General features: G+C 33.1%; 71 protein-coding genes and 2 tRNA genes. 34 read left to right on the forward strand and 39 right to left on the reverse strand.

Features of this window, described 5'->3' with window-relative positions; translation table 11 throughout:
- The first annotated feature begins 340 nt into the window (after positions 1–340).
- Complete coding sequence (locus AC3E9W_RS21375; RefSeq protein WP_488769950.1) at positions 341–697, forward strand: hypothetical protein; 357 nt, start codon at positions 341–343, stop codon at positions 695–697.
- 170 nt (positions 698–867) lie between these two features.
- On the opposite strand, the gene AC3E9W_RS21380 is transcribed toward AC3E9W_RS21375, so the two are convergent.
- The 3 genes from AC3E9W_RS21380 to AC3E9W_RS21390 form a co-directional block, all read right to left on the reverse strand.
- Entirely contained in the window at positions 868–1293 is a 426-nt protein-coding gene (locus AC3E9W_RS21380) for a hypothetical protein (protein ID WP_488769951.1), read from the reverse strand.
- A gap of 22 nt (positions 1294–1315) precedes the next feature.
- Positions 1316–1753, reverse strand: coding sequence for a hypothetical protein (locus AC3E9W_RS21385; protein WP_488769952.1), 438 nt, complete (start codon positions 1751–1753; stop codon positions 1316–1318).
- A gap of 236 nt (positions 1754–1989) precedes the next feature.
- On the reverse strand, positions 1990–2883 hold the full coding sequence (locus AC3E9W_RS21390) for a LysR family transcriptional regulator (RefSeq protein ID WP_488769953.1): 894 nt from the start codon (positions 2881–2883) through the stop codon (positions 1990–1992).
- Positions 2884–2995: 112 nt separating this feature from the next.
- Between AC3E9W_RS21390 and AC3E9W_RS21395 the strand changes: the two genes are divergently transcribed.
- Positions 2996–3610, forward strand: a complete 615-nt coding sequence (locus AC3E9W_RS21395; RefSeq protein ID WP_488769954.1) for an NAD(P)H-dependent oxidoreductase — start codon at positions 2996–2998, stop codon at positions 3608–3610.
- A 182-nt stretch (positions 3611–3792) separates the two neighbouring features.
- Here AC3E9W_RS21395 and AC3E9W_RS21400 read toward each other — a convergent pair whose 3' ends face one another.
- The 3 genes from AC3E9W_RS21400 to yiaA form a co-directional block, all read right to left on the reverse strand.
- On the reverse strand, positions 3793–4275 hold the full coding sequence (locus AC3E9W_RS21400) for a CPBP family intramembrane glutamic endopeptidase (protein WP_488769955.1): 483 nt from the start codon (positions 4273–4275) through the stop codon (positions 3793–3795).
- A 705-nt stretch (positions 4276–4980) separates the two neighbouring features.
- Positions 4981–6036 (reverse strand): ribosome small subunit-dependent GTPase A, encoded by a 1056-nt coding sequence (gene rsgA, locus AC3E9W_RS21405; RefSeq protein ID WP_488769956.1) that lies wholly within the window; start codon positions 6034–6036, stop codon positions 4981–4983.
- Positions 6037–6495: 459 nt separating this feature from the next.
- A complete protein-coding gene (gene yiaA / locus AC3E9W_RS21410) occupies positions 6496–6966 on the reverse strand; it encodes an inner membrane protein YiaA (protein WP_488769957.1) in 471 nt (156 codons plus the stop codon).
- A 126-nt stretch (positions 6967–7092) separates the two neighbouring features.
- On the opposite strand from yiaA, the gene AC3E9W_RS21415 reads away from it, so the two are divergent.
- The 6 genes from AC3E9W_RS21415 (at position 7093) to AC3E9W_RS21440 (ending at position 16537) form a co-directional block, all read left to right on the forward strand.
- Positions 7093–8610 carry a tetratricopeptide repeat protein gene (locus AC3E9W_RS21415; protein ID WP_488769958.1) on the forward strand — a complete coding sequence of 506 codons (1518 nt, stop codon included), beginning with the start codon at positions 7093–7095 and terminating at the stop codon, positions 8608–8610.
- Between the two features lie 214 nt (positions 8611–8824).
- The gene (locus tag AC3E9W_RS21420) at positions 8825–13672 is read left to right on the forward strand and encodes a RecQ family ATP-dependent DNA helicase (protein ID WP_488769959.1); all 4848 of its coding nucleotides are present in this window, start codon (positions 8825–8827) and stop codon (positions 13670–13672) included.
- A gap of 341 nt (positions 13673–14013) precedes the next feature.
- On the forward strand, positions 14014–15111 hold the full coding sequence (locus AC3E9W_RS21425) for a Ppx/GppA phosphatase family protein (protein WP_488769960.1): 1098 nt from the start codon (positions 14014–14016) through the stop codon (positions 15109–15111).
- A 135-nt stretch (positions 15112–15246) separates the two neighbouring features.
- Positions 15247–15573, forward strand: coding sequence for an ArsR/SmtB family transcription factor (locus AC3E9W_RS21430; protein WP_488769961.1), 327 nt, complete (start codon positions 15247–15249; stop codon positions 15571–15573).
- Between the two features lie 59 nt (positions 15574–15632).
- Positions 15633–16106 (forward strand): DUF6428 family protein, encoded by a 474-nt coding sequence (locus AC3E9W_RS21435; protein ID WP_488769962.1) that lies wholly within the window; start codon positions 15633–15635, stop codon positions 16104–16106.
- Positions 16107–16108: 2 nt separating this feature from the next.
- Complete coding sequence (locus AC3E9W_RS21440) at positions 16109–16537, forward strand: arsenate reductase ArsC (RefSeq protein WP_488769963.1); 429 nt, start codon at positions 16109–16111, stop codon at positions 16535–16537.
- Here AC3E9W_RS21440 and AC3E9W_RS21445 read toward each other — a convergent pair.
- Positions 16534–16779 (reverse strand): hypothetical protein, encoded by a 246-nt coding sequence (locus AC3E9W_RS21445; RefSeq protein WP_306158444.1) that lies wholly within the window; start codon positions 16777–16779, stop codon positions 16534–16536. The genes AC3E9W_RS21440 and AC3E9W_RS21445 overlap by 4 nt on opposite strands.
- 293 nt (positions 16780–17072) lie before the next feature.
- On the opposite strand from AC3E9W_RS21445, the gene AC3E9W_RS21450 reads away from it, so the two are divergent.
- Together AC3E9W_RS21450 and AC3E9W_RS21455 are read left to right on the forward strand one after the other, a co-directional pair.
- Positions 17073–18329, forward strand: a complete 1257-nt coding sequence (locus AC3E9W_RS21450; RefSeq protein ID WP_488769964.1) for a putative DNA modification/repair radical SAM protein — start codon at positions 17073–17075, stop codon at positions 18327–18329.
- Between the two features lie 5 nt (positions 18330–18334).
- Positions 18335–19108 carry a TIGR03915 family putative DNA repair protein gene (locus AC3E9W_RS21455; protein WP_488769965.1) on the forward strand — a complete coding sequence of 258 codons (774 nt, stop codon included), beginning with the start codon at positions 18335–18337 and terminating at the stop codon, positions 19106–19108.
- 168 nt (positions 19109–19276) lie between these two features.
- Here AC3E9W_RS21455 and AC3E9W_RS21460 read toward each other — a convergent pair whose 3' ends face one another.
- The gene (locus AC3E9W_RS21460; RefSeq protein WP_456893941.1) at positions 19277–20743 is read right to left on the reverse strand and encodes a glycoside hydrolase family 130 protein; all 1467 of its coding nucleotides are present in this window, start codon (positions 20741–20743) and stop codon (positions 19277–19279) included.
- Between the two features lie 190 nt (positions 20744–20933).
- Here AC3E9W_RS21460 and AC3E9W_RS21465 point away from each other — a divergent pair, with 190 nt between their 5' ends.
- Together AC3E9W_RS21465 and AC3E9W_RS21470 are read left to right on the forward strand one after the other, a co-directional pair.
- The gene (locus AC3E9W_RS21465) at positions 20934–21473 is read left to right on the forward strand and encodes a helix-turn-helix domain-containing protein (protein WP_488769966.1); all 540 of its coding nucleotides are present in this window, start codon (positions 20934–20936) and stop codon (positions 21471–21473) included.
- An 87-nt stretch (positions 21474–21560) separates the two neighbouring features.
- Positions 21561–22499 carry a hypothetical protein gene (locus tag AC3E9W_RS21470; protein ID WP_488769967.1) on the forward strand — a complete coding sequence of 313 codons (939 nt, stop codon included), beginning with the start codon at positions 21561–21563 and terminating at the stop codon, positions 22497–22499.
- Between the two features lie 28 nt (positions 22500–22527).
- Here the strand turns inward: AC3E9W_RS21470 and AC3E9W_RS21475 are convergent, their stop codons facing one another.
- Complete coding sequence (locus AC3E9W_RS21475; RefSeq protein ID WP_488769968.1) at positions 22528–22770, reverse strand: hypothetical protein; 243 nt, start codon at positions 22768–22770, stop codon at positions 22528–22530.
- Between the two features lie 374 nt (positions 22771–23144).
- Between AC3E9W_RS21475 and AC3E9W_RS21480 the strand changes: the two genes are divergently transcribed.
- The 4 genes from AC3E9W_RS21480 to AC3E9W_RS21495 all read left to right on the forward strand — a co-directional run bounded on the left by AC3E9W_RS21480 (position 23145) and on the right by AC3E9W_RS21495 (position 26051).
- Complete coding sequence (locus tag AC3E9W_RS21480) at positions 23145–23693, forward strand: DUF4494 domain-containing protein (protein ID WP_306158432.1); 549 nt, start codon at positions 23145–23147, stop codon at positions 23691–23693.
- A 144-nt stretch (positions 23694–23837) separates the two neighbouring features.
- Positions 23838–25370: a glycosyltransferase family 39 protein gene (locus AC3E9W_RS21485; RefSeq protein ID WP_488769969.1), complete on the forward strand. Its 1533-nt coding sequence runs from the start codon at positions 23838–23840 to the stop codon at positions 25368–25370.
- Entirely contained in the window at positions 25363–25887 is a 525-nt protein-coding gene (locus tag AC3E9W_RS21490) for a DUF4269 domain-containing protein (RefSeq protein ID WP_488769970.1), read from the forward strand. Before AC3E9W_RS21485 ends, AC3E9W_RS21490 begins: the two co-directional genes overlap by 8 nt.
- A gap of 91 nt (positions 25888–25978) precedes the next feature.
- A tRNA-Met gene (locus AC3E9W_RS21495) sits at positions 25979–26051 on the forward strand.
- Here AC3E9W_RS21495 and AC3E9W_RS21500 read toward each other — a convergent pair.
- The 5 genes from AC3E9W_RS21500 to AC3E9W_RS21520 form a co-directional block, all read right to left on the reverse strand.
- Positions 26011–27567, reverse strand: a complete 1557-nt coding sequence (locus AC3E9W_RS21500; RefSeq protein ID WP_488770006.1) for a recombinase family protein — start codon at positions 27565–27567, stop codon at positions 26011–26013. The genes AC3E9W_RS21495 and AC3E9W_RS21500 overlap by 41 nt on opposite strands.
- Positions 27524–27733, reverse strand: coding sequence for a hypothetical protein (locus AC3E9W_RS21505; protein ID WP_488769971.1), 210 nt, complete (start codon positions 27731–27733; stop codon positions 27524–27526). The genes AC3E9W_RS21500 and AC3E9W_RS21505 overlap by 44 nt, the downstream gene beginning before the upstream one ends.
- 264 nt (positions 27734–27997) lie before the next feature.
- Positions 27998–28345: a hypothetical protein gene (locus tag AC3E9W_RS21510; protein ID WP_488769972.1), complete on the reverse strand. Its 348-nt coding sequence runs from the start codon at positions 28343–28345 to the stop codon at positions 27998–28000.
- On the reverse strand, positions 28332–29168 hold the full coding sequence (locus tag AC3E9W_RS21515; protein WP_488769973.1) for a hypothetical protein: 837 nt from the start codon (positions 29166–29168) through the stop codon (positions 28332–28334). Before AC3E9W_RS21515 ends, AC3E9W_RS21510 begins: the two co-directional genes overlap by 14 nt.
- A gap of 14 nt (positions 29169–29182) precedes the next feature.
- A complete protein-coding gene (locus AC3E9W_RS21520; protein ID WP_488769974.1) occupies positions 29183–30031 on the reverse strand; it encodes a hypothetical protein in 849 nt (282 codons plus the stop codon).
- Positions 30032–30204: 173 nt separating this feature from the next.
- Between AC3E9W_RS21520 and AC3E9W_RS21525 the strand changes: the two genes are divergently transcribed.
- The 11 genes from AC3E9W_RS21525 (at position 30205) to AC3E9W_RS21575 (ending at position 46126) form a co-directional block, all read left to right on the forward strand.
- Positions 30205–30615, forward strand: a complete 411-nt coding sequence (locus AC3E9W_RS21525) for a helix-turn-helix domain-containing protein (protein WP_488769975.1) — start codon at positions 30205–30207, stop codon at positions 30613–30615.
- 107 nt (positions 30616–30722) lie between these two features.
- On the forward strand, positions 30723–33596 hold the full coding sequence (locus AC3E9W_RS21530; RefSeq protein WP_488769976.1) for an NACHT domain-containing protein: 2874 nt from the start codon (positions 30723–30725) through the stop codon (positions 33594–33596).
- Positions 33597–33877: 281 nt separating this feature from the next.
- Positions 33878–34114, forward strand: a complete 237-nt coding sequence (locus AC3E9W_RS21535; RefSeq protein ID WP_488769977.1) for a hypothetical protein — start codon at positions 33878–33880, stop codon at positions 34112–34114.
- Positions 34115–34411: 297 nt separating this feature from the next.
- Entirely contained in the window at positions 34412–34804 is a 393-nt protein-coding gene (locus AC3E9W_RS21540; RefSeq protein WP_488769978.1) for a plasmid mobilization protein, read from the forward strand.
- Positions 34792–36030, forward strand: coding sequence for a relaxase/mobilization nuclease domain-containing protein (locus AC3E9W_RS21545; protein ID WP_488769979.1), 1239 nt, complete (start codon positions 34792–34794; stop codon positions 36028–36030). Before AC3E9W_RS21540 ends, AC3E9W_RS21545 begins: the two co-directional genes overlap by 13 nt.
- 125 nt (positions 36031–36155) lie before the next feature.
- On the forward strand, positions 36156–37169 hold the full coding sequence (locus AC3E9W_RS21550) for a BT4734/BF3469 family protein (RefSeq protein WP_488769980.1): 1014 nt from the start codon (positions 36156–36158) through the stop codon (positions 37167–37169).
- 130 nt (positions 37170–37299) lie between these two features.
- Positions 37300–39081 carry a reverse transcriptase domain-containing protein gene (locus AC3E9W_RS21555; protein ID WP_488769981.1) on the forward strand — a complete coding sequence of 594 codons (1782 nt, stop codon included), beginning with the start codon at positions 37300–37302 and terminating at the stop codon, positions 39079–39081.
- Positions 39078–41861 (forward strand): hypothetical protein, encoded by a 2784-nt coding sequence (locus AC3E9W_RS21560; RefSeq protein WP_488769982.1) that lies wholly within the window; start codon positions 39078–39080, stop codon positions 41859–41861. Before AC3E9W_RS21555 ends, AC3E9W_RS21560 begins: the two co-directional genes overlap by 4 nt.
- Positions 41862–42124: 263 nt before the next feature.
- On the forward strand, positions 42125–44230 hold the full coding sequence (locus tag AC3E9W_RS21565; RefSeq protein WP_488769983.1) for a hypothetical protein: 2106 nt from the start codon (positions 42125–42127) through the stop codon (positions 44228–44230).
- A 155-nt stretch (positions 44231–44385) separates the two neighbouring features.
- Entirely contained in the window at positions 44386–45033 is a 648-nt protein-coding gene (locus tag AC3E9W_RS21570; protein WP_488769984.1) for a hypothetical protein, read from the forward strand.
- A gap of 22 nt (positions 45034–45055) precedes the next feature.
- Positions 45056–46126, forward strand: coding sequence for a helix-turn-helix domain-containing protein (locus AC3E9W_RS21575; protein WP_488769985.1), 1071 nt, complete (start codon positions 45056–45058; stop codon positions 46124–46126).
- A 438-nt stretch (positions 46127–46564) separates the two neighbouring features.
- Here the strand turns inward: AC3E9W_RS21575 and AC3E9W_RS21580 are convergent, their stop codons facing one another.
- From AC3E9W_RS21580 to AC3E9W_RS21640, 13 genes are all read right to left on the reverse strand, one after another.
- A complete protein-coding gene (locus tag AC3E9W_RS21580; protein ID WP_488769986.1) occupies positions 46565–46714 on the reverse strand; it encodes a hypothetical protein in 150 nt (49 codons plus the stop codon).
- Positions 46715–46728: 14 nt separating this feature from the next.
- Entirely contained in the window at positions 46729–47004 is a 276-nt protein-coding gene (locus tag AC3E9W_RS21585) for an RHS repeat domain-containing protein (protein WP_488769987.1), read from the reverse strand.
- A complete protein-coding gene (locus tag AC3E9W_RS21590) occupies positions 46946–47284 on the reverse strand; it encodes a hypothetical protein (RefSeq protein ID WP_488769988.1) in 339 nt (112 codons plus the stop codon). The genes AC3E9W_RS21585 and AC3E9W_RS21590 overlap by 59 nt, the downstream gene beginning before the upstream one ends.
- A gap of 147 nt (positions 47285–47431) precedes the next feature.
- Positions 47432–47905, reverse strand: a complete 474-nt coding sequence (locus AC3E9W_RS21595) for a hypothetical protein (RefSeq protein ID WP_488769989.1) — start codon at positions 47903–47905, stop codon at positions 47432–47434.
- Positions 47906–47907: 2 nt separating this feature from the next.
- Positions 47908–48549 carry a hypothetical protein gene (locus AC3E9W_RS21600; RefSeq protein WP_488769990.1) on the reverse strand — a complete coding sequence of 214 codons (642 nt, stop codon included), beginning with the start codon at positions 48547–48549 and terminating at the stop codon, positions 47908–47910.
- Positions 48531–49103 (reverse strand): RHS repeat domain-containing protein, encoded by a 573-nt coding sequence (locus tag AC3E9W_RS21605; RefSeq protein WP_488769991.1) that lies wholly within the window; start codon positions 49101–49103, stop codon positions 48531–48533. The genes AC3E9W_RS21600 and AC3E9W_RS21605 overlap by 19 nt, the downstream gene beginning before the upstream one ends.
- A 155-nt stretch (positions 49104–49258) precedes the next feature.
- Positions 49259–49720, reverse strand: a complete 462-nt coding sequence (locus tag AC3E9W_RS21610; RefSeq protein WP_488769992.1) for a hypothetical protein — start codon at positions 49718–49720, stop codon at positions 49259–49261.
- A gap of 6 nt (positions 49721–49726) precedes the next feature.
- Positions 49727–51364 (reverse strand): RHS repeat domain-containing protein, encoded by a 1638-nt coding sequence (locus AC3E9W_RS21615; protein ID WP_488769993.1) that lies wholly within the window; start codon positions 51362–51364, stop codon positions 49727–49729.
- Between the two features lie 176 nt (positions 51365–51540).
- Positions 51541–51990 (reverse strand): hypothetical protein, encoded by a 450-nt coding sequence (locus AC3E9W_RS21620; protein WP_488769994.1) that lies wholly within the window; start codon positions 51988–51990, stop codon positions 51541–51543.
- 11 nt (positions 51991–52001) lie between these two features.
- A complete protein-coding gene (locus tag AC3E9W_RS21625; protein ID WP_488770007.1) occupies positions 52002–53186 on the reverse strand; it encodes an RHS repeat domain-containing protein in 1185 nt (394 codons plus the stop codon).
- Positions 53183–53662 (reverse strand): hypothetical protein, encoded by a 480-nt coding sequence (locus tag AC3E9W_RS21630; protein ID WP_488769995.1) that lies wholly within the window; start codon positions 53660–53662, stop codon positions 53183–53185. Before AC3E9W_RS21630 ends, AC3E9W_RS21625 begins: the two co-directional genes overlap by 4 nt.
- A 3-nt stretch (positions 53663–53665) precedes the next feature.
- Positions 53666–63592, reverse strand: a complete 9927-nt coding sequence (locus tag AC3E9W_RS21635; RefSeq protein ID WP_488769996.1) for a SpvB/TcaC N-terminal domain-containing protein — start codon at positions 63590–63592, stop codon at positions 53666–53668.
- Between the two features lie 77 nt (positions 63593–63669).
- A complete protein-coding gene (locus tag AC3E9W_RS21640) occupies positions 63670–66621 on the reverse strand; it encodes a T9SS type A sorting domain-containing protein (protein WP_488769997.1) in 2952 nt (983 codons plus the stop codon).
- 553 nt (positions 66622–67174) lie between these two features.
- Here AC3E9W_RS21640 and AC3E9W_RS21645 point away from each other — a divergent pair.
- From AC3E9W_RS21645 to AC3E9W_RS21655, 3 genes are all read left to right on the forward strand, one after another.
- Positions 67175–67246: transfer RNA gene (locus AC3E9W_RS21645), tRNA-Glu, on the forward strand.
- Positions 67247–67354: 108 nt separating this feature from the next.
- Positions 67355–68554: an outer membrane protein assembly factor BamB family protein gene (locus AC3E9W_RS21650; protein WP_488769998.1), complete on the forward strand. Its 1200-nt coding sequence runs from the start codon at positions 67355–67357 to the stop codon at positions 68552–68554.
- 178 nt (positions 68555–68732) lie between these two features.
- Positions 68733–69707, forward strand: a complete 975-nt coding sequence (locus AC3E9W_RS21655) for a polyprenyl synthetase family protein (RefSeq protein WP_488769999.1) — start codon at positions 68733–68735, stop codon at positions 69705–69707.
- 61 nt (positions 69708–69768) lie between these two features.
- Here AC3E9W_RS21655 and AC3E9W_RS21660 read toward each other — a convergent pair whose 3' ends face one another.
- Together AC3E9W_RS21660 and AC3E9W_RS21665 are read right to left on the reverse strand one after the other, a co-directional pair.
- Positions 69769–70074: a hypothetical protein gene (locus AC3E9W_RS21660; RefSeq protein WP_306158418.1), complete on the reverse strand. Its 306-nt coding sequence runs from the start codon at positions 70072–70074 to the stop codon at positions 69769–69771.
- A 234-nt stretch (positions 70075–70308) separates the two neighbouring features.
- Positions 70309–71151: a leucine-rich repeat domain-containing protein gene (locus tag AC3E9W_RS21665; protein WP_488770000.1), complete on the reverse strand. Its 843-nt coding sequence runs from the start codon at positions 71149–71151 to the stop codon at positions 70309–70311.
- A 179-nt stretch (positions 71152–71330) separates the two neighbouring features.
- On the opposite strand from AC3E9W_RS21665, the gene AC3E9W_RS21670 reads away from it, so the two are divergent.
- Together AC3E9W_RS21670 and AC3E9W_RS21675 are read left to right on the forward strand one after the other, a co-directional pair.
- Entirely contained in the window at positions 71331–71819 is a 489-nt protein-coding gene (locus AC3E9W_RS21670; RefSeq protein ID WP_306158415.1) for a DUF1761 domain-containing protein, read from the forward strand.
- A 119-nt stretch (positions 71820–71938) separates the two neighbouring features.
- On the forward strand, positions 71939–73084 hold the full coding sequence (locus tag AC3E9W_RS21675; RefSeq protein ID WP_488770001.1) for a GNAT family N-acetyltransferase: 1146 nt from the start codon (positions 71939–71941) through the stop codon (positions 73082–73084).
- Positions 73085–73473: 389 nt separating this feature from the next.
- Here AC3E9W_RS21675 and AC3E9W_RS21680 read toward each other — a convergent pair whose 3' ends face one another.
- Positions 73474–74343 carry a diacylglycerol/lipid kinase family protein gene (locus AC3E9W_RS21680; protein ID WP_306158411.1) on the reverse strand — a complete coding sequence of 290 codons (870 nt, stop codon included), beginning with the start codon at positions 74341–74343 and terminating at the stop codon, positions 73474–73476.
- Between the two features lie 61 nt (positions 74344–74404).
- Between AC3E9W_RS21680 and AC3E9W_RS21685 the strand changes: the two genes are divergently transcribed.
- On the forward strand, positions 74405–75367 hold the full coding sequence (locus AC3E9W_RS21685) for an App1 family protein phosphatidate phosphatase (RefSeq protein WP_488770002.1): 963 nt from the start codon (positions 74405–74407) through the stop codon (positions 75365–75367).
- Between the two features lie 215 nt (positions 75368–75582).
- On the opposite strand, the gene abc-f is transcribed toward AC3E9W_RS21685, so the two are convergent.
- On the reverse strand, positions 75583–77499 hold the full coding sequence (gene abc-f / locus AC3E9W_RS21690; protein ID WP_488770003.1) for a ribosomal protection-like ABC-F family protein: 1917 nt from the start codon (positions 77497–77499) through the stop codon (positions 75583–75585).
- Between the two features lie 65 nt (positions 77500–77564).
- On the opposite strand from abc-f, the gene AC3E9W_RS21695 reads away from it, so the two are divergent.
- Positions 77565–77948 (forward strand): DUF983 domain-containing protein, encoded by a 384-nt coding sequence (locus AC3E9W_RS21695; RefSeq protein WP_125722554.1) that lies wholly within the window; start codon positions 77565–77567, stop codon positions 77946–77948.
- Here AC3E9W_RS21695 and AC3E9W_RS21700 read toward each other — a convergent pair.
- The 8 genes from AC3E9W_RS21700 to topA form a co-directional block, all read right to left on the reverse strand.
- Positions 77929–78999, reverse strand: a complete 1071-nt coding sequence (locus tag AC3E9W_RS21700; RefSeq protein ID WP_488770004.1) for an NAD(P)/FAD-dependent oxidoreductase — start codon at positions 78997–78999, stop codon at positions 77929–77931. The genes AC3E9W_RS21695 and AC3E9W_RS21700 overlap by 20 nt on opposite strands.
- Positions 79000–79076: 77 nt before the next feature.
- The gene (gene porN, locus AC3E9W_RS21705; protein WP_306158696.1) at positions 79077–80066 is read right to left on the reverse strand and encodes a type IX secretion system ring subunit PorN/GldN; all 990 of its coding nucleotides are present in this window, start codon (positions 80064–80066) and stop codon (positions 79077–79079) included.
- Between the two features lie 188 nt (positions 80067–80254).
- Complete coding sequence (porN, locus tag AC3E9W_RS21710) at positions 80255–81244, reverse strand: type IX secretion system ring subunit PorN/GldN (RefSeq protein ID WP_306158403.1); 990 nt, start codon at positions 81242–81244, stop codon at positions 80255–80257.
- 44 nt (positions 81245–81288) lie between these two features.
- Positions 81289–82830, reverse strand: a complete 1542-nt coding sequence (gene porM / locus AC3E9W_RS21715; protein ID WP_306158401.1) for a type IX secretion system motor protein PorM/GldM — start codon at positions 82828–82830, stop codon at positions 81289–81291.
- A 51-nt stretch (positions 82831–82881) separates the two neighbouring features.
- On the reverse strand, positions 82882–83526 hold the full coding sequence (porL, locus tag AC3E9W_RS21720; protein WP_306158399.1) for a type IX secretion system motor protein PorL/GldL: 645 nt from the start codon (positions 83524–83526) through the stop codon (positions 82882–82884).
- A gap of 56 nt (positions 83527–83582) precedes the next feature.
- Positions 83583–84977, reverse strand: coding sequence for a T9SS ring complex lipoprotein PorK/GldK (porK, locus tag AC3E9W_RS21725; RefSeq protein WP_306158397.1), 1395 nt, complete (start codon positions 84975–84977; stop codon positions 83583–83585).
- 262 nt (positions 84978–85239) lie between these two features.
- Complete coding sequence (locus AC3E9W_RS21730; protein ID WP_488770005.1) at positions 85240–86391, reverse strand: formimidoylglutamase; 1152 nt, start codon at positions 86389–86391, stop codon at positions 85240–85242.
- Positions 86392–86396: 5 nt separating this feature from the next.
- The gene (topA, locus tag AC3E9W_RS21735; protein WP_456893919.1) at positions 86397–88928 is read right to left on the reverse strand and encodes a type I DNA topoisomerase; all 2532 of its coding nucleotides are present in this window, start codon (positions 88926–88928) and stop codon (positions 86397–86399) included.
- Between the last annotated feature and the right edge of the window lie 562 nt (positions 88929–89490).

Here is an 89490-nt window from a genome sequence, read left to right on the forward strand (position 1 = left end):
AAAAAGTAAGATGTCTGTTTTCTATACCTGTTAAAAACAAATTATTCTCTTTATCATTAATTATATTTATTCTTCTTAAATCATTTGTAAAATGGTTCGAGAATTGTCCCGTTAGGGCTACAAGTAAAAGCTTCAGAGAAATCTGAAGCTTTTTTTGTTTATTGTAAAATTTGATTTAGATTGCGGGTGCGAAGTCAGAGACATTCGCACAGCTTTTTACAAGAACACTTCGAGAGCAGGGTAAATAAATTAATAAACATTTACAAACAATTAAAAACGGCTAACTTTCTCCAATCCGTGAATTAGCCATAATTAAATCCAAACTCAACTCTAAAAATAAATGAAAACTTTTTCAGTAATTGCTTCAATATTGTCACAAAATGAATTAGGAGAATTTATTAGCGAAAAATATAATTTAGAAGATAATTTTAAATGTGAACTTTTTAGAACGGGAGTGAATCATACATATTTTATGTTTAACAAGAATAGAAAATATGTTGTCCGAGTTTATTGTCACAATTGGAGAACAAAAGTTGAAATTGAGCAAGAATTAAAACTTCTAAATTTACTCAAAACTCATAATCTTTCAGTTTCAGTTCCAATTGTAGATAAAAATGAAAATTATATTCAAGAAATAAACGCCCCGAAGGTCACAGGTTCGAGTCCTGTTCCCGCTACTAACAAAACACCACTTTAAACAAAGTGGTGTTTTTTTTTGAATTAATAAGAAAGCTCATATTCGACAGAAACTCGAGTCCTGTCGCCAGTACTAAAACAAAAAGCCTCAGATTTCTCTGAAGCTTTTTGTTTTAAAGTACTTTACTCAGTTTAAACAAATTATTTTGAGGTTTAAAATTTATCCTGACACTATCCGAAAATCATAATTGAAATATTTACTTTAATATAATCGGTCTTTCCTTCACCTTCCCTTATTAAAATAATTTTATAATTTTTCATAAAATCCATAAGCCCTTTTATATCTAAAGATATTATCCCTTCATTTATAAAGAATTTTGAATTCCTAATAAAATATTTTAAATCCAAGACTTCCATAGGTTTTAAATCAAACAAAATTTCAGCTTCTTGAAAACAAAATTCGGTGTGTCCATTTCTATCTTTAATAAAAAAGGTTTTAGGAATATTCTTTGTTTCAAAAAGATAGGAATTATCTATTTTAAAATACAGCGTATCTCTTTTTTCTTTTTTCTGAGCCTGTATATTATTTAAAAAAAACAAATTTATAATAACTGTACATCCTATAAAAACATAGATTCTAAACCTCGATATCATCATTCAAATCGAATAAACTTAAAAATTATTTATCTCTGTAAATTTCAAATCCTCCACTTGCAACTTCTTCTATATACTCTTCTTCTGTTATTTTTTCAGTAGAAATAATCATTTCCCACGTTCCGAAAAATTTTTTCTCAACTTGATCATAAAATCCGAGATATTCTATATTAGGGTGACTCAAATTTTTATCAATCAAAATTTTATTATTTTCGTCTTTATAGTAGTGATATGGATAATTTACTACGAAACTAATTTGATCATTTTCAATAAATCCTTTTACCAGAATCGGTTCTGTGATGATATTTTCAGATTCTGAATCGATTGTGGTTCCCACAAATGAATCACCATCAAAAGTCAAATTCATTTCGAATAACACATTTATATAACTATCAATAATATCATAACCTTCCAAGTATGAAAAGGAACCTTTCCAAGTTTGTTCATTATCGACAATTTTCATATTTTATTTGTTACTTTTTATAATAAATTATTCCGCCAATTGATTATTAATTTCATTTCAAAAATATAGTTTTTTATCATCAATCATCAAAAGAAATTTTAGTTTAATTGATTTCTCCGCAGCGATACAGATTCTACTCCTGTTCCCTCTAAAACAATAAAAGCTTCAGAGAAATCTGGAACTTTTATTGTTTACTTTGCTTGTTCACGAGCGAGACGCTCACGTCAGCGTGTAATTTAACAAGGTTGTAAATTAGTTTGTTTCATCTTTTCTATAAAAAGGTTAATTTCTTTCAAGTTCCTATTCTTCAGCTTGAATGAATAAAATAGTTTTTGCTCTATTATTTTAGCAGACTTAATGGGGGCTTTAATTAATTTTTTATCTAACTCTTCATCACATAAATATTTAGGAACTATACTAAATCCGCTATTATTTTTTAAAATTTCTATTATGTCCAAATAAGAGGGTAGAATATATCTTGAAACTATTCTAGGATTAGTATTAAATCTAGAATCCCAGAACTTTTTTATATCATTTTGGTCATTGTCATATGTAAACCAAGTTTGATTTTGTAGCCACGTGATGAATTGCTTGTCATTTTTTTCAATATTCTCTGGAATAACAATAGAATTGGAGCAAATTAATTCTAACTCTTCATTCTTTAAGTATGTGAATTGATGGTCGTAAGTATCGTGTTTTTTTATTCCAACCAATAATTGAATTTTTTCCATTTCAAGAGCTTCAATCAATTCTTTTTCATTTCCAAATTGGGTCACTATATACATATCAAAAGTATAAATGTGATGTATTAATTCTTTCTTGAAAAAGTCTGTGGTACAACCAATTGTTATTGCAAATCGCTGTTTTTTTGTTCTTTGACTCGAATAATATTCTACTTTTTCTAATTCACTTAATGGATTGTTAATTTGTGAATATAAAAATTTCCCATATTCGGTAGGTGCTAATTTCCGAGTAGTTCTTTCAAATAGTTTTTTTCCAACATGACTTTCTAGGGCAGATAAATGTTTACTGACTCCAGGTTGAGTCATATTTAATTTTTTTGAAGCTTCTGTTATATTATTACATTCATATATAGCACTAAAAGTCCTCAACCATTCTAAATTAATCATAACATATATTATAAATAGGCAAACAAAAATAATTAAAATTATCAATGTGTTGATTCTATATTTGTAAAAAAAACGACAAATCATTAGTAATAAACTATTTAAATAATAAGAAATGACAAAAACATTAGCAATAAACTACACACCTAGAAAAGGCTCTTACACCCAAATTTTATTTGATGAGTTTGTGGAACTAGCAAAAGGAAAAACAGAAATAAAACATTTAAATTTAGCTGAAACTCCACCAGAATTATTATTAGAGAAAAATTTAAATTTAATAATGGAATGGAATATGGGCAAAAGAGACTTTTCAGAAATGGAACTCTTAACTCTATCTAATCATCATAAACTTATAGATGAAGTTATTGCTGCTGATAATATTGTATTGGCTTTTCCTATTTACAATTTTACAATGCCAGCAACAGTAAAGGCATGGATAGATGCTATTGTCGTAAGTGATAAGACATTTTCTTTTAGTCCTGAAACAGGTTTTAGTGGTCTTTGTAAAGATAAAAAAGCGTTATCAATAGTGGTTAGTGGATTCGATTATAATAATTCCGACAATATCAAGGAATTTGCTTCATCTACAATAAAACAAAATTTTGATTTTATGGGTATCTATTCAGAACAGATTTCAGCTTTTGGGGTTGACCAAAATAGAGACCAATTAAATTCAATTCTTGAAAATGCGAAATTGGAAATAAAAACTTTGGTTAATAGATGGTACTAACTATTCAGAAAAGAAATACATAATGAATAACACTGGCATCTAAATTTCTTAAGCTTTAAAAGAAGATATTCTGTTCAAAACATATTTAAAGTTTCTGTTGGTTACTTCTTTTTCTAGAATATTAATCACAAAAAAATACCACTTACGAGTGGTATTTTTTTTTGTGATGATTAAAAATTATTCTAAGTTAAATATGTTTTAATAATAAAAACAGAACCATTATATATAGTATGCGCTACCAATGGCAATAATATTGCCTTTTTTTGACTGTTGCCTTTTATATATAAAAAAGCAAACAACAATCCTCCAGTAAAAGCAAACAAAAAATAAAAAACATTATACAGATGAAATGATGCAAAAACAAAAGCAGATATGAAGCAACAATATTTCAATCTCATTTTAAAACTCTTACAAATCTCGATGACAAGGTACTGAAACAATAGAGTTTCAATAAGAGGAGCAACCACAACAAATAGAACTATTTTTTCTTTAATCGTGTAATTATCATCAAATCCTTTGCTTAAAGAAATATCGAAGAGATCTGAAACAACAGAGAATATATAATTATTTAAAAAATTCAGAAGAAGTATAAGCAAAACGAGTTCCCAATCTCTAAGTCCAAGAATACTATTTCTTATTTTTGAAATTGTGTATATATCTTTCATAAAGCAAACTATCGAAGTTGGCAAGTTCTAATGGGTTCAAGCCTTTAGGAACTATCATTACAAATTTTGCAATTATTTTGCCAAGGTGGCTCCCAAAAGTTCCCCTTTTTCAAACACCCATATTGAAACAATTAGACAAAACAACATTAGTCCCAATAGAAACCAAATTTTTCTTTTTTCACTTTCTTTTATCATATTTAAATTATTTACATTAAACATTAATTTGTTATTAAAAAAGGCTAGTTCAGAATATCCTGAACATTACAATTACTTCAAAAATTGTCCAATTGCATATCCCGACAGGTATACAAATCCCAAAATATAAATAGCAATCAGTATTGGCTTTAATCCAGAAGGTATTTCCATAAATTTTATTAATTAAAAATCAACTTGTTATTTTCCATTTATCAAAATATAACTCATATACAAATATTAATTATTTGAACGAAAATTCCTTACGTAAAACCACATTTTTCAAAATTTAACAATTGAATAGAAATATTGATTTATTTGCAAAGAGGATGAAATAAATTCAATTGGAAAACAAAAAGCTCCAGATTTCCCTGAAGCTTTTTTTGTTTCTGTACTTTTTAGATGAAACTTTTTCATTCATTACATTCACGAGCGAAGCACTCGCTAACAGAAGAAAACACAAAATGTAATGGTGTGAGCATTCAAAAAATCCCCACACCATTTAAATAGATATTAAAAATTTGTTTTGCGTTTCTTTACTTCATCTATGAGCTTTGAAAAAGACTTGTCTTTTTTTCGTTTTTCATGATTTGAAGTCGAAAAATGCCATGCTTCTCGTTGAAGTTTCAAATAACTTTCATATATCTTACCATCTAACATGCCATTATTCACTGCTTCCAGAACGGCACATTCAGGTTCATTGGTATGTGTACAATCTTTAAAACGGCATAATTCTTCATAGTCGGAAATCTCTAACATTTCTGCAATCGAATCGGAATTATCAATAGCCAATCCAAATTCGCGAACACCAGGAGTGTCAATTAAAACGCCAGAACCGTCCATCGATATCATTTCACGACGAGTCGAAGTGTGCCGTCCTTTTCCTGTAGATTCACTTATATCAGACGTAAGCAGTAACGACTTTTCGCAAAGTGCATTAACCAAAGAACTTTTCCCCACACCCGAAGACCCGACAAAGACCACAGTTTCGCCTTCCTTAATAGATTCCCGCAACTGAACAATCGTTTGAGGTTCATGAATACTGGTGAAAAATACAGGTATCTGACGCGCGATATGCTTAATTGATTCGTTCACTTTCTGTTCATCAAAACCCAAATCGGCTTTATTTAGAACCAATACGGGACTAATATTTTCTTCCAATATCTGAATCATGAAGCGTTCTACTCGACGAACATTAAAATTATCGTCCAAACCCTGCACAATAAATGCCTTATCGACATACGACGCAATGACCTGTCTGTCGGCTATAGTTCCGCTTTTCTTGCGATGCAATGTCCGCTCACGAGGCAATAGATCAACTATAATTCCTTTATTCTCATCAAATGGCTGAAAAACAACCCAATCGCCTACGCAAGGCAATTCAAAGTCTGATTTACCAAACATCATGTTTCCAGAGAGTTCACATTGAAACAGTCCTTTTTCAGAAATAATTTCGTAGCATGTTCTGTGTACGATGGACACGCGACCATGAGAAAGATTTTTATATAAAGATTGTTGTTTGAGCTGGTTCAACTTATCGTTCCAGCCATAAATATGTAAATAATTCATTGTTATAACTTTTTTGTATTGTAAAACACATAGCCACAGCGTTCTTTATACTTAATAGTATAGCTTGGCTTCATAAGTTCCTTATCAATATTTTCTTAACGTATATAGCATACACGTGAAAGCATAGCAATGCAATCATCGTTGTATGTAGAATTAAAACTTAATTGATATAATAGAGATTATCCTCGAATAGAGTTACCCGAGAATAAATGAAAGGACAATTTGTACATGAAATACAAATTGTTTACGATACAAAATCCGATTTAAATGAAGTATTTAACATCTTGCAAAGATAATGAATATTTTGTTGAATCATTAATACTAGTTTTGAAATTGATTCATTACGGCTACTAAAAACAAAAGCTTCAGATTTCTCTGAAGCCTTTTGTTCAATTATTCTAAAGTTTAGAAAACCCCAAAACTGCACAAATATGTGACAGTAATGAGGCCCGCTAAAAACTATACATTAGCCGATTCAAATTGTTTCAGGTCTCTGGTATTTTTCTGAACAGCAAGTGCAGAAAATAAGCCCAATACAAATGACATTCCGAAGAATCCCTTTTCGCTTAGTAGTAGTTGGGCATTCCAAAGACCAATTATTAATAATACTATCGAAGCGATCGTACTAAACCAGCTTATACTATAATATAAATCGGTTACGGGTATTCCTTCTAGCCTGTCACGTACGCTTTTTTGGACTGAAATTACTGAGAAAAGACCAAAGAGAAGAATGGTGAAATAATATCCTTTTTCGTTGTAAGCCATATCCGAATTATAAAGTCCAATACAATATGAGGTCATCCCTATAAGTAAAGTCATCCACGATGCGCCCACAAAAGCGACACTCGGCTTTAAAGGATATCCATTGTTTGATCTTGCATTTTTTGATTCTGAATTGTTGTTTGATTCATTTGGTTTTAGCGGTTCCATAATTTTATGTTTTATAATTATGAAGCAAATGTCTGAATGAATGAGAAGTTGTGAAAATCAATTTATTTAAAAAACTGACGATATAAAAATACATTTTACTATTTTTATCTTCCTAAAACCGCAATTATGAATGCACTGCAAGAAATAGCCAATATGATGAATGAAACTGAAAAAAAGGCATTCATAAGTTATCTATCAAAAAAGAATAAACGCAAAGACACAAGAAATATAGATTTATTCAACTTCTTAAAAACTGATGATATAAAACTTAAAAATAATTTTCTAGAAGGCAAAAAAAGTAGCGATGCGTATCATGCGCTTAGAAAAAGGCTTTACGATAGCATGATTGATTTTATGGCGAATCGGAGTTTTGAAAATGATACTTCGCAAGAAAATGCAGTTCTTCGTCTTATTGTTGTAAGTCGCTTGTTCTTTGAACATAAACTCACAAAAACAGCTTTTAAATGCTTGGCAAAAGCCGAAGAAATCGCATTGAGTATTGAGCATTTTAGTCTTCTAAATGAAATCTATCAGACTCAGATTCAATTTGCGCATTTTAATCTCTCAGAACCAATTGAAAAAATAATCCAGAAGTTTAAAGCAAATAAAAAACAGCTCGAATATGAAGAACAGCTCAATTTAGGTTATGCTGTTTTACGTCGTGAACTTGCTGCTATTCACCACGAGGGGCGAATAGTCGATTTTCAGGCACTTATAAAAAACACCATCGAAACGCATGGAATATCATTAAAACAGGGATTAACTTTTAAATCTCTGTACCAAATATTATTTATTGCTAACGAGTATGCCTCTATAAACAATGATTTTTCTCTCATACAGCCTTTTGTCATTAAAAGCTATCATTTTATCAGTAAAAAAAACGAACTAAAAGACCGACATTTATACTATCACATCTACATCTTGTATTTTATCGCAAACTTTTATTTTCGTAGCGGCCAGTTTACCGAATCTCTGAATTATCTTGATTTGATGTCTACCGAACTTCAAAAACAATCTGGAAAATATTATCAGCGTTTCTGTCTCAGGTATTTTTTATTGCTGGCTTTTAATCAAAATTATCTTGGCAATGCTGAAAAAGCTATAGAAATTGCTGAAAAAGCGCTTTCCTCAAACAAAAAAGCAGATCCTAATGACATAAATGACATTCGTCTCATGCTTATTGTTTTTTATGTCCAGCAAAATGCAGGAGCTAAAGCCGCTAAAGAAATGACAAAATTAAACCATACTGACAGTTGGTACGAAAAGAAAATGGGAATTGACTGGGCAATAAAAAAGTGTCTAGTCGAACTGCTTCTGCACATTCAGCAAGAAAATACAGAACTGGCTTTATCGCGAATAAAAAGCTTTAAACGACGCTATAAAAAATATCTTTTAACTGTAAACGAAGAACGTGTCGTACATTATCTTTTATTTGTAGAACAATATGTATTGAAACCCGAAATTATTCGAACTCCAAAATTTCAAAAAGCAATTGAAGATTTTATAATATCAGCGCAAAACGGACCTAAAGATATTTTAATCATGAGTTTCTTATCGTGGCTGGTTGCAAAAGTGAGACTAAAACCGACTTATGAAACAACTTTGAATCTTTTGGAAACATACTTTTGCACTGAGCATTCTTAAACAAAACATTAAAAATCCACGATAGATAACTCTAGATAACTCTGGAGTTTTTTTGTTTTAAAATAAATTTTATTTAATACAAAAAAAACTTATTTTAATGCAAATCTTTTAAATTTAGAAATTAAACACTACATTAGCTATATATCATCCTCTCCTTTAAACATTTGCATATTTATTTCTCAAAAGAAATCAAAACATAATCTTGTTAAGTTGAATGCTAATAGATGAACAAAATAGTACCCGCTTAATTACATTTATTGATACCGAAATTGAACAATTAAGAGGCAAAATTCTTGATTTGGGTGCAATGAAGGAAGACGGCAATTTATTTCATCAGACCTCTTTAGACAATTTTACTCAGTTTTTGAAAGGAAGCGAATATATCTGCGGCCACAACATTTTAAATCATGATATAAAATACATAGGAAACGCAGTTCAGCAAGCTGGCATCAATTCTTCCAACATAATTGACACCTTACATCTGTCAGCATTACTGTTTCCAACAATACCTTATCATTCCTTAGTAAAAGATGATAAACTTCAGACAGAAGAAAGAAATAACCCCGTAAACGATTCTATAAAAGCACGTGATTTATTTAATAGCGAAGTTGCTGAATTTTGGCAAACAGATGAAACGCTTAAAGAAATCTTCTGGCTTTTATTAAATCCAACAAAAGAATTTGGCGCGTTTTTTCGGTTTATAAATTATAGCAGTACAAACTCTCGAGTAGAAATTATTATTAGATCAAAATTCAGAGATGAAATTTGTGAACATTCAGATTTAGCTAGAATAATAGCTGAACATCCTATAGAATTGGCCTATTGTCTTTCGCTGATTAATTCATTTATAGTTCATAAAAAGCTTCACTCCATTACGCCTCCGTGGGTTCTTAAAAACTATCCCGAAGTCGAACGGATCATGTTATTATTACGAAGTAAGCCCTGCTTAACTGGATGTAATTACTGCAACAATGCACTAGATATATTTAAAGGATTAAGCAAATTCTTTGGCTTTAATTCATACCGCACCTATGGTGGTGAACCACTTCAGGAAAAAGCAGTTAAAGCAGCAGTTAACAATAAATCGGTACTAGCTGTTTTCCCAACAGGTGGCGGAAAATCAATTACATTTCAGGTTCCTGCTCTTATGAGCGCTGAAAACTATAAAGGGCTCACCATTGTAATTTCACCTCTTCAGTCGTTAATGAAAGACCAGGTTGACAACCTTGAAAAAAATGGAATAACCGAGGCGGTAACTATAAACGGATTATTGAACCCGATTGAAAGAGCTAAATCATTGGAAAGAATTGAAAATGGATCTGCTTCTATTCTATATATCTCTCCAGAATCATTGCGTTCCACAACTATCGAAAAACTGATTTTAGGCAGAACGATTGCCCGATTTGTGATTGATGAAGCTCATTGTTTTTCATCTTGGGGACAAGATTTCAGAGTTGACTATCTCTACATTGGAGATTTTATAAAATTAATTCAAGAAAAGAAAAACCTTGAAGATAGCATACCCGTTTCGTGCTTTACCGCAACAGCAAAACAGAAAGTAATTGAAGATATTCGGGATTATTTTAATGAAAAGTTATCGATAAATCTTGAAGTATTCACTTCAAAAGCAGCGAGGACAAATCTTCAATACAAGGTTTTTGAAAAGCAAAACGAAGACGAAAAATATCTGACCGTCAGAGATTTGATTGAAGAGAAAAAATGTCCGACAATTATCTATGTATCTAGAACAATTAGAGCTTATAAACTTGCCGAACAGCTGGTAAAAGATGGTTTTAATGCAAAACCATATCATGGTAAAATGGATAAAAAGGATAAAACCGAAAACCAGAATGCATTTTTAAGTGGAGAAACTCAAATTATGGTGGCTACTTCTGCATTTGGCATGGGAGTAGATAAAAAAGACGTGGGTTTGGTTATTCATTACGAAATTTCAGATTCACTCGAAAACTATATTCAGGAAGCAGGGCGCGCAGGTCGAGACGAAAATATTTCAGCAGATTGTTTTGTGCTGTTTAATGAAGAAGACCTCAGCAAGCACTTCATTCTACTAAACCAAACCAAACTTTCAATAAGGGAAATTCAGCAGATTTGGAAAGCGATAAAAGACATTACTCGATTTCGTTCTAAAGTATCTAATTCTGCATTGGAAATAGCCAGAAAAGCAGGCTGGGATGATAGTGTTGTAGAAATAGAAACAAGAGTCACGACAGCAATAGCGGCCTTGGAAGATGCTGGATATCTTAAACGCGGACAAAATACGCCAAGAATTTTTGCCAGCAGTATTTTATCTGAAAATGCTCAGAAGGCTATTGATAAAATAAACTCTTCAGAAAAATTTGAAGAAAAGCAAAAGGAACAAGGTGTACGAATTATAAAGAAACTTTTTTCAAGCAGAAGCAAAAAAGAATCTAGCAATGAAACTGCCGAATCAAGGGTAGATTATATTAGCGACCATTTGGGAATTGTACGAGAAGAAGTTATTAATATAATTAACTTATTACGAGAAGAAAACATTTTGGCCGATGCTAAAGATTTAACTGCTTTTATAAAGAAAACAGAGCATAAAAACCGTTCTCTTGCCATCGTAGAAACATACAGTAAAATTGAAAACTTTTTCTTTCCGCTCTTTAAGGAAGAAGAAAGTGTTTTTAATTTGAAAGAATTGAACGAAGATGCTGAAAAATATGGCTGTGAAAATGTAAACACTAATAAAATAAAAACGATAATTAATTTTTGGTGTATTAAAAACTGGATTAAAAGGAAAAATTTAAAACACAATAAAAACCATATTGCCTTACTCTGCCTTCAAAATAAGAAAGAGTTGAAAGAGAAGCTTGAAAAACGCCATGAACTTGCCAATTTTATTACTGCTTTTTTCTATGACAATAAAATGAAGAACATTGCAAAAGATCAGGAAGAAAAAGAAGAAATTCTAGTTGAGTTCTCGGTTCATGAATTAAAGTTTGCTTATGAAAACAGCGACAACCTTTTCAAAAAAGAAATAAGTATTTATGATATTGAAGATACCCTGTTTTACCTTTCTCGAATCGAGGCAATAAAGATAGAAGGCGGTTTTCTTGTTGTTTACAATGCTTTAACCATTGAACGAACGGAACAAAATAATAAAAAACAATACACAAAAGACGATTATCAAAAGCTTGATCAATTTTACGAAAGTAAAGTGCAGCAAATTCATATTGTGGGCGAGTATGCTCAAAGAATGATTGACGATTACAAAAACGCGCTTCAGTTTGTGGAAGATTATTTCCATCTGAATTATGATTCATTTTTGAACAAATATTTTAAAGGCAGCAGACAAAATGAAATTAAACGGAATATTACTCCCGCAAAATTCAGGCAGCTATTTGGCGAATTATCTCCTACGCAATTGAAGATTATTAATGATAATGAAGCAAGGCATATAGTTGTAGCTGCTGGCCCAGGCAGTGGAAAAACAAAAGTTTTAGTTCACAAACTTGCCTCGCTATTGCTAATGGAAGACGTAAAGCATGAACAGTTGCTCATGCTTACTTTTTCAAGAGCTGCAGCTACCGAATTTAAAAAACGCTTATTAGATCTAATTGGCAATGCTGCAAATTTTATCGAAATCAAAACATTTCATTCTTACTGTTTCGATCTTTTAGGTAAAGTTGGTACTGTAGAAAAATCGACAGCTATTTTAAACACTACTGTTGAAAGAATTAAAAATGGTGATGTTGAAGCCAATAAAATCACCAAGACTGTTTTAGTGATTGATGAAGCTCAGGACATGAATGCAGATGAGTTCGCTCTCATAAACGCATTGATGGAACAGAATGATGAAATGAGAGTTATAGCAGTAGGAGATGATGACCAAAATATTTATGAGTTTAGAGGGGCTAGTTCTAAATATCTTGAACAGTTTATTAATGAAAACAATGCCATCAAACATGAATTGGTTGAAAATTACCGTAGCAAACGTAATTTAATCGAATTCACAAATCAATATGTCCGACAAATTCGACACCGTTTAAAAGAAACTCCGATTATTGCCACTCAAACCGATAACGGAAAAATCAAGATTGTTAAGTATCAAAACGCCAATCTGATTACGCCTCTGGTAACTGAGGCCGGCAACACAGATCTTTCTGGAACTACATGCATACTCACAAAAACCAACGAGGAATCTATAAAAGTTGCAGGACTGCTTTTAAAAAATGGCATTAAAGCAAAACTAATACAATCTAATGATGGCTTTAATTTATGCAATCTAGTTGAGGTTCGATTTTTTTTAAGCAAAGTTGATTTAGGCCCAGATATTTACATCATTAGTGATGATATCTGGAATACTGCCAAAGAAGAGCTTAAAAACACTTTTCGTTATAGTAATAAACTAGAAGTTTGCCTTAATCTCATCAAAGATTTTGAAAACACTAATCCTAATAAAAAGTACAAATCTGATTTAGAAGTTTTAATACGAGAATCCAAACTGGAGGATTTTTATAGTCAAAATGTTGAAACAATGTTTGTTTCAACGATCCATAAAGCCAAAGGAAAAGAGTTTGATAATGTATTCCTCTTACTTGAAAATTTTAATCAAGACTCCGATGAAGCTAAACGTCAATTGTATGTTGCAATGACCAGAACTAAACGTAATTTACATGTTCATCTCAATGCAAATTATCTTCATCATTTGACCGCCGAAAATCTGGAAAAAATAGACGATAATGAAATTTACGCTTCTCCTGATAAAATTGCCGTCCATACCACTTTGAAAGACATCTGGCTTGACTTTTTTATTGACAGGCAGAGTTTAGTTTCTCAACTAATATCTGGCGATAAACTGCATATAAATGGAAACGAATGCTTAAATTCTAACGGACAATCTGTATTAAAGTTTTCAAAGCAATTTATCACCAAAATTGAGGAAATGAAAGCTAAAAATTACGAGCTAAAAAGTGCAAATGTAAATTTCATATTGTACTGGTTTAAGGAAGAAACTTCTCAGGAAATTAAAATAATCTTGCCTGAGCTTTATTTTGAAGTTTTCACAAATGTTTAGAATTGAAATTCTTTTCTCTTTATTTAAGCTAAATAATTTTTGCTCCATAAGCTACTTTTTCACACTTCAAAAAAACCAGCAACAACAATTCTCCACACAAATTATTCTATTTCCGACAATAATTTTCAATATTTTGCATATTAGCACCTCTTTTCCTTGATTAAAATAATATTTTCTTAATCAGGAGCTTTCTATTTAGCAGATGTTTTTCATAAATTTGCAGCTTTAAAATTTAGTGGTTTTATTTACGTTATATCAATGGCAACAAACGTATTTTCATTTAAAATCAACTAAGAACTATTTTAAAATTTCAATTTATATTATAACCGCAAATCAATACAATGCAAAACAAACACAACCCCCAAATTTTACTTCTTACACTTTTAACTTTATTTTTTTCCGTTACTTTATTCTCTCAAAAAAGTGTTTACGCCGGAATCGAAATCGGACGTAGAGCTATAAAAGTTTCTGTTATTGACGTAAGCAACATCAGAAAAGCCGATTATAAAATCCTTTCTTTCTGGACAGAGAGAATTCCGTTTGCTGACCATATTACTGCTAATGGCGAACTTACTCAGGAAGATATCACTAAAACTACTGTTACGGTTACCAACCAATTGCAGAAAATTAAAGCTGAAAACAAAATTCTTGAAGAAAACATTTTTGTTGTAGCGGCTCCTGTTTTTGCTTCTGCGCGTAACGTAGATGTTTTAAAGAAAAAAATTGCCCTTTTAACTGGAAAACAATTAGAAATATTAGATGTAAACGAAGAAGCAAAAACGCTTGTTAAAGGTGCTATTCCGCCGGTTGATTTTGCCAATGCTTTCCTTCTTGATATTGGTGCGCAAACAACAAAAGGAGGTTATATCGACGAACTAAAAGACGGAAAACTAGAGTTTATTCCTTTAGAGCTTAGTTTCGGAACAATGACGCTTACTGATGCTGTAGAAAAAACAGTGGTAAATAAAAGCCAAGTAAACGACATGTCAACTTATCAGGAAAAATCTTTTGACTATAATGTAATTCTGCGTAAAAAGACCAAAGAATTATTTGATGCCAATCCACCTCTAGCAAAAAAAGATAAATTATATTTATCTGGCGGTGCTGTTTGGGCGTTTTCTACTCTTTTCTTTGACGAAGAGGTTAACAAAGATCACTATGTTGCTTTAACTCTTCAGGATGTAATTGATTACGATGCTATTCTTAAAAATAACTTCAGTAAGTTTACTAACCTTGCCAAAACAAACAAAGAAGCGGCTAGAGTTTTAAGCACTTACGACCAAAAATACCTGATTTCTGCAAACAACATTCTTGTAACTTGTCTAGAAAGTATTCCAGATTTAGCAACAAAGAAAGTTTACTTTGTAAAAGAAGGACAGGTTATTTGGTTAATCTCTTTTATTGCCGATCGTTCAAAAAAGATCAATACTAATTTCTAAGTATTTTCTTTTCTAAAAATATAATAAAGCTTCAGAGAAATCTGGAGCTTTTGTTTTTTAAATCAAATTAATCTGTTAAAAAATTTTCTCCTTCAAAACAATATCGTAATATTGCAATATTGTAAAACAAAAAAAATGGGAGTAACTAAGACAGAACATTTTACAGACGCACAAAATCAGATCGCTATTATCGCTAAAGCTTTAGGGCATCCTGCAAGAATTGCTATTATCGAATATTTATTAAAAGTAAACGAATGCATTTGCGGTGATATTGTGAATGAACTGCCTCTTGCCCAGCCTACCATCTCTCAACATTTAAAAGAGTTAAAAAATGCTGGCATTATTAAAGGAAGTATTTCAGGAAATACTATTTGTTATTGCATTGATGAAAAAACAATTGATATTTTAAACTCCTATTTCTTAAAAATCACACAAACTATATCAAAATCAAAATGTTGCTAAAACATTTTTTTTGACAAAGTCTATCGTAATATTGCATTTAACCAATAAATAAAAACAAGATGAAATTATCAGAAATAAAACAGATTTTACCAACATTGGACAATGTTGAGTTTCAATTAGAAAATGGAACTTTTGTACCCGAACATTTTCATGTTACAGAAGTTGGAATTGTTACAAAGCATTTTATTGATTGTGGAGGCGTTATTAGAACTGAAAAAGTTGTAAACTTTCAGCTTTGGAACGCCAATGATTTTGAACATCGATTAAAGCCTTCCAAATTATTACACATTATTAAACTCTCAGAAGACAAGTTAAATATAGAAGATTTTGAAATTGAAGTTGAATATCAAAATGATACAATTGGAAAATATGATTTAGGTTTTAACGGAAAATCGTTTCTCTTAAAAAACAAAACAACGGCTTGCTTAGCACAAGATTCATGCGACATTCCAGCAGAAAAGCAAAAGCTTAATTTTATTGAATTGAATAATGAAAGCGCTTCTTGCTGTACTCCAAATTCAGGATGCTGTTAAAAATGAAAAAGAAAATACTAATACTTTGTACTGGAAATAGCTGCAGAAGTCAGATTGCAGAAGGCTATATGAGATTTTTTGCCCAAAATAAAGCTGACGTATATAGCGCGGGAATCGAAACTCATGGAGTAAACCCAAAAGCTATTTCGATAATGAAAGAAGATGGAATAGACATTTCAAATCATACTTCTAATAATATTGATGAATACGCCAATATTGATTTCGATTTTGTAATTACGGTTTGCGATAATGCTAAAGAGCGCTGTCCATTTTTTCCAACAAAAGCAGTTAAATTTCATTACAACTTTCCTGATCCTGCCAAAGCAACAGGAACAGATGCTGAAATTACAGAACAATTTAGATCCGTTAGAGAATTGATAAGAGAGTATTGTAAAAACTTTTCTACAGAGAATTTAGCTGCCTATAATTAAGCCGCTTTCTTTACTGAACGCTTTTTCTTTTCCAATAATTTAAGATGATTTTCGGCACAAAGAATTTTCTCGGTCGTGCCGTTTTTTTGTATTTCAATGAGATAATGAAAATCTCTTTCTTTTGAAGTCGATTTTATTATAAACCCCTTTTTAAAATCCATTTTTCTTTCGATAATGGTACCCTTATAAGATCTCCCACTCAATGCTGTGTAGGAAACATCTTGTCCTTTTACAAATTTCATTGTTTTAGCCGTTTGTTCTTAATTTCTGCTAATACTCCTAAATCTGAAAAACTAATGTTAAGGGGGGAAATCAGTTTTTCGATTGGGGCGAATGTAAATAGTTTTGACAATTTACGACCCCGTATTTATACCTGTTTTTCAGGGTTTTAAATTTAATTAAAATTTTAATACGAAAATGACTTCTTAAAAAAATTGATACAATTTAGAACAGCCTCTTCCTCTTCTTTTTTAGCATGAATTCCTAGCTTTGAAAGATTGAATTTTCATTTCCAAAACAACTAAAAAAGAGCAAAATGGTACAGGACAGAGTAATGGAAAAATTGGCGATTTTAGCAGATGCAGCCAAATATGATGTTTCTTGTTCATCGGGACAGAGCACGCGCAAGAACAAAAACAAAGGGTTAGGCGACACTGGAGGTGGCATTTGTCATGCCTTTACCGAAGACGGACGCTGCGTTTCTTTGTTGAAAATTCTGCTTACCAATCATTGCATTTTTGACTGCGCTTATTGTGTGAGCCGAAAAAGTAACGACATCAAACGTGCCGCTTTTACTGTACAGGAAGTTGTAGATTTAACGATTGGTTTTTACAGAAGAAATTACATTGAAGGCTTATTTCTGAGTTCTGGAATTTTTGATAATCCCGATTATACGATGGAGCGTTTGGTGAGAATTGTAAAAAAACTTAGATTAGAAGAAAATTTTAATGGCTATATTCATTTAAAAGCAATTCCAGGAGCCAGCGAAGAATTGTTGAAAGAAGCCGGATTATATGCCGATCGCTTAAGCGTAAATGTCGAAATGCCGACAGAACAAAGCCTTAAACTCTTGGCTCCAGATAAAAATCATGCCGACGTTATTAAGCCAATGGAATATCTTAAAAATGAAATCGTTGGTTATCAAGAAGAGAAAAAAGCCAATTATAAAACACCCCTTTTTGCTCCCGCAGGGCAAAGCACACAAATGGTAATTGGAGCTACAAAAGAAAACGACATGGAAATTCTCGGAATGGCCAATTATTTTTACGAACAAATGAAAATGCGTCGCGTGTATTATTCTGGTTATGTGCCCATAAGCCATGACAACAGACTTCCCGCGATTGGAACTCCTGTTCCGATGATTCGAGAAAACCGTCTGTATCAGGCCGATTGGCTCATTCGTTATTACGGATTTAACGTAAACGAAATTGTCGGTTTTGATCAGCCGAATCTCGATCTGGATATTGATCCTAAATTAGGGTGGGCTTTGCGAAATCTAGATCAATTTCCGGTTGATATTAATACGGCTGATTTAGAATTGATTCAGCGTATTCCTGGAATTGGTTTTCTGAGCGCTAAAAAAATTGTTGCTGCCAGAAACTTCAAGAGATTACAGCCCGAAGATTTAAAGAAATTAGGAATTGCCTATAACCGTTCCAAATACTTTTTAGCTTTTTCGTCGCCTTTTTATATGCAGAAAGATTTGACTTCAATCCAGATAAAAAGTCAGATTTTGAATTTGCAGAACAGCAAATACAAGAATGATTTTTCGAACCAGCTTCCTTTATTTTAATTCAAATGACACAGATAATTTACGACGGAAGTTTCGAAGGCTGGCTTACCGCCGTTTTTGAAATCTACGAATACAAACTAAAAGATGTTGTTTTTGCAAAGGAAGAAAGCTCCAATTCGTTACTTTTTTCAAACATTCATTTTGTAACAAATGACAGCACTAAAGCAAATCGGGTGTTGAATGGTCTCGAGCAGCGTCTTTCTACAAACGGTTTTAAGAATATTTATTTTGCCTTTTTATCTGAATTGGATAAGATTGAAGAAATCTTATTTCGTTTTGTACAATATGCTTTTTCAAGTCCCATCAATATCGAAGGAGATTTAAGCCGAAGCGAAGTATTAAATGTAAAAAAAGCTGCTCATTTAACAGGTAAAGAAAGCCATAGAATGAAAGCTTTTGTTCGTTTTAAACTAACAAAAGACGATTTGTATTATGCCATCGTAGAACCAGATTGCGATGTTTTACCACTTATTGAACAGCATTTTAAAAACCGTTACGCCGATCAGCGCTGGCTCATTTATGACTCCAAACGTCGATACGGAATTTATTATGATCTTGAAAATGTCTCAACAGTCGAAATGCAGTTTGAATCTAATTCTTCTAGTTTTTTAGCTGAAATAAATGATGAAAACGAGGAGTTTTTCCAGAATTTATGGCGCAACTATTTCAGCAGTGTCAATATCGAATCGAGAAAAAACACCAAACTTCATATCAAACACATGCCAAAACGATATTGGAAAAATCTAATTGAAAAAATTCCAAACCTCAACAAAAGGTAATAATACATTTAGACACATAGAAACATAGACTTTAGCTCGAAAAAGGAGGCAAAAGAAACAAATTTCCACACATGGATAAGCTATGTGAATTTAAATTAGTGAAACGCCTTTTTAATCCCGTCCTTTCGCGAATGGACTATGTTTCTATGTGTTTAAATCAAAGACGGTTTACTTACTTTTCTTAAGTGCATCGAGCAATTCTACCAAATCAACTACTGCATAAGTTGAGGAATAATCTGATACGGCATAAGGTAGAATTAAGCTGCTGTTATGAATTATTGCCCCGCAAGAATATACCACATTTGGCACATAGCCTTCACGCTCATCCTCTAAAGGTGAAAGCAAAGGTTCTGAAAGTCTTCCTATTTCTTTTGAAGGATCGTCGAGATCAAACAGCGATGCACCAATACAATAACGTCTCATCGTTCCTACTCCATGCGTAATCACGAGCCAGCCTTCTTCTGTCCAAAGAGGCGATCCGCAATTTCCTATTTGTGTGAGTTCCCAAGTAAACTTAGGTTTTTGGAGTAAAACAGGCGTATTCCATTGCGTTACCCTATCAGAGTACATAATGTAATTATTTACACCGTCAATTCTCGCCAGCATAGCATATTTGCCTTTTATTTTTCTAGGAAATAAAGCCAGATTTTTATTCTGTGCTCCTTCTCCATGAAGTGGCATTACTCTAAAACTATAAAAATCTTCGGTAGAAATTAACTTCGGTAGAATTGTATGTCCGTTATACGCCGTGTAAGTTGCCATAACTCGAACAGAATCATTATCATCAACAAAACGCACAAAACGAGCATCTTCTATTCCGCGACTTTCGGAGTCTGAAATCGGAAATATAACACGTTCTGTAATATCCGAATCGTGTTTGAACTGCAAATCATAAAAAGAGTTCGCCAGCCACAATATTTCTTGTAGCGCCACTTTTCTTTCTTCACGTATCAAAGGATCTTTTAAAGCCTCAATCAGTGTGTTTTTAAGTACTGCAAATTCAAATTCTTCGGGAAGATCCTGCATAATCTGAGCAATATATTTGTCCGTTGTATGCATTTCATACAATTTGGTTAAAAATCGCTCTTTATTAAATAAGGTTTTATGTTCAATCTCTGCCTGATCAATATGACTTCCGATTTTCATAATGTGCAGATCATTATTGCGATCCAAAATTCCTCTTCTAAAAACAATCGACGAAATATGGCCTTCACCAGTTGCGCGAAAAGAAATAATTACTCGTTTTTCTCCTGCTTCCAATCCAGTCTGATCAAAATCTTCTACAATAGAAGGATTAAAAATCGCAGCAGATTCTATCGCATATTCCATTGTGCAATAAGAACCAATCAGCATTTTTCGGTCTAAAGACAATCCATCATAATCAATCTGCATTCCTTCTATTATAGGCCTAATTCGCTCACAGTGTCTAAAAAATACCGCTGAAATATTTCGATGTCTTCTCGCAAATTCGCGAAGTGTCTGTTCCAAAGTCTGCAAGACTTGTTTTTCGTCCAGCATCATAATCCGAACCACCATTTGCTGGGTTCTTTCTTGCCCATTCATAAAATATCGGGCAACAACTCTTCTGGAATCTGGGGCAAATTTTATATTTTTTCGAACAACGGATACTCGCATAATTGGAAAATTTTATGACAATAACATTAAAGGAATAATTTATTTCACAACAAGTTAGTAATTTTTGTTAAAGAAAAAAACTTAATTTTTTATTAAAACTTCGAATTTGCCTGTAATTGCAAGGTTTTATTATGTTGTTTTCATCAAAAGTTTTTTTCATAATTTAGCTTCGATACCACAATTCAGAACAATGAAGAATAACGTTAAATTTTTGAGAGAAGAAAAAAACATGACTCAAAATGAACTTGCCGAAAAATCGGGTCTTTCATTGCGAACTATTCAGAGAATTGAGGCTGGAAACAGTCTAAAAGGTTTTACCCTAAAAACCATCGCCGAAGCCCTAGAAACCAATCCTGAAAATCTCATTTTCAAAAAAGAAAATACTCCAATCGAAAGAGCTAAAATCATTAATCTTTCAGTTTTGCCAGGACTTATTATTCCGTTCGGGAGTATTATTTTCCCTTTAATCTTAACATATAAAACCACAGATGCTGCAAATAAAGAAATCGGAAAACAAATTGTAAGCGTTCAAATTGTTTTAAGCCTGATCCTTTCTCTTTTACTGATTATAAGTCCGTTTCTTCAAAGTGCATTTTCGCTAAAATTTCCATTATTTTTAGTTCCTCTGCTTACTATTCTTTGTTTAAAATTAGTAATTGTAATTGTAAACGGAATCAGTTTAAACCAAAAACAGCAATTAGCTATCAAACTGAAAAACAATTTCTTATAAACAAAGTCATAAAAATGGCGTAAAACTGTCGTATTGTTTTTGCACGAAAAACGGAAAGGAAACCCGAATCTTGCAGAAAAATTAGACATGAAATTAGTTAAGAAAATCACAGCCGCATTTTTAATTATTATCGTTTTCCTTTTTTTGGGAGGATATCTTTATTTTCAAAAGAAATTCACACCGCCAGAGAATTATTTGAAAGTTAATGGAATTGCCGAAAAAATTCCGATGAAATGGATTTCTAGCAATGAAAACTCACATTCCGCACTTCTTTTGCCAATAAAAATTAACGGAATCGATCAAACTTTTTACATGCAATTTGACTCGGGTTCGGCAACTACAGTTTTCTACAAAAAGTCATTAGAATCGATTGCTGAAAAATTTCCCAATCAGATTAAAATGAATTCAGAAGAAAATGAGATTTCAGCAGCTTTCAAAATTCAAAATATGAATATTGTTTCTGAGACTTTTGAAATTCTGAATTATGGCAAAAAAGTCAATTTTGAGTATTCAAAAGCCGAAAATATAATCGGCACAATCGGAACCGACTTATTAGAAAAACGAATTACAGTTTTAGATTTTAAAAACAATCAATGTTCTTTTGTAAAAAAAATCAAAAAAGAAAATTTTACTGATTTTGAGTTCAAAAAACGTAAAATTTTAATTCCTTCAATTATCGAAAATGAAAATCTAAAATTATTATACGATACTGGAACAAGCGGTTATGAACTGATCACGACAAAAGAAATCTGGCAGAAATACCGCAATAAAAACAGCGTTATTAAAACCGAAAAAGGAAATTCGTGGGGAAATACCTTGAGTGTTTATTCCGCTTCCGCGAAAAAGAAAATACAATTCGAAAAAGCAATCTTAGACCTTTCTGAAGTTACTTACATAGAAGGAACTTCAGAACTGCAAAAATTCTTAATGAAGCGTTCTGGAATGCAAGGAATGATAGGCAACAAGATTTTCCTCAATCACAAATTAATTCTGGACTGTAAAAACGAAAAATTCAAGTTGGAATAAAAGTAAAATTTTACAATAAAAAACTATTTTAAGAATTGATTTTAATAATGTTTTTGACGTTTTCAATAAAACTTTCAGTGTCTTTGATTTCTTGTTTTATCAATTGATGATGATCTGACAAACTATGCTGTTCTAGCATATCTTTTTTCAAATATTTAATCATCGATTCCAAGCTTCGCGTATCATTTTGATTTTGTCTTTTTAATTCGCGCTGTTTTGTTTCCAGATACTTTAAAGTCTCTTGCAACTTTTGAACGTTTAATTTTCCCAACCTTTTATTTTTAATATTTATATAAAAAAATAGCTGGAAATGCAGTAAGATTCAATATGCTCCAAAAACCAATACCATTTGAATTTACCTCATTTCCCAGCCATTGTTAAGGACACTTACGAACAAATTGATTTTTTGGATTTAAAAAATTATCTTTTTTTCGAACAATTGTTTTGCAATAATTTGAAATCTAAAATAAGAGCCAGAATATTTTTATTTTTTGGTAATGAAAATAAATCATTTAACAAAATCACAACTTTCAGAACATCAAAACGTTATCAAAAATCTGCCAAAATTGTGAATATCTATTTGAAGATTTAACGGTTTATTTTGCTGTAAAATTTATCTTTGGCATCCTTAAAAATTTTAAAGAGATGAGCGCAACTTGGTACGAATGCAAAGTAAAATATAGAAAAACAGATGAAACTGGTGGGCAAAAAGTTTTAACCGAGCCTTATTTGGTTGACGCTTTGTCGTATACAGAAGCTGAAAAAAGAATGACCGAAGAGATGGCCGCTTATACTAGTGAAGAATTTAAAATCACGGCTATTAAAGTGGCAAATTATGCTGAAATTCACCCTTTTGAAAATGCAGACAGATGGTTTAAATCTAAAATCACTTTGATTGCTTATGATGAAGAAAGCGGAAAAGAGAGAAAAACAAGCATGTATATGCTAGTTCAGGCAAATGACGTGCGCGAAGCTTTTGACAATACACTTCATATAATGAAAAATACAATGGGCGAATATTCTATTCCGGCTATTACAGAAACGGCCATTATGGATGTTTTTCCTTATTTCAGCGGTGAAGAAGGCGAAACTGAAATGCTAGAAAGATTTAATGCTTTAAAAGCTTCTAAACCAGAAAAACCAGAGGCAGAAATTGTCGATCACATGGAATTTGAAACTGCTGTAGAGGAATAATTTTCTAAAAAGCATAAAAAAACAAAAGCTTCAGAACATTCTGAAGCTTTTGTTATTTCCCTACAATTCATCTGTTTACCTTTAATTCAAAATAAATAATATATTAGCTGTATATTATCAATCTCAATCAAAAAACAGAACCAAATGACCAAAAAGAACCTAATTCTATTCGGATTTATACTTTTAAAATTCATTTTGCAATATGTATTAATTAGTCCCGAATACGATTTGCAGCGCGATGAATATCTACATCTCGATCAAGCGCATCATTTGGCTTGGGGATATTTATCTGTTCCGCCCGTTACTTCTTGGTTTTCGTATCTTATTCTGAAGCTTGGAAATTCGGTTTTCTGGATCAAGTTCTTCCCTGCCCTATTTGGCGCACTCACACTTTTAATTGTCTGGAAAACTATAGAACTTTTAAAAGGTAATCTATACGCTTTAATTCTTGGAGGAATATGTGTTTTGCTTTCGTGTCTTTTGCGTTTAAACATGCTTTATCAGCCCAACTCTTTTGACGTTTTATGCTGGACGGCACTTTATTATGTTTTGATTCAATATCTGACTTCCGAAAAAACGAAATGGCTTTATTTTGGAGGAGTAATTTTCGCCTTCGGTTTCCTGAACAAATATAATATCATGTTTTCGCTACTCGGATTAATTCCCGCAATTTTACTTTCCAAGCAACGAAAAATACTCGCAAAAAAAGAGTTTTATTTTGCCTTGATTTTAGGATTGATTCTCATTCTACCCAATCTTTATTGGCAGTACAGCAATCATTTTCCGATTGTGCATCACATGAAAGAATTAGCCGAAACACAATTAGTAAATGTTGATTTAGGTGATTTTCTAAAAGAACAGCTTCTATTCTTTATCGGTGGATTACCCGTTATTTTGTTCGGACTTTACGCGGTTTTATTTTATAAACCGTTCAAAAAATACCAGCTCTTTTTTGCTGCATTTGTTTTCACACTTTTAATTTTCATTTATTTCAAAGCAAAAGCATATTACGCCATCGGACTTTATCCTATTTACATTGCTTTTGGAGCAGTTTATATTGCTGAAATTCTAGATAAGGGATGGAAGCGTTTTCTAAAACCTGTTTTTATTCTCATTCCATTGTTGCTTTTTATACCTCTTTACCATGTTGCTTTTCCTAATAAAAGTCCAGAATACATGGTTGCGCATTCAGAGCCTTACAAAAAACTGGGATTGCTTCGCTGGGAAGACGGAAAGGACCATCATTTACCTCAGGATTTTGCCGATATGCTGGGTTGGAAAGAATTGGCTAGAAAAACAGATTCGCTTTATGCTTTACTGCCAAATCAAAAAGAAACTATAGTGCTTTGCGATAACTACGGGCAAGCCGGAGCGATTAATTATTACACTAAAAAAGGAATCAAAGCAGTCTCTTTCAACGCCGATTATCTGAATTGGTTTGACCTCAGCATTCCGTACAAAAACCTTATACGCGTTAAGGATTTTGAAGAAAACGACAAAGAAATGAAAGAAACAAGTCCGTATTTTGAAACGGCTGTTATTGGCGGTCAAGTCACCAATCAATACGCTAGAGGACACCTCGCTACAATTTTTGTTTTCACGAATGCCAAAATCGATATCAATAAAAGATTGGAACAAGAAATAAACGAAGAAAAAAACAGCATTAGAAATGATTAATTTCAAAGATTTATCATATTTACAAACTGGAACACCAAAACAGCAAGCGGCATTTGATGTTTTAACCCATTATAAAGTTCTAGAAAATCTTGCTGAGTTTGATCCAATTCTTGTTGGTACCATTCCGATCAATATTGATATTGAAAACAGCGATTTGGATATTGTCTGCTATTGGAAAAATAAATCTGATTTTATAGAAAAAATAAATCAATTCTTCGGAAATGAAAATCTTTTTTCGATTCGCGAAGATTTGATCAATAACCAAGAATCTGTTATTGCAAACTTCTTCATCGACGCTTTTGAAATTGAAATCTTCGGACAAAATATTCCGACAGAACTTCAAAATGGCTACAGACATATGGTGATTGAACACCAAATTTTAAGCTCAAGAGACGAAAACTTCCGATTACAGATTATTAATCTAAAAGAAAATGGTCTAAAAACCGAACCTGCTTTTGGCTTGCTATTAGGCTTAAAAGGAAATGTTTACGAAGAATTATTGGATTATAAAATATAAGAAAAAACATCTTATTTTAAAATTTAAAAAAATAAAATCCTAAAATAACTTGCAAAACCGTATTTAGTGTGTATCTTTGCACCCGAAACATCGCGGGATAGAGCAGTAGGCAGCTCGTCGGGCTCATAACCCGAAGGTCACAGGTTCGAGTCCTGTTCCCGCTACTAATTGGGACAAAGAAGAAAATTTCTTCTTTGTCCCTTTTTTATTTAGCCCTATCAGCCTGTTAATACTGTAGATGAGATGCACCACTTCGTTTACTCTTGCGGTTCGAAAACCGTTTTCTGAGATCGTGAAATTCTCAGGAAAAATCGAACCTAACAAATCTCTCGATTCAATCCAGTTGCCATTTTCATAATATTCATTAAGCTTCATCAGGTTCTCCACTCCCGCTTTTAAAAGCTCTTCTATATCTTTATTCTCATCATCAATGCCAGATAATTTAAGTTCAAGCCTTCTTAGCATCTCTCCGTAATCTGATTTCATATCTCGGTAGTCAGAAGCTTCAATCTGTTTTGTTGCAAGAAGATCTCTCGCATTTGAGATTCTGGTTTCATAATCTTTGATCTGGCTTATGATTTTATTTTTTTCTTCCAAGACATCTTTGATCTGTTCCTTATAACAGTCGCCTATAACATTGGCGTAAATATTTTTGATTTCGGGAATCGGCACATACTTTTTTAAGTTCTGTATAAATATCTCATTGGCTGTTTCCGAATTTATCCTGTATCTGCATCCTGAACTGCAGTGGTAATAAGGATAATATTTATGACGTCCTTTTGATATGCTACCTGTCAGTATTTTTCCGCAGTCGGGACATATAAAAAATCCCCTCAGCGGAAAAGGTTTGGCAGAAAGAGCCTTTGGAAGATATTTACGGGATCTTCCGTCAAGCACGTCCTGAACTTTATAGAAAAGCATTTCAGATATTAAAGCTTCATGCTGTCCTCTCACTAAAGTTCGTTCCTCATCCTTATATTTAGGAACTTCGATCTTACCGCAGTAAAGCGGATTGCGGATCGCCCTCCAGAAATGGTTTTTGCCTGCTTTAAGCCCCTTTTCTTTTGCCATGTGGAGCACCTGTTCCGTATTGAATATCCCTTTGGAAAGTTCTTCAAAAGCCCATTTTAAAATAGAAGCTTCTGGCTGGTCGAATGCAATATATTTTGTTCCGTCTTCTTTTACTCGGTTAATATAACCAATGGGTGCAATTCCCATATACCTCCCCTCTTTTCTCGCCCTTCTCATGCCGTGAAAAGTATTCAGGGCTCTTCTGTCATTTTCCACCTCAGGTGCAGCCAGATAAAAAGCCAGCATCATTTTATTCTCGGGTATAGAAAGATCTAAAGGCTGTTCTATTGCCTGAGGCTCAACTCCCAATTTTCTAAGCATACTTATCATCTGGTATGCATCTCCAGCATTCCTGCTGAACCTATCCCATTTGGTAAACAGCAGAAGATCTGTCTTGTTCTTATGTTTCTTCAGATCCGAAAGCAGTCTCTTCCACTGCGGACGGTTGAATGTCTTTGCCGAATGGTCTTCATAAATTACATGCCTAACTTCAACTGCATTTATATCGCAGTACTTGCGAAGCATTTCTTCCTGATTTCTTTGTGAGTAGCCCCTGTCTGCCTGCTCATCGGTACTCACTCTCACGTATAGGTCTGCTATTTTTCTCATCTTTTTTCTTTAAATAATTTGAAACTGCCATGTTTGCCAGTTTTCTTAAAAATTCTAAAATCATTCTCGCCTGTTCCAGCGTTACTTCCACTCCTTCATCTTTCAGCATTTTCTTTGTTTTTTCTGCCGTCATTTTCCCTCTTTCTTCTCTTCCATCCTTCTCCATTTGAAATTCCTCTTCATTAAAAAAAGACCGAGTCTCGGTCTTTTTTGTTCCACAATCACTGTCCGCTCTAAAGTTAAAAAACTTTTTTCATTCTATCCTGATCAAAATATGGTGGGGATAAACACAAATATAAGACCTAACTAATTGACTTACATAAGTAAAATTTACTTATCATCACTCAATTAATTTACAAATCATACAAAGATAATAGGCTCATCAGTCAATGTCATGGACATAATATGTACATGAAAACTGTTTATAATTTTAAGATTCTGGTTTGATTTCATCATTTTGATTATTATATAAATCACTTATTTCATTTATAAGTTCAAACTCGTCTGTTGGGAATAGCTGAAGTGCAATCCCAAGTATCAGCCCAACATCAATATGTTTATTTGCAATCGTAGGAGGAACTTCTACGCTGTCATAATGCACTGCCGTAATACATAATTTCATCAGGTTTTTTATAATAGAAGCCAGTTCATAATAATCATATACCCTGATCTCTGCAATATACATCCCTCTTTTATCCTCGGCGGGTTTTAGAGTGTTAAGCAGTCTTTCGCTTAACATTCCAATTTTTTTCAGTTTTACGATTTCATCTGTTTCCATGATTATTGAATATTTCTTTAGCTTTTTCTATCTTCTCCAGAAAAACTGTTTCAATTTCCTTTTTCATCCATTGCAGTTTCTCATTTACATAATCCGCACTCTCAATATCAAAAGCCTCAGCATGTTCTCCCCACTGCACAGCTTTACGGGCAGAGTCCATCTTCTCTAAGGCATCCTTTTCTTTTTCAATATTTACATCAAATACATTTCCGAATGAGCTTTTAAATGCACCGACATGTTCCTGCTGGTCAGCTATGCTTTCATGAGGAATCCATTCCCCTGTCAAAAGCCATGAAACATTTATGAACATATACCTGAACTGCTGATGAAGAACATAAAATGCCATTAAGAGATTATCATTATTATGATGATACTTGAAATCTCTGCCGATTGTAACTGCTTCCGATCTCCACATTCGGTATCTCTTCTTTGTCTGCTTTATAATACGCTTTAGTTTTATGTTTTTTATATCCATAACGGGCTTCTGCCCGTCATTTATATATATAAGATCAGTTTCTCCGCAGTTTAGAATAAAAAAGAGGTTTCCTCTTTTCAATTCATCTTTTATGCAGTCCCTGTTAAAAAAACAGAATACAAACTCAGTATGATTCTGGATTACTTTCCATAAATGGTCATTGACATCGTCATAATAATGTTCACTTTCTCTGCTTATCACTAAAGACATAATCCCGATTTTTGATTCTAAATCTGATTCAGAAAAATAAATGCAGTCAGCTTCGACAAATTCCAAAAGAAGTTTTGCCATTTTCTTTACAGCCCTATATCTGGGATGTTCTTTATGGGTTAGAATATTACAGTACATAACTTCTGCTTTTACTATTCAACAGCACACAGGCTTTCTTGTCGCAGTAATTCCGCCTCTGCAATCTCAGTAGCTTTTGCATAAAAAACATCACATCTTTTCTCTAGAAGTTCTATATCCACTAAAGAGGATTTTTTCACACTGCTCCAGCGTAGCGAAGCGGGATTTGTTTTTAACAGGTCAAACATCGCTTTATCCTCGCTAGTAGTTCGTGGGAAGATATCAGAAGTTAAAGGAGTAAATATTTCGCATATTTCAAATAAATACGGCAGTGAAAAATGATCGGGATAATATCCTAAAAACACACTGATAAGTCCCAAGCATATTTGCTCTACAGCAATATGATACATAGATTCCTGAACAAATCCAGTACTGGTGTAATCAAGCTGGCTTACGCCTGCCAAATAGCTCTCAGCGATTATATTTCTATTTTTCCAGTATGACTTTATTCTTTTGATTTTAAAATCAGGAGCCTCCTCAAAGGAAATATTTAAAGGCGAATTTTCACGTTCATACGCCTTATAGCCTCTTGTCACAACCTGATGATAAAAATACAATTGGTTGTGTGTGAGAGAATGATTGAATTTTGTTTTATAAAATAATAGTGTTGCCGTGTAACGGCCTTCAGTTTTGTGCTTTATTATATCGCTGATATCTGCAACGGCATTTATAATATATTCATCCGTTAAAACCAGCAGATAATAATGAGTATGCGCTTTTTCTCCAGAAACAGATTCCTGAAAAGGGTTTTCAACTGCGTCAAAGTGTTTTTTTTCTCCAAAGCAGTATATACTGCCTGTACTTATGCAGTCAGTAATAATACCGCTCACTGTCTGCAATCCTAAGTTGTCAATTGTTTTCATAATTTTACTTATTTTAGTTAATACTTGTGTGAAAAATTGTATTTTTGTTTAACACACAGGCAAGTAAGCAATTACTGGTACCGTACCGTATCAAATTTTACCGTACCGTACATGGGATTTTTTGTATCATACATGAATCGCGCATTTTTATTCTTAATTATTATCTTTGAGCTATGAGCACATTAACAAAACAAAGCCACATGGGGCGTAAAATCAGCCGTATCCGTGAACTGAAAGACATGAAGCAGGAAGCATTGGCGCAGGCTATGGGAACAAACCAGCAGACTGTTTCGATATTAGAAAATAGTGAAGAAATAGATGATGAAAAATTAAAAGAAGTGGCAAAAGCTTTGGGAGTAAGCGTGGAAGCAATTAAGAATTTCTCAGAAGAAGCCGTTTTAAATATTATTGGTAATACCTACAATGATAGTAATGTTGTTAATGGAAATGCATACAGTTGTACTTTCAATCCTCTTGACAAACTAGTTGAAGTTTATGAAGAAAATAAAAAGCTTTACGAAAGGTTACTAAAATCTGAACAAGACAAAATTGAGTATTTGGAAAAATTACTAAATAGTAAATAATATGTTATTTAGATATATATTATAATAAAAAGGATTGCCTATAGTGGCAATCCTTTTTATTTAATGATAAAAGACAATGTTTAAAATTTTAATGAGCAAATTACCAGATGACAATAAACCAAAAAATTGAAAAAATTGAATCTCTAAATATAGAGTCTCTACAAATTTTAGTGGAGAAATTGCTGGATAGAATGTCGTACATAGAAATTTCTACCAAATCTTCTTTTACAACAGGTAGTTTGAAAGGACCAATGAAAAATGATTTGCATGGTTTTATTTACTTGTCAGAACAGTTATCTGGAAATATTGATTTGATTTCAATAATAGACAAAATTACTAACATTACGGACAAGTATAAATTTAACACTGTCTTCATAATATCACCTTTCCATATTTCAAAAGGATTCGAAAATTCATTAATTGCAAGTGAAGCAACTACAAATTTTTCATTTTTAGGAAGAGATCAGCTAATTGAATACGTAGACAAATTTTTTCCAGATTTTTGGAAGCATGATGACGTCAATTTATTAGATTATGAGAGAGACTACTGTACCTCTTTACTCCATGATTCCGAACTTAAAACGCTTAAGGTATTTAGTGATAAATATCAAAAATTATTAGACATTTTTATAGAACCTAAAATCCATCAGTTCTATGAAGAGAAGGAAACGAAAAATCCACTTCGCAAATCCGTAAATATTGAAACAATTATTAAAGAAAAAAAACCATTCCTTTTAAGTGGCGAAGCTGGAGCTGGCAAATCAACCTTACTAAAAAGAATTGGAGAAACAATTATAAAGAAAAATCAAGATAACATTAGAAAATGTTTACCAATATTTATTTCAGCCACTGATATTTACGAGTCGAATTTTGATTTAAAAGATCTTTTGAATCAAAAAATTACCAAATATTTCAAATCCGATCTGGAATCAGTACTGAATGATTATGATATTGTAATTCTAACTGATAGCATTGATGAGTTTGAAAGCAGTAATCAGAAATTGATTATTAAACAATTAGACGATTTATTTAATCAAAACAATATAAAGTTTGTTCTTGCCACAAGAAGTACAGATAAATCTGTGTCATTTGACCAGCTCAGTAAATACAATACATTTACTATTGCTAGATTCAACAATCAACAAATAGAGCAATTTGTTAAAAAGTTTTTCTTAGATGAAAATTCAAGAGCCGAAAAATTATTAGAGGCACTCAAAGAAAATCGAATAATTGAAAAATTACCTATTACCCCTCTATCTTTATCATTAATATCTATTTTATATGAAGAAAATGATCTAGAAATACCTGCAACAATAACTGATATTTATGACAACTTCAATTCTTTACTATTGGGTAAAGCTGTAGTATCTACCAGAATCGAGTTTATAGATATCTCATTTAAAGAAAGAATTCTGTCATTATATGCGTTAGAAATATTAAAAAGAAAAGAACATAAACCAATGACAATGAATGAGTTCATTGAATATTTTTCTGAATATTATAAGTCCAAAACAATACCTTTAAAAAAAGGCTCTCTTATTGATGTGCTAACTTATTTAGTTGAAAATACTGGTGTACTGTATTTGAAAAATAATACCTATGTCGCATTTAATCACAATTCTTTCATGGAATATTATGCTGCTTTAGAAATTTTTAAGCATCAGAGAACAGAGGAAAATTCATATATAGAAAATTTCTTTGACTTAAATTGGCAAAACTCTGCAGTTTTTTATGCTGGAAATTCAAAGGATATGCTAGCATTTTTAACAGAGATAAATAAGAAACTTCTATCATCCAAAAATATAAACGATTATTTTTCTGGCATTAGTGGTGCTGGTTATTTGTTACAAGCACTGTATCAAACTGACAATAACTTAAGAAAAAAGACAATAGAAATTGCGCTTGAATTAAACATCAGAGCACTTGAAACCTTCTTGAAATTGTCGTCAGATGATGCTGTATTATTTAAATCTTTCAAATTACCAATTATATGGATGATGAATTTAGTCTTCTTTTATGAAAATTTCAATTCGGGTACTTTAAGAGAGCCACTTAAACTGTCCTTTAAACAAATATTAGATAATTACTGCAGTAATCCAACAGAAACAAGCGAAGGATATAAGGCACTAGCGATTGCCTTAACCCTTAATTCAAACAGAATAAATGAAGCAAATGAAATTGAAAGCCTTATTTTTAAATCCCCCCTTTTAGAAGATAACATTTTAACTATAATTTCAGAGATATCAATTAATTTAATGCACAAAGGGAGTCTTCAAGAAGTTAAAAAAGAAGTTAAAAGAGAGTACAAAAAAATGGCACCCCAGACCAAATATTTGCTCGATACCCCAGCAAGTAAATTAAGATTTTCTCCCTATGATAAAATTTCAGCTTCAAAAAAAATAAAAATAGTAACGGAAGGTATTACTGATGCTGAAATTATAGAACATGCATTTATAACTTTAACAAATGGTGACCAGCCATACTGGAGTGTTAGACCATCTGGAAATACCAGCGGTGGCGCGAGGGAAGTAAATAAAACATTGATGTCATCTTATAGCGTTATAAGAGATGATGAAACAATAATTGGAATCTTCGACCATGATGAGGAAGGATTGAAAGAATTTAATATGTTGGCAAAAGACACTTTTAAAGACTATAAGAGCGGAACTGTCAAAAAACATATTAATGCAAACATATATGCTATACTACTGCCAATAACGGAAAGTAAAATACTTTTTCTACAAAAAGACCAGAAATTTAATTTCTTTGAAATTGAACACTATTTACCATATGAGCTACTAGCTGAACTTAATGCAATTAAGTACACTCCTATTGACGGGCTTTATACTATTATTGACGGCAAAAAAAATACTATATCGAAAGAAATAAGAAAACTGACAGATGCTAATATTTTTAAAGATTTTATTATACTTTTTGAATTAATTGACGAAATCACTGAAGCTAAAATTGATTATATTTAATTGAAAAGCAAAAAAGGAACGCAAGAAAATTGGACACAGCCAGGGAAGTGCGCATAACATTTTTCTTCGTTCCTCAAAAAATGCCCTTCGGGACTTATAGCACTTCAACTGTCTGACTGTCCAATTGAAGACTGCTTTCTTTTTTCCCTTTTTCTTTTAAAAAAATTTTCAATCGAGACACACCTAATTCTAAACACATGTATTACAGTAAATTAAAAATTTTACTATATATTTATCACTAATAAAAACAAACGATTTCTAATTCAATAATTCATTTACTTATGAATCGTCCCAAAATTCTTTTTGTAATTCTTTTAAGCCTTTTATTCTTCACACTTATATCTTTTTTATATCGCTATGAAAAAAACAAGATTTTGGAAAAGGAGCTTTCCCGCATTGATGAAGAAATTTATTTAAAAGAGGTCTACTACAAAAAGAAAGTGAAAGAGTTTGAAGAGCTGGAAAAGAAACATAAAAAGCAGACTGACCAACTAAAAGCAGAGCTCTCAATTAAATGATATTTTTATGATTCTCAAAATCTCTTTCTAAGAGCATTCAATTTTTATAGAGTTCTTTAGTAAATAGTTAAAAGATAACATCCTACAGCCATCATGACCATATTTTGCGCATGATACATTCAAATATTTTTTCTAAATTAGAAGCCTGCTTTTAAAAAATCTCCAAAGATGTCCACGTTCCTGACATCAGCAAGATGTACGGTTGTCTGACAACCGCCTATCTTGCCACCTATTGCCTCGGAACTCGGCGGTGGAGAATCTTAAAAGAAGAGAGTTTGAAAACAATGAAAAGGAAAAATGATGGAAAGAGAAAGTTCAAACAGATCACGCAGGATAACTCTGCGCCTGACAGAGAAAGAGTATGCAAAAATTGAAAGCCAGTTCAAGGCAAGCACCTGCAGAAAATTAAGCGATTATATTCGAAAACACTTATTCAGCAGACCGATCACAATTACATACCGCAACCAATCATTAGACGAACTTATGGAAGAAACTGTCGTGCTTTCTTCAGAACTCCGTTCAATTGGAAACAACATCAACCAAATTGCCAGAAAAGTAAATACGCTGAAAATGATTCCCGACTTTAAAGGGCATCTTTATCTGTTTGAAGTGCAGAGAAAAAAGCTTTTTGATAAAATGGAAGAAGTTTCCAGCCACACCCAAAAAATATCTGAGCGATGGTTGCAGTGATAAAAACCAGTCGTTCAATAAACAGCATTCTCAACTATAACGAAAACAAAGTTAAGGAAGGAGTGGCTGAGTGCATCAATGCCGTAAACTATCCATTGGAATTGGAGAAGTTACGCTTTACCCAGAAGCTGAACCGTTTTTTAAACCTGTCTTCGCTTAACGAAAACACAAAACGGAACAGCGTTCACATATCGCTCAATTTTGATCCCTCGGAAAATCATTCTAAAGAAAAGCTGATTGAAATTGCGGACACTTATATGGAAAAAATAGGTTTTGGGAAACAGCCCTATTTAGTCTATCAGCACCATGATGCTGGACATCCTCATTTGCACATAGTCACAAATAATATCCAGAGAGACGGGAATAGAATTGATCTGCATCTGATAGGCGTTAAAAAATCAGAACCTGCAAGAAAAGAAATTGAAGATATATTTGGGCTGGTAAAAGCGGAAGGAAGAAAACAAAAAGAAGTTTTCACTTTAAAACCGATAAGTGTCGGCAAAGTCGAATATGGAAAAGCAGAGTCAAGAAAAGCAATTAATTCAGTTTTGAATAAGGTTCTATTTGATTATAAATACTCAAGCCTGCCTGAACTCAATGCAGTTCTAAACCTCTATAATGTTCATGCTGACAGAGGGACTGAGGAATCGAGAGTTTTTAAAAACAATGGACTGCTTTACAAGATACTTGACCAGAATTCTAAACCGATAGGAGTTCCAATAAAAGCCAGCGAATTCTACAGCAGACCTACCTTAAAATTTTTGGAAAGAAAGTTTAAGTCTAATGAGTCAGAGAAAGAGTCTTGTAAAAAATATGTGAAGAATGCCATAAAACTGGCTTTCTATCGTGAAAGCATATTTTCTCCCGAAAAATTATCCAAAGCATTGGAAGGAGAAAGCATTCACATGATCCTGAGAAAAAGCAAGGAAGGACAGCTTTATGGAATAACTTATATTGATCACAAAACAAGATCCGTTTTCAACGGAAGCAGTCTGGGAAAAGAATTCAGTGCAAAAGGAATTCAGGAAAGCTGTGCGATAAACATTCTTCATTATGAAAAACGCTATCAGAAATCAATTTCTTTAGAAAATAACCAGAATTTGAATTCAGAAAATTATTTAAAAACTAATCCAATTGATGTTTTACTAAATGCTAAATACACAAATGATTACATCCCAAAATCACTTAAAAAAAAGAAAAAAAGAAGATTGCGAAGAGGAATTTAAAAAATTTAAACTGCTTTTACATGTTTTGTAATACTATTATGCTATTTTTAGATTTTATTTTAAAATGGTAAAGCAAATTAAATCAATAATACATTAATGCTTTGCAATATTTAAATTTTATTCTAATGAAAAGGGATTCAGAAGAGCTATTAAAAACAATTGTTTCATTTCAAAATAATTCTTGGAGCAAAATTTCCAATAATATTACAGTTAAAGAAAGTCTTGCAAGAATTAAAGATGGAGAATATCTAACTGCAATAAACAAGCTACGATGTTATCTCGAAAATGGTGATAAAAATTTATATGATCAAAATAAAAAAAGATTACCTTCTGTTACTTTTTCTGCGACTTTTAGCTCAACTCGAAATAGAAATTCAATATCTACTTATAATAATCTATTGGTACTTGATATAGACAAGTTGTCAAAAGAAATTTTCACAAGTTTAAAATCAAAATTTATTGATGATCCGTATATAATTTCATTTTGGGAATCTCCTTCCAAAGATGGAATTAAAGGATTAGTTTATTTAAATTATGGTGAAGAATTTCAAAATATAGATATTAATTCTAAACATTCTTATGCTTTCCGAAAAGTTTCGGAATATATGTCTAATAAATATGAAATAGAAATAGACAACAGTGGTAGCGATATAACTAGGCTTTGTTTTTTTTCTTATGATGTAAATCTATATATTAGAGAATTCTATGAACCTTTTATAGTAATTTATAACTCTAATGATTTTAAATATATATCAAACAAAACATCGCGACTAAACCATAGTTATTTAACTCATCCATCAAAAGATCAATTATTTAATCCAAAAGAAAGGAATCGTCAAAGGAATCGTAACACAATTGTATCTATAATTCGTTATTTAACAAAGAGAAATCTATCAATAACTAGTAGTTATAATAATTGGTATCAAGTAGCATATTCAATAGCTAATACCTTTACTTATGAAATAGGAATAAAATATTTTCTAGAGTTATGTAAATTGGATAAAAATAAATTTGATGAACTTAATTGTGAAAGTATGTTAAATTATTGTTATGCCAATAGTCAAGGAGGATTTACTTTTGCAACAATTATTTTTTTTGCCAAAGAGGTTGGATATAGAGAAGAGAAAGTGTGTAACTAAGGTGGATAAATTATTATGAAAATAATAGACCTTTCGCAAGTATTAACGGTCACTCTGTGCGCGACAAAGTTAGGAGTCGTTCTAATAGTTCAGTATTAAATTTTCAGAAACCTCTTTCTCTCTCTCTATTATGATTGATTTAAATAAATATTCAGACTATGATAGTATTCTAGAAATGCTCTGTCGCTTAAGAGTCAAATTAGCTCATAAGCGAAATGCTGATCACTTAATTCATATACATACCAAAGATCCTTATTATAATTATCACGCTCGGAAACTTTCAAAATCTGAAATTTTTCTGTGTGATTTATTTCCTCCAAGAAAAAAATGGAAACAACCCAGTTTAAAACATAGATTTAAAGAAGATGGATCTCCACGGAATACCGCTGAAAAAAATATGCGTTCATTATTAATAACTATCAAATATTTTGAGCAACATAATCCTGAAGCATTTTTTTTAATTAAATTAAAAGATTTTATAATCGAGATTCAGGAAGCGATACACGGTGATTGTTATAAATTGAGTTCTCCTAAAATTATTCCCAAATTAAAAAAGGATCAACAAAGCGATACAGAGAATAACATTTGTCGCCCAATTGCCTCTTTCGGTCTTAAAGACAAAATTATTTTAAGCATTACAAATAGGTATTTGACAAATATTTTAGACGAGCTTTTTCATGACCAATCATTTGCATTTCGGGCAAAAAGAAAAATAAATGGGATTTTCGCATCTCCTACTCATCATGATCCTGTACAGGAAATCGTATCGTATAGAGAAAAATTTAACGAAGGGAAAATATGGGTTTCTGAATGTGATATGCAAAAATTTTACGACACAGTAAATCACTCTGTTATAAAAAAAGTTTTTACAAAACTTTTTCAAAGGAAAGAGTTGTCTAAATATCCAATTAAAGATATAGAAAATGCTAAAAGAATTTTATACGATTATTTAGATTCCTACACTTTTAACAGAAAAGTTCTTCCTTTAAATAATGATCAAGATTATTTTAAAAAATATAAGATAAAAAAAGGAGAATTTGGTTGGGTCGCAGATGATTTATTAAAAGAGGGATATTATAAACGTTTGAATTCTGCAAAAATTGGAATTCCGCAAGGAGGCGCATTATCAGGGTTAATTGCAAATGCAGTATTAAATGAAGTTGACTCAAAAATATTAAAAGATCAGGATAACTCTTTGTTATATTTAAGGTTTTGTGATGATATGATAATTATGCATCCGGACAAATATAAATGCGCAAAAGCGTTTAGTTTATACTTAGAAGGTCTTAAAGAAAAAAAATTGGTACCACATACAGCCGTATTGCCACCGTTTAAAAATCCTTCGGCATTCTGGGAGGAAAAATCAAAGGATTGCTATCAATGGAATTCAAATATCAACAGTGGATCCCCATGGATTGGATTTGTCGGCTATGAGGTTCATTATCAAGGACACGTCAGAGTTAGAAAAAGTTCCCTTAACAAAGAGATGAAAAAGCAATACAAAGTGGTTGGTGACCTAAAAAATGTACTTAATAATACTTATCGTAGATCCTCAAAACATATTATATACGAATCAATTGTTAGCAGATTAATAGGAATGTCTGTAGGAAGAGTAACTCTTTACAATTATGATAAATTTAAAAATGAGATGTGTTGGATAAGTGGGTACAAACTATTAAATGATAATAAATACTCTCGTATCCAACTAAGAAGATTGGATGCAAGTAGAAATAAACTTTTAAATAAAGTAAAACGTAAGATTTCCTTAATTGAAGATATAAAAAAAGATAATAATGATCACGATGAAGAAATACCTACTTTACAAAATAAGTATCACGGAAAACCATATAGTTACTTTTATCAAGCCATAGGGCGCTTGGAAATTAAAAATAAAGAAAACGAAACCTTATGATAACTAAAAAAAATACTGAAGAAGTAAACATAATTCTGGATCAAAGTAATCACGCTAAAGATTTCGATACAGAAAATTTAATCCATCGATATGAATTTAATGAAACCATAAAATTAATACGAAGTCAATTTCCAGAACCATTAAGTCAGGACAGCAAAAGATATTTACACAATACTATAACAATTTTTGGGACAAGAGGTAGTGGAAAAACATCATTTTTATTAAGTATTAAGAAGTACTATCAAGAAAGTACTGAAATACAAGCATTAAAAATTATTGATCCAACATTAATCGAAGAAAAAGGACATGTATTTTTAAATGTAATCTCTGTAATTGCAGAACTTGTAGAATTAAAATTAGACAAAGAGGAATGTAGTTCAAATGATCAAAGCCATTACAAAAGAAAAGAATGGCGAAATAAAATGATGCATTTATCCGCAGGTTTACCTTCAATTGAGGGAATTGGAAGTTATAATCATGATAGCTGGCAGGATCCTGAATATGTAATGGACAATGGTCTCAGAGCAGTAACTGCATCTTTAAATCTCGCAGAGAATTTTGATGAATTTTTGAGAATCTCGTTAGAAATTCTTAACAAAAGAGCTTTCCTGCTCATTTTTGATGATATCGATGTTGATGCAACTAAAGGATGGGCTGTATTAGAAACAATCAGGAAATATTTTACTAGCTCAAGATTAATTACGCTTTTAAGTGGGGATTTGAAACTCTATTCTACAGTAATTCGTCAAAAGAAATGGTCTAATTTTGGTGATGAAATCTTAAAATATGAGGGTAAACACTTAAAAAAAATGTCTTTTTTTAATAATCTGGTTACAGAGCTAGAATCTCAGTATCTTCAAAAAATAATGCAACCGAAATTTAGGATACATCTTTTGTCTCTATTAGAAAAGAAAAGAATTAAGAAATCCCCAGCTGTTTATATTGCCAATACAACCTTTCAACAGGATAATAAAAATAATATAGAAGATTTATATAGATGTATTTTCGAATCTTTTGGAATTTACAATACAAATCAATTAGAGGTATATCTTACATTTATGCTTAGTCAACCTTTAAGATCTCAAATACAATTTATTACAGTTTTAATAGAACATCTTAATAATGATCCAGAAGCTAGAAAAAATAGCGAAAACATAACAGATATCTTTTTGGCTGATCTTTTAGAAAAAGATATTGATGTTAACTTAGCAAATAATACATCTAAGTATTTAATAATAATAATATTAGATCTTCTCTTAAACGAACGTCGATTAAAAGATTTGTACCAACTTCAGCCTTCAACAACTGATAATAGCATGAATGCTTGTTTATTATCTTTAAATTTATTGTTGTCAAAATGTATCCAAGAAGATAATATTTTTTTGGTTTTTGATTATCAGATAAAGATTGGATATATTCGAAATATCCTTAATATTATTTCATATCAAAATGATAATAACATTAATATGACAGCTTCAATTGAAGATTTATGTCAAAAGACAGGGATATTTAACGATAGCGTATTACGAGATATAACAGGAAATATAAATTCTTATATTTATGGTTATCTTGAATCATCTAATCAACTTTCTGATAGTACAGTTTTCTTCACTCAATTGCTGGGATTAAACGGTCCTGCAAAACAAAAAGATAAAAATAAGCTTGATTATGTCTTTCTAAATGATAACTCTATAATCTCAGTTTTAGGATATATCCCTTCTTTTTCTGGAAATTACACCAATAAAAATCAGTCAAGAGTAAATTATTCAGTTTATATGTTAATTGCAACAATAGGAGAATTACTGAAACTTTATGAAACTACTCTTTTGGATGAAGAGAAAGTAATTTCAATAAAAAAAATTCAATCAGCATTGACAGAATTATCGCAACATAGAAGCTATTCTATTCCTGATTTCAATACAAATGACAATCTTTTTTCTAAATCTGATGATCATAAGAATGATGAAGAGAAAGAAGATGGTGTGTTCGATGAGGAAGATTCTATTGATGATGAAAGCGGAACTGAAATTTTTGCTACCCTCATATATGAGTGGATGTGTTCAGCTAAAAGTTTGCTAAAAGTTACTCCTCATCTATTAGGCAAAATTTCAACTAGATTTTTTTATGCGCTTAATAACATTGTCGAAGGTCTTCCAAAGAATATGTTACTAGGAGATCTTTTTCACTTTCAGATAGTTGCTTTGCTGAATTCTTTTCTAATTGAGGATGTACGCGAGAATCTTACGAATTCTGGGTTTCTAAATATTAGTAATACGAATTTTTCTGATAAAATTTTGACTCACAATTTGATAAAGTGTAATGATATTGTGGAAGATTATGAAAGTGAAAGATTAAAACTTTCAAAATGGATTCTTTCATGCCCACTCTTTTTAATCTATTTAAAAAAAGATACGGATACAAGGTTAGTTGATAATTTAAAAAAATATAGCTCAGGTGTCTTTTCGTTTGATTTTTCTGTAGATTATAATATTGCTGAATTGTTAAACAATGTTACAATCAAAAGCAATAAAGTGTCGTCTCAGCTTAATAATAAAAATAGGGATTTAAGTAAAATTGGAAATGAGAAAAAATTACTAAGAATGTTTATAACAAATAAATTTGATTTAAATGCACTTAAATTAGATAGCAGTCTTTCGGTTATTAAGAGTAGAAACGAATACATTAAGGAAGTAATCCCTGGATTATTTGAACATGACAAAGAATTTTCAACCAGAATGAGAAACTTAAGAAAAAGATTGTCAGATATGGGTCTTATCTAATGTTTAGGTTTTTATTAATTGACGACGAATCTTTAACATGCTATCTAAATGGGCAGTTTGTTGAATATAATGATGTAAAAAGAAGAATGTTTTTATCAGCAAGATCTCAAGATAGATCCTTACCTGATCATTTCTATCATTTATCTAAAGAAGTGTCATTTGACGGAATTAATTCTTTATCTGATTGTATCACGAGCGGTATTACAAATCTCGCGAGCCAACATCTCGAGGTTTTCGAAAAGAGGGTGTACGTGTTACCTAACATGCAGAATAAATGGCAAGAACTCATAACATTTATTCCTCCACTAGTTTTGCAAAGTGCTATATTATCAAAAAATGAATATCCTTCAAAAAATGGAATAATTAAATATTATAAAGATTATATATTTGGTAATACAAAATATACATCTATACCAAGTCCGAGAATTCCACAATTAGACAATTATGTGAAGGAAAAAGAAGGTTTGCATGATCTTCATATTCATTTAAATGGGACTTTGGAAACAGATTTGGTTTGGCAAGATTATTTGCACGATCCAAATTCAATTTATGAAGATCTAGTAAATGCATTTAAAAATGAAAAAGTTAGAGAACAATTCGAACAAGAATCATCCTTTCTAAATCCTTTGAAATTTGTTAGATTATTAAAAACAGCACAACGGTTAAGAATTTTTTTTTATGATTATCTATTTCCTACGGAGTCGGTCAGAAACACCCCAACCCGCAGTAAGTACAATTTATTAAGAGAATTAATCCAAGAAGAGTCTTTATACACTGGAAGTTATTTACATCCATTTTTATCCTTAATAACAAAAGAAAGTAAGTACTCTCATATGATGTCTATTGAAGGGTTGATGTATACGCTCTTGTTTAAAGAAATATCAATTTCCAAGAATGATACTTTAGCTAGCTTTCTCCATTTTTATCTCCTGATTCTGGGGCTTACCAATAGACTATTAGTTCAACAATTGCACCAAAATGGATTTGAACAATTCCAGAAACATACCCTAAACGGACTTAGAGAAAGTAGCGAAAAAATCTTTTTAAGAAGATATTTTCAACTTCATGGTAATGATTCTAGACATATACGTTTTTTAGAAGGTAGATTTTCTCCCAAATCAACTGATAAAAAATTAGTCGAATTTATAAATGATATATATCGTGGGTGGGAAAAAATGAAAATATCAATTTCCCAAATTGAAAATTATGATAATCCACCATTTCTTGCACCTGAGCTTAAACTAATAGCCCACTTTATAAAACAAAAAGATACTAAACCAGATAAATTTGTAAGGCATCGCAGATTACGTTCACTTATATGGCAAAGAGCGAAAATCCTAGCATTATTACTAAAAAATCATAAAGAGTACAGAGATAAAGTTGTAGGTGTAGATGCAGCATCAAGCGAATTCGATACCCCTCCAGAAGTATTTTCTTCTACGTTTAGATTAATGAGAGCTTCTGGAATTAAACACTTTACATTTCATGCAGGGGAAGATTTTTATCACATTATTACTGGATTAAGAGCTATATATGAAGCAATTGTTTTTTGTCATTTAAAAAATGGGGATCGCATCGGTCATGCTACTGCTTCTGGAATCTCAGCTGAACTTTGGATTTCAATTGTTGGTAAAAACATATTGATTTCTCAAGGTGAATATTTAGACAATCTAGTTTTTACATATCACTTAATATTAAAACTAAATATTGATGAATTAAAAGATTTAATTCCGTTTATCTTGAATAAAATTGACCACTTAAGTAATGAAATTTACGACCAAAGTTATTCTATATTTGATCTTGAAAATGCTTGGCTGATGCGAGAATGCTGTCCTATTCATTCACTTTATACCGATAAAAAAGATGCCTGTATTTCAACAATTTTTAATGAGTATGAATGGAACTTTTTACAAAAGAAGCACGGTACGCAAAATACGAAGGTAAGAGATCTATTTTCTGCTTATCATAATTTATATAATCGAAAAAAATATGATAAAATTATAAATGTTGATCCTCAAGGGATTTTTAATATTAATAATATTAAAAAACTTCAACTAGGATTACTTAAATTCATGAATAATAAAGAAATTGTAATTGAAACTTTACCAACAAGTAATATTAGAATCGGATTACACAAAGATTTTGGAACATATCACTTATGGAATTGGATAAGATGGGAAAAAGAGGGACACAGTGTTCCCCCAATAGTGGTTGGTTCCGATGATACAGGAATTTTTGCAACAAACATTTATAATGAATATGCTAATATTTATTGTTTTTTATTGAACGATATAAACTTATCGCATAGCGATATTATGGAGATCATAAAAAAATTAGACGAAAATAGCCATATTTATAGATTTGAATAATTTATATTTTGATTTTATGGAAAACCGTTAATTGCATTATTATGCTATACTAAAAATGCAGTAAAAAACAAATGATACAATTTTTTATAAAAATTATATACAATTTAATTTAAAAATTATATATTTGTGTGTTATTATTTTTAAATGCTATTAGAATGTTACAAATTGCTCAAGAAGATTACCACACTATTAAACGTCGTACAGCAACTGAAGACGAATGTAAATTAGATTTAAATTTAGAATTACCTAAAATGTTCGATGCTTACCATGAAGCAGTTTCTCTTTATAGTAAAGAGATTATGCAAACGCCAGTTCAATCGAGAGTAATTTCTTTAGAAGCATCATTGTTAAATTCAAAAATGATTCAATGTATTCAGTCCCACTTCCCAAAAAATTGGAAATTTGGAAAATATAAGCGTTTCATGTTAAGAACGAATGGTTATACTGTACTTTTTAAAAAGCTAAATAACAAAAATAAGCCGATGAATATAAAAACTTTGCATTCCACCGCAATTTCTAATCAGATGCAAATATCGCTTTTTGACAATGGACATAAATCAATTGATCCAATTTTAATATTTGGATATAAAAAAAACAGAATTGGAGGAATATATGACCCTAAATTAGTTTACATAGATGAAAATGAAGTAAGATGGATGATTACAGAATCTGCAGTTGAAAATAGTTTAGGACTTAACATTAATAGAAAACCTGCTATTGAAAAAGTATTGCCTGCAATCAAAGTATCTCCTGCAGTTAAAATCTTGCCTACAAAGAAAGCTTCAAACAACGACACTCCCTAATGTAATTTAATAACCCCAAATTATGAAAATTAATTATAGACAGTTAACTTTTGCGCGTGAATATAGAGGTTATTCACAGTCAGAATTAGCCTCTAATATTTCTGGTCTATCACAGTCCAATCTCTCTAAATTTGAGAAAGGTTTCAATACCCTTTCTGAAGATATGGTTGAAAAAATAATTGAATATTTAAATTTTCCTAAGGATTGGTTATATCTTAATATTTCAAATCTACCAGAAAATGCAAACTATAGGAAAAAAGCAACTATTACGAAAAAAGATAAATCGAAAATTGAATATGGAAATAGATTAATTGGTTACATTATAGATCAGATGTCTGATTCTATAACTTGGCCTGAATTTAATCATTTTCCTTTAGACATTGAGGAAGGACACACACCTGAAACCATTGCTAAATATGCAAGAAAAACTTTAGGAATAATGCCTTCTGATGCTGTTGCTGATATCTGTACACTATTAGAAAATAAAGGAATAATAATTGTTGAAATCGAAGCTCATGAAAAATTTGATGGTGTTTCTTTTTTAACAGATAAAGGAAACCCCATAATTATTATTAATAAAAATTTTAGTAATGATAGAAAGCGTCGAACTTTAGCTCACGAATATGGGCATATTTTAATGCATTGTTACTTTCCAATTCCTAAACACAGAACCGAAAAAGAACGTGAAGATGAAGCTGATAAATTTGCTAACGAATTTTTAATGCCCGCTGATTATATCCGAAATTCATTAATTGGGCTTAGGTTAAGCAACTTAGTAGAGTTAAAAAATTATTGGTTGACCTCTATTCAATCGATAATTCGTAGAGCAAAAGATTTAAATTGTATTACTAAAGACAGATATACCTATTTTAATATTGAATTAAGTAGAATGGGAATGAGAAAAGATGAAGGTGCCAATGTCTACATTGATGAGCCGAGTTTATTCAAAACAGCATACAAACTCCACATAGATGAAATAGGGTTTAGTGATGAAGATTTAAGCCTAGCTTTCACGTTACCAAATGATATTATTTTAAGTACTTTTAAACCAAATAATTTAAGAGTGATCCATAAAACAGCAATTAATGCTTAATTAAGAAAAATTGAAATTATTAAATCTAAACGCCTTGGCACAAATCTGATTTGTCATTTTGTCCCATTCAATCTTGTCAAATCATCTGTAAAATGGTTCGAAAATTGTCCCGTTAGGGCTACTAACAGAACACCACTTTAAACAAAGTGGTGTTTTTTTTTTTGAATTAATTTGAACGAAAGGCTCATATCCGCCGACGCGGACAAAGGCTGGAGTCCTGTTCCCGCTACTAAGACAAAAGCTTCAGATTTCTCTGAAGCTTTTTTTTATTATACTTTTGTTTTACTTGTTTGAAGGGTAGCCTGAAGACTTTTTTGAATTATAAAAAATCATAAAATCTCAGCTTTTAAAACAACTATTTTTTACAAATAACTAATCTGCAAAGCAACAACCTCCACCAGCTAGAGGATATTCTGGAGGGCATGGTGCTCCAATTACCTATAAGATAATTTTAGCAGTAAAATTCCATTCTTTAGTATCAAGTAAATCCTTATTTCTAGTTCCTTGAACAGATTTAGCAAATGCATCTTCTTTTCCTCTTGGCACCGTAATTACAGCATTACTGCCATCTTTTGTATGCAAGAGCATATTCCCGTTTTCATCTACATAATCAGTTGAGCATTCACTCCCGAAGGATCAATAAACTTAACAGGATTATTTAGCGCGTAAGTGTAAGAACTGATTCCTGGGTATTCTTCCGCCAATGGATCGACAGATATAAAAATCCCTAATTTAGGATATTGATATCTTGCCCCGAAATAGTAAAGCCCAGTCTCTTTGTCCAGCTCTTTCGAAGTAAACAAATACGGTGTATTCCACTTAGCATTTTTCTCTTCCAGGAAAACCTCTCCGAAAGGAACAAACTTCACATGCTGCACAACCTCGCCATCTAAATTTAGTCAAATAAGACGAACTGCCCAAATGATCGGGATGATAATAAAATTGCTGCAATTCGGCATTGTCGTTTTTAGCTGTTGCACTAAATTTTCCAGTTGCGCTAGAATTTGAAGCAGATTCTCCAGAAGGATTACAGCAGAATCCCACACCATTTACATAATCATTGTTATCTAAACCATAATAAGGAACTTCAAAAGAAGCATAATTTGCTTTAACTGTTTCTAATGCCTTTTTATACTTTGTTTCATAATTTACTTTCACACCTGAAAATGATTCTCCTGCTTTTTCTAAACGTCTTGGATCGGCGCCGTAAGAATCAAAATCTCCTAGTTTAGAAACTATTCGCTGTTAATTCTATTTATTTTTTTTTACACTTTTTGTGTAAACCTATTTCAGGACAAGACAGGGTTATTTAGAAATCCTCTTATTTCTTCGATACTCATCTAATGCAGAAACTTTACTTTCATCTATCTCCAAATACTTTAGAATTCTAGCTAAAAAATGATCTGACACATATTGTCCTCTTGAATTAGTAATATAATATTCACTATTGGGCTTTAAGATAATACCCGTTGAAAGTAAATTAATATATTCTCCCACTCCATATTGATCTTTTTTCATAAACTCTATAACAATAGTTCCTTCATAGGGTCTTGTTTGTAAATCATTTTCTTCTTTCAAGGATAATAATTCTGTACAAAGTGAGACTATTTCTTTTTTGTCCTTAATTCTATACTCCTCAATACCTCCAAAACTATCTGGAGTTCTATTTTGCACATGTATCTCACATACTGAATCTAATAATTTTTTATTAATTCCGTCTTTAGCACTATTGCAGCTTATAAAAAGAAATAAAAAACCAAATAAATAAATTTTATTCATAATTAATCTTTTTTGGGACCAGGAAGGATAGACAACCCCTCTATTAATTTCGCTCCAGATAATTCAAAACTTTTATTATCTCTTTTTCCTCCAAAAATTTCTTTAGATTTTCCAATTCCGGCTGAAATTCCCAAATAAGAGCCATCTGACGCAGCAAACAATGCTCCATTAAAAAGGCCATAATTGCCTCCCAAAGATGTCTCGAGTCCTTCAAAAGCATATCGATCAAATTTCTGAAAATTACTATCTGTTTTATAAATCAAGCTAACCCCTAAACCAGCTCCAAGTTCAAGAGAATAGCTCGCTTTTTCAAAACCAATATTAAAGCTTTTATCGCTAGAAGGACTATAAAAGAATAATCCTCCTTTATCAGGACCTTGAAGTGGCGCAACAATACCTAAGGTTCCGCCAACATTTAGCCCTCCTGCGTGCAATTCTGCAGAGACATTATATCGCAAAGCATCTGGTTTTCCTGACATAGTTGCCCAAAAATCGAGACCGTAAATAGTTGTTGGCTCCATTGGAGCTCTGCTAACCGGATACGTTGGTGCTGATATATTTTTAGAATAATAGTTTATGTTGTAAATGCGGGATTTCATTACTAATGTCTGTCTGTATTTATTGGCTAAAGGACCCATCCCCATAAAATAATGTCTTTTGGTTCTTTACCATCAGGATCAATAAACTTAACAGGATTATTAACTGCATAAGCATAAGAACTAATGCCTGGATATTTCTCCGCCAATGGATCAACGGAAATAAAAATCCCAAGTTTCGGATCTTGATACCTAGCGCCATAATAATAGAACCCAGTTTCTCTGTCCAACTCCTTAGAAGTGAACAAATACGGCGTATTCCACTTAGCGTTCTTCTCCTCTAAAAATACCTCTCCAAAAGGAACGTATTCAATATGCTGTAATACTTCGCCATCTAAATTAGTCAAATAAGACGAACTTCCCAAATGATCAGGATGATAATAAAATTGTTGTAATTCTGCGTTATCATTTTTAGCTGTTGCACTAAATTTTCCAGTCGTACTAGAACTTGAAGTAGATTCTCCAGAAGGATTACAGCAGAATCCCACACCATTTACATAATCATTGTTATCTAAACCATAATAAGGAACTTCAAAAGAAGCATAATTTGCTTTAACTGTTTCTAATGCCTTTTTATACTTCGTTTCATAATTTACTTTCACTCCAGAAAACGATTCTCCCGCTTTCTCTAAACGTCTTGGGTCTGCGCCATAACTATCAAAATCTCCTATTTTAGAAACTATTCGCTCTATTTATCTTTGTCACTTTCCTGTAAACTTTTTTCAGGACGAGACAGTGCATTCTGGTTTTCTAATTACTATTTAAATATAGAATTCTCATTTACAAATTGTTTATCACTATCTTCGGATACCATACTGGCATTCCACTTATATAAAAATTTATTATCATCATAAATTGTGATGGTTTTATCATTGGAATTTAAAAAAACTTTATAACCATTTTTTATTTCTGGTATGGCTATATGAGTATATATTTCTGCAGTAGAATCCTTTATCGCATATGGAAAAATTTTATTTTTCTGATACTGTGTAAATGAATGATTATTAGTTTCTAATATTTTTAGCTGCATAATACCAAAAGCATGATTTTTGGACACATTTAAGTTGGTTATTATACCTGAAAAAACAATATTATTTTTCAGTAGTTTATCATCTTTCTCAATTTCAATTTCACTTATTTTGAAATATATAAAAAAAAATATAACTGATAAAGCCAAAAGAATACCTAAAACTGTCGGGCTAGTTTTATATTTAAACATGATTTATTAAGGTTTTAATAGGTTATAAGTTGCTCTAAATATTGATGTCGGAATTGGTGCCACTGCATTGCTTATTCTATCAGAAAAAGTCCTTTCGTAGGTAGGTAATATATCATTTATTAAAGTAGTACTTGAATGCTGGAAGCCAAGAGATCCCATATTTACACCGCCACCAACTCCAACATTAATTCCCAAAGTAAATCCTTTCCAGCCTTTCTCCTTTAATGGATTTTTAACTGATGAAAAAGACCCTACATTTATACCTCCACCAACTATTGCTTTAACATCTGCTGATCCGTTAAAAGTATATGAATCACCTGAAAAAGTTGAAGGGTTTATAATTTGTCCTTTATCATCATTATATCCAAAAAATATACTTCCTCCTCCACTTGCTGCGATAGAAACCTGAGCTCCAACGGTCTTATTAATATGTCCCCCAGCATACACATAATTATAACCACTATATTTATTATCAGTAAAACTAGCAACAGAAACTTCTCCTCTCCATTGTGCACCGCCTAAAGCTGCTAAACTAATATCTACGTCTACTGTATATCCATAAACAAATCTATTTGGATCTATATTTCCAATACCTATGTCAATTGTTTTGTTTTTTGCAATATTAAAAGGCAAGTTTAGTATCTTATCTTCTCCCGCGGTTTTAACTCTAATCTCATTACCATTTTTTCCTCTAAAAATAATATCTAATGGTCCATTTCCATCAGGATCAGCGAATCTTACGGGATTGTTAAGTGTGTAGTTGTATGATGACCATCCTGCAAATTCTTCTGCCTTTTTATCTACCTCCAAAAAAATTCCAAGTTTCGGATCTTGGTATCTCGCACCAAAGTAATAAAGACCAGTTTCTCTATCTAATTCCTTCGAAGTAAACAAATACGTTGTATTCCATTTCGCGTTCTTTTCTTCCAAGAAAACCTCCCCGAAAGGAACATACTCAATATGCTGAACAACCTCGCCATCTAAATTAGTCAAATAAGACGAACTGCCCAAATGATCCGGATGATAATAAAACTGTTGTAACTCTGCATTATCGTTTTTAGCCGCTGCACTAAATTTTCCAGTCGTGCTAGAACTTGAAGCAGATTCCCCAGAAGGATTGCAGCAAAATCCTACACCGTTTACATAATCGTTATTATCTAAACCATAATAAGGAACTTCAAAAGAAGCATAATTATTCTTAACAACTTCTAAAGATTTCTTGTACTTGGCATCATAATTTACTTTCACTCCAGAAAATGATTCTCCTGCTTTTTCTAAACGTCTTGGATCGGCACCGTAACTGTCAAAATCTCCTATTTTAGAAACTATTCGCTGTGAACCAATATAGATATGTTTCGTATATCTTCCACCACTTTGTGCTACTAAATAAGGGTTTACGTAAAGTGTAAAATCTGATGTTGAGGTTTTTCCTCCTGAGAAAACAGAATTTACAAATATACCTTGTCCGCCACCTGCAAGCTTGGTTACACGCTCTCCGCCTGCATCGTAGGTGTAGGAAGAAACATAACCGTTAATGTCAGCCGCCATCAGACGGTTTTCTTCGTCCCATAACAGTTTCTTTTCTAAAGCTTTTTCGGCTGTTTTTCCGTCAATTTTAACTTCTGCTGTATATACATACACCATGTTTCCGTTGGCATCATAAACATACTTGTTGTTTTTCTGTTTATCTATTCTTATTTTTTATTTTTTATAATATTTTAACTTATTTCAGGACGAGACAGGGCGGACGCTCGCGCCAGCAGAAGAAGTCACATACATTCTAACAGCGAAGCGCATATCTGAGTGATTGAGTTTTGATTCTATTTGTTTTTATTAATATTCTCTATAGTTAAAAAAGGAGGATTTTCAATTTCTTCTCTAGAAAAACCAGCTTTCAAAATAGCTGTTGTATCTGTAATATGTTTTGATGAATTTACAATTATTACATCAGGATATTTTGACAAGGATTTTGCTAGATAAAAGAAGTTAATTTTTAAATTATTAATGTCTCGTGTTTCTTGTTCAGAATTTGAAATAGAATAATTTATACCTGAATTTGCCGTACTGTATTTTTTGCCATTTATAAAATATGTAAAATAAAAACTTGTTATTTTCGGCAACTTGTCTTTTAATGTAAATCTAACAATAATTTCCTTTCCATTATTTTCTATTTCCTTTTTGACAAAACTATCTTTAAAGCAAAGATATACTAGGCTCAAAACAGCTAATAGCAAAATCACGTGTCCACCACTTATTTTTTTTATCTTCATAGCTTAAAACTTTATTCTTTAAGTAGATTTGGCGTTGAATTGGCTCCAACGCTTACAATTCCTTTAAAATATTCTCTAACCATCGTCTCCGAAAAACTTGTCCCTGAAAGGTAATTATCTGTTGCTTTTCCAAATCGATTAGCTAAAACTGCAGAACCAGCTTGAACAGCCCACATTTCGGGAGATTCTGGAGTTTTAAAACCTTTATTAACAGTATAGCTAAATGTTTCCCCAAAGACCGCAGGACCAACTCCGGGTACTATTGAGCTGGCAGTTGAAACCATATTTATATCACCGAAACTATGCCCATTTGCTAAATATTGAGCTGTAGCATTTGCCGCCATATTTATTGCTGCAGATTTCAATGTTATTTGAGAAAGTGCATTTGCACCTTCTGACAATAAATAGTTTCCTCCTACTGCCAGACCACCTTCTAATATTAATACTGGAGCTACAACAACACTCGCAGCTATTAAAGCATGCTTAGTATCCTTAGATGGCCCATAATCGCCAGATGAAACGTAATTGCTCTTATAAGCTTTCACATTAACATTATCAAGTTCAATAGTATTGCCAATATCTTTGGCTCCATTTTGTCCTTTCCAAGTGGTAGAGGCCTTATCATATATCCAAGTACCTGTTTTATCAGTATGAACGGTTCCATTTTCAGCATCAACTCCTGTAGGAGGATCAGCACTCATACCAGTTGGATCAATAAACTTGACAGGATTATTAAGCCCATAAGCATACGAAGACCATCCTGCATATTTCTCCGCCAATGGATCACCAGATATAAATATTCCCAGTTTCGGATCCTGATATCTTGCCCCGAAATAGTAAAGACCAGTTTCCTTATCCAATTCTTTAGAAGTAAACAGATACGGCGTATTCCATTTCGCATTTTTCTCTTCTAAGAAAACCTCCCCGAAAGGAACATACTCAACATGCTGCACAAGTTCACCATCTAAATTAGTCAAATAAGACGAACTGCCCAAATGATCTGGATGATAATAAAATTGCTGTAATTCTGCGTTATCATTTTTAGTTGTCGCACTAAATTTCCAAGTTGTGCTAGAACTAGTGCCAGAATCTCCAGAAGGATTACAGCAGAATCCTACGCCATTTACATAATCGTTATTATCTAAACCATAATATGGTACTTCAAAAGCTGAGTAAATTATTCTTAATTGCCTTATTTCATTTTTTTAAATTTTCGATAAGAATCTAATGCTAAAACTTTACTTTCATCTATTTGCAGATACTTAATGATTTTAGCTAAAAAAGTGTCTGATGTGTATTGTCCTTTAAAAGTATCTATATAATATTCCCCATTTGCTTTAAAGATAATACCTGTCGAAAGAATGTTAATATATTCTCCTGTTCCATCTTTATCTTTTTTTAGAAATCTTACAAGAATTGTCCCTTCAAAAGGTTTTGTTGGCAAATTATTTTCTTTTTTCAAACTTAACAATTCTTTACAAATTGAAGTTATTTCTTTTTTATCTCTAATGTTGTATTCTTCAATTCCTCCAAAAATATCCAAAGATCTATTCTGAATATTTATTTCATATATTGAATCTAATAACTCCTTACTCACACTCTCTTTGGTACTACAACAGCTCATAAAAAAACATAATGAGCAAAATAACCAAATTTTATATATATTATTCATCCTTTATTGGCCTGGTTCTATTGTTAAACTTCTTATCAATTTCGCGCCAGAAGTCGAAGCATTTTTTTCCCCGCGCTTGTCATTAACATCTCTTGAAATTCCTTTTGAGAGCCCTGCCCCAACAGAAAAACCTCCGTAAGAGTCATCTGATGACTTAAACAAAGAACCACTAATAATACCATAGTTGCCACCTATTGATTCTTCAACTCCTTCAAATGCGTATCTATCAAATTTATTATATTTTTGATTAAAATTATAAATTAAACTAACTCCAAGAGAAGCACCCATTTCGATAGTATAACTTGGTTTTTCAAAACCAATATCCCATCCTTTTTCCGTCGAAGGTCGATAAAAAAATAAACCGCCCTTATCTTTACCTTTAAGAGGAGCAACAACCCCTATCGTTCCGCCAACATTTACCCCACCTGCATGTAATTCAGCCATCATGTTAAATCTAACAGCATCGGGCTTGCCTAAAATTGTAGCCCATAAATCTAGTCCATATATGACTGTTGGACCCATTGGAGCTCTACTAGTAGGATAAATTGGAGCTAAAATATTCTTCGAATAATAATCAATGTTATAGATATTAGATTTCATTACGAATGTCTGTCTATATTTATTTGCTATTGGATCCCATCCCCATATAATAATATCATTTGGAGCTTTACCATCGGGATCAACGAATTTCACTGGATTGTTTAAAGCATAAGTATATGACGACCAACCTTTAAATTTCTCTGCCAGCGGATCCACAGATATAAAGATTCCGAGTTTAGGGTCTTGATATCTTGCCCCAAAGTAGTACATTCCCGTTTCTTTGTCTAATTCCTTAGAAGTAAACAAATACGGCGTATTCCATTTCGCATTCTTTTCCTCTAAGAAAATCTCCCCGAAAGGAACGTATTCAATATGCTGTAATACTTCGCCATCTAAATTAGTCAAATAAGACGAACTTCCCAAATGATCAGGATGATAATAAAATTGTTGTAATTCTGCGTTATCATTTTTAGCTGTTGCACTAAATTTCCCAGTAGCGCTAGAACTAGAAGCAGATTCCCCAGAAGGATTGCAGCAGAAACCTACACCGTTTACGTAATCGTTGTTATCTAAACCATAATATGGTACTTCAAAAGAAGCGTAATTTCCTTTGACAACTTCAAGCGCTTTTTTGTACTTCGCGTCATAATTTACTTTCACTCCTGAGAATGATTCACCTGCTTTTTCCAATCGTCTTGGGTCTGCGCCATAACTATCAAAATCTCCTAGTTTAGAAACTATTCTTTGCGAACCTATGTAAATATGTTTAGTATAACGGCCACCACTTTGTGCTACTAAATAAGGATTTACATATAGTGTAAAATCTGATGTTGAGGTTTTTCCTCCAGAGAATACAGAATTTACAAATATGCCTTGTCCGCCACCTGAAAGCTTGGTTACACGCTCTCCGCCTGCATCGTAGGTGTAGGAAGAAACATAACCGTTTATATCAGCCGCCATCAGACGGTTTTCTTCGTCCCATAACAGTTTCTTCTCTTCGGCTTTCTGTGCAACCTGACCGTTTATCTTAACTTCTTCGGTATTTACATAGACCATGTTTCCGTTCTTGTCGTAAACATATTTGTTGTTTTTCTGTTTATCGACTTTCTGGTCTGTGTTTTTGGTTCGATATTCCGTTTCGGTTACATTATCCAACTGGTGTTTGTTGGTGCTGTTGTAATTGTAATTTAAAACATAACCTGCCTTCAGCGCACCCGTTTCTGTTACTTTGTTCTGCGCTACATTTTGTGTTTTGCTCACAATGTTGTGCAGATCGTCGTATTTCATTTCCAGATTGTAATTGGCCGTTTTCTGGTCGGCTCCTGTGTATACTCCATTGGCACTGGTTAACTGATACAAATTATCATAGCTGTAATTGTGTGCCATTATACCGCCCATTTTGTTTGCAACTCCAGCCGCGCTGTTGGTTACATTAAGCACATTGCTTACTTTATCATACTGATATTTGTTATTCATGAACATTCTAGGGGTGTTTGTTCCCTGATAGCCCGTTCCTGAAGCAACAGTCATTTGATCCAATCTTCGTCTTAAAGGCTCGTAATTGTATTTGGTTTCGGTTCCGTTACAGTATTTTAAATAGCTTCTCTGTTCGAATTTATCATATCCTATTTTGTTTACATAATTGTAACTGTAGGCTTTTTTACCGGCAACGGCTTGCAATAAGCCACCTGAATTATAGGTATAGCTAATTTTTTCCTGATCAGGATAAACCATTTCCTGCAAACGGTTCCACGAATCGTATTTCCAGCTTGTAACATAGGTTGCAATGGCAGAATTTGGCACAATGAGAGTTCTGCGAATACTTTCGATTTCGCCCATAATTCCATACGAGAATTCTTGTGCGCCCGTAGCATCTTCCATCAAAATCAATCTTCCTTTGCGGTTCTGGCTTTCGTTTTTAGAACCAAAAACATAGCGCACATCGTTTTCAGGATGTTCAGGATAGTGAATATTGGTTAATCTGTTAAATTCATATTCGTAGCTTATTTTTTTGCTTTTTGCTTCTAGATTGGCTGTTTGTCTTTCTAGCAGATTGCCTAAAGCATCAAATTTAAAGGTGCTTTTTCCTGCATCTGGCTGAACGACCTGTGTACGTCTGTCACCCATGTCGTAAGTGCTTAAAGTCTGCTGCCCTTGTGCATCGGTGACACTGCTGTTTCTGCCAATTCCGTCATAACCAAATTGCGTCACCACACTATTGGCGTCAAGGGTTTTCATAGTTAATCCTGAACCGTTGGCATAACTTGCATTGGTGTTATTTAAAGCATCGGTTACTTCTGTTTTTAGTAAATCACCTTCAATGGTATAAGCCATTTTTGTTTCGGCACCATCAGGCAGTATAGTCGAAACTGGCCTGTCCAAAATATCGTAAGCCGTTTTAGAAGGCTCAACAGCATCAAAAGTGTCTGTAAATTTATTCCAATCTCCTAATGGCGAAGTCTGTGGATAGTACGCTGCCGTTACACGTCCGAAAGCATCATACTTTGCACGTCCTGAAACTATCATAACGTCTTTTTGCACGTCAGGTGCTGCGTTGTCTGTTATGGCAGCATCTTTTTTTACCTGAATTGGTCTTCCTAACCCGTCTACAAAAGTTACGGTCTCGATAGGGTCATTTGGATGCTGTGCGTCAAAATGTTTCGTTTTTGCATACGCCGTTCTACTGATATCCCCGTTAGATACAATTGTGGTCGGAAAATATTCCATCTGAATGGTATACGGCTGTCCTATTGCAGCTTCTTTTGGCCCTTGAACTTTTGTGAGCCTACCAAACTCGTCGATTTCTTTTTTAATTACATATCCGTTTATATCTTCAGTTTCTAAGGGAATTCCATAACGACTGTCGTAGTTTCTGGCATAACTGCGGTAGTCAAAATTATCTGAGATTTCTTCGACATACATTTTAAATTGATCGTCGTAACGGTATTTATAAAACGGACGCTCCTTTTTATAATTCTCCGGTAATGTTTTTTGCGTTATGTTTCCAAATGCATCATATTTTAAATCGGTTACCGCCCATTGGCTGTCATTTAATTTCTGACTCAACTGCGTCATATGATTGGCGTAATTAGTATCATAAACCGCTTTTACTTCACGCACAGCTATATTACCCATTGTAACTTTACTGTTCACTGGCAGGCTTAAAATGTGTTTGGCTAAATTGTTTGTATACGCAATTTCTGTTTTATAATTTCCAGTGCTGTTATCCTTATAGCTATAACTTTTCAGATCTCCAAAATCTCCAGAACCCACATAATATTCGTTATGTATTTCGTTTAATTTTAGCGGTGCCGTTCCTCCTTCGTAGGCAAATGAAATATTGCTTTTAACGGGGCTAAAGCTCACCCCTCTGTCTGAACAAATTTTATTTACGGCTGTAAAATCGTATTTGTCTCCATTAGCTTTTACGGCATAGGTAAAATAGTTTTGTGTATTCTCTGTATATTTTGCCCCAGAATTGGTATCGCTGTTAACACCTTCATTGCTTTCTAAAACAGAACTTAACAATTGTCCGCTATTGTAATAATCCGACACATCGTAATTTTGCGTAAGTGTTCTATATACTTTGTCTCCGTTTTCGGTGTCTATATTTTGAGTTTTTACTTCTCCAAAACCTAAAAAAATTCTTTCGTGTCTTTCGTATTTTCCTTTTGCATAAGCAAACTGCGTTTTCATGTTTGGTCCATCACTGGCAATTCCGTCTTTTACAGCCACACTTTGCATAACCCATTTTCCTCCAGGATGATCGTAAGAAGGCTCAGTTCGGCTATAGTCAACAATAAATTCTCCCCCTAGTGGCGTATAAACTGCTTTTAATTTGTTGGTACGCGCAATTGTAGAACGTTTTACGTCCATTGCATCATCTTCGGTAGAAGTTAAATAATCTGGGAATCCATCTCCATCGATATCTTGTAATTGCGTTTCTGTGCGATTACTTGAAAGCCCGACAGATACACCAGGGTTAATTGCTACTTTAACCAATAGAATAGGTATAGGAATCGTATAAGCTGTATTAAGAGATTCTGCAGTCGAAGATCCTTGACCTAAAACACTTAATCCATTCCATGCAATAGCATCACTATAACGATCTCCTAAATTCAGACGAACCAGATTATTTTTAAATACCTGATCAACTAATCCGTCCCCATTTACATCTTGTAAAGTGAAATCGTTCCATGTAATATTTTTTACTATCCCATATCCTGCACTAATGGAAGATGAACCAAAATCCATCCCCAGTCCGAAACTTGGAGATATCGACTCTGCTTTTGTAATATCTTCTAAACCATAATCTATAGGTTCTGTAAGACCATATCCTAAATTAAGCTGTACCTTTTTATTGTTTAAAATTTTATCAGGAAGACCATCACCATTTACATCTGTCCAAGATTGTACTGTTTCTTCTTTATTATAATCAACACTACCGCTCGGAGTAAAATCTGTTTTACTTTTAGCACTCTCCAATGCAATTTTATCACTATTAGCCTGCCCGATCGCCTTTACAAGCTTTTCAGGATCTCCTTTTAAAATAGTACGTATGATATTGGATACTGATGCGTTATAATTTGCCTGTGCAGTATTTATTGCATTAGCATGTTTTGCAGCAGAACCTGCCGACAACCCATAAGATTGCGAAGTACTGCTGTGCAAACCAGAAATAACAATCTTTTCTCCATCAAATCCTCCTCTGCTATTACTCATCAGAATGTTTCCTTTGCTGATAATATCTGGAAAACCATCTCCATTCATATCCTGAAAATCAGTAATCATTTCAGAGGTTCCATCTGCTTCACTAGCAGTAAAAGGGCTTACACCAAATTGTTTGGCTATACTTTTCCCTTTTGTTATTTTGTTTACTCCAATTGCTCCTGCACCTTCTGTACAATATGGATTATTTGTATTTATACCCCCCGCAGCCAAACCATCCAGCGGATTAGTGAGTACTACGTTATCTTCGCCTAAACGTGAGCTTGATACCACAGTTCCGTTTACATAGGTTAAATTATCTGTTCCTGACCAATATTTTTTAGTTGTTATGTCAGGATGCATCATATTAAAGATCATTTTTCGAGGATCCAAGTCTGCTTTATCCGAATCTGGCAAAAACAATTTGCTTTCATCTATTGGCTGGTTGTAACGCCCATCCATTGCATTGTAAACAAACTGCCCCCAATGACGCTGCATGGATCCAAATTTTTCTGCGCCAGCTGTTTGTCCAAATATTGCCGCTATGACAGGAGTACCATTTACAATAACAGTTGGTTTTATGGCAGCCTGATCTGAAATTGTTCCTAAAGCTCCTGCATCAGACAATGAATATTCAATCCAAATTTTATCTCCTGCCATTGCTTGTACAGTTAATGGCGTTGTTTCTAAAAATGCTCCGTTTATCATTGGATAACTCTTTTTACCCAATAATTTACCATCGCTAGTTTTTGCTGATAAGGTTACTTTATAACCAGTGTCGTCTGTATTAGTTCCAGTTAAAGTCGGCACTAAGTTAAGCTCACCTGATTCTGTTGCTGTATATACATTTCCTTCTACTAAATGATTAGCATAAACGCTATAATCTTTAAAAGGAATAGTTTCATAATCAGAATCTCCAGTAATAGTAATTACGGTTTGTGGTCCTGAACCACTTATTTTATAATTCCCTAGAGGATAATGGGTTAATTTGGCATCCCACTGTACTTTATCCCACTCAATGTTACTATCTGTTGTTAAAGCTACTTTTAATTCCTGATAGTCGTCCCCGATTGACGGTAATACGCAGGTTGCGGTAAGCACTCCATTAGAAACCTGTTCTGCCCCAAAGTTGGCACACCATAACTGCCTAAAAACTCCTGAATACGTTTTTCCTGAAATAATTACCAAAATATCATCGCTCGTAACTGGTTTTGTAAATATTCCTGTTATCTGTACTACTCCGGGTTTTGCCGCCTCTTGAAGTATGACATTAGTTGTACTGTTTTCTACAACAAATCCCTCACTGGCTTTATAACTAAAACGTCCTTGCCCATCTGGATTTAATGGTAAATTACTGCGGCTGGCATCTGTATAAGTTATAGTAGGATTCCAGTCGACCTGATCAAAAGCTCCATTTGCCAGATCTGTACGGCCTGACTGTACTCTAAAATAAACTTTTTCTCCTTTCGCTACTGTTTGAGAAGCAATTGAAAGATTTGCTGAAGCATTTGTTTTTGTAAGTGGTTTTGGCGCTATAATTTGTGTCGCTCCTTTTTGAATTCCTACAAACACACCATCTGCCAAAGCATATTCCTCTTCATCATAAACTCCTGTTGGAGGCATTAATGTAGCCGTGCTTTCTATTTTTATAGTTCCTGCAAATGGAGCTTCCCACACTCTCACCACATCATGTAGTGGCGAATTAGCAATAAGTTCTTTTTGCTCTTCTGGATCTACAGCTGTAACACTAGTGTCGATATTTCCTCCTCCTACCATTGGACTTGGAGTATCAGAGCTTGAAGTAGTAAAAGTTGGAATTGCAACACCATTTAGGTTTACAATATGGTTGAAATATACTACACCATTACGCACTAAATCGACCAATCCGTCATTATTGACATCTTGAAAATAAGTGCTATTAGTGGTTTTAGTTGTTTGAAAATTGGTTCCCGCTGAAGCAATTGCTTTTCCTACTCCAACTCTTGCGCTTATACCATAACTAGTTGCTGCCGATTTAGTCAGCGAAATATTGGAAATTCCATGTACATCATAACGTTCACCAAAAGTATTATTGCCCAAATTCGGACGATAATAAATATTTCCCGAATCTTTAAAAACTTTATCTGCCAAGCCATCTCCATTAATATCAACTAGTGCTAAAAGCCCTTTAGATTCTGATGGGGAAAATGAAAAACTGGCACCGACAGTATTGCCGGTAGTAGGTTGTCCATCGGCAGGGCCAACTCCTACATATAATGAAAAACTTCCTGAAGTTGAAACACCGCCACCTAATGCCGAAATCTTGTCATTAAAAATCACCTCTCCAGCTACTCTATCAGTTTTTGTAATAACTCCATTACCAGTTATATTATCTTTTCCAGTATCCCAATTTTCTGTGTTGCTACTAAACGGTACATATCCTTCTGCTGCTTTTACATCGTCATAATATTCAAAAACATGTTCGTTGAATTTCGATCCACTTGCATCATTTTGCACTATTTTTTCTAATAGTGTTTTCTTAAATGCTCCGTCATCTTTTTTATATACAAAATCATAGCTGCGAAGCGTTGTTCCCAAATGCGCAACGGTTATTTTACTCAACGTTTTTTGCTTTGAGGTTAAAAATCCGTAACGTCCGCTGTTTGTTTTTACTGTTTTTGAGTCTCCATTTGTAAAAGTAATAACTGTATGTGCATTGTCATTTTTATTACCATATTCTACAGCTGCCAAATAAATTGCCTTCGCTTTTACATTCCCTTGAATGCTTTCATCAAATTTCGAATGGCTGTATTTTATAAAGTCACCATGTAAATCTGTTACACTGCTCAAATACCATTCGGCAATATTTCCATTATCGCCTTTAAGTAGCTGGTCGTATTTATATAAAGTCCCATTTTTGTCTGTTACTTCCCAAGTGTAGTTTTTAGGATCTGTTCCTTTTCTGATAATTTTATTGAAACCGCCTTCCGTTCTTGGATAAAATTGAACATCGCCTGTTTTACGTGCTATTTTATCTCCTCGGTGTGCCACTGCTGCATTTTGATTATCCATTTGAACCAGCATCGTGCCATTAAAACTATAAGTTTCCGTTTCATCCGTTGCACTGTAACGCGGTACACCCCAACGTGTATCAACACTTATTGAAGGGACTTGCAGATCCCATCCTTCTCCTAGCCAGCCGCTGCCTCCATCACTATTATAATTAACAGCTATGTTTGGTTGCATTCCGTTACGTGCCGGCGGAAGCTCTACTGTATAACTTAAATTTGCAGATCCATGTTGATTTGCTGTCGGTGCTTGTATTGTCTGTACTCCCGACGTTGGATCTGCCGCTTTGATATCACTCATCATGGTAGCCGTGAAACCTTGAGTATCTGGAGATTCAGGAGATTTTATTACCCCATTTATCATGTCTGTAAAATGAGTGGTTTTAGATATGATAACCTGATGCTCAATATCAAGACTATCACGCTCTAGAGCTTCCCAATGTCCATTATTTTTATCAAAATAAAAAGTACGAATGTCTTCTTCTGTATATCCAGGTGGTAATAATTCTTTGTTATAGCCTAGTTTAACCACTGCACCTTCTGCAAAATGTTCTCCATGGGGCAAAAAGCGATATCCTCTTCCATTAGTCAGATTGGTCATCATAGGTTCTAACGCCGGCAAATCAAGCGACCTTAGAGGGGTAATACTTAATATTTTATTTTGCAGTAAAGCCTTTTCATTAACTTCAATACTGGCGGCCCCGACTGTTAATATCATTTTTTGCCCCTTTACAAATGCTTTAGACTGGCTGGCAAGAACATCCATCAATGGTTGTTGATATGATAATGAAACTGATTTTGCTACAACACTTTGTTCTAACGTTTGTCCATTAGCAGCAATTGAAATTTTCACTTCTGCATCACTTTTTTTAGAAAAAATTGTTTCAAAAAAGCCATTTTGATGTGCGATCGTTTTTCCGTCAATTTTTATCTTACTGTCAGCATTTAACCCATCTATAAAACCGCTAATATAATTTTCTCCATTAAAATTTATGGCTGTTAAATTATCTATACGAAGTGATTTCGATTTTATTTTTTCTACTACAAAAGCAACATTTCGAACCTGATATCCGTAAGTTGCATTTTCTGGCAATGAAAACAATAGTGTGTTATCTCCTTTTTGCAAACTAGATGCACTTATATATTGTTCCTGATTACTCCATTTATCATTTTTTTGAACCCAGGTTCCTCCTCTTGATAATTCATCATTTATACTAATAGCCACTCCGTAGTGATCTGAAACACCTTGTAATTCATAAGTCAACTTTACACGATCGTCTGCATTTATTTCATTTTTTATAAAAAAGTGAAATAAATTATCTGCAGGGTTGTCTGAGGTTTTACCTGCATATACCCCAATAATACCCTCTTTTTCTAAAGCAGGAATTATCATCTCAGCAGAATTATTTATTTCATTTTTATTATTAGGTGCTTTGATTTCACCAGTACTCCTAACAGGTATTAGTGCTGAATTTTCTTCATTACTATTTGAATTTTTTCTTAAAGATATAGAAGAAAATACATCTCTTGAAAATACATGATTGTAAGCGAGTGCACTTTGTCCAAATATTATCCCAGCCAATACTACTGCTGTGATTTTTTTTATAGTCGATTTCAAACCTTCTTTCTTTTCCATTTTTTCTGGTTTTCCTAAATTGTATTTTGGATAATTATTTTATTAGATCGAGAATTTATAGTCTAAATTTTCTTTTTCTAGTTGATGATGATTGACTTAGAAAATTCTCCTTCAGCAGTAAGTGCTTTTACGATATAAATGCCAGGTGCAGCCAGACTCGTACTAAATGTGGTTGCTTTTTGTACTTCTGCATTTCTTAACTGTGATATTAAAGTTCCCGAAGTATTAAATAGCAATACCATCACCTCTGAAGGAGCATCTAAATTGACGTAGATAGTAAAATTTGCTCCTGCTTTTGATGGTACTGGCGCCACTATAAGCTTGTCATTTATAACAGGAGTTGGAGGAAGAGGAACTTCTTTACATACAGGAGCAGCTAATTCTATTTTCTGCACTACCTTGCTTGTTACACCATCTCCTTCTGTGATATTTAAATAAGATGCTGTTCCCCAAACCAACTTTGCAGGACTGGTTACAAACCCCGTATGAGTTAAATTGTAGATTCCGTTGCTTGTTCCGTCTAAAGCCACAAAACCATAATAAGATAATCCGGTATCTGCTGCAGCCAGATTTTGAGTACCTGCCAAAACTGCATCAACCCAACATTTTAATATGCCGTTTTCAATTCCTAATTTTATTCGGCTGCCTTTAACTAAAGTTGTTAAAGCGACTTGTGATGCAACACCTTTATTCCAGAAATACAATTTATTTTGTTTTATCTGAACCCCGTAATTAAGAGATGTTGAATTAAGTGTCGTTCGCTGGTTTATAAAACCAATATATTTATCTGATGTCAAATCTGTCACAGCCCATTCCAAGGTTCCATTTCCTGCAGCTGGTAATGCTGTAGTTGTTGCTACCGCCACCAAGCTAGCACCTCCTGTTTTCTCAAAATTGGTACCTATCATTTCTAATGTCAAATCATAATTACCTGCTGCCAAACCAGCCAAGGATTTTTCTGATTCATAAAAAGTTCCTGTTTGTAAAACTGTTGCTTCTCCAGTTTTATTCAACGTATACTTATATCCAGGCAATCCTTCTTTTACTTCTATATCTATTATACCATTTTCCTGTAAAATATCATTTGCACAAGTAGGCGCTGTTCCTTCTACTAATGCTATTAATTTTACTGCAGTATTTTTGTATCCAAAAGAAAAAACATCTTTACCATTTCCATCAGCATCCCAAATTACATTATTGAAGATTATTTTTTTTCTGCTTAAGTCTATATCACTTACCGGATAATATTCTACATCATCAACTCCAAAGTTACCTGACCCAGAGCGATCAATTATCAGAAAACTTTTGTCGGTATAATTTGCAAATTCTGTGGCTCTAGAAGCATCATAAGAAAGCTCTATCCTAGAGCCTGTCGCCGCAAAACCTCCATGTAAAAGTGTTAATGAAGTATCGGTGTTTTTTTTCTCTAATGTAACTACACCATAAAATGGCTTATCAATTTCAGATGCTAGTATTGCCAGTTTTCTTGTCGTGATAGATTTATCTCCGTTTGTATTATAGATATTGATAAAAAATTCATTTTGTTTTTTTTCAATCGTTACTTTGTAGTTCACACCAACCCCTCCTACATAAACAGGTTGCTTTGTGTTTTCTAGTATATAAGCATATCCGCTGCCATCAATTTTAACCCCATAATCTTGTGAACCCGCCACACCATTTTGTGCGCCAAATTTTACCTGTATTATGGTTCCAATCTGCGGAACTTTAAATTCCAAGTACCCATTTTTACTCCGCAAAGGAGTTGCCGTTACACTTGTTCCTGTGCTCGAAGCAGCAGTATTAGTAAAAGTACATTTGCCATAATTCACATCTACTGCAAGACCAGCGCTATTAAAGAGCAATGTTTTTTCTTCTGCAGTTGGCGGCAAAGTATTAGTACATAGTTTCCATGTTCTTGTCATTCTTTTAATTCCAGCAATACCTCCAGCATTTTGAGCCGTTAGGGCACCATTGTCATCACCCCATAAAATGGCAGTTTTATCTTCTAAGTCATTTCCAGGAAATTGTCCCATTACCAGCAATCGGTAACGAGAAGATTGATCCCTATAAGTCTGCTCTACATACGAATCGTATGAATCAGAGAAATTAGGTCCTTCTTCATAACTTGTGGTTGACACAGGCTGATTAAGAGCGCTGCTGTCATCTCTCATTATACCTGTAATACGGTTATTGTAATCTTTGTTAGCGCTCCAGTCCCAAATTAATTTATCATTACTTGCTATGTAAGAATCGCTTAAACTGACACCGTATTTGATAGCCAGATAAGTTTCTGCTTTTCTACGTTCAAGCGGATTTAGAACTCTGCTGTATACTAATAATTCTGGAATGTATCCGTAAAAGGTATTTCCAAAATTTTTCATATTATAGGTAGACAAACCATTGGCTGTATTAAGGTAACCATATCCAAGAGTCAGGTTTGACTTCTGGTCTTCTCCCCATACAGAAATGTTAGGCTGCTGATATTGATAATACGAGACAATTTTTAAAGACCGTTCTCTGAATTTCGCATCAGTACCTTCACTATTATCTTGCTTTCTGTATAAATCTTCGCCTACAGTACTTCCATAATCTAAAATTTCACCATCCCTCTCTATACTATTTACAACTTTGTCATTCGTAATTAATACATTCTCATTTGATCGTCCTGTAATTCCAAATAAAATGTTTTCAGTATTATAATAGGTTGGATAATATCCAAACAATCCTATTATTGTTCCCTGCTGCAGGTTGGTTTGATTTAAAAAGAATTGATAGCTCCATCCATCAAAATATAGTGCTTCATTAAAATTAAAATAACGACCACTAGATGAATATTCATTACTGGTATTCCATTTGTTAAGTTTTAATCCGTCTCCACTAAAGTCTTGCCAGCTAAAGTTCCCGTTTGCAAGACGATTCGTTTTAAACCATGCTTGCGTCCCATCAACACCTCCAGGTGACTGGCCATAATTAAAATAGTTTACTAATAAAACGAAACTCAAAATGATAATCTTCCTTATTTTTTTCATACTTTTTATTTGGTTGTCCTATCAGGAATTTTTAACTCGTGCTAGATAATAAACACCTTACAAAAATATATTATTTTTCTCACAAAATAATATATAAATTAAATTTTTTCTTGTTAAATGTTTTTATTTTGTAATTTTTTATCCTGAATATTTGTAAGAAATAGTACTGTAGATATACTTTTACAGATTTCCAAAGGAAGTATTGATTGTTTAATTTACTTTAAAGTTTACTTTAGAATTATCCTAATAAACATTCTCTTTTTTGCAATTACCTCTAAAAACCAATGAGAATATTCTTTAAAAAATGAAATTTTACATTTTTTTTCTAAATTATTTTTCAATAAAAAAGAAGCAATAATTTGTAGTGTCTCATCTTCTATACTCAAAACAACAAATTATGAATCAAAGCAATACAGCATCATTAACTTCTTTTATACAAAAATAAAAATCACTTTAAAGCAGTTCTTTTCTCAAAACAGCTTAAAAAATTTTTCAAAAAATCCTTTGTACATCTCAAAAATAGTTGCATTTTTGCACCCGCAATAGCAAAGCAGGTCCGTTCGTCTATCGGTTAGGACGCCAGGTTTTCATCCTGGTAAGGGGGGTTCGATTCCCCCACGGACTACTTACTAAAGACAAAAGCTTCAGAGAAATCTGGAGCTTTTTTTGTTTATATTTACTTCGTGAAATGTTTGAGAAAAAAGCAATCAAAAAATTCAACCCAAATCTTACAATGAAACAAAATCTAATAGCCCTTTTATTTGTATTCGCCTTTTCCAATATGTCTGGACAAGCACCCGCCAGCAAAACCAATTACACCAACAGCAAATTACCTCCAGAAGAAGCCGTTACTAATAAGTCTATAAAACCGCTTAAAAAAGAGTCTCTGGACGATACTTCAATTTTAATTTACGATTACGACGGTTCTCTTTTTTCATGGGATCTGGAAGTAGAAAGCATTGTTTGGACTTTAAAAGCTGCTGATGCTCCTGCTGAAATGTGTGCCAACAAAATAACGATCCATGATGGAGTTGTATATATTCCATTTGTTAATGGTGAAATTTATGCTGTGGATAACGGAACAGGCAATATTTTTTGGAAATCAAGATTAGGAAACATTGCAGATCAGATTGTTTTAAAAGATCAAACTCCGATTATAGCTAACGGAAAATTATTTATTACAGCTCAAAACCAAAACCAAAGCAGTAATTTATATGCTTTAGATTTAAAAGATGGAAGTTTGGCTTGGAACTATAAATTGGACACACCAACCAACGATATTGAACCATTATTTTTCGACAATAAGATTTTTACCCAAAGCGGAAACAATGTCTACTGTTTTGAAGCTAATACTGGAAAATTGCTTAATCAAAAAACTTTTGACGAAACCATTAACGGAAAACCGACTACTGATGGTGAAAGTGTTTTTGTAGCAGGCGATAAAAACTGGCTTTACGCTTTAAAACCAAACAGCCTAGATGTTTTGTGGCAGTTTAAAATTGAAGAGAACCAAGGCAACGTTAAAGAACGTATCGTATGTCACGACAAAAAAATATATTTTGCGGCGCAAGGCCCTGAAGTTTCATCAATATATGCTGTAGATTCAAAAACGGGAACGCAGCTTTGGAAAACCGATTTTAAAGCTGACAACGTAGAATACATTGTTAAAGAAGTGGAGAATCTTTGGGGATATACCAAAAAGAAGAAACTTTTTGAATTGGATTTATCAAACGGTGAAATCGCTTTTGAAGAAAAACTAACTACACTTCCTATTTCTAATATCGAATTTCCTGCAGATGAAAACTTGCTTTATTATTATTGTGATGCAGGCTTGATTCAGTTTGATTTAAAAGAAAAAGACGAAAACGTATATTATATGCGAACCTCGCTTAAAGACGATCCTTATAGCGCTTATATAAAGATAATCAGATAAAAGAAAAGAAGCTTCTTCAAATTAAAGAAGCTTCTTTTTTTTTGAAGCAAGCAAATTAGATAACTTTAAAAATACCGAAATACAGCTATTTCTATAAATATCTTATTACCAAAAACTCATACAAAAAATCATAAAAAACTGTATATTAGATATTTAAAATCCAAAATATTAAGTTTTCATGTATACGATACCGCAATACACAGATTTTTTTATTCGTTATTTAGAAAGCCAAAACATAGAAAAAAATCCTAAAAATCGATACAATTCCATTTCATACATGATGTTGCTAGGAGGAAAACGTCTGCGCCCTGTTCTTACCTTAATTGCAACAGAAATTTTTGGCTCCAATTTTAATCTGGCACTTCCTGCTGCTCTAGCTATAGAAACATTTCATAATTCGTCTTTAATTCATGATGACATTATAGATGACGATCCTATCAGAAGAGGAAAACCAACTGTGCATAAAAAGTGGAGCACCAATACAGCCATTCTTTCTGGAGACGCAATGATTATCTTAACCTACAAGCACTTAGAAAAATACGCCCCTGACCTCGCTTTGCAATTGATTAAAGCAATTAACAAAATGGCCTTAGAAATCTGCGAAGGGCAGCAATTGGATGTTGATTTTGAAAGCAGACAAAACGTTTCTGTCTCAGAATACCTAAAAATGATAGAATATAAAACTGGTTCGCTTATAGCCACCTCTTTAAAAATGGGCGCCATTATTGCGCAGGCTTCTCAGGAAAACTGTGATTTAATTTATGATTTCGGACTTAATTTGGGATTAGCATTTCAGCTTCAAGACGATTATCTTGATATTTATGGAGACACTCCTACTTTTGGCAGACGATTGTTCGGCGATATTATTTCGAACAAAAAAACTTATTTATACCTGAAAACACTTGAGCTTTTAAACGAAACCGACAAAGAAAAATTGCTAAAACTGTTTGGCGTTCGCCTTGACGATAATACAGAAAAAATAAAAACGGTTAACAAATTGTATCTAGCTTCGGGTATTGCAGATATAACTCAAAAAGAAATTCAAAAATACACTTTCAAAGCTTTCGAATCTTTAGACAAGATCAACATACCAGAAAGCAAAAAAAAGCTACTGAAAGACCTCGGAAAAGAATTAATGAATAGAAGAATTTAACTTAGAGAATAAAAAAAGACCACTTTCAAATGGTCCTTTTTGCTATTTATTTTGAGAAAAATTATGCTCTAAACAAAGCATATTTATTATGGTTGTACAAAACTTTATCATAAGGAACATAAAGCGAAACTATTTTCTCTGTCGATTCATCAAATTTGATTCCGTTATGTTTTCTAAACAAATAAATTTCTTTCAAACAATTAGAAAGACTCTGGTGGATTTCACTTGTAAAAGTTGGCAGTTTTTTATCTCCTACCAAAAGATCAATTTGATAGTTAGAACTGCTTTTTGATAAGTTATTACCAATAATTCTAATTGTAAAAGTTGTCGATTTTCCGTGTTGCTCTCCCTGATATTGCAGTGTCATGATTCTTCTTATTATTGATTAGTAATACCGCTTATTAATCGGTTTTTGGTTCTCTGGTTACTTCTATTAAAGTTATAAAAATTTTAGACAAACATAAAAAATCCTTTCTAAATTATATGTTATTTTTTTCAAGAAAGCTTTAAGCCTAAAAAAACGAAAACCGTAAGAAATTACGGTTTTAACAATTAACTAAATGTAAAATTCATTCATAAGCAGCGATCATTTTTGGGTAAACTATTGTAATTTATTTTCTTGGTTTATTTCTAATAAAAATGGATTTCCGTTCTCATCCATCATTGTCATATTCAAAGCGTCTAAAAGTGCTATATTTTTTGAAACTTCTCCTGTAAATTTATTGTACGAAAGATTCAATTCTGCCAAATTAGCCAACTTTTCAATTTCCAAAGGAATTGCGCCTGTAAAATCGTTATCAAACAAACTGAAATTTTGAAGTGCGTTCCAATTAATAATTTCACTTGTCAAATTTCCAGACAATTTGTTATGATTCAAAAGCAGTACTTTCAACCCAGCGATTTTATAAATCGAAACAGGCAATTTTCCTTGAATTTCATTATTAAAAACAGCTAAAACTTCTAACTGATTCAGTTTTCCAATTTCTGACGGAAGTTCTCCTGAAATCTTATTTCTAAAAAGCTCTAAATCTTTCAATTTTCCTAATTGGCAAATCGAAGCTGGAATTGCACCAGATAACTTATTATCGGCAATATTAATCACTTCCAATTCTTTTAAATTAAGAATTGACGAAGACAAGCTCCCTTCAATTTTATTGTTTTCTAGATTTAGCGATTCTAAATTTACAAGATCATAAAAAGCTTCTGGCAATTCTCCCTGCAGATTATTATCTGGCAGATTCAGCGCAACGACTTTTCCGTTTTCGGCTTTAACACCATACCAGGTAGAAACAGACAGACTTAAGTCCCACTTGTTTTTCCATTGCAAGCCATTTGTTGCGTGGTACAATTTTATAAGCGCTTCTTTTTCTTTATCCGAAACAGTATCTGCCAAAACACTTAGCGAAAACAGCCACGCAAAAAGAAAAGCGAGTAGATTTTTCATATTAGATTTGGGGAATTTAATATGCGACTAAATTATATAATTCATAGCTATAATGCACTATACATCGGCAAACTGTTGATAAAAATTTAATTTGTAAGATTTAACCCCCGTTTTAATTGTTTCCAAAAATCTATATTTTTTGATTACATTTGACTAACTAATTCTAAAAACCTCATATTATGCAAATTAACTTCATCGCATTATTTCTTGCAGCAATTGTTTCATTAGTAACTGGTTTTATCTGGTACAATCCAAAAGTATTCGGAACGATCTGGATGAGAGAAAATAATCTTACTCCAGAAGAGTTAAAAAAAGGAAATATGCTTAAAATCTTCGGATTAACGTACATTTTTTCTTTAATGATTACAATGACTTTAATGTCGCTAACTATTCACCAATCTGGTGCAGTCGGAATGGTTGGTGGACCGCCGATGCTAGATAGCGCAAAACCTTCTTTTGCTGCATTTATGGCAGATTATGGAATGGCTTACAGAACTTTTAAACACGGAGCGCTTCACGGTTTTATGTCGGGATTATTTTTTGCATTTCCTCTAATCGGAATCAATGGATTATTCGAAAGAAAATCTTGGAAATATATTTTCATCCATAGCGGATATTGGATTCTTACACTAACTCTTATGGGCGGAATCATTTGTGGATTTGCTTAAATAAAACATACAAAAACCCGTTTGAAGAATTGATCTCAAACGGGTTTTTCTTAATAATAACTTAAACCCCATTAGTTATTGTAAATATTATCTAATTTTGAAGAAATTAGTCGACTCTTTTGAATACAACCTATTCTTTCCAGATTTACAAAAGCGCATCCTTATTGCCTTTAGAATGGAATTCGCTCGCATCAAATAATATTTTTTTGACACGAGAATATCTCGAAGTGCTGGAAAATTCTTCTCCAGTAAATATGACTTGCCATTTTATTGGTCTTTTCGAAGAAAAAAAGCTAATCGGAATTGTTCTAACGCAATTCTTATTTGCTGAAAAACTAGAATCTTTTGGAGAACGCGATAAGTGTTTAAAAACTTCTGTGCGTAATTTTGCTTTAAAGAATTTTGCTTCGCACGTTTTATTCGTAGGAAACAATATGCTTACGGGTCAGAATGCTTTTGTCTTTGATAAAAATATCAAAGAATCAAAAGCTATTAAAACACTTCATAAAGCTATTAATCAGCTCAAAAAAGAGTTGAAAGAAAACGGAAAAAAAGTTCATATTACAAGCATAAAAGATTTTACTGCAAAAGAGATTGAACCGCTTCAGGCTGAATTCAAAAACAATTATACGTTTTCGACACAGCCAAATATGATTTTCGAAATCCATGAAAACTGGAAAACAGAACAAGATTATATCGACGCTTTATCCAAAAAATACCGCGATCAATACAAACGCGCACGTAAAAAATCGGAAGGAATTGCAAAACAGCAATTGTCGCTTTCTGAGATTAAACAATATGAAGATGTTATTTACGATTTGTATTTTCATGTTGCTAAAAATGCCCCCTTCAATACCTTTTTTCTAGCAAGAAATCATTTTAGTTTTTTTAAAGAAATAATGGGTGAAAACTTTCTGCTTTATGGCTATTTCTTAGATGAAAAACTCATCGGTTTCAACACTTTAATCAAAAATGGAAACGTAATGGATACGTACTTTTTAGGTTATGACGAAAGTGTCCAACGCGAAAAAATGTTGTATTTAAACATGCTTTACGATATGATTGCGTATTCTATCAAGAAAGGTTTTCGAGAAATTGTTTTTGCCAGAACAGCTCTCGAAATCAAAAGTTCGGTTGGTGCAAAACCAGTTAAAATGTATGGTTTAATAACGCACAGCAATGCTTTGATTAATCATAATATTTCAAGATTTTTTAATTATCTGGAACCAAAAACAGAATGGCAGGAACGTAATCCGTTTAAATAAAGTTGTCGCTCCGCTGGAGCTTTGATAATTGTCAATCAAATAATTGCTATAAATATTAAGCTCTTCCAGAGCTATTTTACATGATCCCATTTTGATTGCTGCCTAAATAAACATTGCCGAAAAAACTCCATATTTTTAACAATTATTCCTCTATGAATATTAATCTCCGTGGAGCTTATTTTTCTTTATGCTAATTTTTTCTATAAATATTTCGCTCTTCCAGAGCTATTTGTCGCCTCTTATTTTGAATTGATTTCAAATATTTTTGACAATAAATACTAATTAAAAAGCTCTGGAGGAGCTTAATATTTATAGCAATTATTCCAACCTTAGAGTCCCAAAAGCTCCAGCGGAGCGACACATACACAAAGCATTCTTCAGAAAAAAATCTAAGGCACTGCCAATTTCATCTGTTTATGAAGAATATGAATTTCTAGAGAAGTCTGAGCACCACAATATTCTCCATCGATTTGGAAATTAACGGGATAATCGGTTTTGATTTGCGCTTTATCTGTCGAAATAATTACAATATCATCAGAGTCGATTGGCATATTTCCTGTAATTATTTTTCCGATTAAAAGTAGATCTAGGCTTTTTAAAATTACCAATTCAAACTTTCCATCATTCATAGTACCATTCGGATTGATGATTACACCTGTTCCGTACTTTTGCGAATTAGCTATTACGATCATTCTCGCAACGTGCTCCACTACTTTATTGTTTGCCGTAATGGTAGCCACAAATGGTTCTTCCGATTCTTTGAGCGTTGTAAAAGCTTGCAATGCATAACCCCAAAATCCGCGAACATCACTTTGTTCGTAATTTTTAACCAGATTGGCATTCAAACCAAGGTCGCTTAAGTGAATGCTTTTTTTTCCGTTGATGCAAATCATATCCATTTCGATATAATGGTGTAAAAACGCTATTTTAAGGTTCTCCTCTATTCCTACTGGCAGATTCAAGTCAACTGAAAGTCCGTTGGCAGAACCTGCGGGCAGAATTCCGATAATAATGTCGTGTTCTTCCATAGCTTCGGCAACCATTTTAATGGTTCCGTCACCGCCGGCTACGACAATTCTTTCGGGAATATACTGATCGTATAATTTCTGAATTTCTTTCACATCATTTTTTCCGGTCGTTTCATAAACTTCCAGATCAAAATGATTTGTGGCTGCAAATTCCTGAACAGCTTCTATTAAATCTGATTTGTCGAGATCGCCAGAGATAGGATTTACGACAAAGATGACGTTCTTTTTCAAAATTTTATTTTTAAAACCAATTATATTAAGTAAATTACAGTTACATAAATATACGTAATTAATGAAACCAATTTTACAATTATATCGAGGTTATGCAAATGAGCAAGAATTAATTGTAATGGGGCACGTTTTTAAAAGAGAGCATAATTATGATTTTGAAAAAAGGAAATTAAAAAATGCTACTTCAATTCTTAAATTGTTCCGAATAAAGACCATTCAAAATTTTGACGTTTACCTTCATTACAATGATCAAATAATTCACACGAAAACTCTAGACGACGGGTATTTTAAATTTTGTATTCCGTTGGACAAAGAAACTCAATTTGGCTGGATGCCTTACCAAGTAAGTCTCCAATATAACGATAAAACGGTGGTTTGCAAAGGCAGTTTTATCAGACCACACAAGGGAAAACTTGGAATTATTTCAGATATTGACGATACTTTTTTAATCTCTCACACGAATAATTTCTTCCGAAAAATTTACATTTTACTTTTTAAAAACGTAAATGACCGTAAGGTTTTTAAGGATGTTGTACCTCATTATCAAGCTTTGAGTTCGGCAGGCAGAACGAGCACCGAAGAAGTAAATGCTTTTTTCTACATTTCTAGCAGTGAGTGGAATTTATATCGTTTTATCGCGAAGTTTACACGAATACACAAACTCCCAAAAGCGGTTTTCCTCCTTAAAGATATTAAAAGAGGAATTACTGATTTTTTCATGAGTGGAAGAGGAAGTCATGATCATAAATTTGAAAAAATAAAACATGTGGTAGAGTTTTACCCCACTTTAAAATATGTTTTAATGGGCGATGATTCGCAGCACGATCCGATACTGTATGAGAGAATCTGCAAAATATTTCCAGTAACAGTCGTTGCGGTTTACATAAGACAGACTGGCAAAACCCAGAAAACAGAAGTAAAAAAAATCTTGAAGAATTTAGAAAGCTTAAATGTTGCTGTTTGCTATTTTAAAGAAAGCAGTAAAGCGATTGAACATTCTAAATCGATTGGGATTATTAAATAGTTTGTTTCATGTTTCATGTTTCATGTTCGCGTTGAACCTGAAACTTGAAACATGAAACTTTTTTTAGCCCAGATTGAAGTGGAAAGCCCGGAACTATAAACCCTCATTTTTCTTGCCTGAAAACAGCGACCGAAGGAAGCTCGTTTTATGGCTTAGAAAAATGAGGGTTTATAGTGAGGACTTGTAACGGAAAGCTGGATCAGCTCCTGAAAATATTATCCGTTAAAATTATCAATCTCTTCTTGAACTACCTCCCAGTCAATAAGTAATTGATCTAAATCGGCTTTCTTTTTGTTGTAAGCGGTAAAGAAAGAAGCGTCTTCAACATGTTTATCATAATTTGTTTCTAACATTTTATCATCGTGCTGAATGTCTTTTTCTAACTGCTGAATCTGGCTTTCAATTTTGCTTAAACGGTTTTGAAGCGCTTTGGTTTTCTTCTGGTCTTCGTAAGAAACTTTGCTTGCTTCTTTTGCTGGAGCTGCCGTTTTTACTACATCCTTTTTCTCTACTTCGCGCATGTTTTCTAGATTGCGCTGTTCTAAGAAAAAGTTGATGTCTCCCAGATATTCTTTGATTTTCTGATCTTTAAATTCGTAAACGATATTTGACATTCCTTGAAGGAAATCCCTGTCGTGAGAAACTAATAATAGAGTTCCTCCAAATTTTTGAAGTGCCGCTTTCAGAACATTTTTAGATTTAATGTCTAAGTGGTTCGTAGGCTCATCCATCAGCAAAACGTTGATTGGCTGTAACAGCAATTTACATAGCGCCAGACGGTTACGCTCGCCTCCAGAAAGCACTTTTACTTTTTTCTCTACATCGTCTCCGCGAAATAAAAACGAACCTAACATATCACGCACTTTCATACGATTGGTGTCAGTCGCCGCATCTTCCATTGTTTGAAGCAAAGTAATTTCACCATCTAAATATTCGGCTTGATTTTGAGCAAAATATCCTAATTGTACATTGTGCCCTAACTTGATGTTTCCATCGTATTCGAATTCATTTACCAAAGCTTTAATGAAAGTCGATTTTCCTTGTCCATTTTGTCCAACGAAAGCAATTTTACTTCCTCTTTCAACTAATAAACTAATGTCTTTTAAAATCGTCTTATCGCCGTAAGCTTTTGTTACATGTTCAGCTTCGATTACTACTTTTCCTGGTTCTTTTGAAACGGGAAAAGAAATATTCATTACAGAATTGTCGTCTTCATCAACTTCAATTCTTTCTACTTTATCTAATTTCTTAATCAGCGATTGTGCCATTGAAGCTTTTGAAGCTTTCGCACGGAATTTCTCGATTAATTTTTCTGTTTCTTCAATCTTTTTCTGCTGATTCTTTTGTGTCGCCAATTGCTTTTCGCGAATTTCATGACGCAGCTCTAAATATTGAGAGTACGGTTTATTGAAATCGTATGCTTTTCCTAAAGAGATCTCGATTGTACGATTTGTAACGTTATCTAAGAACATTTTATCGTGCGATACAATCACTACAACTCCAGGATAATTGCGAAGGAAATTCTCTAGCCAAATGATACTTTCGATATCTAAGTGGTTGGTTGGCTCATCCAGAAGCAATACATCATTGGACTGCAATAATAATTTAGCCAATTCGATACGCATTCTCCAACCTCCAGAGAATGTTTCGGTCTGGTTATTGAAAACTTCTCTTTTAAAACCAAGTCCTAAAAGGATTTTTTCTGTGTCTCCAACATAATTATATCCTCCTAGAAGTTCAAAACGATGTGTATAATCAGAAAGATCTTCAATGATTTGTCCGTATTCTTCGCTTTCATAATCGGTTCTGGTAACCAATTGATGGTTGATTTCTTCCAGCTTTTTTTCTACAACTTTAATTTCGGTAAAAGCCTCGTATGCTTCTTCCAAAACGGTTCTTCCTTGCTCAAAATCGATATCCTGACGCAAGAATCCCATTCTGATATCTTTCTCTTGAGAAATAACTCCTGAATCTGGTTTAAAATCTCCTGCCAACATTTTTAGCATTGTAGATTTACCCGCTCCGTTTTTACCGACAAGACCTACGCGGTCGCCAGCGCCTAGACGAAAAGTAACTTCTTCAAATAAATAGGTTCCTCCAAAAGAAACGGAAAGATTGTGTATATTAAGCATAATTTTGTGACTGTTGTTACAAGAAATAAAGGCGCAAAAATGTACCTTTGATAAAATTTTTGCAAATGTTAAAAAAAGGATCCAAACTAAATAGCATTTTAACAGGAAGTTGTCCAAAATGCCAAAAAGAAAGCATGTATGAAGACAAAAATCCGCTTCATTTGAGTAAAGTTCTCAAAATGAACGAACATTGCAGCCACTGCGGATTCAAATACCAGATTGAACCTTCGTTTTTTTATGGTGCTATGTATGTCAGCTACGGATTGAATGTTGCGGTTGGAATTGCTGCTTTTATTGTTTCGTTTGTCTTTTTTGGAGCAACTATCGAGCAGTCTTTTATTGCAATTATCTTGACACTGGTTGTTTTGTTTCCTTTTGTGTTACGACTTTCTAGAAACCTTTACATTAATATGTTTGTTTCCTACGATCCTAATGCCGGTCGGAAATAGATCTAAGATATCTTTTGTGGAAACGCTTAATATCGGCTTCTTTGTCAATTGGAGTTCCGTTTTCGATATGCTCAAATAACATTTTAGCCAAAGCCGGCCCGAGCATAACGCCACGTGTTCCTAATCCATTCAGGAGATGGATAGACTTATAGGTTTCATGAGTTCCTATAATAGGTCTTCTGTCGGCAACCGTTGGACGAACGCCTGCAAAATGTTTCACTATCTCAAAATCGCACGTAATAATTTCTTTAATACGATCTAAAAGTTCTTTTTTACCTTCTTCGGTTGGCAGATCTGTCTTGTCGTGCCAATTGTAAGTCGCGCCAACTTTAAACAAATTACCACCTATTGGCAAAATAAAAACACTTGTGTTTACAATAACATCAAGTTTTAAATCAGGAGCTTTTATTAAAAACAACTCTCCTTTTGTGCCATCTAAAGGAAGATAGTTAAAGTAAGGATTTTTATGCAAACCGAAACCTTCTGCAAATATAATGTGGCGTGCTTTAATATTTTTATACTGAATTCCTGAATCAAGAAACTCTAAAAAAGAGCTGTGAAAAGATTCTTCCAACAGTAAATTGTTTTCTTTTAAGTATTCTCTATAGCTTTCTAATAATTGTCCTGTTTTAACGTAGCCTGTATGCAAAACTTCTCCATAATCGTGAGGCGAATCAATGCTCTGGTATTTTTTAGTTATCAGTTTTGTCGAAAGAAAAGGAGCCAAGTTAATTTTATCCGATGCTGCAAACCAATTGTTCTGTTCTTCAATAGAAAAGAATTTTCTAAGAATTGGCATTTTATAATTGAATTTTTCATTTAGCTTTTCTTCTACCTGATCATAGAATTCATTCATTAAAACCAAATGATCTTTTGCATTCCAAACTTCGCTGAAACGCTTTAAAATTACCGGATTATACAAACCTCCAGCAATCCTAGAAGAATTCTGTGACTTGTCATCAATAACTAAAATAGATTTATTGTTTTTTAGGGCGATTTCTGCAAAGGAAATTCCAGCTAGCCCAGATCCGACGATTAAATAATCAAGCATTGGTAAAATAGATAAAATAAAAAAACTCTTACTGCAAAGGTAGCAAGAGTTTTTTGATTATTAAGTTATTAATGGACTTAGTAATTCCACATATCTTGTTCAAAGTTGCGAATTTTTTCTTTTACTCTTTCAGCTTCTAACAACTGGTTTTGCGCATTGTCTTTCATGTAGTCTTTAATCTCACGATCGCCATATACATTTTCTTCTTTGTAAATAACCGAATTAAATCTTCGCGAATTTAAGATTTGATCAAACGAAATTGGAAGTGCTGAATTGTTGTCATTGAAAGCTTTGGCTTCATGAAGTACATCGCGGGCATTGGGGAAGAAAACCCAAAACAGCTCGATATAATCTTTTTCGTCGCTGTTCATGGTATAAACGTCGGGAGTGACAGGGCAAATTCCGAGCAGACGATATTTTAAATCGCTTTGTCTTTTATCAAAATACCAAAACCCTTTAATTTTGTATTGACTTACATCTGCTGCAGTAAGATCTTGTTTCAAAATATATTCAGCAGGAACTGTTCTAGTTGGGCCGACAGTTTGGTCAACATAAGTCACTTTTTTGTTTTTTCCAGTACCGGTTACTACTTTCTTTTTCACAACACGTGTTCTATAATCATCCGGATATTGATTAATGAGTTCTCGTCCAGCATCGGTAGTATCCACACGAGATAATGCTCCTTCGACATCTTTCATTGATTTTTTAGTAGTAAAGTAACTGTCTGTATAAACTTCTGTTATCTTTCCACTTTTAATTCCTTTGGTCAAAACATCATAAAGCGAACGCCTATCACGGCCAATATTAGCAGTATCTACAGGAAAATACAACGGAAAATTGATTTTTTCATTTAAATCAATAATTTCCCAAACGGTTTTTCCCATCAAAATATCTCTGTCATCTACATAGCCGTAAGCTAATGGCTTATCATTATCGGCAATCATTTGAGCGGCCGTCTTAACACCAATTTCATCAACAGTTTTAGCATTAAGCAAATTAGACTGTGCTAAAGACAAAAAGCTCGTAGTTACAGTCAAAATAACAATTAAAAAATTTCTTAGTTTCATCATAATCATTTTTACAAGACATTAAACGAAGTTTTATTTTAAATATTGTTATTTTTCTTACATAAATAAAAAATAATACATTTTAGCTTTCCCCTTTCTTTTAAAAAGGAGTATCTGAATTATCTACATAAAAAAAACTCTTACTACAAATGTAGTAAGAGTTTTTCATTATTGTACTATGTATCAACTTAGTAGTTCCACATATCTTGTTCGAAATTGCGAATTTTCTCTTTTACTCTTTCAGATTCTAACAACTGATTTTGTGCGTTGTCTTTCATGTAATCGCTAATTGCTCTGTCTCCGTAAAGGTTTTCTTCTTTGTAAACAACAGCATTAAAACGTCTTGAATTTAAAATCTGATCAAATGAGATTGGAAGTGCTGAGTTGTTGTCATTGAAAGCTTTTGCTTCATGCAGTGCTTCTCTGGCATTTGGGAAAAATACCCAAAACAATTCAATATAATCCTTTTCGTCACTATTCATTGTATAAACGTCTGGAGTTACTGGACAAATTCCTAGTAAACGATATTTCAATTCACTTTGACGTTTGTCAAAATACCAGTATCCTTTAATTTTATACTGAGTAACATCTGCTGCAGTAAGGTCTTGTTTCAAGATATATTCAGCAGGAACCGTTCTTGTTGGCCCAACTGTTTCTTCAACATAAGAAACAGACTTATTTTTACCTTTACCAGAAACTACTTTTTTCTTCACTACACGTGATTTGTAGTCATCTGGGTATTGGTTAATTAACTCTCTACCAGCATCAGTTGTATCAATACGAGATAATGATCCTTCGATGTCTTTCATAGATTTTTTAGTATTGAAATAACTATCAGTATAAACTTCAGTTACTTTTCCACCTTTAATAGCTTTAGTTAAAACGTCATAAAGAGAACGTCTATTAGGACCAATATTAGCTGTATCTACTGGAAAGTATAATGGAAAGTTGATTTTTTCATTCAAATCAATGATTTCCCAAGTTGTTTTCCCCATCAAGATATCTCTATCATCTACATAACCATAAGCTAATGGCTTATCGTTATCAGATATTAATTGAGCAGGAGTTTTAAGTCCAATCTGATCTGGTGTTTTTGCATTAAGCAAATTAGATTGCGCATAAGAAGCAAAACCTCCAGCGATAGAAACAATTGCTATTAAAAAATTTCTTACTTTCATCGTGGTATCGTTATAAGATATTGAATGTAGTTTACACTACTTTATTATTGTATTTCGTAAATTACAGGAGCAGTTCTTGGTAATAAATAGCTACCAGCTCCAACAAGTTTAGTTTTAATTTCAGAAATAGTAACTTGGTCTCCTTTACCTGCTCTTGAAAGTACTTGTTTACATTGTGCATTCATTTTGTTTCCTGAAACAACAACAGTAGGCTGTCCAGCAATTTTCATATTGAATCCAACAACATCTAAACCAACTTCAAAATCAAAATCAAGAAGTTTAGCTCCAATAGTAGCAATTTCTAGGTTAGATTTAGGACCTTTAACAACTCCCATTTCACCTCTAATTGTTCCTGTTGGACCAGGAATACCTTTAATTCTGAATGTTTTCTTGTCTGTTACTTTATCACCGTTTGGCAATGTCCCAGTTACAGAAATTGTAGTTTCAGTACCTTGACCTGGGCTCATGTTATATTTTCCTGGTTTTCCAGCAGAAGCTAAACCTGGAGCGCTTGCAACAATTTTGTTAGCATCTACACCAGCAAAAGATACAGAGATTGGGTTAACAACTCCTCTATATACTACGTTCATTTTATCTGCAGAAATTGTAGCAGAGTTTGGTCTTGGAACTACAACATATTTTCCAGAGAATTTCAAAGGAATGTTTTTTCCATCCTCTAAGAATGTAAATTGTCCGTTGATGTCTTGTTCTCCAACTCCACCAGCAGTTAAAGAGATAACAGCTTGTCCGTTAACAATTTGTCCTGGACCTTGGAATGAAGTAGGTTTTGTGTTTTCGTCATAACGACCTAAAACTACTTTACCTGTTACTTTTTCACCTTGGAAATAAGCATTTTTATCTAAAACAACGATTGCTTGGTAGTTGCTGTAAGAAGCAGCAGCAACTGCAGCTTTACCTAAAGCACTGTTATAAACGTCTGCTTCAACTTTTTTAACGTCATTTTGCCAAGCTGAAAGTTTTGCAGCTGAAGCAATTGCAGGAAATCCTTTAAAGTGGTAAGCTAAGTATTTTTCTTTGATACCTTCTTTGTTTTTCACATCAGAAACATCAAATTTTTTCTCAACCTCAGAAATGATTCCAGCGTATTTTTTATCTGTACCTAAAGCCGCTTTGATATCAGCTTTGTATTTTTCGATTTTAGAAATAATTTCGTTACCTTTTTTAGTGTAACCGTCTCCTGTAAACCAGTCGTCGATATTATCTCCTCTATCCATAGACTCGTAAGGCATTTTTCCAGTTGCTTTATCAACTTCAAAACCTTTTACAGCCTGAGCTTTTAGAGTAGCTATATAATCATAAAAATCTTTTGTAATTGCTTCAACTTTGTGAGCTGTTTCAGCAGCGATAGCAAATTCTCCTTTTGCCTCAGCTGCTTTTTGATCTAAAGCTGTTAATAAACCTGTATTTGTTTCTGTAGAAGTCGTATTTGCACTTTCAAATTTTTCGTTCATCAAACCAAAAGCAGAAATAACTTCTTTCGATACGTTCATTGCTAACATTGCGATGAAAACCAGATACATCAGGTTGATCATCTTCTGTCTAGGGGTTAATTTTCCTCCTGCCATTTTTTTCTAATTAGTTCTTATTAATAAATGTAATATCTAGTTAAAAACTAATTATCCTTTGTTACTCATTGCAGAAAGCATTCCACCGTAAACACTGTTTAATGAAGCAATGTTTGCAGTCATAGAAGCCATTTGTTCTTTTAATTTAGAAGCGTTTTCAGCGATTTCTTTGTTAGCCTCAGTATTTCTAGAAGCGCTCTCTAATTGTACTTTATATAAACTGTTTAATGATTCCATTTGTGCAGCAGCAATAGACATTTCTTCAGCATATTTCTTTTGTCCTGCAATTGAATCTACTGTTGGAGAAATTGCTTTAGCAGCTCCTTCGAAGTTTTTGATGCTGTTTCCTAAGCTAGCCATTAACTCACCGTCAACTTTAGCTTCTTTCAACATAGCATCTAATTTTTGAGATAATAATCCTTGTGCGTCAGTTGACTCAGCTTTAACTTCTTTTTTTCTAGCTTGTCCGTTAGCTAACTCTGGGTAAACTAAAGTCCAATCTAATTCTTCTTCAACTGGTTCGAAAGCAGAAAGCGCAAAAATTAACGCCTCAGTCACCAATCCTACTGAAAGCATAACTGTACCTGTTAATGGTCCAATCTCAAAGTGAGTAATTTTGAATAAAGCTCCAACGATTACCACTGCCGCTCCCATACCATAAGCGAAATTCATTGCTTTTTTACTTAATAATGCCATAATACTTTTTTTTTAGGTTTTAAAATAGATTTGTTGGATATTGATTTAATTATAAATTACTTTTTTCTGTTACCTGTTACTTGAGTACCCATGTAATCTTGTACAGTTCTGAATCCGATGTAGCTTCTAGCAGAATCAGCATATTCGTGGTCACGTGTACTTACCTGTAGGAAATAAGCAACGTCTTTCCAAGAACCACCGCGAACAACTTTTCTTTGGTTCTTACCATCAATTACGTTTGGATTCATTGTAGATACATACTCGTAAGCGTTTGGATTGTAAGCTGAATCTGTCCACTCAGAAACGTTTCCTGCCATGTTGTATAATCCGTAACCATTAACATCGTATGATTTTGCTTCAACAGTATAAAGAGCTTCGTCAGCTGCATAGTCTCCTCTACTTGGTTTAAAGTTTGCTAAGAAACAACCTCTATCACTCTTAGTATAAGGACCTCCCCAAGGGTAAGTAGCAGACTCCAGACCTCCTCTAGCGGCATACTCCCATTCAGCTTCAGTAGGTAATCTGAATGAGTTAACTAAGTCACGCCCTTTTTTCTTAGATTTAATATAACTGTTTTTATTTAGTGTTCTCCAAGCACAGAATGCTTTAGCTTGTTTCCAAGTCACACCTACTACAGGATAATCTCCATAAGCTTTGTGCCAGAAATAATCGTTATGCATTGGCTCATTATATGAATAAGCGAAATCTTTAATCCAAACTGCAGTATCTGGGTAAACATTTACCTGCTCTGTTTTTACGAAGTCACTTCTTTTTCCAACTTTTGCTTTTGCAGCAGCTTGAATATCCATCCAAGAATAACGGAATTTCAATTTATTTACGTCAATTGTTCTTAAACCATTATAAGATTCTTCAATTGGCAAATACATAGAATCCATTACTTCAGCGTAATACTCATCTGGATATGCTTTTGTATCTTTAATTAACTTAACTTTTCTGTTTAGTTTTCTTCCAGCATACGGATCATCTTTTGTACCAACACTATAATAGTTGTCATACATATATTTATCGTAAGCTGTCATTTTTTCTGGATCAGAATCGTTAAAAGCATAGTCAGCAATACTTCCGCCTTTGCTTCCTTTTCCGTCAGCAGGTTTTTGTCCTGTTTCGTCAGCTAAGATTGCTAAACGAACTCTCATTGTAGAATCCTTTACCCATTCCACAAATTGGCGATACTCACTGTTTGTAATTTCAGTTTCATCCATGTAAAATGAACGAACTGTTACAGTTTTAGTTGGAGCATCTTCTACATTAGCTAAATCAGCATCTGATTTACCCATAATAAAAGATCCGCCTGGAACCAAAGTCATTCCATAAGGTTTTTCAGGATGCCATTTCCCTCCTGTAACACCAACTAATTCACCTTTGTCACCTGACTTACCACAGCCGATTACTAGTGTTAACATTGCTGCAAATGCAATAAACTTCTTCATATAAATTTGGGATTATCTATTCATTATTAAAAGTCCGTAAACGTATTTATTATTTATCTAAAAAACAATACTACTTGCGAATTTATTTTACCGTTCAAAAATAATGTTAAATAAAATAAAAAAAAAATATTTTATCGATAAACTGTTCTAAAAAATCGATGTAAAACGTTAATTTTTATATATTATAATTATTTTCCTACTAATTTAATTTAACTATTTTCAACAACTTTTAAAAATTTAAGATTTCACTTAAATTTTCGTTCTACAAAGCATTTTTTCGTTGCGCTTTCCACCATCTTTCTGGCAATTCTTGATTGCAAGCCGACAAATATTCGTCGTAAGAACATGGTAATAACGTATTTCTTTTTAATTTATTGTTGCCATTAGATTCGAATGGAATTTCGATCCACCAACGGTCTGTTTTATCACTTTTGTAAAATATCAATTCTTCATCATCTAGCGGAACTATATATTTTAAATAGTTTGCTCTGCTTCCAAATGGATATTCTTTTGAACGGTAGTGATAACCTTCTATAAAATACCATACAATCTGAGCAATGATAACCGATTCGGCCAATGTGCTGTTATGATTAAATACACCAAAAGAAGAAACTTTATCACTTATACCTGCGTATCTAGCCAAAGCACAAATCTCTTTTCCGTTAAATCCGTTTGGCTCAAAAGTTACCATATTTGCTGAAGCAGAAGATTTTACAGAATTTAAATCTATACTAACTAAGTCTGCATCTCTAAAAACAGGTTCGGCTAACGTAATTTTATTCGAAATTTCACCTAATCGATAAGCGTCAAAAAACAGCTTTTCGATCAAATCGATTTCTTCTTGTGAATTATAATAGGTTTGATACCCTATATTACAGTAGTTGAAAAGGTTATTTGGTTCATCAATAATAATTTTTGTCAGATACGAATTAGCCGAAACCAATTCATTTTCTTTACCAAAATCAAATTTATTATCAACTGCAACCAGATTTACCATTTGCTCCAAATCATCGTAAGCACGATACAAAGCATAGGTCAAATCTTGAGAACCTCCTAGGACTATAGGAATAACTTTTCTTTTAATTAATGATGCGGTAACTTTCTTAACTGCAAAATAAGTATCTTCTACAGAATCACCCGCAAGTATATCTCCTAAGTCAGCAATTGAAGCATCCCAGTTACCTGGAAACATCCCATAAAGCTTTTTACGCAGATTCGAAAGATTAACTTCATTAATCATATTGATGTTTGTACGGTCTTCTAAAACACCAATTATTGCAATATTAACCTGGTCAATATCAGGAAACTGATCTTGGGTATGAAAGACAACTTTACTCCCAAGCTCTTGTGAAGACAGTGCGCCGACGAATTTTACAATTGCATCATTAACTGGTTCTAGAAAATCAAATTCCATCTATATTATTTCTTTTTAGCAGCTGTTTTAGCTGGAGCTTTTTTAGCCGTTGTTGTTTTTTTGGCTGCTGTTGTCTTTTTAGCTGCCGTTTTCTTTGCTGGAGTTTTTGCAGCAATCATTTCTTGAACTTGTGCTAATGTTAGTTTTGTAGCATCAACATCTTTACTCAACTCAATTTTGATTTTTCCTTTTAGGATCACAGAACGTCCCCAACGAGCTTTTTCTACTACGATTCCTTCTTCTTCCCAGTTATGAATAACTTTATCAATATTCTTTTGAAGTTTATCTTCGATCAACTCTTCAACATCTGCCTGTGATAAATTATCAAAATTGTATTTTTTGCTTACGTTTACAAAAAGTCCGTTCCATTTGATGAATGGACCAAAACGCCCCACTCCTTTTTGAACAGCCTCTCCTTTATAAGTGGCAATTGGCGCATCAGCAAGTGCTTTTTCGTCAATTAGTTCTTGAGCTCTTTCTTTTGAAACCCCAAGCGGATCTTCTCCTCTTGGCAATGAAATAAAAACGCTTCCATGACGAACATAAGGACCGTAACGGCCATTATTTACCTCTACTTCTTCTCCTTTATATTCACCTAAACTTTTTGGAAGCAAGAACAAATTCAAAGCTTCTTCAAGTGTAATGTTTCCAATATTCTGATCTGCCATTAAGCTGGCAAACTTTTTATCTTCATCATCTGCTTCTCCAATTTGTGCCATTGGGCCAAATTTTCCTAAACGAACTGAAACTTGTCTTCCGTCTGCATCTTTTCCTAAGATTCTTTCACCGCTTTCACGTTCAGCATTTGCTTCAACTTCTTTTACATTTGGGTGAAACTGATTGTAGAAATCTTGCATCATTTTTGCCCAATCGATATTTCCTTCGGCAATTTCGTCAAAATCCTGTTCTACTTTTGCAGTGAAATTATAATCTAAAATGTTTCCGAAATTCTTCACTAAGAAATCCGTAACAATAGTTCCAATATCTGTAGGAACCAGTTTTCCTTTATCAGAACCTGTATTTTCTTTTAAAACTTTTTCACCTACTTTACTATTTTGCAAAGTAAGCTGTGTATAATTACGTTCTACACCTTCAAGAGTTCCTTTTTCAACATAATTTCTATTGATAATAGTTGAAATTGTCGGTGCATAAGTAGACGGACGCCCGATTCCAAGTTCCTCTAGTTTTTTAACTAAAGATGCCTCAGTGTAACGTGCAGGCGGTCTTGAATATCGTTCTGTGGCTGTAATATAGTTATTAGCCAGTTTTTCGTTTACTTTTAAAGCCGGAAGCATTCCTTCTTGTTCTTCCTCATCATCATCATGACCTTCTAAGTACACTTTTAAGAAACCTTCAAAAAGCAATACTTCTCCAGAAGCTGTAAAAATTTCATCGTGATTATCGGCTTCGATTTTTACATTTGTTCTTTCCAATTGCGCATCGCTCATTTGAGATGCCAAAGTTCTTTTCCAGATCAAATCGTACAAACGAGCCTGATCACGGTCAATATTTACGGTGTGACGCGACATATCTGTCGGACGAATTGCTTCGTGCGCTTCTTGTGCTCCTTTATTTTTGTTGGCAAAAACTCTCGGTTTTGAGAATTCTTTTCCGTAAGATTTAATGATTTCAGCTTCTGCGGCAGCCATCGCTTCCTGCGAAAGATTTACAGAGTCGGTTCTCATATAAGTAATAAGTCCGGCCTCATACAAACGCTGTGCTAACTGCATGGTGATTCCAACTGGCAAATACAATTTTCTTGCTGCTTCCTGTTGCAATGTAGAAGTTGTAAAAGGTGCTGTTGGCGATTTTTTGGTAGGTTTAGTTTCTAAATCCCCTACCTTATATTTAGAACCGATGTTTTGATTTAAGAAATCTTCGGCTTCTTTTTTAGTATTGAAGTTTTTTGGCAGTTTTGCTTTGAAAGCTTTTCCTGCTTCGTTTACAAATTCTGCAACAATAGAATAAGTTGCAACTGCATTAAAATTCTGGATTTCGCGTTCTCTCTCTACAATTAAACGAACAGAAACCGATTGTACACGTCCAGCTGAAAGTCCGCCTTTGATTTTTCTCCATAAAACTGGAGACAATTCGTAACCTACTAAACGATCTAAAACTCTTCTTGCTTGCTGTGCGTTTACTAAATTATAATCTATTTCTCTAGGATTGTCAATTGCTTTAAGAATCGCAGATTTTGTAATCTCGTGAAAAACAATTCGTTTGGTCTTTTTTGTATCAAGTTTTAATTCTTCCGCCAAGTGCCATGAAATAGCCTCTCCCTCGCGGTCCTCATCGCTCGCTAACCAAACCGTTTCGGCATTCTTAGAAAGTGATTTTAGTTTCGTTACCAAGGCTTTTTTATCTGGAGAAACTTCATATTTAGGTTTAAAACCATTTTCTACATCTACTCCTATTTCCTTTGATGGTAAGTCGGCTATGTGACCATAACTTGACTCCACCTGAAAATCACTTCCGAGAAATTTCTCTATCGTTTTCGCCTTTGCAGGTGACTCCACTATTACTAAATTCTTTGCCATTGCTCTATTTTTCTGCAACAAAAGTATTTATTTTTTTTAAATATTAACCTTGCAGATGCATTTTTGAGGTATTTTGATATTATGAAACTTAAAATTGCAGATTTATCTGTAATAATCTCGATAATATATATAGGTATAACTTTTACCCGAAAATGACCTTGGATATTTTAGATTTAAGAGTTTAGATTTTAGATTGATGAATGATTTAGAATTTTAGATTGCGACTTTCAAATCATAGTCTGTGATCAAAATCTTAAATCTGAAACCTATAATCACTGTTGAAACCGACTGCCCTAGCCCAGATTGAAGCGAAAAGCCCGGAGTAAAAAATGCAAAAGTTTCTTGTTTTAAAAAAGCGACCAACGGAAGCTCTTTTTAAAACAGTAGAAACTTTGCTTTTTTTATGAGGACTTGTAGCGGAAAGCTGGAAATAGCTCCTTATTTAGATTTTAGATTTTAGATTTTAGATTTTAGATTTTAGATTTTAGATTTTAGATTTTAGATTTTAGATTTTAGATTTTAGATTTTAGATTTTAGATTTTAGATTTTAGATTTTAGATTT

This window comes from Flavobacterium sp. 38, assembly GCF_057799715.1.

Bases quoted from the DNA above. Each gene is read 5' to 3' on its own strand.
- AC3E9W_RS21375 (WP_488769950.1), top strand. From the start codon at position 341: ATGAAAACTTTTTCAGTAATTGCTTCAATATTGTCACAAAATGAATTA.
- AC3E9W_RS21380 (WP_488769951.1), bottom strand. From the start codon at position 1,293: ATGATGATATCGAGGTTTAGAATCTATGTTTTTATAGGATGTACAGTT.
- AC3E9W_RS21385 (WP_488769952.1), bottom strand. From the start codon at position 1,753: ATGAAAATTGTCGATAATGAACAAACTTGGAAAGGTTCCTTTTCATAC.
- AC3E9W_RS21390 (WP_488769953.1), bottom strand. From the start codon at position 2,883: ATGATTAATTTAGAATGGTTGAGGACTTTTAGTGCTATATATGAATGT.
- AC3E9W_RS21395 (WP_488769954.1), top strand. From the start codon at position 2,996: ATGACAAAAACATTAGCAATAAACTACACACCTAGAAAAGGCTCTTAC.
- AC3E9W_RS21400 (WP_488769955.1), bottom strand. From the start codon at position 4,275: ATGAAAGATATATACACAATTTCAAAAATAAGAAATAGTATTCTTGGA.
- rsgA (WP_488769956.1), bottom strand. From the start codon at position 6,036: ATGAATTATTTACATATTTATGGCTGGAACGATAAGTTGAACCAGCTC.
- yiaA (WP_488769957.1), bottom strand. From the start codon at position 6,966: ATGGAACCGCTAAAACCAAATGAATCAAACAACAATTCAGAATCAAAA.
- AC3E9W_RS21415 (WP_488769958.1), top strand. From the start codon at position 7,093: ATGAATGCACTGCAAGAAATAGCCAATATGATGAATGAAACTGAAAAA.
- AC3E9W_RS21420 (WP_488769959.1), top strand. From the start codon at position 8,825: ATGCTAATAGATGAACAAAATAGTACCCGCTTAATTACATTTATTGAT.
- AC3E9W_RS21425 (WP_488769960.1), top strand. From the start codon at position 14,014: ATGCAAAACAAACACAACCCCCAAATTTTACTTCTTACACTTTTAACT.
- AC3E9W_RS21430 (WP_488769961.1), top strand. From the start codon at position 15,247: ATGGGAGTAACTAAGACAGAACATTTTACAGACGCACAAAATCAGATC.
- AC3E9W_RS21435 (WP_488769962.1), top strand. From the start codon at position 15,633: ATGAAATTATCAGAAATAAAACAGATTTTACCAACATTGGACAATGTT.
- AC3E9W_RS21440 (WP_488769963.1), top strand. From the start codon at position 16,109: ATGAAAAAGAAAATACTAATACTTTGTACTGGAAATAGCTGCAGAAGT.
- AC3E9W_RS21445 (WP_306158444.1), bottom strand. From the start codon at position 16,779: ATGAAATTTGTAAAAGGACAAGATGTTTCCTACACAGCATTGAGTGGG.
- AC3E9W_RS21450 (WP_488769964.1), top strand. From the start codon at position 17,073: ATGGTACAGGACAGAGTAATGGAAAAATTGGCGATTTTAGCAGATGCA.
- AC3E9W_RS21455 (WP_488769965.1), top strand. From the start codon at position 18,335: ATGACACAGATAATTTACGACGGAAGTTTCGAAGGCTGGCTTACCGCC.
- AC3E9W_RS21460 (WP_456893941.1), bottom strand. From the start codon at position 20,743: ATGCGAGTATCCGTTGTTCGAAAAAATATAAAATTTGCCCCAGATTCC.
- AC3E9W_RS21465 (WP_488769966.1), top strand. From the start codon at position 20,934: ATGAAGAATAACGTTAAATTTTTGAGAGAAGAAAAAAACATGACTCAA.
- AC3E9W_RS21470 (WP_488769967.1), top strand. From the start codon at position 21,561: ATGAAATTAGTTAAGAAAATCACAGCCGCATTTTTAATTATTATCGTT.
- AC3E9W_RS21480 (WP_306158432.1), top strand. From the start codon at position 23,145: ATGAGCGCAACTTGGTACGAATGCAAAGTAAAATATAGAAAAACAGAT.
- AC3E9W_RS21485 (WP_488769969.1), top strand. From the start codon at position 23,838: ATGACCAAAAAGAACCTAATTCTATTCGGATTTATACTTTTAAAATTC.
- AC3E9W_RS21490 (WP_488769970.1), top strand. From the start codon at position 25,363: ATGATTAATTTCAAAGATTTATCATATTTACAAACTGGAACACCAAAA.
- AC3E9W_RS21500 (WP_488770006.1), bottom strand. From the start codon at position 27,567: ATGAGAAAAATAGCAGACCTATACGTGAGAGTGAGTACCGATGAGCAG.
- AC3E9W_RS21505 (WP_488769971.1), bottom strand. From the start codon at position 27,733: ATGGAGAAGGATGGAAGAGAAGAAAGAGGGAAAATGACGGCAGAAAAA.
- AC3E9W_RS21510 (WP_488769972.1), bottom strand. From the start codon at position 28,345: ATGGAAACAGATGAAATCGTAAAACTGAAAAAAATTGGAATGTTAAGC.
- AC3E9W_RS21515 (WP_488769973.1), bottom strand. From the start codon at position 29,168: ATGTACTGTAATATTCTAACCCATAAAGAACATCCCAGATATAGGGCT.
- AC3E9W_RS21520 (WP_488769974.1), bottom strand. From the start codon at position 30,031: ATGAAAACAATTGACAACTTAGGATTGCAGACAGTGAGCGGTATTATT.
- AC3E9W_RS21525 (WP_488769975.1), top strand. From the start codon at position 30,205: ATGAGCACATTAACAAAACAAAGCCACATGGGGCGTAAAATCAGCCGT.
- AC3E9W_RS21530 (WP_488769976.1), top strand. From the start codon at position 30,723: ATGACAATAAACCAAAAAATTGAAAAAATTGAATCTCTAAATATAGAG.
- AC3E9W_RS21535 (WP_488769977.1), top strand. From the start codon at position 33,878: ATGAATCGTCCCAAAATTCTTTTTGTAATTCTTTTAAGCCTTTTATTC.
- AC3E9W_RS21540 (WP_488769978.1), top strand. From the start codon at position 34,412: ATGATGGAAAGAGAAAGTTCAAACAGATCACGCAGGATAACTCTGCGC.
- AC3E9W_RS21545 (WP_488769979.1), top strand. From the start codon at position 34,792: ATGGTTGCAGTGATAAAAACCAGTCGTTCAATAAACAGCATTCTCAAC.
- AC3E9W_RS21550 (WP_488769980.1), top strand. From the start codon at position 36,156: ATGAAAAGGGATTCAGAAGAGCTATTAAAAACAATTGTTTCATTTCAA.
- AC3E9W_RS21555 (WP_488769981.1), top strand. From the start codon at position 37,300: ATGATTGATTTAAATAAATATTCAGACTATGATAGTATTCTAGAAATG.
- AC3E9W_RS21560 (WP_488769982.1), top strand. From the start codon at position 39,078: ATGATAACTAAAAAAAATACTGAAGAAGTAAACATAATTCTGGATCAA.
- AC3E9W_RS21565 (WP_488769983.1), top strand. From the start codon at position 42,125: ATGCAGAATAAATGGCAAGAACTCATAACATTTATTCCTCCACTAGTT.
- AC3E9W_RS21570 (WP_488769984.1), top strand. From the start codon at position 44,386: ATGTTACAAATTGCTCAAGAAGATTACCACACTATTAAACGTCGTACA.
- AC3E9W_RS21575 (WP_488769985.1), top strand. From the start codon at position 45,056: ATGAAAATTAATTATAGACAGTTAACTTTTGCGCGTGAATATAGAGGT.
- AC3E9W_RS21580 (WP_488769986.1), bottom strand. From the start codon at position 46,714: ATGCTCTTGCATACAAAAGATGGCAGTAATGCTGTAATTACGGTGCCA.
- AC3E9W_RS21595 (WP_488769989.1), bottom strand. From the start codon at position 47,905: ATGAATAAAATTTATTTATTTGGTTTTTTATTTCTTTTTATAAGCTGC.
- AC3E9W_RS21600 (WP_488769990.1), bottom strand. From the start codon at position 48,549: ATGGGGATGGGTCCTTTAGCCAATAAATACAGACAGACATTAGTAATG.
- AC3E9W_RS21610 (WP_488769992.1), bottom strand. From the start codon at position 49,720: ATGTTTAAATATAAAACTAGCCCGACAGTTTTAGGTATTCTTTTGGCT.
- AC3E9W_RS21615 (WP_488769993.1), bottom strand. From the start codon at position 51,364: ATGGTGTATGTATATACAGCAGAAGTTAAAATTGACGGAAAAACAGCC.
- AC3E9W_RS21620 (WP_488769994.1), bottom strand. From the start codon at position 51,990: ATGAAGATAAAAAAAATAAGTGGTGGACACGTGATTTTGCTATTAGCT.
- AC3E9W_RS21630 (WP_488769995.1), bottom strand. From the start codon at position 53,662: ATGAATAATATATATAAAATTTGGTTATTTTGCTCATTATGTTTTTTT.
- AC3E9W_RS21635 (WP_488769996.1), bottom strand. From the start codon at position 63,592: ATGGAAAAGAAAGAAGGTTTGAAATCGACTATAAAAAAAATCACAGCA.
- AC3E9W_RS21640 (WP_488769997.1), bottom strand. From the start codon at position 66,621: ATGAAAAAAATAAGGAAGATTATCATTTTGAGTTTCGTTTTATTAGTA.
- AC3E9W_RS21650 (WP_488769998.1), top strand. From the start codon at position 67,355: ATGAAACAAAATCTAATAGCCCTTTTATTTGTATTCGCCTTTTCCAAT.
- AC3E9W_RS21655 (WP_488769999.1), top strand. From the start codon at position 68,733: ATGTATACGATACCGCAATACACAGATTTTTTTATTCGTTATTTAGAA.
- AC3E9W_RS21660 (WP_306158418.1), bottom strand. From the start codon at position 70,074: ATGACACTGCAATATCAGGGAGAGCAACACGGAAAATCGACAACTTTT.
- AC3E9W_RS21665 (WP_488770000.1), bottom strand. From the start codon at position 71,151: ATGAAAAATCTACTCGCTTTTCTTTTTGCGTGGCTGTTTTCGCTAAGT.
- AC3E9W_RS21670 (WP_306158415.1), top strand. From the start codon at position 71,331: ATGCAAATTAACTTCATCGCATTATTTCTTGCAGCAATTGTTTCATTA.
- AC3E9W_RS21685 (WP_488770002.1), top strand. From the start codon at position 74,405: ATGAAACCAATTTTACAATTATATCGAGGTTATGCAAATGAGCAAGAA.
- abc-f (WP_488770003.1), bottom strand. From the start codon at position 77,499: ATGCTTAATATACACAATCTTTCCGTTTCTTTTGGAGGAACCTATTTA.
- AC3E9W_RS21695 (WP_125722554.1), top strand. From the start codon at position 77,565: ATGTTAAAAAAAGGATCCAAACTAAATAGCATTTTAACAGGAAGTTGT.
- AC3E9W_RS21700 (WP_488770004.1), bottom strand. From the start codon at position 78,999: ATGCTTGATTATTTAATCGTCGGATCTGGGCTAGCTGGAATTTCCTTT.
- porN (WP_306158696.1), bottom strand. From the start codon at position 80,066: ATGAAACTAAGAAATTTTTTAATTGTTATTTTGACTGTAACTACGAGC.
- porN (WP_306158403.1), bottom strand. From the start codon at position 81,244: ATGAAAGTAAGAAATTTTTTAATAGCAATTGTTTCTATCGCTGGAGGT.
- porM (WP_306158401.1), bottom strand. From the start codon at position 82,830: ATGGCAGGAGGAAAATTAACCCCTAGACAGAAGATGATCAACCTGATG.
- porL (WP_306158399.1), bottom strand. From the start codon at position 83,526: ATGGCATTATTAAGTAAAAAAGCAATGAATTTCGCTTATGGTATGGGA.
- porK (WP_306158397.1), bottom strand. From the start codon at position 84,977: ATGAAGAAGTTTATTGCATTTGCAGCAATGTTAACACTAGTAATCGGC.
- AC3E9W_RS21730 (WP_488770005.1), bottom strand. From the start codon at position 86,391: ATGGAATTTGATTTTCTAGAACCAGTTAATGATGCAATTGTAAAATTC.
- topA (WP_456893919.1), bottom strand. From the start codon at position 88,928: ATGGCAAAGAATTTAGTAATAGTGGAGTCACCTGCAAAGGCGAAAACG.